At 67.3% G+C, this 114234-nt stretch carries 102 protein-coding genes and 1 tRNA gene (2 of these 103 cut by a window edge); 70 read left to right on the forward strand and 33 right to left on the reverse strand.

Features of this window, described 5'->3' with window-relative positions:
• The 8 genes from QFZ53_RS09385 to QFZ53_RS09420 all read left to right on the forward strand — a co-directional run.
• On the forward strand, window positions 1–491 hold the 3' end of the coding sequence (locus tag QFZ53_RS09385) for a glycine cleavage system aminomethyltransferase GcvT (RefSeq protein ID WP_307295641.1). Its footprint begins 694 nt before the window's first position; the window shows 491 of its 1185 coding nt (coding positions 695–1185); its start codon lies off the left edge, out of view; it ends in the stop codon at window positions 489–491.
• Window positions 488–865, forward strand: coding sequence for a glycine cleavage system protein GcvH (gene gcvH / locus QFZ53_RS09390; RefSeq protein ID WP_292907174.1), 378 nt, complete (start codon window positions 488–490; stop codon window positions 863–865). Before QFZ53_RS09385 ends, gcvH begins: the two co-directional genes overlap by 4 nt.
• 61 nt (window positions 866–926) lie before the next feature.
• Window positions 927–3749: an aminomethyl-transferring glycine dehydrogenase gene (gcvP, locus tag QFZ53_RS09395; protein WP_373426324.1), complete on the forward strand. Its 2823-nt coding sequence runs from the start codon at window positions 927–929 to the stop codon at window positions 3747–3749.
• 232 nt (window positions 3750–3981) lie between these two features.
• Complete coding sequence (locus QFZ53_RS09400; protein ID WP_292907178.1) at window positions 3982–5628, forward strand: peptide ABC transporter substrate-binding protein; 1647 nt, start codon at window positions 3982–3984, stop codon at window positions 5626–5628.
• Between the two features lie 79 nt (window positions 5629–5707).
• Window positions 5708–6637, forward strand: coding sequence for an ABC transporter permease (locus QFZ53_RS09405; protein WP_292907180.1), 930 nt, complete (start codon window positions 5708–5710; stop codon window positions 6635–6637).
• Complete coding sequence (locus QFZ53_RS09410) at window positions 6627–7580, forward strand: ABC transporter permease (protein ID WP_292907182.1); 954 nt, start codon at window positions 6627–6629, stop codon at window positions 7578–7580. Before QFZ53_RS09405 ends, QFZ53_RS09410 begins: the two co-directional genes overlap by 11 nt.
• Window positions 7577–9334, forward strand: a complete 1758-nt coding sequence (locus QFZ53_RS09415) for an ABC transporter ATP-binding protein (protein ID WP_307295647.1) — start codon at window positions 7577–7579, stop codon at window positions 9332–9334. The genes QFZ53_RS09410 and QFZ53_RS09415 overlap by 4 nt, the downstream gene beginning before the upstream one ends.
• Window positions 9335–9895, forward strand: coding sequence for a PH domain-containing protein (locus tag QFZ53_RS09420; RefSeq protein WP_307295648.1), 561 nt, complete (start codon window positions 9335–9337; stop codon window positions 9893–9895). It begins immediately after the preceding gene.
• Window positions 9896–9899: 4 nt separating this feature from the next.
• On the opposite strand, the gene QFZ53_RS09425 is transcribed toward QFZ53_RS09420, so the two are convergent.
• The gene (locus tag QFZ53_RS09425) at window positions 9900–10703 is read right to left on the reverse strand and encodes a CPBP family intramembrane glutamic endopeptidase (protein WP_307295649.1); all 804 of its coding nucleotides are present in this window, start codon (window positions 10701–10703) and stop codon (window positions 9900–9902) included.
• A gap of 102 nt (window positions 10704–10805) precedes the next feature.
• On the opposite strand from QFZ53_RS09425, the gene typA reads away from it, so the two are divergent.
• Both typA and QFZ53_RS09435 read left to right on the forward strand, forming a co-directional pair.
• Window positions 10806–12719 (forward strand): translational GTPase TypA, encoded by a 1914-nt coding sequence (gene typA, locus QFZ53_RS09430; protein WP_292907190.1) that lies wholly within the window; start codon window positions 10806–10808, stop codon window positions 12717–12719.
• Between the two features lie 214 nt (window positions 12720–12933).
• The gene (locus QFZ53_RS09435) at window positions 12934–13824 is read left to right on the forward strand and encodes a phospholipase (RefSeq protein WP_307295650.1); all 891 of its coding nucleotides are present in this window, start codon (window positions 12934–12936) and stop codon (window positions 13822–13824) included.
• A 42-nt stretch (window positions 13825–13866) separates the two neighbouring features.
• Here the strand turns inward: QFZ53_RS09435 and QFZ53_RS09440 are convergent, their stop codons facing one another.
• Window positions 13867–14415, reverse strand: coding sequence for a helix-turn-helix domain-containing protein (locus QFZ53_RS09440; protein ID WP_307295651.1), 549 nt, complete (start codon window positions 14413–14415; stop codon window positions 13867–13869).
• Between the two features lie 92 nt (window positions 14416–14507).
• Between QFZ53_RS09440 and QFZ53_RS09445 the strand changes: the two genes are divergently transcribed.
• From QFZ53_RS09445 to QFZ53_RS09475, 7 genes are all read left to right on the forward strand, one after another.
• A complete protein-coding gene (locus QFZ53_RS09445; protein WP_307295652.1) occupies window positions 14508–15197 on the forward strand; it encodes an AzlC family ABC transporter permease in 690 nt (229 codons plus the stop codon).
• Complete coding sequence (locus QFZ53_RS09450; RefSeq protein WP_307295653.1) at window positions 15194–15508, forward strand: AzlD domain-containing protein; 315 nt, start codon at window positions 15194–15196, stop codon at window positions 15506–15508. The genes QFZ53_RS09445 and QFZ53_RS09450 overlap by 4 nt, the downstream gene beginning before the upstream one ends.
• A 35-nt stretch (window positions 15509–15543) precedes the next feature.
• Window positions 15544–15948, forward strand: coding sequence for a histidinol dehydrogenase (locus tag QFZ53_RS09455; protein WP_292907200.1), 405 nt, complete (start codon window positions 15544–15546; stop codon window positions 15946–15948).
• Window positions 15949–15957: 9 nt separating this feature from the next.
• Window positions 15958–16278 (forward strand): ferredoxin, encoded by a 321-nt coding sequence (gene fdxA, locus QFZ53_RS09460; protein ID WP_292907202.1) that lies wholly within the window; start codon window positions 15958–15960, stop codon window positions 16276–16278.
• Between the two features lie 3 nt (window positions 16279–16281).
• A complete protein-coding gene (gene dapC, locus QFZ53_RS09465; protein WP_307295655.1) occupies window positions 16282–17394 on the forward strand; it encodes a succinyldiaminopimelate transaminase in 1113 nt (370 codons plus the stop codon).
• Between the two features lie 153 nt (window positions 17395–17547).
• The gene (locus tag QFZ53_RS09470) at window positions 17548–18843 is read left to right on the forward strand and encodes a citrate synthase (RefSeq protein ID WP_307295656.1); all 1296 of its coding nucleotides are present in this window, start codon (window positions 17548–17550) and stop codon (window positions 18841–18843) included.
• Window positions 18844–18855: 12 nt separating this feature from the next.
• On the forward strand, window positions 18856–19329 hold the full coding sequence (locus tag QFZ53_RS09475) for an SRPBCC family protein (protein WP_307295658.1): 474 nt from the start codon (window positions 18856–18858) through the stop codon (window positions 19327–19329).
• Between the two features lie 116 nt (window positions 19330–19445).
• Here QFZ53_RS09475 and QFZ53_RS09480 read toward each other — a convergent pair whose 3' ends face one another.
• Both QFZ53_RS09480 and dapD read right to left on the reverse strand, forming a co-directional pair.
• Window positions 19446–20843, reverse strand: a complete 1398-nt coding sequence (locus QFZ53_RS09480) for a DEAD/DEAH box helicase (protein WP_307295661.1) — start codon at window positions 20841–20843, stop codon at window positions 19446–19448.
• A gap of 227 nt (window positions 20844–21070) precedes the next feature.
• Entirely contained in the window at window positions 21071–22024 is a 954-nt protein-coding gene (gene dapD / locus QFZ53_RS09485; RefSeq protein ID WP_307295662.1) for a 2,3,4,5-tetrahydropyridine-2,6-dicarboxylate N-succinyltransferase, read from the reverse strand.
• A 67-nt stretch (window positions 22025–22091) separates the two neighbouring features.
• On the opposite strand from dapD, the gene dapE reads away from it, so the two are divergent.
• From dapE to QFZ53_RS09500, 3 genes are all read left to right on the forward strand, one after another.
• Window positions 22092–23165, forward strand: coding sequence for a succinyl-diaminopimelate desuccinylase (gene dapE / locus QFZ53_RS09490; RefSeq protein WP_292907214.1), 1074 nt, complete (start codon window positions 22092–22094; stop codon window positions 23163–23165).
• Entirely contained in the window at window positions 23147–24364 is a 1218-nt protein-coding gene (locus QFZ53_RS09495) for a hypothetical protein (RefSeq protein WP_307295663.1), read from the forward strand. The genes dapE and QFZ53_RS09495 overlap by 19 nt, the downstream gene beginning before the upstream one ends.
• Window positions 24365–24458: 94 nt before the next feature.
• Complete coding sequence (locus QFZ53_RS09500; RefSeq protein ID WP_017203323.1) at window positions 24459–24632, forward strand: DUF3117 domain-containing protein; 174 nt, start codon at window positions 24459–24461, stop codon at window positions 24630–24632.
• A gap of 91 nt (window positions 24633–24723) precedes the next feature.
• Here the strand turns inward: QFZ53_RS09500 and QFZ53_RS09505 are convergent, their stop codons facing one another.
• Window positions 24724–25359, reverse strand: a complete 636-nt coding sequence (locus QFZ53_RS09505; RefSeq protein ID WP_307295706.1) for an O-methyltransferase — start codon at window positions 25357–25359, stop codon at window positions 24724–24726.
• A gap of 89 nt (window positions 25360–25448) precedes the next feature.
• Here QFZ53_RS09505 and QFZ53_RS09510 point away from each other — a divergent pair, with 89 nt between their 5' ends.
• Window positions 25449–25835 carry a Sec-independent protein translocase TatB gene (locus QFZ53_RS09510; protein WP_292907220.1) on the forward strand — a complete coding sequence of 129 codons (387 nt, stop codon included), beginning with the start codon at window positions 25449–25451 and terminating at the stop codon, window positions 25833–25835.
• Window positions 25836–25852: 17 nt separating this feature from the next.
• On the opposite strand, the gene QFZ53_RS09515 is transcribed toward QFZ53_RS09510, so the two are convergent.
• From QFZ53_RS09515 to QFZ53_RS09530, 4 genes are read right to left on the reverse strand one after another with little or no spacing between them, the layout of a single operon-like run.
• Window positions 25853–26335 carry a YcxB family protein gene (locus QFZ53_RS09515; RefSeq protein ID WP_307295709.1) on the reverse strand — a complete coding sequence of 161 codons (483 nt, stop codon included), beginning with the start codon at window positions 26333–26335 and terminating at the stop codon, window positions 25853–25855.
• Window positions 26336–26338: 3 nt separating this feature from the next.
• Entirely contained in the window at window positions 26339–27457 is a 1119-nt protein-coding gene (locus QFZ53_RS09520; RefSeq protein WP_292907224.1) for an Mrp/NBP35 family ATP-binding protein, read from the reverse strand.
• Window positions 27454–27957, reverse strand: coding sequence for a DUF1003 domain-containing protein (locus tag QFZ53_RS09525; RefSeq protein ID WP_292907226.1), 504 nt, complete (start codon window positions 27955–27957; stop codon window positions 27454–27456). Before QFZ53_RS09525 ends, QFZ53_RS09520 begins: the two co-directional genes overlap by 4 nt.
• A complete protein-coding gene (locus QFZ53_RS09530) occupies window positions 27957–29219 on the reverse strand; it encodes a magnesium transporter MgtE N-terminal domain-containing protein (protein ID WP_292907228.1) in 1263 nt (420 codons plus the stop codon). The genes QFZ53_RS09525 and QFZ53_RS09530 overlap by 1 nt, the downstream gene beginning before the upstream one ends.
• Before the next feature lie 87 nt (window positions 29220–29306).
• Here QFZ53_RS09530 and QFZ53_RS09535 point away from each other — a divergent pair, with 87 nt between their 5' ends.
• The 4 genes from QFZ53_RS09535 to QFZ53_RS09550 all read left to right on the forward strand — a co-directional run bounded on the left by QFZ53_RS09535 (window position 29307) and on the right by QFZ53_RS09550 (window position 32394).
• Window positions 29307–29963 carry a general stress protein gene (locus QFZ53_RS09535; protein ID WP_292907230.1) on the forward strand — a complete coding sequence of 219 codons (657 nt, stop codon included), beginning with the start codon at window positions 29307–29309 and terminating at the stop codon, window positions 29961–29963.
• 16 nt (window positions 29964–29979) lie between these two features.
• Window positions 29980–30630 (forward strand): alpha/beta hydrolase family protein, encoded by a 651-nt coding sequence (locus QFZ53_RS09540; protein ID WP_307299380.1) that lies wholly within the window; start codon window positions 29980–29982, stop codon window positions 30628–30630.
• Between the two features lie 15 nt (window positions 30631–30645).
• Window positions 30646–31830, forward strand: coding sequence for a MalY/PatB family protein (locus QFZ53_RS09545; protein ID WP_307295715.1), 1185 nt, complete (start codon window positions 30646–30648; stop codon window positions 31828–31830).
• Between the two features lie 171 nt (window positions 31831–32001).
• On the forward strand, window positions 32002–32394 hold the full coding sequence (locus tag QFZ53_RS09550) for a VOC family protein (RefSeq protein ID WP_307295717.1): 393 nt from the start codon (window positions 32002–32004) through the stop codon (window positions 32392–32394).
• 116 nt (window positions 32395–32510) lie between these two features.
• Here QFZ53_RS09550 and QFZ53_RS09555 read toward each other — a convergent pair whose 3' ends face one another.
• Window positions 32511–33932 (reverse strand): aminopeptidase P family protein, encoded by a 1422-nt coding sequence (locus QFZ53_RS09555; protein ID WP_307295719.1) that lies wholly within the window; start codon window positions 33930–33932, stop codon window positions 32511–32513.
• A gap of 121 nt (window positions 33933–34053) precedes the next feature.
• Window positions 34054–35079 carry an endonuclease/exonuclease/phosphatase family protein gene (locus tag QFZ53_RS09560; RefSeq protein ID WP_292909882.1) on the reverse strand — a complete coding sequence of 342 codons (1026 nt, stop codon included), beginning with the start codon at window positions 35077–35079 and terminating at the stop codon, window positions 34054–34056.
• A 58-nt stretch (window positions 35080–35137) separates the two neighbouring features.
• On the opposite strand from QFZ53_RS09560, the gene QFZ53_RS09565 reads away from it, so the two are divergent.
• Window positions 35138–36007, forward strand: coding sequence for a PHP domain-containing protein (locus QFZ53_RS09565; RefSeq protein ID WP_307295722.1), 870 nt, complete (start codon window positions 35138–35140; stop codon window positions 36005–36007).
• Window positions 36008–36064: 57 nt separating this feature from the next.
• The gene (locus QFZ53_RS09570) at window positions 36065–37054 is read left to right on the forward strand and encodes a DUF817 domain-containing protein (protein ID WP_307295725.1); all 990 of its coding nucleotides are present in this window, start codon (window positions 36065–36067) and stop codon (window positions 37052–37054) included.
• Here QFZ53_RS09570 and QFZ53_RS09575 read toward each other — a convergent pair.
• On the reverse strand, window positions 36967–38472 hold the full coding sequence (locus tag QFZ53_RS09575; RefSeq protein WP_307295728.1) for a DEAD/DEAH box helicase: 1506 nt from the start codon (window positions 38470–38472) through the stop codon (window positions 36967–36969). The two genes, QFZ53_RS09570 and QFZ53_RS09575, sit on opposite strands and share 88 nt — an antisense overlap.
• 166 nt (window positions 38473–38638) lie before the next feature.
• Between QFZ53_RS09575 and QFZ53_RS09580 the strand changes: the two genes are divergently transcribed.
• The gene (locus QFZ53_RS09580; RefSeq protein WP_292909890.1) at window positions 38639–39355 is read left to right on the forward strand and encodes a ferritin-like fold-containing protein; all 717 of its coding nucleotides are present in this window, start codon (window positions 38639–38641) and stop codon (window positions 39353–39355) included.
• An 11-nt stretch (window positions 39356–39366) separates the two neighbouring features.
• Here QFZ53_RS09580 and QFZ53_RS09585 read toward each other — a convergent pair whose 3' ends face one another.
• Both QFZ53_RS09585 and QFZ53_RS09590 read right to left on the reverse strand, forming a co-directional pair.
• Window positions 39367–39654, reverse strand: coding sequence for a hypothetical protein (locus tag QFZ53_RS09585; RefSeq protein WP_307295732.1), 288 nt, complete (start codon window positions 39652–39654; stop codon window positions 39367–39369).
• Between the two features lie 3 nt (window positions 39655–39657).
• Window positions 39658–39882 (reverse strand): DUF3107 domain-containing protein, encoded by a 225-nt coding sequence (locus QFZ53_RS09590; protein ID WP_292909894.1) that lies wholly within the window; start codon window positions 39880–39882, stop codon window positions 39658–39660.
• A gap of 156 nt (window positions 39883–40038) precedes the next feature.
• On the opposite strand from QFZ53_RS09590, the gene QFZ53_RS09595 reads away from it, so the two are divergent.
• Both QFZ53_RS09595 and QFZ53_RS09600 read left to right on the forward strand, forming a co-directional pair.
• On the forward strand, window positions 40039–43248 hold the full coding sequence (locus QFZ53_RS09595; RefSeq protein ID WP_307295737.1) for an ATP-dependent helicase: 3210 nt from the start codon (window positions 40039–40041) through the stop codon (window positions 43246–43248).
• A gap of 11 nt (window positions 43249–43259) precedes the next feature.
• Window positions 43260–46769, forward strand: coding sequence for an ATP-dependent DNA helicase (locus QFZ53_RS09600; protein WP_307295741.1), 3510 nt, complete (start codon window positions 43260–43262; stop codon window positions 46767–46769).
• On the opposite strand, the gene QFZ53_RS09605 is transcribed toward QFZ53_RS09600, so the two are convergent.
• Window positions 46715–48019 (reverse strand): phosphotransferase, encoded by a 1305-nt coding sequence (locus QFZ53_RS09605; RefSeq protein WP_307295743.1) that lies wholly within the window; start codon window positions 48017–48019, stop codon window positions 46715–46717. The two genes, QFZ53_RS09600 and QFZ53_RS09605, sit on opposite strands and share 55 nt — an antisense overlap.
• A gap of 317 nt (window positions 48020–48336) precedes the next feature.
• Here QFZ53_RS09605 and nudC point away from each other — a divergent pair, with 317 nt between their 5' ends.
• Together nudC and QFZ53_RS09615 are read left to right on the forward strand one after the other, a co-directional pair.
• Window positions 48337–48966, forward strand: coding sequence for an NAD(+) diphosphatase (gene nudC, locus QFZ53_RS09610; RefSeq protein WP_307295747.1), 630 nt, complete (start codon window positions 48337–48339; stop codon window positions 48964–48966).
• Window positions 48963–50684, forward strand: a complete 1722-nt coding sequence (locus tag QFZ53_RS09615) for an ATP-dependent helicase (protein WP_307295749.1) — start codon at window positions 48963–48965, stop codon at window positions 50682–50684. The genes nudC and QFZ53_RS09615 overlap by 4 nt, the downstream gene beginning before the upstream one ends.
• An 889-nt stretch (window positions 50685–51573) precedes the next feature.
• On the opposite strand, the gene QFZ53_RS09620 is transcribed toward QFZ53_RS09615, so the two are convergent.
• Window positions 51574–53004, reverse strand: coding sequence for a zinc-dependent metalloprotease (locus tag QFZ53_RS09620; protein WP_307295752.1), 1431 nt, complete (start codon window positions 53002–53004; stop codon window positions 51574–51576).
• 108 nt (window positions 53005–53112) lie between these two features.
• Between QFZ53_RS09620 and QFZ53_RS09625 the strand changes: the two genes are divergently transcribed.
• The 9 genes from QFZ53_RS09625 to QFZ53_RS09665 all read left to right on the forward strand — a co-directional run bounded on the left by QFZ53_RS09625 (window position 53113) and on the right by QFZ53_RS09665 (window position 61022).
• Window positions 53113–54192, forward strand: a complete 1080-nt coding sequence (locus QFZ53_RS09625; RefSeq protein WP_307295754.1) for a YlbL family protein — start codon at window positions 53113–53115, stop codon at window positions 54190–54192.
• A gap of 72 nt (window positions 54193–54264) precedes the next feature.
• Window positions 54265–54603, forward strand: a complete 339-nt coding sequence (locus QFZ53_RS09630) for a hypothetical protein (protein WP_307295757.1) — start codon at window positions 54265–54267, stop codon at window positions 54601–54603.
• Window positions 54603–54923, forward strand: a complete 321-nt coding sequence (locus tag QFZ53_RS09635; protein ID WP_292909912.1) for a hypothetical protein — start codon at window positions 54603–54605, stop codon at window positions 54921–54923. The genes QFZ53_RS09630 and QFZ53_RS09635 overlap by 1 nt, the downstream gene beginning before the upstream one ends.
• Window positions 54920–55747 (forward strand): hypothetical protein, encoded by an 828-nt coding sequence (locus tag QFZ53_RS09640; protein ID WP_307295762.1) that lies wholly within the window; start codon window positions 54920–54922, stop codon window positions 55745–55747. The genes QFZ53_RS09635 and QFZ53_RS09640 overlap by 4 nt, the downstream gene beginning before the upstream one ends.
• Window positions 55748–55749: 2 nt before the next feature.
• Window positions 55750–56151, forward strand: a complete 402-nt coding sequence (locus QFZ53_RS09645; protein WP_292909916.1) for a hypothetical protein — start codon at window positions 55750–55752, stop codon at window positions 56149–56151.
• On the forward strand, window positions 56138–56899 hold the full coding sequence (locus QFZ53_RS09650; protein WP_307295765.1) for a hypothetical protein: 762 nt from the start codon (window positions 56138–56140) through the stop codon (window positions 56897–56899). Before QFZ53_RS09645 ends, QFZ53_RS09650 begins: the two co-directional genes overlap by 14 nt.
• 57 nt (window positions 56900–56956) lie before the next feature.
• On the forward strand, window positions 56957–59860 hold the full coding sequence (locus tag QFZ53_RS09655; RefSeq protein WP_292909919.1) for a UPF0182 family membrane protein: 2904 nt from the start codon (window positions 56957–56959) through the stop codon (window positions 59858–59860).
• Window positions 59861–59961: 101 nt separating this feature from the next.
• Window positions 59962–60035, forward strand: a tRNA-Met gene (locus tag QFZ53_RS09660).
• Window positions 60036–60212: 177 nt separating this feature from the next.
• Window positions 60213–61022: a carbon-nitrogen hydrolase family protein gene (locus QFZ53_RS09665; RefSeq protein ID WP_307295768.1), complete on the forward strand. Its 810-nt coding sequence runs from the start codon at window positions 60213–60215 to the stop codon at window positions 61020–61022.
• Window positions 61023–61132: 110 nt separating this feature from the next.
• On the opposite strand, the gene QFZ53_RS09670 is transcribed toward QFZ53_RS09665, so the two are convergent.
• Window positions 61133–62326 (reverse strand): aminotransferase class I/II-fold pyridoxal phosphate-dependent enzyme, encoded by a 1194-nt coding sequence (locus tag QFZ53_RS09670; RefSeq protein WP_307295771.1) that lies wholly within the window; start codon window positions 62324–62326, stop codon window positions 61133–61135.
• Between the two features lie 100 nt (window positions 62327–62426).
• Between QFZ53_RS09670 and QFZ53_RS09675 the strand changes: the two genes are divergently transcribed.
• The 3 genes from QFZ53_RS09675 (at window position 62427) to QFZ53_RS09685 (ending at window position 66847) form a co-directional block, all read left to right on the forward strand.
• Window positions 62427–64082: a S1C family serine protease gene (locus QFZ53_RS09675; RefSeq protein WP_307295772.1), complete on the forward strand. Its 1656-nt coding sequence runs from the start codon at window positions 62427–62429 to the stop codon at window positions 64080–64082.
• 78 nt (window positions 64083–64160) lie between these two features.
• Window positions 64161–65414: a CDP-glycerol glycerophosphotransferase family protein gene (locus QFZ53_RS09680; protein WP_307295773.1), complete on the forward strand. Its 1254-nt coding sequence runs from the start codon at window positions 64161–64163 to the stop codon at window positions 65412–65414.
• Window positions 65411–66847: a CDP-glycerol glycerophosphotransferase family protein gene (locus QFZ53_RS09685; protein ID WP_307295774.1), complete on the forward strand. Its 1437-nt coding sequence runs from the start codon at window positions 65411–65413 to the stop codon at window positions 66845–66847. Before QFZ53_RS09680 ends, QFZ53_RS09685 begins: the two co-directional genes overlap by 4 nt.
• A 3-nt stretch (window positions 66848–66850) precedes the next feature.
• On the opposite strand, the gene QFZ53_RS09690 is transcribed toward QFZ53_RS09685, so the two are convergent.
• Window positions 66851–67873 (reverse strand): glycosyltransferase family 2 protein, encoded by a 1023-nt coding sequence (locus tag QFZ53_RS09690; RefSeq protein ID WP_307299382.1) that lies wholly within the window; start codon window positions 67871–67873, stop codon window positions 66851–66853.
• Between the two features lie 177 nt (window positions 67874–68050).
• Here QFZ53_RS09690 and QFZ53_RS09695 point away from each other — a divergent pair, with 177 nt between their 5' ends.
• The 6 genes from QFZ53_RS09695 to QFZ53_RS09720 all read left to right on the forward strand — a co-directional run bounded on the left by QFZ53_RS09695 (window position 68051) and on the right by QFZ53_RS09720 (window position 74079).
• A complete protein-coding gene (locus QFZ53_RS09695) occupies window positions 68051–69331 on the forward strand; it encodes a CDP-glycerol glycerophosphotransferase family protein (protein ID WP_307295775.1) in 1281 nt (426 codons plus the stop codon).
• Window positions 69332–69335: 4 nt separating this feature from the next.
• Window positions 69336–70103, forward strand: a complete 768-nt coding sequence (locus QFZ53_RS09700) for a biotin--[acetyl-CoA-carboxylase] ligase (protein WP_307295777.1) — start codon at window positions 69336–69338, stop codon at window positions 70101–70103.
• A 51-nt stretch (window positions 70104–70154) separates the two neighbouring features.
• Window positions 70155–70700 (forward strand): PH domain-containing protein, encoded by a 546-nt coding sequence (locus QFZ53_RS09705; protein WP_307295779.1) that lies wholly within the window; start codon window positions 70155–70157, stop codon window positions 70698–70700.
• A gap of 124 nt (window positions 70701–70824) precedes the next feature.
• On the forward strand, window positions 70825–71988 hold the full coding sequence (locus QFZ53_RS09710) for a 5-(carboxyamino)imidazole ribonucleotide synthase (protein ID WP_307299383.1): 1164 nt from the start codon (window positions 70825–70827) through the stop codon (window positions 71986–71988).
• Window positions 71989–72142: 154 nt separating this feature from the next.
• Window positions 72143–72610, forward strand: a complete 468-nt coding sequence (gene purE, locus QFZ53_RS09715; protein ID WP_292909947.1) for a 5-(carboxyamino)imidazole ribonucleotide mutase — start codon at window positions 72143–72145, stop codon at window positions 72608–72610.
• On the forward strand, window positions 72607–74079 hold the full coding sequence (locus tag QFZ53_RS09720; protein ID WP_373426283.1) for an LCP family protein: 1473 nt from the start codon (window positions 72607–72609) through the stop codon (window positions 74077–74079). Before purE ends, QFZ53_RS09720 begins: the two co-directional genes overlap by 4 nt.
• A 273-nt stretch (window positions 74080–74352) precedes the next feature.
• On the opposite strand, the gene QFZ53_RS09725 is transcribed toward QFZ53_RS09720, so the two are convergent.
• Entirely contained in the window at window positions 74353–74934 is a 582-nt protein-coding gene (locus QFZ53_RS09725) for a hypothetical protein (protein ID WP_307295781.1), read from the reverse strand.
• A gap of 142 nt (window positions 74935–75076) precedes the next feature.
• Window positions 75077–76840, reverse strand: a complete 1764-nt coding sequence (locus QFZ53_RS09730; RefSeq protein WP_307295784.1) for a DUF4012 domain-containing protein — start codon at window positions 76838–76840, stop codon at window positions 75077–75079.
• Window positions 76841–76963: 123 nt separating this feature from the next.
• Here QFZ53_RS09730 and QFZ53_RS09735 point away from each other — a divergent pair, with 123 nt between their 5' ends.
• Window positions 76964–78037 carry a glycosyltransferase gene (locus QFZ53_RS09735; RefSeq protein ID WP_307295786.1) on the forward strand — a complete coding sequence of 358 codons (1074 nt, stop codon included), beginning with the start codon at window positions 76964–76966 and terminating at the stop codon, window positions 78035–78037.
• 20 nt (window positions 78038–78057) lie between these two features.
• On the opposite strand, the gene QFZ53_RS09740 is transcribed toward QFZ53_RS09735, so the two are convergent.
• A complete protein-coding gene (locus QFZ53_RS09740; RefSeq protein ID WP_307295787.1) occupies window positions 78058–78792 on the reverse strand; it encodes an ABC transporter ATP-binding protein in 735 nt (244 codons plus the stop codon).
• A complete protein-coding gene (locus QFZ53_RS09745; RefSeq protein ID WP_307295788.1) occupies window positions 78776–79663 on the reverse strand; it encodes an ABC transporter permease in 888 nt (295 codons plus the stop codon). The genes QFZ53_RS09740 and QFZ53_RS09745 overlap by 17 nt, the downstream gene beginning before the upstream one ends.
• Window positions 79664–79842: 179 nt before the next feature.
• Between QFZ53_RS09745 and QFZ53_RS09750 the strand changes: the two genes are divergently transcribed.
• The gene (locus QFZ53_RS09750; protein ID WP_307295790.1) at window positions 79843–80889 is read left to right on the forward strand and encodes a glycosyltransferase; all 1047 of its coding nucleotides are present in this window, start codon (window positions 79843–79845) and stop codon (window positions 80887–80889) included.
• Between the two features lie 85 nt (window positions 80890–80974).
• A complete protein-coding gene (locus tag QFZ53_RS09755) occupies window positions 80975–82915 on the forward strand; it encodes a DUF6541 family protein (RefSeq protein WP_307295793.1) in 1941 nt (646 codons plus the stop codon).
• Between the two features lie 27 nt (window positions 82916–82942).
• Here the strand turns inward: QFZ53_RS09755 and QFZ53_RS09760 are convergent, their stop codons facing one another.
• The 4 genes from QFZ53_RS09760 to QFZ53_RS09775 are packed head-to-tail and all read right to left on the reverse strand — an operon-like array spanning window position 82943 to window position 86361.
• On the reverse strand, window positions 82943–84205 hold the full coding sequence (locus QFZ53_RS09760; RefSeq protein ID WP_307295796.1) for a lipopolysaccharide biosynthesis protein: 1263 nt from the start codon (window positions 84203–84205) through the stop codon (window positions 82943–82945).
• Complete coding sequence (locus QFZ53_RS09765) at window positions 84205–85125, reverse strand: glycosyltransferase (RefSeq protein ID WP_307295801.1); 921 nt, start codon at window positions 85123–85125, stop codon at window positions 84205–84207. The genes QFZ53_RS09760 and QFZ53_RS09765 overlap by 1 nt, the downstream gene beginning before the upstream one ends.
• Entirely contained in the window at window positions 85122–85349 is a 228-nt protein-coding gene (locus tag QFZ53_RS09770) for a hypothetical protein (RefSeq protein ID WP_307295804.1), read from the reverse strand. Before QFZ53_RS09770 ends, QFZ53_RS09765 begins: the two co-directional genes overlap by 4 nt.
• Window positions 85309–86361 (reverse strand): glycosyltransferase, encoded by a 1053-nt coding sequence (locus QFZ53_RS09775; RefSeq protein WP_307295806.1) that lies wholly within the window; start codon window positions 86359–86361, stop codon window positions 85309–85311. The genes QFZ53_RS09770 and QFZ53_RS09775 overlap by 41 nt, the downstream gene beginning before the upstream one ends.
• Before the next feature lie 20 nt (window positions 86362–86381).
• Between QFZ53_RS09775 and QFZ53_RS09780 the strand changes: the two genes are divergently transcribed.
• Both QFZ53_RS09780 and QFZ53_RS09785 read left to right on the forward strand, forming a co-directional pair.
• Entirely contained in the window at window positions 86382–87248 is an 867-nt protein-coding gene (locus tag QFZ53_RS09780; protein WP_307295809.1) for a glycosyltransferase, read from the forward strand.
• Window positions 87245–88141, forward strand: coding sequence for a glycosyltransferase family 2 protein (locus tag QFZ53_RS09785; protein ID WP_307295812.1), 897 nt, complete (start codon window positions 87245–87247; stop codon window positions 88139–88141). Before QFZ53_RS09780 ends, QFZ53_RS09785 begins: the two co-directional genes overlap by 4 nt.
• Window positions 88142–88163: 22 nt before the next feature.
• On the opposite strand, the gene QFZ53_RS09790 is transcribed toward QFZ53_RS09785, so the two are convergent.
• The 3 genes from QFZ53_RS09790 to QFZ53_RS09800 form a co-directional block, all read right to left on the reverse strand.
• Window positions 88164–88562 (reverse strand): DUF2304 domain-containing protein, encoded by a 399-nt coding sequence (locus QFZ53_RS09790; protein ID WP_307295815.1) that lies wholly within the window; start codon window positions 88560–88562, stop codon window positions 88164–88166.
• Window positions 88559–89302, reverse strand: a complete 744-nt coding sequence (locus QFZ53_RS09795; protein WP_307295818.1) for a glycosyltransferase family 2 protein — start codon at window positions 89300–89302, stop codon at window positions 88559–88561. Before QFZ53_RS09795 ends, QFZ53_RS09790 begins: the two co-directional genes overlap by 4 nt.
• Window positions 89303–89374: 72 nt before the next feature.
• Window positions 89375–91642, reverse strand: a complete 2268-nt coding sequence (locus QFZ53_RS09800; RefSeq protein WP_307295821.1) for a hypothetical protein — start codon at window positions 91640–91642, stop codon at window positions 89375–89377.
• A gap of 108 nt (window positions 91643–91750) precedes the next feature.
• Here QFZ53_RS09800 and rfbA point away from each other — a divergent pair, with 108 nt between their 5' ends.
• From rfbA to QFZ53_RS09850, 10 genes are all read left to right on the forward strand, one after another.
• The gene (rfbA, locus tag QFZ53_RS09805) at window positions 91751–92623 is read left to right on the forward strand and encodes a glucose-1-phosphate thymidylyltransferase RfbA (protein ID WP_307295823.1); all 873 of its coding nucleotides are present in this window, start codon (window positions 91751–91753) and stop codon (window positions 92621–92623) included.
• Entirely contained in the window at window positions 92620–93618 is a 999-nt protein-coding gene (rfbB, locus tag QFZ53_RS09810; RefSeq protein ID WP_307295826.1) for a dTDP-glucose 4,6-dehydratase, read from the forward strand. The genes rfbA and rfbB overlap by 4 nt, the downstream gene beginning before the upstream one ends.
• A gap of 6 nt (window positions 93619–93624) precedes the next feature.
• Window positions 93625–95040, forward strand: coding sequence for a bifunctional dTDP-4-dehydrorhamnose 3,5-epimerase family protein/NAD(P)-dependent oxidoreductase (locus QFZ53_RS09815; RefSeq protein ID WP_307295828.1), 1416 nt, complete (start codon window positions 93625–93627; stop codon window positions 95038–95040).
• Entirely contained in the window at window positions 95037–97172 is a 2136-nt protein-coding gene (locus QFZ53_RS09820; protein WP_307295830.1) for an acyltransferase family protein, read from the forward strand. The genes QFZ53_RS09815 and QFZ53_RS09820 overlap by 4 nt, the downstream gene beginning before the upstream one ends.
• A 151-nt stretch (window positions 97173–97323) precedes the next feature.
• On the forward strand, window positions 97324–98460 hold the full coding sequence (gene glf / locus QFZ53_RS09825; protein ID WP_307295833.1) for a UDP-galactopyranose mutase: 1137 nt from the start codon (window positions 97324–97326) through the stop codon (window positions 98458–98460).
• A 10-nt stretch (window positions 98461–98470) separates the two neighbouring features.
• Window positions 98471–100375, forward strand: coding sequence for a glycosyltransferase (locus QFZ53_RS09830; protein ID WP_307295836.1), 1905 nt, complete (start codon window positions 98471–98473; stop codon window positions 100373–100375).
• A gap of 47 nt (window positions 100376–100422) precedes the next feature.
• Complete coding sequence (locus tag QFZ53_RS09835; protein ID WP_307295839.1) at window positions 100423–101241, forward strand: ABC transporter permease; 819 nt, start codon at window positions 100423–100425, stop codon at window positions 101239–101241.
• Window positions 101241–101975 carry an ABC transporter ATP-binding protein gene (locus tag QFZ53_RS09840; protein ID WP_307295841.1) on the forward strand — a complete coding sequence of 245 codons (735 nt, stop codon included), beginning with the start codon at window positions 101241–101243 and terminating at the stop codon, window positions 101973–101975. Before QFZ53_RS09835 ends, QFZ53_RS09840 begins: the two co-directional genes overlap by 1 nt.
• 368 nt (window positions 101976–102343) lie before the next feature.
• On the forward strand, window positions 102344–103570 hold the full coding sequence (locus QFZ53_RS09845) for a glycosyltransferase family 4 protein (RefSeq protein WP_307295843.1): 1227 nt from the start codon (window positions 102344–102346) through the stop codon (window positions 103568–103570).
• Window positions 103567–105591, forward strand: coding sequence for a DUF7657 domain-containing protein (locus QFZ53_RS09850; protein WP_444916290.1), 2025 nt, complete (start codon window positions 103567–103569; stop codon window positions 105589–105591). The genes QFZ53_RS09845 and QFZ53_RS09850 overlap by 4 nt, the downstream gene beginning before the upstream one ends.
• Before the next feature lie 41 nt (window positions 105592–105632).
• Here QFZ53_RS09850 and lhgO read toward each other — a convergent pair whose 3' ends face one another.
• Window positions 105633–106826: an L-2-hydroxyglutarate oxidase gene (gene lhgO / locus QFZ53_RS09855; RefSeq protein WP_307295849.1), complete on the reverse strand. Its 1194-nt coding sequence runs from the start codon at window positions 106824–106826 to the stop codon at window positions 105633–105635.
• Between the two features lie 132 nt (window positions 106827–106958).
• Here lhgO and QFZ53_RS09860 point away from each other — a divergent pair, with 132 nt between their 5' ends.
• The 3 genes from QFZ53_RS09860 (at window position 106959) to QFZ53_RS09870 (ending at window position 109555) form a co-directional block, all read left to right on the forward strand.
• Entirely contained in the window at window positions 106959–108089 is a 1131-nt protein-coding gene (locus QFZ53_RS09860; protein ID WP_307295850.1) for a DegT/DnrJ/EryC1/StrS family aminotransferase, read from the forward strand.
• Window positions 108090–108120: 31 nt separating this feature from the next.
• On the forward strand, window positions 108121–109047 hold the full coding sequence (locus tag QFZ53_RS09865; RefSeq protein WP_307295854.1) for an NAD-dependent epimerase/dehydratase family protein: 927 nt from the start codon (window positions 108121–108123) through the stop codon (window positions 109045–109047).
• A 79-nt stretch (window positions 109048–109126) separates the two neighbouring features.
• Window positions 109127–109555, forward strand: a complete 429-nt coding sequence (locus QFZ53_RS09870; protein WP_307295856.1) for an acyltransferase — start codon at window positions 109127–109129, stop codon at window positions 109553–109555.
• Window positions 109556–109661: 106 nt separating this feature from the next.
• Here the strand turns inward: QFZ53_RS09870 and QFZ53_RS09875 are convergent, their stop codons facing one another.
• Both QFZ53_RS09875 and QFZ53_RS09880 read right to left on the reverse strand, forming a co-directional pair.
• Window positions 109662–110618: a Gfo/Idh/MocA family protein gene (locus QFZ53_RS09875; RefSeq protein ID WP_307295858.1), complete on the reverse strand. Its 957-nt coding sequence runs from the start codon at window positions 110616–110618 to the stop codon at window positions 109662–109664.
• A complete protein-coding gene (locus tag QFZ53_RS09880) occupies window positions 110615–111721 on the reverse strand; it encodes a DegT/DnrJ/EryC1/StrS family aminotransferase (protein WP_307295860.1) in 1107 nt (368 codons plus the stop codon). Before QFZ53_RS09880 ends, QFZ53_RS09875 begins: the two co-directional genes overlap by 4 nt.
• A gap of 182 nt (window positions 111722–111903) precedes the next feature.
• On the opposite strand from QFZ53_RS09880, the gene QFZ53_RS09885 reads away from it, so the two are divergent.
• Both QFZ53_RS09885 and QFZ53_RS09890 read left to right on the forward strand, forming a co-directional pair.
• On the forward strand, window positions 111904–112893 hold the full coding sequence (locus QFZ53_RS09885) for a lysylphosphatidylglycerol synthase domain-containing protein (protein ID WP_307295863.1): 990 nt from the start codon (window positions 111904–111906) through the stop codon (window positions 112891–112893).
• A 200-nt stretch (window positions 112894–113093) separates the two neighbouring features.
• Complete coding sequence (locus QFZ53_RS09890) at window positions 113094–113543, forward strand: hypothetical protein (RefSeq protein WP_307295866.1); 450 nt, start codon at window positions 113094–113096, stop codon at window positions 113541–113543.
• Between the two features lie 281 nt (window positions 113544–113824).
• Here QFZ53_RS09890 and QFZ53_RS09895 read toward each other — a convergent pair whose 3' ends face one another.
• Window positions 113825–114234 carry the 3' portion of a hypothetical protein gene (locus QFZ53_RS09895; protein WP_307295868.1) on the reverse strand. Its footprint extends 202 nt past the window's final position, so 410 of the gene's 612 nt are visible here — the last part of the coding sequence; its start codon lies off the right edge, out of view — the gene reads right to left on this strand; it ends in the stop codon at window positions 113825–113827.

Consider the following 114234-nt stretch of genomic DNA (forward strand, 5'->3'; position numbering starts at 1 on the left):
TGCGCTCCGCCGACGCCGCTGCGCTGTGGGACGACCTGCTCGCCGCCGGTGAGCCGCACGGCCTCGTCCCCGCAGGACTCGCCGCGCGCGACACCCTCCGTCTCGAAGCGGGCATGCCGCTGTACGGGCACGAGCTGAGCCGCGACACCAAGCCGGTGCAGGCCGGTCTCGGCCGCGTCGTCGTCACCGCCAAGGAGAGCTTCGTCGGCAAGGAGAGCGTGGATGCCGCCCCCGGCGCCCCTGTCCTCGTCGGCCTCGCCGCAGAGGGCAAGCGCGCGGGCCGCGCCGGCTACGCCGTCGTCGACGAGGACGGCGTCGTCCTCGGAGAGATCACCAGCGGGGCCCTGAGCCCGACTCTCGGCCACCCGATCGCGATGGCCTATCTGACTCCGTCTTCCGCCGAAGAGGGAACCGCAGTATTCCTTGATGTGCGGGGCACCAGGATCCCCGCCACCGTGACCGCCCTGCCTTTCTACCGGAGGACCAAATGACCGACCTCACCGCACTCAAGTACACCGACGAGCACGAGTGGATCGCCTCCGACGGCGACACCCTCACGATCGGCATCACCGACTACGCCGCCGAGAAGCTGGGCGACGTCGTGTTCGTCGAGCTCCCCGCCGTCGGCACCGAGATCACCGCGGGTGCGGTGGTCGGCGAGATCGAGTCGACCAAGTCCGTCGGGGAGCTCTACGCCCCCGTCGCCGGCACGGTCGTCGAGATCAACGACGCCGTCGTCGACGACCCTTCGCTCGTGAACTCCGAGCCGTTCGAGGGCGGCTGGCTGATCAAGGTGTCCGTCGCCGCCGGCGCGCTCGACGGCCTGCTCGACCGCGACGCGTACGTCGCACTCACGGAGGGCTGATCTCCCCGTGGTCTCTTTCGCCGATCGTCACATCGGAACACCGGCATCCGCTCAGCGCATCATGCTCGAGGCGCTCGGCGTCGCCGACGCCGAGGAGCCCGTCGAGGCGCTGATGCGCCAGGCGGTGCCGTCCGCCATCTACACGGATGCTCGCGAAGACAGCGTCATCCCCCGGGCCGCCAGCGAGACCGAGGCCCTCGCCGAGCTGCGCGCGCTGGCGTCGCGCAACACGGTGAACCGGCCGATGATCGGCCTCGGCTACTACGGCACGATCACGCCGAGCGTGATCCAGCGCAACGTGCTCGAGAACCCGTCCTGGTACACGGCCTACACGCCCTATCAGCCGGAGATCTCGCAGGGCCGCCTCGAGGCGCTCATCAACTTCCAGACGATGGTGGCCGATCTCACCGGGCTCACCACGGCCAACGCGTCGATGCTCGACGAGTCGACCGCGGTCGCCGAGGGGATGCTGCTCGCACGACGTGCCTCGAAGTCGGCCTCGAACGTGTTCGCCGTCGACGCCGACGCCCTGCCGCAGACCAAGGTGCTGCTGGAGACCCGGGCCGATGCCGTGGGCATCGAGCTCGTCACCGTCGACTTCGCCGGAGGCCAGGAGCTGCCCGCCGAGCTGTTCGGGGTCTTCGTCCAGTACCCTGGCGCCTCCGGCCGGGTCTGGGACCCCTCTGCCGTGATCGACGCGGCTCATCTCGCCGGCGGCCTCGCAGTCGTGGCGGCTGATCTGCTCGCTCTGACCCTCATCGCCTCGCCCGGATCCCTCGGAGCCGACGTCGCCGTGGGCACCACCCAGCGCTTCGGAGTCCCGATGGGCTTCGGCGGACCGCACGCCGGCTACATGGCGGTGCGCGCGGGTCTCGAGCGTCAGCTGCCCGGGCGTCTGGTCGGCGTGTCCGTGGATGCCGACGGCAAGCCCGCCTACCGGCTGTCGCTGCAGACCCGCGAGCAGCACATCCGCCGTGAGAAGGCCACCTCGAACATCTGCACCGCCCAGGTGCTGCTCGCCGTGATGGCGTCGATGTACGCCGTCTACCACGGGCCAGACGGACTGCGGGCGATCGCCGCCGAGACTGCGGCGAAGGCCGCGCTGCTGCGCGACTGGCTGGCCGACGCGGGTGTCGAGGTGCTGCACGACGCCTTCTTCGACACGCTGCAGGTGCGGATCCCCGGCCGCGCCGCGGAGTTCGCCTCGCAGGCGCACGACGGCTACGGAATCCTGTTGCACGTGGCGGATGCCGACACCATCGGCCTCTCCGTCGATGAGACGACGACGGTCGGCGAGCTCCACCAGGTCGCGATGGTGTTCGGCGGCAAGAAGGAACGCGCGTTCGGCTTCTTCGGCACCGGCTCCGCGGGCGCTCTGCCTGAGGCTCTTCACCGGCAGGACGAGTACCTCACGCACCCGGTGTTCCACGCGCATCGCAGCGAGACGGCGATGATGCGGTACCTGAAGAGCCTCGCCGACCGCGACTACGCGCTCGATCGAGGCATGATCCCGCTCGGGTCCTGCACGATGAAGCTCAACGCCGCGACCGAGATGGCGGCCATCACGTGGCCCGAGTTCGCCGGCATCCACCCGTTCGCCCCTGCTTCGGACGTCGCCGGGTACCTCGATCTGATCACCCAGCTCGAGGGCTGGCTGGCCGAGGTCACGGGTTACGACGCCGTCTCGCTGCAGCCGAACGCCGGATCGCAGGGCGAGCTCGCCGGGCTCCTCGCGATCCGCGGATACCACCTGGCGAACGGTGACGACCAGCGCACCGTGTGCCTGATCCCGTCGTCGGCGCACGGGACGAACGCGGCATCCGCCGTGCTCGCCGGCATGAAGGTCGTCGTCGTCGCCTGCGATGAACTCGGCAACGTCGATCTCGGCGATCTGCGCGCGAAGATCGCCGCCCACGCCGACGCGCTCTCTGCGCTGATGATCACGTACCCGTCGACGCACGGCGTGTACGAGCAGGACGTCGTGGAGATCACGACGGCCGTGCACGAAGCCGGTGGCCAGGTGTACGTGGACGGCGCGAACCTCAACGCACTGCTCGGATACGCGCGCTTCGGCGACCTCGGCGGCGACGTCTCGCATCTCAACCTGCACAAGACCTTCGCGATCCCGCACGGCGGCGGCGGTCCTGGCATCGGTCCCGTCGCGGCGAAGGCCCACCTGGCGCCCTTCCTGCCGTCGCACCCGATGGCGCAGCGCGCCGAGCACGCCGGAGGCTACACGTTCGACGGCGGTCCCGTGTCGGGTGCCCCGTACGGCTCAGCCGGCGTCCTGCCGATCTCCTGGGCCTACGTGCGCATGATGGGCGCAGACGGTCTCCGTCGTGCCACGGCCGCAGCCGTCCTCTCGGCGAACTACATCGCCGCTCGTCTCGGCGAGCACTACCCGGTGCTGTACACCGGGGAGAACGATCGGGTCGCGCACGAGTGCATCCTCGACCTGCGCCCGCTCAAGGAGGCAACCGGCATCTCCGTCGACGACGTCGCGAAGAGGCTCATCGACTACGGCTTCCACGCCCCGACCATGTCGTTCCCGGTCGCTGGCACCCTCATGGTCGAGCCGACCGAGTCCGAGGACCTCGGCGAGATCGAGCGCTTCATCGAGGCCATGATCATGATCAAGGCCGAGGCGGATGCCACAGCCGCCGGTCGCTGGCCGGCCGACGACAATCCGCTCGTGCACGCACCGCACACCGCGGTGTCGCTGATCACGGGGGAGTGGACGCACGCCTACACCCGGGAAGAGGCGGCGTATCCGGTGCACGCTCTCGTGGCGGGGAAGTACTGGCCGCCGGTGCGTCGCATCGACCAGGCCTACGGCGACCGCAACCTGGTCTGCGCCTGCCCGCCGGTCGAGGCGTTCGCCTGATCTCCTGACGAGCGCATCATCCACGGCGCCGCGCGCATCCCGACGGATGTGCGCGGCGCCGTCGCCGTTTCCCCGCGTGACGCCGTGTGTCCGCCGTGTGTCGAGTTGATCGCAACTCAGTAACGGTTGATTCACGGAGTGCGGCGTTCGCGGAAGGTCGGGTTACTCTCGAATATCCCTGCGCGACCGATGACGCTCGCGCAGTACCCGCATTGTCCACAGGAGGACGCACGTGAAACGCAACAGGATCGCCCTCGCGGGCACCGCCCTGCTCGCCGCAGGTGTCATGGCACTTGCCGGCTGCTCGGCCGGCAACGGCGACGCCGGCAACGGCGGCGAAGAGACCGGCGCATCGACCGGCATCGTCACCGTTCAGAGCAACGAGCCCCAGAACCCCCTTCTGCCCGCAGTCACCAACGAGGTCGGCGGCGGCCTGGTGCTGCAGAACATCTTCGCCGGCCTGGTCTACTACGAAGCGGACGGCAAGGTCGTCAACGACCTCGCCGAGTCGATCGAGTCCGAGGACAACCAGACCTGGACCATCAAGATCAAGAAGGACCAGGAGTTCAGCGACGGCACTCCCGTGACCGCCGAGTCCTTCGTGAAGGCGTGGCAGTACGCCGCCTCCGACCCGGCGTTCGAGAACCAGTGGTGGTTCGCCAACTTCGCCGGCTACAACGACGGCGGCGACGACCCGGACAACCCCGTCGTGGTCGAGGACTCGCTGTCGCTCGAGGCGGTCGACGACACCACGTTCACGGTCGAGCTCGCGGCTCCGCAGTCCGACTTCCCCACCTCGCTCGGCTACCAGGTGTTCTCGCCGCTGCCCGAGTCGTTCTTCGACGACCCGGAGACCTTCGGCCAGAACCCGGTCGGAAACGGCCCGTACAAGCTCGAGAAGTGGGAGCACGACGCCGTCATCTCCCTCGTCCCGAACGACAAGTACGACGGTCCGCGCAAGGCTCAGAACGGCGGCGTCGACCTCGTCGTCTACGGCACCGCTGACGCGGCTTACGCCGACTTGCTCTCCGACAACCTCGACGTGATCAACCCGGGCGTTCCGCCGTCCGCACTGGCCACGTACAAGGACGACCTGGGCGACCGTGCCGTCGACCAGCCCGCCGCGATCTGGGAAGGTCTGACCATCCCCGCGCGTCTGGCTCACTTCGGCAACGACGAAGAGGGCAACCTGCGTCGTCAGGCGATCTCCTACGCGATCGACCGCGACCAGATCACCGACGTGATCTTCGAGGGCACCCGCACCCCGGCCGTCGACTACACCTCCCCGGTCATCGCGGGCTGGAACGACGAGATCAAGGGCTCCGAGGTCACTCACGCCGACGCCGACAAGGCGAAGGAGCTGTGGGCTCAGGCCGACGCCATCTCCCCGTGGAGCGGCACGTTCACCATCGCGTACAACGCCGACGGCGGACACCAGCCGTGGGTCGACGCGGTCTCGAACCAGATCAAGAACACGCTGGGCATCGACGCCGCCGGTCAGTCCTTCCCGGACCTCGCCACGCTGCGCGCCGAGATCAAGAACCGCACGCTGAACGCCGCAACGCGTTCGGGCTGGCAGTTCGACTACCCGGGTGCCTACAACATCCTGGGTGCGCTGTTCATCACGGGCGCCGGCTCCAACGACGGCGACTACTCGAACCCGAAGTACGACGAGCTCGTGCAGAAGGGCGCGACGGCTCCGACGGTCGAAGAGGGCAACGCGCTCTTCGAGCAGGCGCAGGAGGTCCTCTTCGCGGACCTGCCCGTCCTGCCGCTGTGGTACCGCTCCACCAACGCCGGCTACTCGACCGCGGTCGAGGACGTCGCGTACGGCTGGGACAGCTGGCCGATCATCTACCAGATCACCAAGGCCGAGTAAGACTCAGGTCCTGATCTGACCCCGCCGTGCGGGGCGACGCGAAAGTGTCGCCCCGCACGGCGCAGTTCGGTTACCAGCAATGACTGCCTACATCATCCGTCGCCTGCTCCAGGCGATCCCCGTCTTCCTCGGTGCGACCTTCCTGATCTTCTCGATGGTCTTCCTGCTTCCCGGCGACCCGATTCTGGCCCTGTTCGGCGACAAGACGCCGACCGACGCCCAGTACGCCGCTCTGCAGGCGAAGTTCCACCTGGACCAGCCGTTCTTCACGCGCTACCTCATCTACCTCGGCGACCTGTTCCAGGGCAATCTCGGCACGACCTTCCGTGGCCAGAGCGTCAACGAGATCCTCGTCGCCAAGTTCCCGACCACACTCCGACTCGCACTGCTGGCGATCATCATCCAGCTCGTGTTCGGCGTCCTCGTCGGGCTCATCGCAGGTCTGCGCAAGAACAGCGTCTTCGACTACGCGTCGATGCTCCTGAGCCTCGTGCTCATCTCCATGCCCGTCTTCGTGCTCGCCTTCATCGCGCAGTACTTCCTCGCTCTCGAGCTGGGACTGTTCCGCGCCACCGTCGGCAGAGGCGCTCCATGGGCCGATCTGATGCTTCCCGCCATAGTCCTGGCGGCGCTGAACTTCGCCTACGTGGTCCGCCTCACGCGCGGCTCCGTGATCGAGACCCGTCAGCAGGACTTCGTGCGCATGGCGTACGGCAAGGGTCTTCCGACGTCACGGGTCATCCCCGTGCACGTGCTGCGCAACTCGATGATCCCCGTGACCACGAACCTGGCCGCCGACTTCGGCATCCTGATCGTCGGCGCGACGGTCACCGAGGGCGTCTTCAACGTCCCCGGCATCGGAAACGAACTGTTCAAGGCCATCAACCAGCACGACGGACCGGAGATCGTCTCGATCGTCACCGTGCTCGTCGTCATCTACGTCATGGTCAACCTGGTCATCGACCTGCTCTACGGCGTGCTCGACCCGAGGATCCGCTATGTCCGATAAGACTCCCATCCGCCGCATGGCGCACTATGTGGCCGAGGTCGACGAGGGCGGTCTCGGCGCCGTCGACGCCGTTCGCGTCGCCGAGCGCAAGAGCAACCTGTGGCTCGACGCCTGGCGCGACCTCCGTGGCCGCTGGATGTTCTGGACCGCCGGCGTGTTCGTCGTGTTCCTCATCATCGTGGCGCTCTTCCCGAGCCTGTTCGCGCCGATCGACCCGTTCGCCTGCGATCTGAATCACTCGAACGACGGGCCTGCGCCCGGTCATCCGTTCGGATACAACTTCCAGGGATGCGACGTGTACTCGCGCGTCGTGCACGGCACCAGCACCTCGCTGTCGGTCGGCATCATCGTGACGATCATCATCGCGGTCATGGGCATCGTGATCGGCGCCTTCGCCGGCTTCTTCGGAGGCTGGATCGATTCGCTGCTCATGCGCATCGGCGACATGTTCTTCGCGATCCCCTACGTGCTCGCAGCCGTGGTCATCATGTCGGTGTTCCTGAACGACAGGAACATCCTCGTGGTGTCGCTCGCCATCGGCTTCTTCGGCTGGCCCGCGACCGCCCGCATCCTGCGAGCGGAGATCCTGCGAGTGCGCTCGTCGGACTACGTGATGGCATCCGAAGCGCTCGGCGTCTCCCGTGTGCGCACCATGTTCACGCACGTGATGCCGAACTCGATCGCTCCCGTGATCGTGCTCTCGACCGTCGGACTCGCCGCGGCGATCACCGCCGAGGCGACCCTGTCGTTCCTCGGCGTCGGCCTGCCGCCGGAGTTCATCTCGTGGGGCAACGACATCGCGCAAGCTCAGAACCGCCTGCGCACCGACCCGATGCCACTGATCTGGCCGTCCATCGCGCTCTCCCTCACCGTCCTGTCGTTCATCATGCTCGGCGAGACGGTGCGCGACGCGCTCGACCCGAAGGCGAGGGCGCTGCGATGAGCATTCCCGAGACGCAAGAAGACCTCGGCCGCGGGGGCACCAATCCCGGTGTCCCGCTGCTGTCGGTGGAGAACCTCGAAGTCGCGTTCCGGACGCAGGACGGGTTCGTCCCCGCAGTCCGCGGCATCAGCTTCGACATCTACCCGGGCGAGACCATGGCGATCGTGGGCGAGTCGGGCTCCGGCAAGTCGACGACCGCGCACGCGATCATCAACCTGCTTCCCGGCAGCGGTCAGATCACCGGTGGGGCGGTGAGATTCGAGGGGCGCGACCTCACGAAGCTCACCCGCCCGCAGATCGAGGACGTTCGAGGAAAGCTCATCGGCCTGGTTCCCCAGGACCCGATGAACAGCCTCAACCCCGTGCACCGGATCGGCTTCCAGGTCGAGGAGACCATCCTCGCCAACGGGCAGGCCCACGGGCGCAGGGAGGCGCGTCAGCGCGCCATCCAGGCGCTGCAGGAGGCGGGTCTCGCGGATGCCGACAAGCGCCTGCGCCAGTTCCCGCACGAGTTCTCCGGCGGCATGCGCCAGCGCGTGCTCATCGGCATCGGACTCTCGTCCAATCCCAAGCTGCTGATCGCGGACGAGCCCACCAGTGCGCTCGATGTCACGGTGCAGAAGAAGATCCTCGACCATCTCGAGATGCTGACCACCGAGCGGAACACCGCCGTGCTGTTCATCACCCACGACCTCGGCCTCGCCGCGGAGCGGGCGGAGAACCTCGTGGTTATGCACCGCGGACGCATCGTGGAGTCGGGCCCCGCCCTCGAGATCCTGCAGAATCCGCAGCATCCGTACACGCAGCGCCTCGTCTCCGCGGCGCCCAGCCTCGCCTCGAAGCGAATCCAGGCTGCGGCGACCGGTGGAGCCGATCCGCTGGCGGAGGCGCTCGCGGAGGCGACCGGCACGGTCGACCTCGCGAGCATCGCGCATCTCGAGACGACCGAAGACGCTTCTCCGGTCATCGAGTTCCGCGACGTCACCAAGGTGTACAAGCTGCGAGGCAGCGGGTTCCGTTCGACGGACTTCACGGCGGTCGACAAGATGTCGTTCCAGGTGCCCAAGGGGTCCACGATGGCCATCGTGGGCGAATCGGGCTCCGGCAAGTCGACGGCGGCCAAGATGCTGCTCCGGCTCGAGAAGAAGACGTCCGGAAAGATCCTCGTGAACGGTCAGGACACCGACGAGCTGTCGCGTCCGCAGCTGCAGGCACTGCGCCGGCAGATGCAGCCGGTCTTCCAGGATCCCTACGGTTCGCTGGACCCTCTGCACAACATCGGCAACACCGTCGCAGAGCCTCTGCGCGTGCACGGCGTGGGCGATTCGGCCTCGCGACGCGCTCGCGTGTTCGAGGTGCTCGATCAGGTGGCGCTGCCGGCGAGCGTGGCGGATCGCTATCCGAACGAGCTCTCCGGCGGTCAGCGTCAGCGCGTCGCGATCGCGCGGGCGCTGGCTCTCAAGCCCGAGATCGTCGTCCTCGACGAGGCCGTGTCCGCTCTCGACGTGCTCGTGCAGGCGCAGGTGCTGAACCTGCTCGCGGATCTGCAGTCCGAGCTCGGACTCACGTATCTGTTCATCACCCACGACCTCGCTGTCGTGCGAGTGATCGCAGACCGCGTGTGCGTCATGGAGAAGGGGCGCGTCGTCGAGCAGGGCACGGTCGATGACATCTTCGCGAACCCGCAGGAGGAGTACACCGAGCGTCTGCTTCAGGCCATCCCGGGTGCCTCGATCGCACTGGGCGGCCACTGAGTGAACCACGACGGTCGACCGGAGGGCGTGCGGATCTTCCGTGCGCCCTCCGGGCTGTTCGCCATCGGGATCGCGATCCTGCTGGCGCTGTTCCTGTTGGGCGACGCGGTCGTCCGCGCCGGATGGGGACGGATGCTCCTTCTGGCGCCCTGGATTCTGCTGGCCTTCTGGATCGTGTACGAGAACGCCTACGTCTCGCGGGTGCAGATCGACGACGACGGGGTGACGGTGCAGAATCTGCTGCGGCGCACATCGTTCGGATGGAAGAGGGTCCGTTCGATCGAACTGCGCTGGCAGCTGGTCTTCGTCCTCGACGACGGCCGGAAGCTCTCCTGCTACGGAGGGCCAGCGAAGGCCGGTCCTGTGCGCCGCCCCGGGCGCGACGGCGACTCGCGAGAGCCTGCCGGCATCCGCGCGCTGTCCGAGATCGAAGATCGCTGGGAGGCTGCTCCAGACACGGCGGATGCTCCGATCATCCGTTCGTGGGATCTGCCTGCGCTCCTGGCCCTCGGAGCCATCGTGATCTGGGCGATCGCTGCGATCCTGATCGCGAACGCCTGATCCCTCAGCCGGGGAGCCCGAACAGCGCGGGCCAGGTGGCCGCCGCCCACGGATAGCCGACGAAGACGGTCGCGTCGATCAGGAAGTGTGCGACGAGGAACGGCAGCAGCCGCCCCGAGCGCTGGAACAGCCAGCCGAACAGCAGCCCCATGGCGAAGTTGCCGATGAAGGCGCCCGGCCCCTGGTACAGGTGATAAGTGGCGCGCAGCGCAGACGTCGAGAGGATGATCGTCCACGGCCCCCATCGGAGCTCGCGCAGCCGTGCGAAGAGGTACCCGAGAACCACGAACTCCTCCTGGATCGCGGCTCTGGCGGCCGAGAGCAGCAGGACGGGGATCGTCCACCAGTGCGCGCCGAGGCCCGCCGGGTCGACGGCGACGAAGAGCCCCAGCGCTCGTCCGGCGAGGTAGAGCCCGAGCCCTGGCACGCCGATCGCGATCACCAGCAGGACGCCGCGACCGGCATCCTTCCCGACCGCGCTCCCATCGAGGCCGAGGCGGCCGAGGTGCGGGCGCGAGGTCTGCCAGAGCAGGAAGCACACGAGCAGGACCGGTACCAGGGAGAAGCCGATCGAGAGCACCTGGTAGATCAGGTCGAAGAGCTCGCGGTCGCTGCGCGAGGGGTTGAGCGTCGCCGTCTGATCGGCCAGGGGAGTGGTGTCGGTGAGCCGGTACGCGAGCTGCACGATCGCGTAGACCGCCGACTGGCCGAGGCCCAGCGCGAGCACGATCGAGATCTCCCACCGGATGCGTGCGCGTGAGGAACCGCCTGCGAACGCCAGGCGCGCGGGAGGGGGAGTGGAGGTCACAACCCCGATCGTACGACGGGTGCTCAGGAACCGGCTGTGCGCATAGGGTATCCTGGAACGTCGGATTCCCGGCTTTTCCCACCACCTTCTTAGGACTCCTGCATGGCGCACGCCCTCCGTTCAGACCTCCGCAACGTCGCAATCGTCGCTCACGTCGACCACGGCAAGACCACCCTCGTCGACGCGATGCTCCGTCAGACCGGCTCATTCGGCTCTCACGAGCACATGGAAGAACGCGCCATGGACTCCAACGATCTGGAGCGTGAGAAGGGCATCACGATCCTCGCCAAGAACACGGCGATCACCTACAAGGGCAAGCACGCCGCCGGCAGGGACATCACGATCAACGTGATCGACACGCCCGGTCACGCCGATTTCGGCGGTGAGGTCGAGCGCGGCCTGTCCATGGTCGACGGCGTCGTGCTGCTCGTCGACGCCTCGGAGGGCCCTCTGCCGCAGACCCGCTTCGTGCTGCGCAAGGCGCTCGAGGCCAAGCTGCCCGTCATCCTCCTCGTGAACAAGACCGATCGTCCCGATGCTCGCATCGCCGAGGTCGAGGAGGAGGCGCACGATCTGCTGCTCGGACTCGCCTCCGACCTCGTCGACGACGTGCCCGACCTCGATGTCGACGCACTGCTCGACGTGCCGGTCGTCTACGCATCGGGTCGCGCAGGCGCCGCGTCGCGCAACCGCCCGGCCGACGGATCGCTGCCCGACAACGACGACCTCGAGCCGCTGTTCGAAGCGATCCTCGAGCACGTCCCGGCCCCGTCGTACGACGACGAGGCCCCGCTGCAGGCCTGGGTCACGAACCTCGACTCCAGCCCGTTCCTCGGCCGCCTCGCCCTGCTGCGCGTCTTCAACGGCACCCTCAAGAAGGGTCAGACGGTCGCCTGGGTCCGCGCCGACGGCAGCACCAGCAACGCGCGCATCACCGAGCTGCTGAAGACCCGAGCGCTCGAGCGCTACCCCGCCGAGGAGGCGGGCCCCGGTGACATCGTCGCCATCGCCGGCTTCGAGAACATCACGATCGGCGAGACCATCGCCGACCCGGAGGACGTGCGTCCGCTGCCGGCGATCACCGTCGACGACCCCGCCATCTCGATGACGATCGGCACCAACACCTCGCCCCTCATGGGCAAGGTCAAGGGGCACAAGCTCACGGCCCGCATGGTCAAGGACCGCCTCGATCGCGAACTCATCGGAAACGTCTCGCTCAAGGTCGTCGACATCGGACGCCCGGACGCGTGGGAGGTCCAGGGACGCGGCGAGCTCGCGCTGGCCATCCTCGTCGAGAACATGCGCCGCGAAGGCTTCGAGCTCACGGTCGGCAAGCCCCAGGTGGTCACGAAGAAGATCGACGGCAAGACCTACGAGCCCTTCGAGCACCTCACGATCGACACGCCGGAGGAGCACCTCGGCGCGATCACGCAGCTGCTCGCGAACCGCAAGGGCCGCATGGAGAACATGACCAACCACGGCACCGGCTGGGTGCGCATGGAGTTCATCGTCCCCTCCCGCGGACTCATCGGCTTCCGCAGCGAGTTCCTCACCACGACGCGCGGCACCGGCATCGCGAACGCGATCTCGCACGGCTACGAGCCCTGGGCCGGCCAGATCACGACCCGTCAGAACGGCTCCATCGTGGCCGACCGCATGGGCGTCGTGACGCCCTTCGCGATGATCGCACTGCAGGAGCGCATGTCGTTCTTCGTGCAGCCCACGCAGGAGGTCTACGAGGGTATGGTCATCGGCGAGAACTCGCGCGCGGATGACATGGACGTGAACATCACCAAGGAGAAGAAGCTCACCAACATGCGTGCGGCGAGCTCCGACACCTTCGAGTCGATGACGCCGCCGCGCGTGCTCACGCTCGAGGAGAGCCTCGAGTTCGCCCGCGACGACGAATGCGTCGAGGTGACGCCGGAGGTCGTGCGGATCCGCAAGGTGATCCTCGACCAGACGGTCCGCGGACGCGAGGCCTCGCGTCTCAAGCGCCAGGACGCCAAGGCCTGACAGCACGCTGGGAGGTTGCCCGGCAGCACCTCCACGAAAAGGGCCCTGCGCCGCCGAAACGGCGGCGCAGGGCCCTTTTCTCATGAATCACCCAGGTGACGCGGATTTTTCGTTCAGGTGACTGCTTCAGACTCGATGACTTGTGCCCGGGACGACCTCCCGATGAGTCTCCTGCGAGGGCGCGAACGACGACCCGAAAGTCGAACCCTTCATCATGCTTCAGAACACCCGTGCGCTTCGGCGCGCCGCCGCAGCGGCATCCGCCCGTTCCACCGTGACCGCCCGTCGCCCGATCCTGATGTTCGCGGCCGCTGGCGCGGCCCTGCTCGGAATCACCGTGACCGTCGGCTTCGCCTCGGCTCCGGCCGTCGGCGCCGAGAACATGATCTCAGCGGTCACCGAGCTCGCCGGCCCGGAGCCGCTGGCGAAGGTGGCGGATGAGGCGTCCACGAGTCTGATCGCGGCGCATGCGGCCGTCGACGCGGCGATCCAGCTGAACGCGGACGTCGTGCTCTCGGGCCTCGATCTCGGCGAGTCCGTCACCTCGATCGAAACCGGCGAGCTGCACCACGACATCAACGCCCTGGACGAGCGTGCGGTGATGCCCGGGATGCTGCTGACCGTGCTGACGGCCGACACCGAGAAGACGACGGCCGCTGTCGTCGCCGAGACCGCGACCCTGCAGGCCGCGCTCACGGCGGCTCAGGAGAAGAAGGCCGCGGATGACGCCGCGAAGGCCGCAGCGGAGCAGGCTGCCGCACAGGCCGCGGCGGCCGCGGCCGCACTGGCCGCGGTGAACACCCCCGACGGTGCTCGTGCTGCCGCTCGGGACATGGCCGCGAGCCGGTACGGCTGGGGAGACGACCAGTTCCAGTGCCTCAACTCGCTGTGGAACAAGGAGTCCAGCTGGAACTACCAGGCCTACAACCCCTCCGGTGCAACCGGCATCCCGCAGGCGCTTCCCGGAAGCAAGATGGCTTCGGCGGGCGGAGACTGGGCCACGAACGCCGCGACGCAGATCGCGTGGGGGCTGGGATACATCTCCTCGGTGTACGGCACGCCGTGCAGCGCCTGGGGGCACTCGCAGGCGACGAACTGGTACTGACCGGAATCCGTACTGCCGGCTCCCGTTCTCCGGTGCCGGGTATCAGCGCAGCTCTGAGATGAGCACGGCGCTGGTGCCCGGCATCGTCGCATCGAAGACGTGCGGCGCATCGCCGGGGTAGGTCAGGTAGTCGCCGGGGCTCAGCAGCACCGGTGCGTCTGAAGGGCCGACATGCGCCTGGCCGGCACTGAGGATGACGTGCTCGATCGTGCCGGGGTGATGCGGATCGGATCGGCGGGCGTCGCCCGGCTCCGCCTGGATCAGGTAGATGTCGCGGCGTGCACCGGGCGGGCTGGCCGAAAGCAGAGTCGCGCTGTACGCGGCGGCGGATGACGGCACACCCGCGCGGTCGTCGGCGCGGATGAGCGTCGGCGCATTCGTCTGCTGGTCCACGAGCACGGCGAACGGCACGCCGAGCCCCACCCCGAGAGCCCACAGCGTCTCGACGCTCGGTCCCACCTGCCCGCTCTCGAGCTGCGAGACCGTCGCCTTCGACACGCCTGCTCTGCGAGCCAGCTCTGAGACCGACAGGGCGGCCGCCTCCCGTTCACGGCGGAGGGTGCGGGCGATGCGAGTACGAAGATCCTCCATGTGTTCATCATGCCAAACGATCGTTCACTTGACTATCCGTTGTCGCCCGTTCAGAATCATGGTCATGTGTTCACTGAATCGAACGGCGACTCGTGACGGCTGAACGGGAGGTGTGGCGTGAGGCTCTCGGCGTCGTTATCGCGACGAGCGCCTACGGCATCTCCTTCGGCGCCCTCGCCGTCGCCGCCGGCCTCGACGTGTGGCAGGCGTGCGTGCTGAGCCTGTTGATGTTCACGGGAGGGTCGCAGTTCGCCTTCGTCGGCGTCTTCGCGGCTGGAGGGCTTGCGGCTCTTCCCTCGGCGATCGCATCCGCGGCGCTGCTGGGAGTGCGCAACGTCGCATACGGCATGCGGATGTCGCCGATCGTCGGCGGGGGAGCGCTGCGTCGGGCGACCGCAGCGCACTTCACGATCGACGAGTCGACCGCGGTCGCCATCTCGCAGAGCGATCCCCGACTCCGGCAGGTGGGCTTCTGGGTGACGGGCGTCGGGATCTTCCTCGGATGGAACGTCACGACACTGATCGGCGCTCTGGTGGGCGACGTGCTGGGCGACCCGAAGATGTGGGGGCTGGATGCCGCGGCCGCGGCCGCGTTCCTCGCGCTGCTGTGGCCGCGTCTGAAGCAGCGGCAGGCGATCGCCGTCGGAGTGGCGGCCGCAGTGGTGGCGGCCTCTCTCACGCCTTTCATCATGCCGGGTCTTCCGGTGCTGATCGCGGCTCTCGTCGCGATCATCGTCGGCTGGTTCAACTGGCTGGGCGGCCGGGAAGGAGCGACCGCATGACGCTCTGGGGCGCCATCGTGCTCGCGGCGACGATCTGTCTCGCGATGAAGGCCGCGGGCTACCTCGTCCCGGCACGGATCCTCGAGGAACCGCGCCCCGCTCGCATCTCCGATCTGCTCACGGTCGCGCTGCTCGCGGCCCTCGTAGCCGTGCAGACACTGGGTGCGGGGCAGGCGGTGATGGTCGATGCGCGCGTGCCCGCCGTCCTCGTCGCGGCCGGACTCCTGTGGGCGCGTCAGTCGTTCCTCGTCGTGGTGTTCGCCGCGGCTGCGGTCGCGGCCCTGCTGCGGCTCGCAGGCCTCGCCGCCTGAGGCATCCGCATAGCCCACCCGCATAGGATCGTGGGGTGAAGTGGGTATCGAGAGTGCTGTCCTGGCTGGCCGCGGCTGTCGTCGGCGGGATCTTCGGGGTGGCCGGAACGATCGCGCACAGTCTCATGTGGGGACCGATCCCGATCGGGATCGTCGTCGGCACGATCGCCTGCGGCGCGATCCTCATCGCGATCCGATCGCTCACGCACGACCGCGCAGCGACGGTCGCTGCGGGGGCCGGAATGGTCGGGATGCTGCTCATCATCTCGGGAGTCGGCCCCGGCGGATCCGTTGTCGTCGAGAACACGGCCATGGGCCAGATCTGGATCTACCTCGTGGCCGGTCTCGTGATCCTCACCGTCACCTGGCCGTCGATCCGGAGGTTGCCGGTGCGCACCGAAGCCGTCGCAGAGACATCCGCCACCGACTCGCGCGCGTAGACTGAAACCGTGACGTATGTGATCGCGCTTCCGTGTGTCGATGTGAAGGATCGTGCCTGCATCGACGAGTGCCCCGTGGACTGCATCTATGAGGGTGAACGTTCGTTGTACATCCATCCGGATGAGTGCGTGGACTGCGGGGCGTGCGAGCCGGTGTGTCCGGTCGAGGCGATCTACTACGAGGATGATCTGCCCGAGGAATGGGCGGACTACTACAAGGCGAATGTGGAGTTCTTCGACGAGATCGGCTCGCCAGGCGGTGCGGCCAAGACCGGCGTCATCGCCTTCGACCACCCGATCATCGCCGCCCTCCCGCCCCAGGGCGAGTGAGCTGTGAGCGTCCGCGACCTCGCAGACTATCCGTGGGACGCGGTCGCCCCCTACCGTGAACAGGCGGCGCAGCATCCGCAGGGTCTCGTCGATCTCTCCATCGGATCGCCTGTCGACCCGACACCCGAGGTCGTGCGCAGAGCGCTGGCCGAGGCGACAGACGCGCACGCGTACCCGCAGACCGTCGGCACGCCTGCGCTGCGGGAGGCGATCGTCGACTGGTATGCGCGTCGACGCGGCGTTCCTGATCTCGCCGTCGCGAACGTCCTGCCCACGATCGGATCCAAGGAGCTCGTCGCGCTGCTGCCGACGCTCCTCGGGCTCGGCGAAGGCGACATCGTGGTGCACCCGCGTATCGCCTATCCGACCTATGAGGTCGGAGCCCGCGTCGCCGGAGCCGCACCTGTGGCGATCGACGACCCTGCCGAATGGCCCGAAGGCGCAAAGCTCATCTGGATCAACAGCCCCGGCAATCCGGACGGCCGCACCTGGACGGTCGACGAGCTGCGTGCGGCTGTCGAGCGCGCCCGCGAACTGGGCGCCGTCCTGGCGAGCGACGAATGCTATGCCGAGCTGGGCTGGGACGGCCCGTGGGCGACCGAGCCGGTGCCCTCGGTGCTCGATCCTCGTGTGACGGGCGGAAGCCGCGCGAATCTCTTGAGCGTGTACTCGCTCAGCAAGCAGTCGAACCTCGCCGGCTACCGCGCGGCTTTCATCGCCGGGTGCGCGAAGATCGTGGGCGAACTGCTGACGGCGCGCAAGCACCTTGGGCTCATGCCACCGGCGCCTGTGCAGCACGCGATGGCGGCGGCGCTCGGCGACGAGGAGCACGTGCGGGTGCAGAAGGAGCTGTATCGCGGTCGCCGCGACGTGCTGCGCCCGGCTCTGGAGGCCGCAGGCTTCCGGATCGACGGCTCCGAGGCCGGGCTCTACTTGTGGGCGACAGAGGGCCGCGACGCCTGGGAGAGTATGGATCGGCTCGCCGGGCTCGGCATCCTGGCCGGCCCCGGTCCCTTCTACGGCACGCATTCCGATGAGCACGTGCGTCTCACGCTGACAGCGCCGAGCGAGCGCATCGCGGAGGCGGCTCGACGCCTTTCCGCGGCGAATCTATAGATTCCCCCACTGCATCCGCACTTCTTTTGGCGATTGTCACAGTTGGCCGACGCGCCTACTAGGCTGTAAAGGCGATTCGGTCGTGACCCGACCTGGCGCTCTGCGCCGTGACATCGCCACTTCGGCTTGATCAACACTCTTGAGGAGGCCCGCGTGAGCGCAGGGGCAGAGCAGCAGGCTTCGGCGAAGCTGACGATCGGCGACACCGTCGCAGAGTTCCCGGTCGTGCGGGGCACCGCCGGACACGACAGCATCGACTTCTCGACCTTGACGCGTCAGACCGGCTACACAGGTCTCGACTACGGCTTCGTGAACACCGCCTCGACCAAATCGGCCGTCACTTTCATCGACGGCGACCAGGGCTTCCTCCGCTATCGGGGTTATCCGATCGAGCAACTCGCAGGCAGCACCAGCTATCTCGAGGTCGCCTGGCTGCTCATCTACGGAGAGCTGCCGACCGCATCCGAGCTCGCGGAGTTCGACGACAAGATCCGCCGGCACACGCTCCTGCACGAAGACCTCAAGCACTTCTTCTCCGCCCTGCCGCACACGGCGCACCCGATGTCGGTGCTGTCGTCGGCGGTTGCGGCGCTGTCGACCTACTACGAGGGCCAGACCGACCCGAACAACCCCGAGCACGTCGAGCTGAACATGATCCGCATGCTCGCCAAGCTCCCCGTCATCGCGGCATACGCCCACAAGAAAGCGCTCGGGCAGGCGTTCCTCTATCCCGACAACTCGCTGAGCTTCGTCGACAACTTCCTCAAGCTGAACTTCGGCGTCCACTCCGAGCCCTACGAGATCAACCCCGTGATGTCGAAGGCGCTCGAACTGCTGCTGATCCTGCACGAGGATCACGAGCAGAACGCTTCCACCTCGACCGTGCGCCTGGTCGGCTCGACCGGAGCCAATCAGTTCGCGTCGATCTCGGCCGGCATCCAGGCGCTCTCCGGCCCCCTCCACGGCGGTGCGAACGAGGCCGTCCTCACCATGCTCGGCCAGATCCGCGACTCCGGCCAGAGCGTCTCGCGCTTCGTCGAGCGGGTGAAGAACAAGGAAGAGGGTGTGAAGCTGATGGGCTTCGGGCACCGGGTGTACAAGAACTACGACCCCCGCGCCAAGCTCGTCAAGGCCGCGGCCGACGAGGTGCTGACCTCGCTGGGCGTCTCGGATCCGCTGCTCGACCTGGCCAAAGAGCTCGAGGAGCTCGCACTGGCCGACGACTACTTCCGCGAGCGTCGCCTGTACCCGAACGTCGATTTCTACACCGGCGTGATCTACAAGGCGATGGGCTTCCCCACTCGCATGTTCACCGTTCTGTTCGCGATCGGCCGCCTGCCCGGCTGGCTGGCTCAGTGGCGCGAGCTCAACCTCGACGCGCAGACCAAGATCGGCCGCCCGCAGCAGCTGTATGTGGGATCCCCCGAACGCCAGTTCCCCACGCGCTGAGTCGCGGCGGTCATGCCCGTCGTGAGCGCTGAGGCCATCGTTCCGGTGGATCCGGTCACGGCCTTCGCCGTGTCGCAGACCACAGGTGTGGTGAGACGGCGGTGGGATCGCTTCATCAGCGCGCAGCACTTCCTCGACGGTGCGGACGACGCGGCGAAAGGCGTGCGCACCTTCACGCGACAGCGGTTGGGCTTCGCCATGGTCAGCCGGTACGTCTCGTACGCGCCGCCGACGAACGTCGGGATGGTGATGGAGAGCGGGCCCTGGTTCTTCGAGAAGCTCGGCGGCGGATGGCGTTTCACAGAAGTGCCCGAGGGGACCCTGGCGGTCTGGAAGTACAACTTCTCGTGCCGGCCGGCCTGGCTCGCGCCGATCGCCGAGTGGATCGGCGTGCGGATGCTCGGCTTCGAGATCAGACGGCGGCTCGCAGGCTTCGTGCGCGGCTGCTCCGATCCGGTCGTCCTCGCCGCCATCCGCGAGCGCTGAACTCCTGGCACAGGAACGCCGACGCCCCACCTGCTCGTCCGCGCCCCACCGTGCTGACGTCTGTCAGATGGGGCGCCGACGGGCCGGATATGGGGCGTCGGCGAAAGAAGAACGGGTCAGCGACCCTGGTAGCCGCGGCCGCCGCCCTGACGGGCCTGTCCGCCCTGGCGAGCCTGTCCGCCCTGGCGCGAGGCGCCGCCGGGCTGGCCCTGGCCGCCGCCCTGGCCCGAGCGGGGCCGACGACGACGAGCGGGAGGCGTGGAGGCGCCGCTGCGCTCGCCACCGGCCGGGCGCTGCTTGGCCTGGCGCTGCGGCTGCGCCTGCACGGGCGCGGGGCGCACGTGCGCGGCGCGCTCGGGGACGAGCTCGGTGACCGCGGCCGCGGTGACGTCCTCGAGCGGCGCGGTGATCGCGGCCTTGCGCAGCAGGTCCTTCACGTCGCGACGCTGCTCGGGCAGCACGACGGTGACGACGGTTCCCGCAGCTCCCGCGCGGGCGGTGCGACCCGAGCGGTGCAGGTACGCCTTGTGCTCCATAGGCGGGTCGACGTGGACGACGAGGTCGACGTTGTCGACGTGCACGCCGCGAGCGGCGACATCGGTCGCGACGAGAACGCGGACTCCGCCGTCTTCAGGAGCGGAGGAGAAGGCGCCGAGGTTGCGCTCGCGGGCGTTCTGCGACAGGTTTCCGTGCAGATCGACGGCGGGGATGCCGGCCGCGGTGAGCTGCTTGGCGAGCTTCTTCGCCTGGTGCTTCGTGCGGGTGAAGAGGATGCGGCGACCGGTGCCGGAGGCGAGATCGCGCACGAGCGTGGTCTTGTTGTCCGTCGAGTCGACGACGAGCACCCGGTGCGTCATCTCGCCGACGGGCACGCTCTCTTCGTCGACCTCGTGGCTGACCGCGTTCGACAGGAAGCGGCGGGCGAGCGTGTCGATGCCGCGGTCGAGCGTCGCGCTGAAGAGCAGTCGCTGACCACCGGCGGGAGTCGCCGTGAGGATGCGGGTGACGCCGGGGAGGAAGCCGAGGTCGGCCATGTGGTCGGCCTCGTCGAGCACGGTGACCTCGACGGCGTCGAGCTGCACGACCTTCTGCTTCATCAGGTCTTCCAGGCGGCCAGGGCACGCGACGACGATGTCGACGCCGTTGCGCATCGCCTGCTCCTGCGGACGCTGGCTGACGCCGCCGAAGACGGTCGTGACGCGCAGGCCCTTGGCCTCTGCGAGCGGGGCGATGGTCGCGGCGATCTGCGTCGCGAGCTCGCGGGTCGGAGCGAGCACGAGGCCGCGCGGGTGACCCGGGCGGCTCTTGCGCCCCGACGCGGCGAGGCGCGAGACGAGGGGAAGCGCGAACGCGATCGTCTTGCCGCTGCCGGTCCGGCCGCGGCCCAGCAGGTCGCGCCCCGCGAGGGAATCGGGAAGCGTGTCGCGCTGAATCGCGAACGCCTCGGTCTTGCCGTCCTTGGAGAGGACGGCGGCGAGGTCGGCGGGCACGCCGAGATCGAGGAAAGAGGTCATGAAGTATCTCCGAGATTGCACGCACGGAACCGGGCCGGGTGCGGGGAAAGGTGGGCGACGGCGCGGGATCGCGCATCGTTTCGCCGTTCGAAAAGGCCAGAACCAAGCAAGTGGCGCGGGAGCGTGTCGACGACGCAGACGTCTCGCATAACGAGTGGCGTCACCCTGACACTATCACGCGTCCACGGGAGAAGGCTGGGACGAGGTCCCGTCAGCGAGTCGTGAGGTCAGGCGTGCAGAGCGTCGTTGAGAGTGACGCCGACGCCTGCACGCTGCACGGCCTCGACCGCACCGCTGAGCGAGTTGCGGCGGAACAGCAGCCCATTCCGGCCCGACAGCTCGGCCCCCTTCACGGTGGCCCGGCCGCCATCCGCGGTCACGGGGCCGTCGACCAGGACGATCTTCGTCCCCGCGGTGACGTAGAGACCCGCCTCCACCACGCAGTCGTCTCCGAGCGAGATGCCGATGCCCGAGTTCGCGCCCAGAAGCGTCCGCGCACCGATCGAGACACGGTGCTGTCCGCCGCCGGACAGCGTCCCCATGATCGAGGCGCCGCCGCCGATGTCGCTGCCGTCGCCCACCACGACGCCCTGAGAGATGCGCCCTTCGACCATCGAGGCGCCCAGGGTTCCTGCGTTGAAGTTCACGAAGCCCTCATGCATGACGGTCGTGCCGGGGGAGAGGTGGGCGCCGAGGCGCACGCGCGACGCATCAGCGATGCGGACGCCCGCGGGCTGGACATAGTCGGTCAGACGAGGGAACTTGTCGAGTCCCTGCACCTGGATGCCGGCGCGCTGCAGCAGCGGGCGCAGGCGGTTGGCGTCGTCGGGGTGCACCGGTCCGGCATTGGTCCACGCGACAGTGGGCAGGTGCGCGAAGATGCCGTCGAGGTTCAGCTCGTTCGGGCGGACGACGAGATGCGACAGCGCGTGCAGACGCAGGTAGGCGTCGGCCGTCGAAGTGGGCGCCGCGTCGAGATCGATCACCAGGTGCACGGATTCGACGGTGACGTTGCGGCGCTCGTCGGGACCCGCCAGCGCCTCGACCGTCATGATCGCTGCCGCGGCGTCCGCGGCATCCGGGGTGCCAGCGCCCACTTCCGGGAACCAGGCGTCCAGAACGGTGCCGTCGCCGGCGATCGTCGTGAGACCTGTACCCCATACCGTGCGTGCGTCAGTCATGCCTACAACGCTAGCGCTCCGCGGCTTCGCACTCGGCGCATATGTCGCCCTGAGTAGGCTTGAGGGCATGGCGCTCGATCTCACCTCGTCCTCCGTCGACCTGACTCGCGCGATCTGCGACATCCCGAGCGTCTCGGGCGACGAACTCGCGCTGGCGGACGAGATCGAGCGGGCCGTGTCGGCCTATCCGCACCTCGAGGTGATCCGCCACGGCAACACGATCGTCGCCCGCACGGATCTCGGACGAGCGCAGCGGGTCGCGATCGCCGGCCACATCGACACCGTGCCGATCAACGGCAACGTCCCGGTGCGCGATATCGAGATCGACGGCGTGCCGCACCTGTGGGGGCGCGGAACCGTGGACATGAAGGCCGGCACCGCCGTGCAGCTGAAGCTCGCCGCCGAGCTCGTCGATCCCGCGGTCGACATCACCTGGATGTGGTACGACAACGAAGAGGTCGAGGCGTCCAAGAACGGCCTCGGTCTGCTCGCCGCAGTGCGACCCGATCTGTTCGTCGCGGACTTCGCCATCCTCGGGGAGCCGTCCAACGGTGAGGTGGAAGGCGGATGCAACGGCACGCTCCGCGCCGTCGTGCGCACCCACGGCGTGCGTGCGCACGCCGCCCGCGCGTGGATCGGAGAGAACGCGATCCACGCCGCCGCTCCGATTCTCACCCGGCTCGCCGAGTACCGTCCTCGGGAGGTCGAGGTCGAGGGACTCGTGTACCGCGAGAGCCTGAGCGCCGTCCGTATCGCAGGGGGAGTGGCGGGCAACGTGATCCCCGATTACTGCGAGGTCGAGATCAACTACCGCTTCGCGCCGAGCAAGACCGCCGCAGACGCGGAAGCGCACATCAGAAGCATCCTCGAAGGGTTCGAGGTCGAGATCACGGATGCTGCCGAGGGCGCCCGTCCGGGGCTCGACGCTCCGATCGCCCGGCAGTTCGTCGCGGCGGTCGGCGCCCAGCCGCGTCCGAAGTACGGCTGGACCGACGTTGCGCGGTTCTCCGCGCTCGGCATCCCGGCCGTGAACTACGGGCCGGGCGATCCGCACCTCGCCCACCATGACGAGGAGCGCGTACCGCTCGCGCAGATCGATGCCGTCGAACGCGGGCTGCGCGCATGGCTCAGCTCGCGCTGAACGTCGCGCGCCGTTGGGCGCACGCCCCGCACGCCCTGCGCATCGCGATCATCTACCTGTGCGCGCGCTTCATCACCACGGGCTTCCTGATCGTCGCCGCAATGCAGTCGACATCACTGTCGCGCTTCGGAGCACAGCCCGGGCTCGGGGACTTCGTGCTCGGCTGGGATGCGCAGTGGTACTGGTCTGTGGCCGACTTCGGCTACCCGACGACCCTTCCGCTGACCGCCTCGGGCGAGATCGCGGAGAACACCTGGGCCTTCATGCCGATCTACGCATACGCGGCGAAGATCGTCGGGCTGCCGTTCGGATCGTGGGGCTTCGGCGCGTTCGTGATCTCTTTCGTCTCCGGGTATCTCGCCTGCCTTGCGCTGCACAGGCTTCTGCGCGAGCGCATCGGCCGTTCTGCGGCGACGTGGGCGGTCGTGTTCTTCGCGGCGGGTCCCCTCGCGGCGATGTTCCAGGTCGGTTATGCCGAAACGCTGTTCCTGCTCCTGCTGTTCCTTTCGCTCGAGGCCGTCGCACGGCAGCACTACGCCAGGCTCTACGTCCTCATTCCACTGATGGCGTTCACCCGACCGGGGGTGCTCGCCTTCGCGCTGTACCTCGGACTTCACGGCGTCATGCGCTGGATCCGCCGCCGGGAAGAGCCGCTGCAGCCCTCCCACGTCGTCCACATCATCGCGTCGGGCCTGCTCGCCACGCTCTGCGGCTTCGCGTGGCAGGTGATCGCCGGCATCGCGACGGGCGATGCCGGCGCGTATCTCGCGACAGAGCTGGCCTGGCGACGGCACTGGATCCTCGGCGGAGTAGACGGTTTCATCCCCTTCGAAGGGTGGATCCAGGGCGCGCAGTTCTGGTTCGCGCAGTGGGGCATGCCGCAGTTCTGGGGTCCGATCGGACTCGCGCTGCTCGTCGTCGCCGTGGGCGGAGCACTGATCTACTCGAAGCACGTGCGAGCGCTGGGTGTCGACATCCGCCTGTGGAGCGCGAGCTATCTGCTGTACCTGCTCGCCGTCTTCTTCCCGCAGTCGAGCACTTTCCGCCTGTTGCTGCCGCTGTCCCCGCTGTGGGGCGCCGTGGCGGTGCCACGATCGCGACTCTGGAGAACATGCGTGCTGGTGGCCTGCCTCGCCGGTCAATGGGCGTGGATCCACTTCGTCTACGCGCTCGGCAACACCTACTGGCAGGTGCCGTGAATGTTAATGATTGATGCATTTATCCACATGCGAACTCCTGGCGTGAGTAACACCCGATAAACTGGTTCCATACCACCGAGGAAAAGGAGCCACGATGGCAGCGATGAAGCCGAGGACCGGAGACGGACCCATGGAGGCTGTGAAAGAAGGACGACTCATCATCGTGCGCGTCCCGCTCGAAGGCGGTGGGCGCCTGGTCGTCTCCGTGAACGATGCGGAGGCCAAGGAGCTTCACGACGTGCTCGCCGCTGTCGTGGCGCCGGCCTGATACTTCGACGAGCTCAGCAGCCCAAGGGGCGAGTTCTACGAAGGAGGGCGACGGATCAACTGATCCGTCGCCCTCCTTCTGCGTTCCGGGCTCAGTCGTTGTCGACGCTGACGAGCTGGAGCAGACCCTCGCCCGTGGTCGACACCGTGGCGAGCACGGCGGACGACTCCTGGGTCTCCTGGATGAGCGAGCGGTAGGCCGAGGTGACCTCATCGCGCTGCACGGGGTCGGCGACCCGCCCGCCGGCCAGCACGCGGGGAACGAGAACCATGCCGCCGGTGCGCGCCAGTCGGAGTCCGTGCTCGACGTACTCGATCACGTTCTCGGAGTCGGCGTCGATGAGGACGATGTCGTAGGAGGCTTCGTTCATGCGCGGCAGCACATCGGAGGCTCGGCCCGTGATGAAACGAGCCTTGGTGGCGGGTATCCGTGCATCGGCGAACGCCTGGCGTGCGGCGGCGAGATGCTCGGGCTCGTTGTCGATGGAGGTGAGCACGGCCTGCGGGGCGCCGTGAAGCAGCCAGAGGCCGGAGACGCCCGCTCCGGTGCCGATCTCGACGATCGATCGGGCGGCGGTCGCCGCGGCGAGAACGGCGATCTGCGATCCGACCGCCGCGCTGACCGGCGCCGCGCCGAGTTCGATCGCGTGCGCGCGGGCGCGGGCGATGGATGCAGGCTCGACGATGGATTCGCGGATGAAGCGCGCGTTCGCGTCGTGCTCGCTCATAGCCCTGGGTCTCCCACCTGGATGTGTGTGTTCTCAGCGTATGCGCTCGGTGTGCGGCGCGAGGGCAGGCGCGGCGGTAGCCTGGGGAGATGGGATTCGGGCTCACCTTCGAGAAGATGCTGCTGATCGGTCTGATCGCTGTGCTGCTCGTCGGCCCCGAGCGCCTGCCGAGGTACGCCGAGTCGTTCGCCAAGCTGGTCCGCCGCGGCGGTGAACTGCTGCGCGACACGAAGTCTCGCGTGCGCGAGGAGATGGGCCCGGAGATCTCGGACGTCGACTGGCGCAAGCTCGACCCTCGGCAGTACGACCCGCGGCGCATCATCCGCGACGCTCTGTTCGAAGACGACCCGACTCCCGTCGCGGCCGCGACTGCGCTCGTGGAGCCGGCGGCCAGCGCATTCCCGGTGCGGCCGCCGATCGAACGCCACGAGTTCTCGCGGGCCAGCCTGCCTCCGTACGACCCCGAAGCGACGTGAACGCCAGCGTGCGGTGATCAGCCGATCTTGGCGCGCAGCGCGGCGAGCTCCTCGTCGGTGAACAGCGCCCGCGGCAGCGCGGTCACGACCGAGGCGGTCCGCACCTTCAGCAGCACCGCATCCCGGCCCGCACGCAGGCTCTGGAATTCTTCGTAGGGGATCTCCGACCGGCGTCGGGCGGCGCCGATGCGCAGGAGACGCTCGCCGACCTCCACCCACACGGTCGTCTCGGGCGGCATGGCGGCGCGAACGGCACGACGAGCGTTCGCGATGGTCAGCCAGATCGCATACGCGGCGAGGGCGACGACGGCGACCGGCATCCATGCTGTGAGGACGTCGGCATCCGTCCCCGCCGAACTCAGATTCAGGATGCTCGTGATCAGAGCAGCCGCGAGCGCCGCCCACATGACGATCGCCCAGGGACGGGTGAGCGAGTAGACAGAGGCGTCACGTGCCATCCCGCGCAGCAGAGGCTCGTCGACCGTCAGCGATGCAGGCACGGCTCACCCCACCCGCATGGGCAGGGAGCGTCCGGCGAGCCCGCGGCCCCGGCCGCTCAACGTGCGGGCGAGATCGCTGATCGCGAGAGCTGCAGCATCCGTCGGCTCGCCGATCACGACCGGCACGCCGTCATCGCCGCCTGTGCGCAGCGCGGGGCTCAGCGGTATGGACGCCAGCAGCTCGACGGACGCATCCGCAGAGAGCGCCTCGGCGACCGCCGTTCCGCCGCCCGAGCCGAACAGATCGATCACCGTGCCGTCGGGCAGGGTGAAGGCAGCCATGTTCTCGACGACGCCGATCACCTGCTGACCGGTCTGGCGCGCCACGAGCCCGCTGCGGATCGCGACCTCGGATGCGGCGGTCTGAGGTGTCGTCACCACGAGGACCTCTGCGTGCGGGAGGATCTGGCCGATCGAGATCGCGATGTCGCCGGTGCCCGGGGGCATGTCGATCAGCAGGACGTCGAGGTCGCCGAAGAACACATCGGTGAGGAACTGCTGCACCGTGCGATGCAGCATCGGCCCTCGCCAGGCGACCACGGCTTCGCCGTCGCGCAGGAACATGCCGATCGAGATCGTCTTCACCCCGTACGCGACAGGGGGCAGCATGAGGTCGTCGATGCGGGTCGGCTGGGTGCCGGCCGGGATGCCGAGCAGACCGGGAATCGAGAAGCCGTGCACATCGGCGTCCACCAGGCCGACTGCGAGTCCCTGTTCGGCGAGTGCGACGGCCAGGTTCGCGGTCAACGTGGACTTGCCGACGCCGCCCTTGCCGCTGGAGACGAGGATCACCCGGGTCAGCGAGTCGGGGCCGAAGGGCATCTGCCTGGCCGGCCGTCCGTCACGGAGCTTCTCTGTGAGCGCTTTGCGCTCGCCCGGTGTCATCACCCCGACAGACACCTCGACCTCGTCGACGTCGGCGACGGATGCTGCCGCCGACCTCACATCCGATTCGATGCGGGCAGCCGCCGGGCAGCCGACGATCGTGAGCACGATCGACACGCGAGCCGTCGAGCCGTCGACGACGACGTCGCGCACCATGTCCAGCTCGCCGATCGGTCGGCGCAGCTCGGGGTCGGTGACAGCCGCCACCGCCTGCCTGACGGCGTCCGCGGTCGTCATGACGCCTTGTCGTCGTGGTCGTCGAGCTCTGCCAGCAGGGCCTTCAGCTCCTGACGCAGCACGTCGCGGGTCACGACCTGCGCGTTGCGCTCCTCGAGAGACATGCGCAGGGCGACGATCTCGCGGGCGAGGTACTCGGTGTCGGCGAGGTTGCGCTCGGCGCGCTGCCGGTCCTGCTCGATCTGCACGCGGTCTCGGTCGTCCTGGCGGTTCTGGGCGAGCAGGATCAGGGGAGCGGCGTACGACGCCTGCAGCGACAGCATGAGGGTGAGGGCCGTGAAGCCGAGCGCCGCGTCGTCGAAGCGGACGCTGTCGGGCATCAACGTGTTCCAGCCGATCCAGGCCACGCAGAACAGGCTCAGCAGCAGCAGGAAGGCGGGGGTTCCCATCGCGCGGGCGATCCACTCGGTGAAACGGCCGAAGCGGTCACGCGATACGGGTCGCTGGCGCGTCGTGCCGCGGCCGAGCGGCGCGTCGAGCCGTGCACTGTTCTTCGCCATCAGCGCACCTCCTTGGCGGGCTGCTCGTCCTCGTCGTGCGTGCGCCAGTCGTCCGGCAGCAGGTAGTCGAGCACGTCGTCGACGCTGATCGCACCGACGAGACGATGGGCCGCATCGATGACGGGGAGCGACACGAGGTCATAGCTCGCGAGCATCCGGGCGACCTCCGCAGCCGATGCGGTCACCGGCACCGGCTCGAGGCTGTCGTCGACGATCGCGCCCAGGCGCTCGTGCGGGGGATAGCGCAGCATCCGCTGGAAGTGAACCATCCCGAGCAGGCGACCCGTGGGTGTCTCGAACGGAGGCAGCGTCACGAACACGGCCGCGGCGAGGGCCGGGTGCAGCTCGTGGCGGCGGATCAGAGCGAGAGCCTCTGCGACCGTCGCATCGGCCGACAGGATGATCGGCTCGGGCGTCATCAGACCGCCCGCCGTGTCGGGACCGTAGCGCAGCAGCATCCTGACGTCCTCGGCCTCCTCAGGCTCCATGAGGGCGAGCAGGTGCTCGAGTCGCTCGGGCGGAAGCTGGGCGAGAAGATCGGCAGCGTCGTCAGGCTCCATCTCGTCGAGCACATCGGCGGCGCGCTCGTCGCCGAGGCGGTCGAGGATGTCGACCTGATCGTCCTCCGGCATCTCTTCGAGCGCGTCGGCGAGGCGATCGTCGGAGAGCTCCTCGGCGACCTCGATGAGGCGTTGCTGAGGCAGATCGAGAAGCGTCGTCGCGAGATCGGCGGCGTGCAGCTCGGAGTACGAGGCGACCAGCTGCTCGGCCGACTGCGATTCGCCGGGGGAGTGCCGCTCGGAGACGTCGTTCCACGCCGCGAAGGTCGTCGGGCCCTTCGCGAACGGAGAGGCGCTGGTCTTCGGGCGCCGCAGGAAGAGCTGACTGATCGCCCACTCGCCGAGGCGGTTCGGCTCGATCGCGACGTCTTCGATCACCGCGGTGCCGCTGCCGTCGACGAGGTTCACCCTGCGTCCGAGCATCTCGGCGAGGATGCGTACTTCACCGGCGCGCGGCGAGAACCGTCGCACGTTGATGAGGCCGGTGCTGATGACCTGGCCGGCGCGGATCGAGCTGACGCGTCCGATCGAGAGGAACACCTGGCGGCGCCCGGGGATCTCGACCACGAGACCGATCACGCGCGGGGTGGCCGTACTTCGGTACACGACGACGACGTCCCGGACTTTGCCGAGCCGGTCGCCCACGGGGTCGAAGACGGCGCAGCCTGCGAGGCGCGCGGCGAATACCCGTTGTGTGCTCACTGTTCCAGCGTAGTGCGCGACCATGATCGGGGTGGCCCTGATCACGGTTCCGCGCCGACGCGCAGGGGGACGTGGAACAATGGCCGCATGAGCATGATGAATCGTCCTGCAGCTGGCGTCGACACCGGCGAGGTGGTCGCCTCGATGCGCGACTACGAGAGTGCGCAGAAGACGGTGTCGAAACTCATCGCCGAAGAGGTCCCTGCGCGAGACATCGCCATCATCGGACAGAGCGTGCGCACGGTCGAGCGGATCACCGGACGCCTCGGCTACGCGGCGGCGGCGCGCTCCGGCGCGATCAACGGCGTGCTGATCGGTCTGTTCCTCTCGGCGATCCTGGTGCTCGGAAACCCCGATGTGCCGATGCAGCTGTTCGTCGGCTTCGTCTTCATCGGCGTCGCGCTCGGCATGCTGCTGAGCCTCGTCACCTATGCGATCGTGCGCCGTCGCCGCGACTTCGCGAGCGTGACGCAGTTCGCCGCCGACCACTACGAGGTGACCGTGCAGCCGGCTTCGGTCGCCAAGGCCAAGAAGATCCTCGGCACTGCGACGCAGACGACTGTTGTACGGCCTCCTGTCGACCTCGACGAGCCGCCGCGGTACGGCGAGCGCATCCCCGCGCCCGGCGCCCCCGCACCGGCCGCCCCTGTGATCCCGCCGCGTCCTGCCGACCCGGTGCCCCAGCCGCAGGAGCCCGAGCAGGCCGAGTCTGAGGGAGAGTCGACCGAGCCTCGGCAGCCGTGACCGGCATCCGCTCGTGATCGTCTCGATCCCTGTCGAGCTGCCCACGGGTCCCGTCGCCGTCTCCGGCGACTGGCAGCGCGGAGCGAACGGCGTGACGGCGATCGTCGCGCATGGCGCGGGCGCCGGGATGGATCATCCTTTCCTCATCGGCTTCACCGCAGCTCTGCACGACCAGGGGTTCTCGACGCTCCGGTTCAACTTCCCGTACGTGGAGCAGGGCAGGCGCATGCCGGGGCCGGCCTCGCACGCGATCGTGACGTGGCGGGCAGTGGCCGACTTCGCCAGGGCGCAGGATGCCGACGCTCCCGTGTGGGCGATCGGAAAGTCGTACGGCGGGCGCATGGCGTCGATGGCCGTCGCCGAGGGGATGGAGGTCGCGGGCCTGGTCTATCTCGGCTATCCGCTGCACGCGCCCGGCAAGCCGGAGAAGCCGCGCGCCGAGCATCTGCCGTCGATCGGCGTGCCGCAGCTGTTCATCGAGGGTGAGAACGATCCGTTCATCCAGCCGGTGTCGCAGTTCGAGGAGGTCGTGGCGACGTGCCAGGACGCGACCGTGGTGTGGATCGAGGGCGGCGGGCACACTTTCGAGGTGAAGGGACTGCGGCGCCCGGCATCCGAGATCGGGTCATCATTGGTCACATTCGTGACGGAGTTCCTGACCCGCTGACAGCATGGAGGTGCAATGGGCACCTCACACCACTACGACGCGATCACGATCGACCAGCTCCGGGCGACCGGAGCCTTCAAATGGTCGACCCATCCCGAGGCGATCGGCGCGTTCATCGCCGAGATGGACTTCGGCGTGGCTCCGGAGATCGGCGACGCGCTGACCCGATCGGTCGAGGCGCTCGTCGGCTATCCGACGCCGGGGCTCGTGAACGCGATGTCCGAGGCGACGGCCCGATGGCTGCGCGACGAATACTCCTGGGAGGTGCCGCCGGCGAGGATCAGACCGGTCGGCGATGTGCTCATCGCGATGCGGGCGACGATCGATCACTTCTCCGAGCCCGGGTCGAAGATCATCCTCCCGACGCCCGCGTACATGCCGTTCCTGAAGATCCCGCCGATGCACGACCGGGAGATCATCGAGGTTCCGTTGCTCCTCGATGAAGGTCGCTACGTGTTCGACCTCGACGGCCTCGAGCGCGCCTTCGCCGACGGCGGCGGGATGCTGATCCTGTGCAACCCGTACAACCCCGTCGGACGCGTGTTCACGCGCGACGAGCTGCTCGCCGTCTCCGAGATCGTCGAGCGGCACGGCGGACGCGTGTTCGCCGACGAGATCCACGCCCCCCTCGTGTTCGCGCCGCACCACCACATCCCATATGCGAGCATCAGCGCGGCCGCAGCTGCTCACACGATCACCTCGACCAGCGCGTCGAAGGCGTGGAATCTGCCGGGGTTGAAGGCGGCGCAGGTGATCCTCAGCAACGACGCCGACGCCGAGATCTGGGCGACTCCGGTCGTCACCCGCAACGAGCTGCTCGCGAGCAATCCGGGCATCATCGCGAACACGGCGGCCTACGACCACGCTCGCGAATGGCTCGCGGACACGCACGCTTACCTCGACGGCAATCGCACCCTGCTGGGTGAGCTGCTCGCCGAGCACATCCCCGAGATCGGATACACGCCCGCCGAGGGCAGTTACATCGCCTGGCTGGACGCGCGTGGTCTCGGCATCGAGGGATCGCCGGCCGACTTCTTCCGTGAACAGGCGGGGGTCGCGCTCACCGATGGCATCGCGTGCGGAGCGGCTGGAGAAGGGTTCCTGCGCTTCATCCTCGCCACGCCGCGCCCGATCATCGAGCAGGCGGTGCGGCAGATGGCGGCGGCGCTGGCTCGGCGCGAGGTTCCCGTCGGCGTCTGAGGCCCCCGGCATCCGCCCTCCGTCGCCACGACGTCCGCCCGTCGCCTCCCCTTCTGCTTCGCTGCGCTCGCGAAGGACAACCGCAGCAGAGAAGGACGATTCTGCTCAGTCGGTCCTTCTCAAGCGCAGTTCTCCGTCGCTGACGGTGGTTTCGGGTGAGAGGATGAGCGGATGACGGCGAAGACAGGGCTGCATCACGTCGAAATCTGGGTCGCCGAACTCGGCACGTCATGGTCGTGGATGCTGGAGCGACTGGGGTTCTCGCTGTCGGCCGCATGGGACGGCGGCCAGACGTGGGATGCCGGGGGCGCCTACATCACGCTGACCACCTCGCCGACTCTGACGGATGCCGCGCATGATCGTCGTCGTGCGGGCGTCAACCATCTCGCGTTCCGGGGCGGATCGCCCGCGGACGTCGACGCGCTCATGCAGGCAGCTCCTGCACACGGGTGGGCGCCCCTGTACGACGACAGATACCCGCATGCCGGCGGTCCCGACCACTACGCGGGCTGGGTGGAGAACGCGGAGGGCTTCAAAGTCGAGATCGTCGCCGAGACGGCCTGACACCGCCGCCGAGAAGAGGTTAACCGCTCCAGATCAGGACGATCCACGAAGGATGTCCTTGTCCGGAGCGGTTGACCTGTTCTCGCGTGGGGCGGGCCGGCGCGGCGGGAAGCGGCTCAGGCCTGCTGCACCCGAGCGATCCACGCCTCGACCTCGTCGGCCGTGCGGGGGATGCCGGCCGAGAGGTTCACGGGGCCGTCTGCGGTCATGAGGATGTCGTCCTCGATGCGCACACCGATGCCGCGGTATTCGGCGGGAACCGTGAGGTCGTCGATCTGGAAGTACAGGCCCGGTTCGATCGTGAAGACCATGCCGGGTTCGAGCACGCCGTCGTAGTACATCTCGCGCCGGGCCTGTGCGCAGTCGTGCACGTCGATGCCGAGGTGATGCGAGGTGCCGTGCACCATGTAGCGGCGGTGCTGGCCGCCGGCATCCGCGTCGAGCGCCTCTTCGGCCGTCACCGGCAGCAGTCCCCACTCGGCGGTGCGAGCGGCGATGACCTGCATGGCGGCGCCGTGCACGTCGCGGAACGGCACGCCGACCTGAGCGGCGGCGAAGGCCGCATCGGCTGCTTCGCGCACGGTCTCGTAGACGCGGCGCTGCACCTCGGTGAACGTGCCAGAGACCGGCAGTGTGCGGGTGATGTCCGCCGTGTACAGGCTGTCTGCCTCGACACCGGCGTCCACGAGGATCAGGTCTCCCGGGACCACGGTGCCGTCGTTGCGGGTCCAGTGCAGGTAGCAGGCGTGCGGGCCCGACGCCGCGATGGTGTCGTAGCCCTCGCCGTTGCCGTCTTCACGTGCGCGACGGTGGAAGACACCCTCGACCACGCGCTCGCCGCGGGCGTGCTCGATCGCCTGAGAGAGGGAGCGGATGATGTCGTCGAAGCCGTTCGCCGTGATCTCGACGGCATGGCGCATCTCGGCGATCTCGAACTCGTCCTTGATCAGTCGCAGCTCGGAGACGAAGCGGGAGAGCTCTGCGTCGTCGAGCGTGACGTCCTCATCGCCGGCTTCGAAGGCGTCCAGGTGATCGGTGGCGACGCCGAGGTCGGCCGCGACGCCGGCGAGGGCCGGACGCGGTCCGATCCAGAACTCGCCGATCGTCGCATCCGCGTAGAACTCGGTCGTCGTGCGGTCGGCGCGCTCGCGGAAGTACAGCGTGATGTCGTGTCCGGCATCCGTCGGCTCGAAGACGAGCAGAGAATCGGGCTCGGCATCCGACGCCCAGCCGGTGAGGTGCGCGAAGGCGGAGTGCGCGCGGAACACGTAGTCGGTGTCGTTGCTGCGCTGCTTGAGGGCGCCTGCGGCGATCACCAGGCGCTTCCCGGGGAACGCGGCCGAGACGGCGTCGCGCCGAGCTGCTGCGTACGGCGCCTGAGCGCGCGGCGCGGGCAGCGACTCGGGGCGCTCGGCCCAGCCTGTCGAGATCGTGTCGAGGAAGCCGCGCGGGAACGGCTGCTTGCGGTTCGTCGTGCTGTTCTCGGTGGTGGGCTCAGCCGTGGGCTCGGCGATCGTGTCGCGTTCTCCGGTGTTCATGGATCAAGTCTGTCACCCCGTCGGCCGATTCGCTCGGCCAGCAGGAGAGGGGGAGCGGATGCCGGCGATTCGTCTCGTCCGAGGCGCGGATGCCGGTCGCGATCGAGCGTTTCGTCTGGGCTCAGCCGGCTGCGGGCTCGAGCTGCACGACGAGTCCACGGTGATCGCTGCCGCCGGCATCCGAGATGATCATCGATCCCGTCGGAGTCCAGTTCTGCGATGCCATCACGTGGTCGATCGGTGCGCTGAGCAGTTCGGGCAGTGAACTCGGCCAGGTGCCGCTGAGGCCGTTGCCCGTTCGGGACGCGACATCCCGGCAGTAGCCCAGGTCGCCGCCGCCCACGCCGAACGGAGCCATGTGGTCGATCGTCGCATTGAAGTCGCCGGCCAGGATGAAGTCGCCCTCCGGGCACTGATCGGCGATCCACTGCAGGTCGCTGCGCCACTGGCCCATCTCCTCCCGGCGCGGCGCGACGGCATGAACCGCCACGATCGTGGGACCGGTGCCGTCGACGGGCATCAGCACGACGCTCGGCACGGAGCCGGTGTTGCTCGACCCGTCCTGCGCCGATTCGATGACCGAGTACTGGCCGAGATCGGCCGCCACCAGCACGGTGGTCTGCCACGATTTGGGCCCGTCGACGACATCGGGATTGAACTGCACGGTGTGCACCCACATCGGGTGCCCCTGGTCTCGGAGCATCACGGCGATCTGTTCGCCGACGGCCTCGGTCGTCTCGGGCAGGGCGACGATATCGGCACCGCTGTCGACGACCTGCTGCGCGATGGTCTCGGCGGAGACCACTTCGCCCGCCGTGTTCCAGCTGAGAACTCGGATGCTGGTGTCGGTCGCCTCTGGCAGGGTGTCGCGCCCGAATCCTCGGTTCATCCCGATGAGCGCAGTCGCCCCGGCGCCCAGCAGCGCGATGATCAGAACGGATGCTGCGAACCCGCGCAGGGTCTTCGAGAACATGAGCAGCAGGGCGAGCACCGCGAGCAGGAGGAGGGCGCCCAGCACCGCACCGCGAGCCGCGACGATCTGCGCGAACGGGTACGTCTGCTCGAGATGGAAGAACTGCGGCCACACCGCGATCGCCGTGGCGATCGCGAGCAGCACGGTGACGAGTATCCCCAGTAGTCGAAGCATCGCCTCCAGCCTAGAAGCGCAGTCTGTGAAGTCTCTGCCGCCGGGATACGCTCGGAGCATGTCGCACCTGTTCTCCGGCCCCGCGGATCTGCACCTGCACTCCAACCATTCGGATGGCACGGAGGCTCCCGCCGAGGTCATGCGCCAGGTGCGCGGGTACGGCGTGCGGACGGCCGCGCTCACCGATCACGATCGCACGACAGGGTGGGACGAGGCGGCTGATGCCGCGAACGCACTGGGGATGACGTTTATACCGGGTATGGAGCTGTCCGCGAAGCACGAGTGGCGCAGCGTGCACGTCCTGGGGTATCTGTTCGACCCGACCGACGCGGCGCTCGTCGCCGAGACAGAACGCATCCGCGGCGACCGGATCGGCCGGGCGGAGCGCATCGTGCGCAGCATCGGCCGCGACTACGACCTGCGCTGGGACGACGTGCTCGCGCAGACCACCGCGGATGCGACCGTCGGCCGCCCGCACATCGCCGACGCGCTGGTCGCCCGCGGGATAGTGCGCGACCGCACGGAGGCGTTCGACGGCATCCTGCACCCGCGAGAGGGGTACTACGAGCCGCACTACGCGCCCGACCCGCTCACGGCCGTGCGCCTGATCACAGAGGCAGGGGGAGTCGCGATCATCGCCCATCCCTCGACGGTGGGACGCGACCGGATGATGCCCATGCCGTTCGTCGAACAGCTCATCGCCGCCGGCCTCGGTGGTTTCGAGATCGAGCATCGAGAGAACACGGCGTCCGGCAAGCGCGTGCTTCGCGAGATCGCGCACAAGCACGACCTCATCGTCACGGGTTCGAGCGACTACCACGGCGCGGGGAAGCCGAACCGTCCGGGGGAGAACACGACGTCGGACGACATGGTGGCGCGTCTGATCGATCGTGCGTCCGGTACCACACCCCGGTACCCGCGAAGCTGAGGGTGCTGTCGGCACTCTCCCGGGCAGCTGTCGACCTGCGGGCCTAGTCTTCGACGCATGCAACGGGGGACCACTCTCGAGCGGCGCATCGATGCGGTCGCTCACCGCCTTCTCAAGGACGCGCCCGGTGGGGGCTTGCGGGCGGCGCTCATCGAGGTCGCGGTGTTCGTGCTCAAGCAGTCGTGGGCGTGCGTGTTCGGCGCGACTCTGCTCGCCGCGATCGTCGCGGCCCGCCTCTGGTACCCCGATGACGCGATCGTCGCCCGTAACGACGCGCTGACGATCACGGCGGTGCTCATCCAGGTCGCGATGCTCGTCTTCCGACTCGAGACCGGGCGCGAGCTGTGGGTGATCGTGCTCTTCCACATCACCGGAACGGTGATGGAGCTGTTCAAGACGGACGTCGGCTCGTGGGCATACGCCGCCGACGGAGTGCTCCGCATCGGCGCCGTCCCGCTGTTCAGCGGTTTCATGTACGCCGCCGTCGGCTCGTACATGGTGAGAGTGCACAGGCTGTTCGATCTCGGCTTCACGCACTATCCGCGCCGCTGGCTCACGACGGTGCTCGCGGCCGCCGTCTACGTGAACTTCTTCACCCACCACTGGTGGTGGGATGCGCGCTGGGTGCTGCTCGCCGGCGTCGTCGTGCTGTGGCTGCCCACCGTGATGCATGCGAGAGTGTGGCGGCGCACGCTGCGGCTTCCACTGGTGGCCGTCTTCGCCGGAGTCGCGGTGTTCATCTACCTGGCGGAGAACATCGGCACCTGGGCGGGGGCGTGGGCGTATCCCGACCAGGCGGTGAACTGGCAGCCCGTGTCGCTCAGCAAACTGAGTTCGTGGTTCCTGCTGATGATCATCTCGGTCGTGATGGTCACCTGGGTCTATCCGCCGCGGAGGCCGGACATCGCGCAGGACGACGATGGGGCGGATGCCGCAGCATCCGCCCCATCGGAGATATCTCAGGCGCCGGTGACGGGAGCCGCTCCCGCGCCCCCTGCGCCGCGGCGGCGACGGCGACGGCGCGCCGGAGCCGGCTTGCCGTCGTGATGCTCTTTGCCCGCACCGTCATGCGTGCCTGCGCCTTCGGCGCTGCGGTCGGCGGCGGGCGCGGGGTACTCGGTCGAGTCGGATGCGGAGCCTTCGACGAAAGTCGATCCGACCGCTTCCGAGCCGCGACGGCGACGGCGACGGCGAGTGCCGCCCTCCGCAGTGCCTTCGGCGGCGACATCCGCCGCGCGCTCCGCGCGAGGAGCGCGTGCCGGCTTCTCAGCCTTGGGCGCCGTCACGAGACGACCCTTCGTGCCGGCGGGGATGTCGAGGTCTTCGAACAGCTGCGGGCTCGACGAGTAGATCTCGACCGGCTCGGGCTGGCCGAACTCGAGGGCGCGATTGATCAGGGCCCACTTGTGCAGGTCCTCCCAGTCGACGAAGGTGACCGCGATGCCGGTCTTGCCTGCGCGGCCGGTGCGGCCTGCGCGGTGCAGGTACGTCTTGTCCTCGTCCGGGATGGTGTGGTTGATCACGTGGGTCACGTCGTCGACGTCGATGCCGCGCGCGGCGACATCGGTGGCGACCAGCACGTCGCGCTTGCCGGCCTTGAACGCCGCCATCGAGCGCTCGCGCTGATCCTGGCCCATGTCGCCGTGCACACCGCCGACGTTGAAGCCGCGGTCGCCCAGTTCGTCGACGAGGCGCTGCGCCGCTCGCTTGGTGCGCGTGAAGATCACCGTCTTGCCGCGGCCCTCGGCCTGCAGGATGCGGGCGATGATCTCGTCCTTGTCCATGGAGTGCGCGCGGTACACGAGGTGCTTGATGTTCGCCTGCGTGAGGCCCTCATCGGGGTCGGTCGCGCGGATGTGGATCGGGTTCGACATGAACCGGCGCGCCAGGGCGACGATCGGGCCGGGCATGGTCGCCGAGAACAGCTGCGTGTGCCGGACGGCCGGGACCTTCTGGAAGATCTTCTCGATGTCGGCGAGGAAGCCGAGGTCGAGCATCTTGTCGGCCTCGTCGAGGACGACCTCGGTCGCGTTCGACAGGTCGAGCAGCCGCTGACCGGCGAGGTCGATCAGACGCCCGGGGGTTCCGACCACGATCTGGGCACCGGCCTTGAGCTGATCGATCTGGCCCTCGTACGCCTTGCCGCCGTAGATCGCGACGACACTCGTGGAGCGGTTGCTGGTGAGCAGATCGATGTCTTCGTACACCTGCACCGCGAGCTCGCGGGTGGGCACCACGATGAGCGCCTTCACCCCGTGCTCCGGGTTCAGGCCGAGGCGCTGGACGACGGGGATGCCGAATCCGAACGTCTTGCCGGTTCCGGTCTTGGCCTGGCCGATGATGTCCTGGCCCGGAAGGCCGAGGGGGATGGTCTGCTCCTGGATGGGGAACGCGTCGACGATGCCTTTGGAGGCCAGCGCGTCGATGATGTCCTGATCGATACCGAGATCAGCGAAAGTTGTCACTATGTTCAGATGCCTGTCCGGCGACATGGGAGAGTCGCCTCGTCATGGATCCACGCCGTCTGCGTGCCACAGGCGCGGGGCCCCGCTCCGACGGCGGGGACGACACCAGCCTACCCGAGGGGCCGTCGCGCCCTCGAGGGATGGCCGCCCCGAGTAGTGTGAAGCCGTGGTGAACTGGTTCTGGAATCGCAGCAAGACCCCGCGGCGCACCCTCGCGCTGCGCAGCCGCGGAGAGCAGAGCGGCGCGACCCGCGTCGACTTCGCAGAGCTCGCCCCCGAGCTGAACCGCTTCCTCGGACAGGCCGCATACCTGCAGCTCGGCTACTTCGAGACGCTCACCCGTCTGATCCGCGCGACGCCCGAGCTCTCCGAGAAGGAATCGCTCTCGCGAGCGGCCGGCGCCACCCTCACCAAGCACCGCGCGATCGTCGATCTGATCACCGCACGCGGCGAAGATCCCACGCAGCTCATGCTGCCTTTCCGCGAGAACCTCGACGCGTTCCGTCGCAAGACGATCGGCGCGCGTCCGCGCGAGACCATGCTGGCCGTGCACATCACCGCCGGCATGCTCGACGACTTCTATCTCGCGCTCGCCGCGAGCTACGGCGAGACAGGGGAGAAGGTGCGCCGGATCCTCAGCGAGGACGACGCCCGCCATGAGATCGTCGCGATCATCCAGGAGACGATCGAGAGCGATGAGGAGTGGCGCTCGCTGCTGTCGATGTGGGCCAGACGCCTCGTCGGCGACACCATCCTCGTGTGCCGCTCGGCGCTGCGCCCCGACGCGCTCGCGGCCGCCGACGACGAGCGCATCGAACCGGTCTACACCGAGCTCATGGGCGCGCACGCTCGACGTATGGACGCGATGGGGCTCGCCTCTTAGCGCTGCTCGCGTCAGATGCCGAGTGCGGCCTTCGCCGCGGCATCCGACCGCCGACGCGCCGCGACGATCGCGACGGTCGCGAGGGCAGCCACGAGCACCGAACCGAGGACGCTCGCGAGCCACAGCCAGACGCTGTCCTCGCCGACGCCTGCCCACTGGGAGCCGGTGTAGACGATCGCGGCCAGCGCCGTGGCGATCGCCGGCGTCAGGGCGACGCCGCGCAGCTCACGTCCGCCGATCATGTAGTGGGCGGCGATGCCGAGCGCGCACGCCCCGATGAGCGCGAGAAGGATGTACACGACTCAGGCGACGAAGCCGACGCGGCGGGACTCTTCGGTGCCCAGCTCGATGTAGGCGAGGTTCGCGGTCGGAACGAGATAGGAGTTTCCCTTGACGTCAGCGAAGTCGAGGTGCGTCGAGCTCTGCTCGAGGGCGGCCGTCACCTTGGTGCGCACCTCATCGGCGCTGGCGGAGGTCTCGAAGTTCAGTTCGCGGCCGGTGTTGACGATGCCGATGCGGATTTCCACGCGTGCTCCCTGTGTATGAGGCTACTGACTGCGCCCAACTCTACCCCGGGCGACCGTCGCCGGATCTGTCCCGGCGCCGGTTACGCCGTGAGCGCACAGAAGGGCGGACGAGGCGGGCCGATCCTGATGTCCGCGCATCCCAGTAGCGTGGAATCCATGACACGGGATGCTGCGCAGGGGGCCGTCGTCGGTGCTGCCGTGACGGCTTCCGGCGTGATCATCGGCGCTCCTGGTACGGGCAAGACCCGCGCGCTCGTGGACCGCGTGGTGCACCTGCTCGACGAGGAGGGGCTGTCGCCGGAGGAGCTGATCGTGCTGACCCCCAACCGCCAGGCGGCGACTGCGCTGCGCGATCGCATCGGCGTGCGGATCGGACAGGCCACACCGGGGCCGCTGGCCCGTTCGCTGGGCTCCTTCGCCTTTCAACTCGTGCGCGGCGCGATGGTGCGGGCCGGTCTCGAGCCACCGGCACTCCTCACCGGCGCCGACCAGGACCGACTGATCGCCGAGCTGCTCGCGGGCGACGCGGAAGACGAGCAGGTCGCCTGGCCCGAAGCGCTCAGCCCGTCAGTGCGCGCCTCGAAGGGGTTCCGGTCGGAGCTGCGTGCTTTCCTCGCCGAATGCACCGAGCTCGGCGCGCATCCCGCCGAGCTCAGAGCGGCGGGAGACCCGGTGTGGTCGGCGGTGGCCGACTTCCTGGTCGACTACCGTCGCGTGCTCGACGCCGCGCGAGCGGCGCACCGCGATGCCGCCGATCTTCTCGCCGAGGCATCCGCGATCCTGCAGAGCGCCGATGCCGCGACCCTGGGGCCTCTGTCGGCCCTCCGGGTCGTTCTCATCGACGATGCACAGGAGCTCACGCGCGGCGGCGTCGCCATCGTCCAGGCGCTTCGGGAGCGAGGAGTCGCCGTGCTCGCCTTCGGCGACCCCGACATCTCCTCGGGCGCGTTCCGCGGTGCGAGCCCCGAGCTGTTCGCCCGGCTCGCCGGCGCGCTCGGCGAGGTGCACGTGCTCGAGAGCCCGCACCGGCAGGCGCCCGCACTCACTGCGCTCACGCGCACGGTGACGCAGGCGATCGGTGCGTCGGGTCGGGTCGACCATCGCCGCGCGCCGGTGCCCGTGGCCGAATCGGAGACGGATGCCGCGGTGACCGCTTTCATCGCACCGTCGCCCTACGAGGAGCTCGACCGCATCGCCGGCGTCATGCGCGGGTGGCACCTCACCGACGGAGTGCCCTGGGACCGCATGGCGGTCATCGCGCACGACACCCGTCAAGTGACGACGCTGGAGGCGGAGCTCGCGGCGCGCGAGATCCCGACCCGCGCCGCCGGCGTGCAGCGTCCGCTCGGCAGCGAGACCATCGTGCGTGACATCGTGGGCGTCGTTCGCCTGGCGTTGACCCCGGTCGACCAGCGCACCTCGCAAGAGCTCGAGGAGGCGCTGCGCACCCCGTTCGGCGGGATGGACGCGATCGGCCTGCGGCGCCTGCGCGCCCGGCTGCGACACATCGAGCTCGAGAACGGGGGATCGACACCGGCGCGCGAGCTGCTGCGACAGGCCTTCGCCTCGCCCGCGCATTTCGACCTCATCGACGCGGCCGAGTCGCGCACGGCCGCGCGCTTCGCGACGACCATCGCCGAGGTCTCGGCGGCGGCCGAGCGCGGAGAGACGATCCACGATCTGCTGTGGCGCGTGTGGGACCAGTCGCGCGCGATCGACGGGAGACGCCTTCATGTGGCCTGGCGCGAGATGGCGCTGCAGGCCAGCGGTGCGGAGACCGCGCGTGCCCTCGACGCGCTGGTCTCGCTGTTCGACGCGGCGAAGAGGTTCGTCGAGCGCACGCCCAACGAGAAGCCCGAGATCTTCGTTCGCGACGTCCTCGACAGCGAGGTGCCCGAAGACACCCTGTCGAGTCCCGAACGGCCGGGTCGGGTCACCCTTCTCACGCCGGCGACAGCGCTCGGGACCGAGTTCGATGCGGTCGTGGTCGCAGGCGTGCAGGACGGCGTCTGGCCGAACGTGCGGCTCCGCGGGGGGATGCTGCAGACCTGGCGTCTCGCCGATGTCCTCACGGCGGCGCGCGAGGGACTGGCGATCGAGGAGCCGGGGGCGCTCGATCGACGCCGTTCGGCTCTGCACGACGAACTGCGTCTCTTCGTGCGCGCGGTGTCGCGCGCGCGGCGGCGCCTGCTGGTCACCGCAGTCGACGACGATGACATGACGCCGAGCGCGTTCTTCGGCTTTCTGCCTCAGCCGGGCCCGCCCGAGATGCACGCCTCCGCCGAGCATCCGCTCACCCTGCGAGGGCTCGTGGCGCGTCACCGTCGTGCGCTGACGACGTCCTCGTCCGCGTCGGTCAGGGCGGATGGCGCGCAGCAGCTCGCGGTCCTGGCGCGTGAAGGCGTACCGGGCGCCGACCCCGCCGACTGGTACGGAGTGCTGCCGCCGTCGACCGACGCCCCGCTCCGCGACCTCGCGGTCGATGGAGCGAGGGTGTCGCCGTCGAAGATGGAGTCTTTCGAGGAGTGCGGCGTCAACTGGGTGGTCTCTGCCCTCGGCGGAGACACGGTGATGCCGCCGACCGCGGGTATCGGCACGATCGTGCATGAGGCGATGGAGAAGGTTCCGGACGGCGACCTGGAGCGTATGCGGGCGATCGTCGACGAGCACTGGCCCGAGCTCGACTTCGAGACCGAGTGGATCGGACGCAAGGAACGGCGCCGCGCGGACCTGCTGGTCGACCGTCTGCACGCCTACCTCGGCGACGTCCGAGCCGACGGAGGGCGGGCGATCGCGAGCGAGGTGGAGTTCCGCTTCGCGGTCGACGTCGGCGACGAGCCCGCCGTGCGTGAGGTGGGAGACGACCGAGGCGGTCAGGCGATCATCCACGGATTCATCGACCGTGTCGAGGCGTATCCGGCGGGAGCAGGCGACCACGGCCACGCGCGGGGGCGCGGGTCGGAGCCCATCACGGCGCAGGCTGAGAACGAGAGGGTGGTCGTCGTCGACCTCAAGACAGGCAAGAACGACCCGGAATCCGACTCCGGGGTGATCGAACACGCACAGCTGGCCGCCTATCAGGTGGCGGTGCAGCAGGGACTCATCGACGGGGCGGACCCTGCGGCGCTCGCCGGAGCGAGGCTCGTCCTCGTGTCGAAGACGCTGGCCAAGAGCGACTACCGGATCGCCCATCAGCACACCCTCGATGACGACGGGCGGACCGCCTTCCTGCTCCGCGTGGCCGAAGCCGCCCGCGGCATGGCCGCGTCCAGCTTCACGGCCCAGGTCGAGGCGCACTGCGCCGACACCCAGGGGAACCGTGTCAAGCCGTGCCGCATCCACACGGTACCGGCGGTGAGCGCGTGAGCCTTCTGCAGATGACGGAGCCGAGCTGGCCGGGCACACTCGACCTCTCCGCGACCGACGTGGCGGCCGCGCTCGGACAGCCGTCGCCGACCGCGGCTCAGCAGCGGGTGATCCAGGCGGCTCCCGTTCCCGCTCTCGTGGTCGCCGGAGCCGGCAGCGGCAAGACCGAGACCATGTCCGGTCGCGTCGTCTGGCTCGTGGCCAACGGCCACGTGCGGCGAGACGAGATCCTCGGTCTCACCTTCACGCGCAAGGCCGCGGGAGAGCTCGCTGAGCGCATCGGCGCCCGTCTCGCCGTGATCGACGAGTACGGTCGGCGGGGGCTCCTCCCGTATCTCTCCGAGATCGTCGCCTCTGGAGTGCTGCGTCGTGTCGATGACGCGGCGTCGGGGCGACAGCGTGAGCTCGTGCGACGGCATGTGCTCGACGAGCTCGCAGATTCCTACGAGACCGGCTGGGATCCGACCACGCCGCCCTCGGCCGAGGATCTGATGATCCGACCTCGGGTGTCGACCTACAACGCGTTCGCCGACGGGATCGTGCGCGAGCACGCCGCACGCATCGGCCGCGACTCCGATGTCGCGATGCTCAGCCAGGCGGCATCGTGGATGCTGGCGCGCGAGGTCGTGCTGCGCAGCGACCTGCCAGAACTCGAGGGGATCGACTACACACTCGGCACTGTGATCGATGCGGTGCAGCGGCTGGCGGGCGACGCGCTGGATCATCGGGTCGACCTCGACGAGGCGGAGCGCATCGCGCGTGCGCAGGCGCTCGCGTTCGAGCCGTACCGGAGCAACGCCGACATCGACAAGGCGACGGCGAATCTGCTGAGTCTGCCCACGCTCGGCACGCTCGTCCGCGAGTACATCTCCGAGAAGGCGCGACGCGGAGTGCTGGACTTCGCCGACCAGGTCGGCGGCGCCTACGACATCGTCGAATCATCGCCCGACGTGCGGGACGAGCTGCGCGAGCAGCACCGTGTGGTCCTCCTCGACGAGTACCAGGACACTTCGGTGATCCAGACCCGGTTCCTCGCCGAGCTGTTCCGCGATTCGGCGGTGATGGCCGTCGGGGATCCGCATCAGTCGATCTACGGCTGGCGCGGTGCCAGCGCCGACAACCTGTACGCCTTCTCGGGGGCGTTCTCGAGCTCCCGACCCGCGCAGACGTACAGCCTGATGACGAGCTGGCGCAATGACCGCCGCATCCTCGACATCGCGAACGAGGTGCTGGTGCCGTTGCAGCGCCCCGGTCTCGATGTGCCGCCGCTGGAAGCGCGTCCGGGTGCAGGCGAGGGCCGTGCGGAGGTCCGCTTCGCGTTCACGGTCGACGACGAGGCCGACGAGGTGGCGGGGTGGTTCGCCGAGCGTCGCTCAGAGCACGACGCCACTGCGGCCGGACGGCCGCACACGGGCGCGATCCTCTTCCGCTCGAAGAAGCACATGCAGACGTTCGCCGCCGCCCTGGCCGCCCGCGGCATTCCTCACCGCATCCTCGGACTCGGCGGGCTGCTGTCCACTCCAGAGGTCGTCGACGTCGTGTCGACGCTGCGGGTCGTGCATGATCCGACAGCCGGTTCCGCGCTCATCCGTGTGCTCACGGGACCTCGATTCGGCGTCGGCGTCGCCGACATGGCCGCGCTCTACGACCTCGGCCGTCGCCTCTCCGAGACCGACACCGGCATGGGACCCCTGCCGGAGGAGGTACGCATGCGTCTGCGCTCCTCGCGCGGAGCCGACGAAGCGATCTCGATCGTCGACGCCGTCGACGTCGTACGCGCCGTGCGTGACGACTACCGCATGCTCGAGGGAATCAGCGCGGAGGGACGCTCGCGCATCAGAGCAGCGGGGGAGATGCTCGAGCGGCTTCGCCGGGCGTCGTCGCAGCCCATCCCCGAGCTGATCAGATTGATCGAGCTCGAGCTGCGTCTCGACGTCGAGCTCGCCGCGAACGAGACCCGGGGACCGGCGCGCGTCGCGGCGACGCAGTTGAGAGCCTTCGCCGACGAAGTGCGCGCGTTCCTGTCGGCCGACGAACGCGGGACCATCGGGAGCCTTCTGGCCTGGCTCGACAAAGCCGAGAGCACCGATGAGCTGATGCCGCGGCCCGAACCACCCGAGCCGGGAGTGGTGCAGCTGCTGACGATCCACGGCTCCAAGGGGCTGGAGTGGGATGCGGTAGCCGTCGTGCGCCTCGTCGCGGACGAGCTGCCCAGCCGTCCCACCGACACCTCGGGGTGGTTCGGGTTCGGGGTCGTCCCGTTCGCCCTGCGCGGAGACCGTGATGCGCTTCCGCGCTTCGCGTGGGATCCGGATGTCGCGGTCGCGGGCGAGACCGATCCGGCCAGGAAGCTGAAGGCGGGAATCGCCTCGCTGACGAGCGCGAGCAAGAACGCGCCTGGCGCCCTCACGGTGTTCAAGGCGGCATACCGCGACTATCAGCAGCAGGAGGAACGCCGGCTCGCGTACGTCGCGGTGACTCGCGCTCGCACGGATCTGCTGCTCTCAGGAGCCCATTGGGCCGGGCAGAAGAAGCCTCGTGTGCCGAGCCCGTACCTGCGCGAGGCGATGGACGTGCTCGGACTCGACCCGATCGGAGAGATCGACCCCGAGGAGAATCCGTACGACGGCCCCGGTGCCACCCTGGCATGGCCGCTCGACCCGCTCGGCGCCCGGCGCAGTCGGGTCGAGGCGGCAGCGGATGCCGTTCGCGAGGCGTATCAGCGGGATCCCGAGCCGAGCACCGAGCTCGCGCGCCTGCTGGCCGAGCGTGCCGCCCGCCTGCGGGGGACGGACGTGCCGCCCCCGACACGCGTCCCTGCGTCGAAGTTCAAGGACTACGTCACCGACTTCGGCGGCACGCTCTCATCGATCGTGCGGCCGATGCCCGAGCGCCCCTATCGCCAGACGCGGCTCGGCACCCTGTTCCACGCCTGGGTGGAGCAGCGCAGCGAGCAGGTCGGCGTAGGCAGCCGGGTGGACGAGGCGCTCTGGGAGATCGACGACGATGAGATGACCGCGGCAGCGGATGTCTCGGCCGCGGACGCCGCCGACCTCGGTACGCTGCAGGAGATCTTCGAGCGCAGCGAATGGGGCCCGCTCAAGCCGATCGCCGTCGAGATCGAGATCGACTTCGCTCTCGGCGGACAGCCAGTCGCCACGTCGTCGAGCGAGCGAAGCGAGCCGAAACCCGACGAGGAACCGGCAGGAGTCGGCGAAGTCGGCGCCCACGTCGTGATCTGCAAGCTCGACGCCGTCTACCGGCGGGAGGATCGCGGGGGGCGGATCGAGATCGTCGACTGGAAGACCGGCAAGGCTCCGCGCACTCCGGCCGAACGCGAGGAGCGGATGCTCCAGCTCGCTCTGTATCGACTGGCGTATCACCGCCGGTTCGGGGTGCCGCTGGAAGACATAGACGTCGCGCTCTACTACGTGGCCGACGATCTCGTGATCCGCGGAGACCGGATCTACTCGGAGTCTGAGCTCTTCCAGCGCTGGAGCGCGGCGCGCGCAGCGCGCTGAGCCTCGTCTTCGGGCGACGAACTGTCGTCGTCGGCACGCTCGGGAAGACCCGGGCCCGATCCCGCGTCGCCCGACGTCGTCGACGCCCTCAGGGAGGAGAGGTCTTCGGTGTCGAGACCCGCGACCTCCGCGCGATGCGCGGCGTCGTCTCTGGCCGGGTCGTCGCGGTCGGCAGCGTCGAGGTCTTCGTCTCGCCAGAGCTCGTTCGGATTGTAGGCGTCCGTCTGCATAGACGTGTCGGCGGTCGGAACAGCGCCCGCGGGCACGCTGTCCAGCGCATCCATCGCCGAGTCCACGCCTTCGCTGCGTGCTGCGATCACGGTCAGATCGCCAGCGTGAAGACCGTCGGCGAGAGCCTCGAGCAACGCGGCCGCGTCGTCGACGATGTCGGGGCGGCGCAGAGAGTCGCCGTGTACGAGCCAGCGCGCGAACTCCAACTCGGCGAGCAGGCGGGCGCGCACGTCGAGCGCCGCGTCGGGCGTGCGCGCCGAGGCCTGCGCGTACGCCGCCTGTACGTCGTCGGCCGCTTCCGGTGCTGCCGAGAGCCACGCGAGGTCGACAGCCGGGTCGCCGACCGACAGTGCGTGCCAGCCGACGATGCCGGAGACCTGCGGCCCCCGATCGGCATCGTCGGTGAAGAGGAACGACGTGGACTGCACCCCACCGAGGGTCACGGCGGACTCGAATCGCCATAGGTCGTCGTCAGCGACGGCCTCGCGCCACCGCACCGTCAGGCGCGCGGGGACACGCCCGGTCGATGCGGCCGCGTCCACCACGCGGGCGATCTCATCGCGGCTCTCCTGGGCCGAGCGTGCAGGCAGACCAGCGCCGCGCACGACGGAGGTCGGCATGGAGTGCACGGCGGCGATGGCCGCGCCCATCGACTCGGCCGCTCCTCGCCCAGCAGGCACATGGGCGGCTTCGATCTGGAATCCCGGCAGCAATTCGGTGACGAGAGCACGGCCGTCGCTCACGCGCGTCTCGCCGATGTACTCGGGAACGCGGAAGGGCAGCATCGCGCGCGCGCCGGCGGTCAGCGCGCGCAGCGCCAGAGCCTCTGCGGCCAGCTCCGTGGCCGCATCATCGTCGTCGGCGACGCGGATCGCGAGCTCGCGTCCGTCGCTCAGCGATGCGACGGCGGAGTCGAAGCGGCCGTCGCCATCGGCGGTCAGGGCACGCGCGCCCGTCACCTCCGCCCCGGGCAGTGCGGCCGTCACTGCCGCGGCTAGAGTGAAAGGAGAGCGTCCCATCCCCCCAGGGTAGGTCGGCTCAGGGGCGGTCCTGCCTCCGCCACGCCCGTGAGAGAGGGAGTCGATGACCATTCCGCCCATGTCCATCGATCGCGCAGGCGATCTGCGTGACATTCCGGGCATCCTCGAAAGGCTGCGCGCCGATCCGACGACGACGGTCGTCGCAGTGCGCGACGGGCGAGTGCGGATGGATGGTGATCTCCTGGTGCGGGCCGGCCCTGCCGAGGTCACGGACGCGACCTGGGCGCTTCTCGGACGCGACCCAGACGGAGGCGCCGTCCTCCTGGCGTCACTGGCGCCCGAGACCGGGAGCATCGATGCCGCCCCCGAAGAGACCTGGCTCGGACTGCGCGACGTCGGAGGACGGCTCGGCGACGTCGAGACAGAGCTCTCTCATCGAAGCACTCGCGCTGGCCGGATGGCTGCGCGACGCCCCGTTCTGCCCGAGCTGCGGCGGCGGAACCGAGCTCCGGCAGGCGGGCTGGTCGCGTCGCTGCCTGGCGTGCGGTCGCGAGCACTTCCCCCGCACCGACCCCGCCGTCATCGTCGCGGTCGAGAGCCGAGATGGCGAACGGCTGCTGCTGGGAGCCAACGCGAACTGGGGCGGGCGCATGTACTCGTGCTTCGCCGGGTTCACCGAGGCGGGGGAGTCTCTCGAAGCGACTGTGCACCGCGAGATCGAGGAGGAAGCGGGTGTCCGTCTGCACGCCCTCCGCTACGTCGCCTCTCAGCCTTGGCCGTTCCCGCGGTCGCTCATGCTCGGCTTCCGCGCCGTCGTCGACGACGAGGCCGCGGCGCGCCCTGACGGCCAGGAGATCATCGACGTGCGCTGGTTCACCAGAGCCGAGATCGGTTCATCGCTCGACGGTGAAGGGCCGGTCGGACTGCCTGGAAGAGCGTCGATCGCCCGGGCGCTGATCATGGACTGGTACGAGGAGCGCGCGTGAGCGCGCTGGACGCGCTCGACGAACGGCAGCGGGAAGCGGCATCCGTGCTGCGAGGTCCCGTCGCGGTGCTCGCCGGCGCCGGCACAGGCAAGACCCGGGTGATCACGCACCGCATCGCCCACGGGGTCGACACCGGCGCCTATTCGCCGTCGCGCGTGATGGCGGTCACCTTCACCGCAAAAGCCGCGGGCGAACTCCGTGGGCGTCTGCGCGCACTCGGGGTGGAGGGGGTGGCCGCCCGCACCTTCCACGCGGCCGCGCTCGCCCAGCTGAACTTCTTCTGGCCCACTCTCGCCGGTTCCCCCGCGCCCAGCATCATCGACAACAAGGTGCGGATGCTTGGCCAGGCGGCCGATGCCATGCGTCTGCGTCCGAGCACCGCCACGCTGCGCGACATCGCTTCGGAGATCGAGTGGCGCAAGGTCTCGATGCTGTCGATCGATCAGCACGCAGCTCTCGGCCGGACGGTGACCGGCGTCGACGCCACGCAGCTCGTCGAGCTGCAACGGGCGTATGAGGCGCTCAAGGACGAGCGCCATCAGCTCGACTTCGAGGACGTCCTCCTGGCGTGTGCGGGGATGCTGGAGGCGGAGCCGCGGGTGGCGGCATCCGTCCACGAGCAGTATCGGCATTTCACCGTGGACGAGTTCCAGGACGTCTCGCCGCTGCAGAACCGGCTGCTCGAGTTGTGGCTGGGCGATCGTCGAGACATCTGCGTCGTGGGAGATGCCAGTCAGACCATCTACTCCTTCGCCGGAGCCGAGCAGCGGTTCCTCCTCGAGTTCGGGCGCCGTCACCCCGATGCCACCGTCGTGCGCCTCGAGACGAACTACCGTTCGCAGGCGCCGATCCTCGCCGCTGCCAACGCCCTGATGCACGGCCGACCCGGCGCTCTCGAACTGGTGCCGGCGCGAGACTCCTTCTCCGCCGATCCGCCGACGGTCACCGCCTACGAGACCGAGGGCGAAGAAGCAGCAGGCATCGCCGCAGAGATCGCCGCACGCATCGAGGGCGGAACATCGCCGGCCGAGATCGCTGTGCTCTACCGCGCCCACTCCCAGTCCGGCGTGCTGCAGCAGGCGCTCGCGGCCCAGGGCATCCCCACGTCCGTCCTCGGCGGAACCCGGTTCTTCTCGATGCCCGAGGTCCGCCAGGCGATCCTGGCCCTCCGGGCCGCCGCCGTGGCGCCGACGGAACAGGGCTTCCTCCCCGGTGTGCAGCGGGTACTGCGAGAACTCGGTCTCACGGATGAGCCGCCCGCTGCCGGCGGTGCGCAACGCGACGGCTGGGAAGCGCGGCGCGCGATCCTGCGACTCGCCGAAGAAGCCGGCCCCCACGAGACGCTGCGCAGTTTCAGCGACGCGCTCATGGCCCGGGCGAAGGACCAGCACGAGCCGACTCTGCGAACGGTGACCCTGTCGACTCTGCACGCGGCCAAGGGGCTGGAGTGGCCGCACGTGCACCTCGCCGGATGGGCCGAGGGTGCGCTTCCGATCTCGTACGCCACGGGATTCGAGGCGATCGACGAGGAGCGGCGGCTGGCCTACGTGGGCGTCACGCGCGCTGCGCGGACGCTGTCTCTGTCGTGGTCGCGGACGGCAGGGCGGGGCGAGCGGGCGCCGTCGCGCTTTCTCGCGGAGATCGGAACGGCTGCTCGCGGCACCGGCATTCTCCGTGAAACGCCACCGAGCGCCACACCCGGCCGCCGGACTCGCTGACCTCGACGTACGAACCCGTGGCGGCGTCGTCGGCCAGCAGCCGAGCGGCGAGAGCAGCCGCCTCCGCGAGCTGAGCCGTGCCGATCGGCCCCGGGTCGCGGCCGATGAGCTGAGCGTGCATGCGCGGCCAGGCGGAATCCCGGTCGCGCTCGTGTCCGTCGCGACATGTCAGGCAGGGCGTCTCGCCCGGGATCACGAGCGGTCCGACCGTCGTGCGTCCGCGTTCGAGGGCAACCGGAAGATGGGCGACGTCGTCCCTGAGATAGCGAGCGAGGTGCAGGGCGGCTGCAGCGCCCCGCACCAGGATCACTCCGCAGTCATGCGGATCCCGGCGATCACCCGGTTCGACGCCCTCGTCGGCGAGGGCCTCGCGCATCCGGTACTCGCAGCGCCCATCCGGCATCCCGATGCTCTCGACCCACGCTGCGCGTGAGGTCGCTGCATCGTCGATCAGCAACGGGCGCAGCCGGGCCAGCAGCATCTGCGCCTCCTGTCGAGGGGCGCCGGCGCCGTGCGCGATCACATCGAACGAGTGCATCCGGAATCCAGCGGCCATACGAGACAGCAACGGCACGACCCATGGCGCGTCGACGGTCAGCCTGACATCGCCGTCGACTCCCAGCTGCACCGTCTCGCTGTCACGCCACAGCAGCGGCACCCCGGGGTCCAGTCGGGTGATCGTCTTCGGGCTCAGCGGTGACATGTCCCGATTCTGCGGAATGCTGCGCACCGACGGGGCGCGTCGGACGGATCGGTGGAGAACAGCCGCCCTTTTCGAAGCCTGTGCAGGAAGAGTCACCACCACGACTCGCGGCCATCCGGAGCTTCTGCGGCCGTGCCTGCGATGCAGGGCCGTAGAAGCTCGAATACACCGAGTCTCGGCCTCCGCTCAGACTGGCCTGTCGTCCCCGCCCGCGTCGCCTTCCGTGGAATCGCCCTCGGGGGTTTCGCTCGGGGAGGAGCTCTCGCTCGGGGAGGAGGTTTCGCCCGCCGAGAAATCCTCGCCGTCGAGCAGTCTCGCCAGCGCCTCGTCCATCTCATCGGCGACCGGCTGCTCGCCGCGGGCCGTGGCCTGCAGGCGTGCGATCAGAGCGGACGGGTCGTCGATGTCTGATGCCTGCGGCATGAGGTCGGGGTAGTCCCACAGCGAATCGCGGGCCGAGATGCCGACGGCATCCGTCACCGCCTGCCACATCGCCGACGCCTCGCGAAGTCGACGAGGGCGCAGCTTCAAGCCGACCAGGGCGCCCAGGGCGTCTTCGGCCGGACCGCCCACCGCGCGACGACGGCGAGCAGCCTCGGCGATCCTCACGCTCTCGGGCAGGCGGGAGGTGGCCTGTGCGGTGACGACGTCGACCCATCCGTCGATCGTGGCGACGAGGTTCTCGAGCCTGTCGAGCGCCTCGCGCTGCGCCTCGGTCTGCACCGGGAGCAGCGCCCCGCCCTCGATCGCCGCTCGCAGCTCCTCGGGATTGTTCGGGTCGAGGCGGCTCGCGACGTCTTCGAGGGCGTCGACGTCGACGGTGACCCCGCGCGCGAAGTCGGTGATCTGCGACATCACGTGCAGGTGAAGCCACCTCGCGTGCCGGTAGAGCCGCGCGTAGGCGAGTTCGCGGGTCGCGAGGTAGAGCGCGATCTGGTCCTCGGGGATCTCGAGGCCCTCGCCGAACGCAGTGAGGTTCTGCGGGATCACTGCGGCGGTGCCCGCGGGGAGCACGGGAATTCCGACATCGCCGCCCGAGACGACCTCGAGCGACAGGTTGCCGAGAACCTGCCCGAACTGGGCCGCGAACACCGAACCGCCCAGACCCCGCATCAGCTTGCCGGCGCCCTGGACGAGCCCGCGCATCTCCTCGGGCACCTGGGTGTCGAGAGCGCTGGTCAGAGCATCCGCGATACTCGTCGACACGGGATCGGCGATCTCCTTCCATACCGGCAGGGTCGCCTCGACCCACTCTCCGCGGGTCATCGCCTTCGGAGCGTCGGCGAGTTCGGAGATCGTCGTCGCCTCGCCCAGCCACAGGTCCGCGAGCGCGAACGAGTCGACCAGCGAGGTCCGCGACCCGTCGCCTATGCCCTGGCCGTCGCGGTTGGCGATGTGCAGCGCCTGCCGGAGGGCGTTCTCCCACGGGTCACCGCCGAACGCGCCCTGGAGCTGCGACATGATGGTCTGCATCATCGCCGGGTCGAACTGGATGCCCTCCATGCCGCCGAGCATCTCGCGCAGCTGTTCGGGGTCGATGTCACCGCCGCCCTGCCCGGACATCATCCGTCGCAGGAACTCCTGGAAGTCCTCGGGTGTGGGGTCGTTGTCTGACATGTCGCTCGCCCTCTCAGCACGCCTATAGCCGTGGCATCTACGCTAGTCACAGAGACAGGCTCGCGACCCCGATCGCTGTACGCCGCTCGCGAACGACGGAGGAATGCTGTGGATCGAACCCGGTCTGTGAAGGTCGGACTGGGCGTCTGGTCGCTGATCGTCGCGCTGATCGCGTTGGTCGTGCTGACCTTCCTGCCGACGCCCTACGTGATCCAGCGTCCGGGGCCCGTGTACAACACGCTCGGCACCGCAGCCGACAAGGACGGCGAGCAGCTTCCGCTGATCGCCGTAGAGGGCGCCGAGACCTTCGAGACGGCCGGCTCTCTCGATCTGACGACCGTGCAGGTGGTCGGCAACCGCCAGCGCACGCCCAGCTGGTTCGAGCTCGCCCTGGCCTGGACGGATTCCTCCAAGGCCGTCGTGCCGCTCGATTCCGTCTTCCCCGAGGGAGTGACCACGGAGGAGCGCGACGCGCAGAACGCCACGCTCATGGTCGATTCGCAGCACGAGGCGACCGCGGCGGCGCTCGGCGAGCTCGGCTACGACACCGGGGCGCAGGTCGCCGTCGTCGAGGCGGTCGAGGGTACGCCCGCCGACGGAGTGCTCGAGGCCGATGACATCATCACCGCGATCGACGGGTCACCGGTCGATTCCGCCAAGCAGCTCCGGCAGAAGATCCAGGATGCCGAGGGGTCGGCCGTCGAGTTGACGCTGCTCCGCGGCGGCGAGGAGAAGACGGTCAAGGTCACACCGCAGGAGCGCACCGCCGACGGCAAGACGACCTGGGTCGTGGGCGTGACGCTGCGCACGGATTACGACTTCCCGATCGACGTGACGATCCAGCTCGACAACGTCGGCGGCCCGAGCGCCGGCATGATGTTCGCGCTCGGGATCATCGACACGCTCACCCCCGGAGAGCTCAACGGCGGCGAAGACGTCGCGGGCACCGGGACGATCGAGGCGGACGGGACCGTCGGCCCGATCGGCGGCATCCGTCAGAAGCTCTACGGAGCACGGGATGCCGGGGCCGACTACTTCCTGGCTCCCGAATCCAACTGCGACGACGTCGTCGGGCACGTGCCCGACGGGCTCACGGTCGTCAGCACCTCGACCCTGGAGGAATCGGTGCACGCCCTCGAGGTGATCGCCGACGGGGGAGACGTCAGCGCCCTGCCGACCTGCGACTGAGCGACAGGTCCTCTTCCGGATGGGGAGATCTGCCCTCACCGGATCCGCAGGCTCACCGCTAGCATCGCAAGCATGCACACGGATGATCTCGCGACCGTTCTCGCCAGCGGGTACGCGACCTTGAAAGAAGCTCGCGCCGTCGAAACGCCGCAACCCGCCGTCGGCACCCGAGGACAGGATCGTGCGGGGCACGTCGAGGTCGCCGTCGACGGCCACGGACTGTTGACCGGGGTCGTCTTCTCCGATGGCATCGACGAGCTGCGGCCAGCCGAGCTGGAGTCCGCTCTGCTCGAAGCGCTGCAGAGCGCTCACGACGCGACAGGGCGCACCCGCGTTCGCTCTCTGCCTGAGATCGGGAACAGCGAAGTGAGCTCTCAGGCACGACGGATTCTCGGAATGGAGGACGACTGATGGAGGGTTTCGAGGTCGACTACGAGCGCCTGGCGGCGGAGGTCTCGGATCTCTTCGTCGCGAGCGACGGGCTCGCCGAGGCGGTGGACGGCGGGATCGCCGCCCAGCAGATGTCGGAGAACGCCTTCGGGCTCCTGTGCATCGCCATGGTGCCGCCGTCCCAGCTGGTGCAGAGCATCGCGGTCTCCGCGCTGAAGGCCGAGGCCGCCGCTTTCGAGGCTGCCGCGATGAACCTGCGCAACACCGCCATCGACTACGAGACGGCAGACATGGAGTCCGTGCTGCGTCATCGCGCGATCATGATGAAGGTGCGCCGATGAGCCTGGTCGTCGAACCCGAGCAGTGGCAGGCGCCCGGCTGGTTCGAGGGAAGCGCGTTCGGGATTCCGGTCGTCGGCTCGCTGTTCTCCACGGGCTACAGCCTCGGCTCCGGCGATTGGGCCGGGGCTCTCGCCTCCGGAGTCGGAAGCGTCGGCGATCTCGTCGGAGTGGCAGTCGATCCGCTGGGGACCCTGGCGTCGAGCCTCGCCGGCTTCCTCCTCGATCGCTTCGTCTGGTTCCAAGAAGCGCTCGACGTGCTCGTCGGAGATCCGGCGATCGTCACGGCGGTCGGGCTGACGTGGGCGAACGTCGGTGCGGCGCTCGCCTCGCAATCGGAGCGGTTGATCGCGATCCGCGACCGGACGGTCGAGTACTGGCAGGGCCCGGCGGCCGAGGCGTTCCGGCGTCGGATGACGGAGATGGCGCAGCGTGCAAGTGTCGAAGCCTTCGCATGCCGGTGCTTGAACACCGGCTTCGCGATCGGCAGCGGCATCGTCACCATCGTCCGTCAGATCGTCTCCGCCATCTGCGCAGAACTCGTCGGCAAGCTGATCGTCTGGGTTGGGGAGGCGATCGCCTCCCTCGGATTCGGCACACCCGTCATCGTCGCGCAGGCGACCTCGGCCATCGCTCGATGGGTCGATGACGCCGCGAAGTGGACCGACGAACTGCTCCAGTCCTCTGGCCGGTTCTGCGATCTGCTGCAGAAGCTGTACCGCGGGTTCGACGATGTGGGACTGTACAACCTCGGCATCGGACCGGATACCGTCATCGGGGCCGGCGCCGAGGGCATCGACCAGGGCGCGCAGACGGCAGGAGCGTGAACATGGTCATGGATGACGCACGGCTCACGGCCGCTCGCGAGCGGCTGGAGAAGCTCCGCCAGGAGGCGCATTCCGCAGCTGAAGAGACCGCACTGATAGCCGCGCGGATCGAGCAGACCACGTACAGCGCGTGGTCGCGAGGACGCGAGGTGAGGATCACGATCGGTCCCGACGCATTGATCCAGGGTGCAGAGTTCACCGAAGACGCGATGACGAGATCGCCCCGCTCGCTCGCTGCTGCGACCATGGATGCCCATGACCGCGCCATCGCCTTGCTGCGGTCGTCGGTCGAGGTCGCTGTCGGGGCGGCGTCCCATTCGGTGCAGGGACTCGCGGACACGGTCCTCTCAGAGGCGGAGGCGATGCTGTCCTCCGCCGAGCCGCGGCCTGATGATCGGCACTGAGACGGCGCCCCTCCGAACCGGGCTGACCCGCCGGGCGTGGACGAGGGCTGCGGGCATCATGCCGGTGACCGCGGTCGCCATGATCGCCGGTTGCTGCCTCGCGGCGGCGTTCACCCGCGGTCAGGTGCGATTCGTCGCGGTCGCGGTCGTGATTCTGGTCGGTGTGGTGGCAGGTCTCCTGTGGACGAAGCGTGGAGGCGTGGACGCCGTCCATCGTCGTGTGGCGGCCGCGCGCTCTGCGTGGTCCGGCAGCCGAGATGGTGCCGCGAGCGTGCAGGACGGCGCGGCGGATGCTCGCGATGTCGCTCTCGCGCTGCCGCGAGGATGGCGCGTCGAGGCGGCGCGGGGCAGGATGCGGTTCCCCCTGGGGGAGGTGACGGTGCGTGGCGAGACGTGGGTGCTCCGTGCCGTCGTCGGGTCACGTCGTGCCCCTCGGCGCCGTGAGGTGGTCGGTGTCGATGCGCCGACCCACGGCGCGTTCCTGTCCATCCCGGTGGGCACGACCGCGGACTCTATGCTCGTGGCGCCTGCCTGGGCGGGGAACACGAGCGCCTCCGCGCCCGTCTGGCTGCCCACGGTCCGCGACCGGGTCGCAGAGCACGAAGATCTTCTAGCGTCTCTCACAGTCGGCGACGACCGGGTGATCCTGTTCGCGCTCGACGACCCGCGTCCCGAGACGATGCTGAACAGAGCCCGACTGGTCCGTGACGTGGCCGCTATCATCCAGGCGGCGCACGGGCGTCCGTGATCTCGCTGTGACCGGACCAGGAGCCGCCCCATAGTAAGGCATGCCTAGGATGGGAGCGTGACCTCGACCTCATCCCCGAATCCGGCCGCGCCTCGAACATCGCGGAGGATCGTCGGCATCTCGCTGGTGATCCTGGCAGCGCTGATCGCGGCCTTCTTCGTCTTCGCATCGCTGTACACCGAATTCCTCTGGTTCGACCAGCTGGGCTTCACGACCGTGCTCACGACGCAGTGGTTCGCCACTGCTCTGATGTTCACCCTCGGGTTCCTCGGCATGGCGGTGCCGCTGTTCGTCGTGATCCAGCTCGCGTACCGGCTGCGCCCCGTCTACGTCAGGCTCAGCTCGCAGCTCGACCGGTACCAGGAGGTCATCGAGCCGCTGCGGCGTCTGGCCATGTGGGGGATGCCGGTCTTCTTCGGCCTCTTCGCCGGCTTCTCGGCCGCGAGCCAGTGGAAGACCGTCTGGCTCTGGGCGAACGGCGTCGCCACCGACTCGGTCGACCCGCAGTTCGGGCTCGACACGGGCTTCTACATGTTCGCGATGCCGTTCTACTCGATCCTCCTCGCGTTCGTGTCGGCCGTCCTGCTCCTGTGCCTGCTGGTGACGGCTCTCGTGTCGTACCTGTACGGCTCCGTGCGTATCGGCCAGGGCGAGCTGCGCATCTCGAAGCCTGCACGTATCCAGCTCGCCGTCATCGCGGGGCTCTATCTCCTCGTGCAGGCGGTGAGCCTGTGGCTCGACCGCTTCAAGACGCTGGTCGCGCCCGAGGGGCGCATCACGGGCGCCGCGTACACGAGCGTCAACGCGACGATCCCGGGTCTCGCGATCGTCGCCGTCATCGCGGCCGTCGTCGCGGTGCTCTTCTTCGTCACCGCCGTCATCGGCCGTTGGCGCTTCCCGCTGGCGGGCACCGCGCTGCTGATCGTCGCCTCGCTCGTGGTCGGCGTCGGCTACCCCTGGATCGTCACCACCTTCCAGGTGAAGCCGAACGAGAACGCGTATCAGGCCGAGTTCTACCAGCGGAACATCGACGGCACCAAGGACGCGTACGGCCTCTCCGACGTCGAGATCACGTCCTTCACGGCCAAGACGGACGCCGAAGCAGGCCAGTTGCGCGAAGACGCCGACACCACGGCGTCCATCCGCATCATCGATCCGAAGATCGTCGACGACGTCATCCGTCAGCAGGACCAGGCGCGCGACTACTACCAGTTCCCGCAGACCCTCGACGTCGACCGCTATCAGATCGACGGCAAGAGTCAGGACGCCGTCGTGGCTGTGCGCGATCTGGACATCAAGAACCTCGGTGACAGCGACACCTGGAACAACCGCGTCGCGGTGTACACGCACGGCTACGGTCTGCTTGCGATGGCGGGCAACGACCGCACCGCGTCCGGCGAGCCGGTGTTCCTCGAGCGCGGCATGCCGACCTCGGGCGCTCTGAGTTCCGCGGAGGAGTACGAGCCTCGCATCTACTTCGGCGAGAAATCGCCCGAGTACTCCATCGTGGGCGCGCCCAAGGGCTCGGACCCGGTCGAGATCGACTACGCGAGCGGCACCGACGGTGAGAGCAACACGACGACGACCTTCACCGGCAACGGTGGACCGGCGATCGGCGACACGTTCACCAAGCTGCTGTACGCACTGAAGTTCCAGTCCGAGCAGATCCTGTTCTCGAACCTCGTGAACGAGAAATCCCAGATCCTCTACGACCGCGACCCGAAGACTCGTGTGCAGAAGGTGGCGCCGTACCTCGAGGTCGACAGCGACCCGTATCCCAGCGTGGTCGATGGCCGCATCGTGTGGATCGTCGACGCCTACACGACGAGCGACTCGTATCCGTACTCGAAGAGCGTCAGCCTGTCCGAGGCGATCGCCGACTCCAGTACGCCGACGCCGACGCTCGCGATCGACGAGATCAACTACATCCGCAACTCGGTCAAGGCGACCGTCGACGCCTACGACGGTTCGGTCACGCTGTACGCATGGGACGAGACCGACCCGGTGCTGCAGACCTGGCAGAAGGTGTACCCGTCGACGCTGAAGCCGATCAGCGAGATGTCGGGCGACCTGATGAGCCATGTGCGCTACCCGACCGACCTGTTCAAGGTGCAGCGCGATCTGCTCGGGATCTACCACATCGACGATGCGGGGTCCTTCGCGCAGCTCGACAACCGGTGGCAGACGCCCAAGGACCCGCGCAGCAAGGACCTGCTCCAGCCGCCGTACTACCTGAGCATGAAGATGCCGGGTCAGGACACCGCGCGGTTCTCGATGTTCTCGACGTTCATCCCTGCGTCGGGGACGTCCGGCAGCTCCCGCGATGTGCTGATGGGCTATCTCGGAGTGGATTCGGATGCCGGTTCAGAGGCGGGGGTGAAGGCGGAGGGCTACGGCACCCTGAGGCTGTTGGAGATCAACGATGCGACGACGGTGCCGGGCCCCGGTCAGGTACAGAACTCGTTCGACACCGATCCCTTCGTCGCTCCCAAGCTCAACGTGCTCGCGATCGGAAAGTCCGAGGTCGCCTACGGCAACCTCTTGACGCTTCCGGTCGGTGGCGGCCTGCTCTACGTGCAGCCGGTCTATCTGCAGTCGACCGACAACACCCAGGTTCCGAAGCTCCGATCCGTGCTCGTCGCCTTCGGTGGGAATGTGGCGATCGAAGACACGCTGACGGCCGCGCTGGATTCGCTGTTCGGCGGTTCGGCAGGAGCGACGGGTGGTGACGATCAGGTGACCCCGACCACTCCGCCGGACACGGGAGAGACGCCCGGCACCGGTGAGACGCCGCCCGCCACCGATGCACGCGCCGAGGCGCTCGCCGCAGCCGGTCAGGCTCTCTCCGACCGCGAAGCGGCACTGAAGTCGGGCGATCTGACGAAGTTCGCCGAAGCCGACGAGCGGCTCACCGACGCCGTGCAGACGCTGATCGAGCTCGACGACGCCGCGGGAGAGTAAACCTGCGGCAGACGAATGGGCGTTCCCGTGAGGGGGCGCCCATTCGCGTGTCGGCCCTCGATTCGCGCCTGCTGAAATCGCGTGTTAGGCTATTGATGTGCCGCGGGGTGGAGCAGTTCGGTAGCTCGCCGGGCTCATAACCCGGAGGTCGCAGGTTCAAATCCTGTCCCCGCAACAAGAAGAAGAGGCTCGATCCGCAAGGATCGGGCCTCTTCTGCGTGTGCCCGTCTTTCGGCGTGCCGTGCGTCGGCCCGGATGCGATCCGCAGGTCGAGAACGGCGGATTCGGCATGCAGACAGGATCAGGGCATGCAGACGGAACCATGGCAGGCGGATGCTGGGAGGATGGGCACATGTCAGAGAACGTTGCCGTGCCCGTCGCCGTGTGCCAGTTCGCACCCACCGCGTCGCGGGAGGCCAACCTCGAGCGGATCGCGGAGCTGACGGCGGATGCCGCGGCACGCGGCGCCCGCCTGGTCGTGTTCCCCGAGTACTCCAGCTACTTCGTCGACCCGATGGACGCATCGCTCGCCGAGAACGCGGAGGACCTGGATGGTCCGTTCGTGTCGACGCTCAGCGCCCTCGCGGCCGAGCATGCCGTGGTCATCGTCGCAGGTCTCGTCGAGCGCGCGTCGGATGCCGGGCACGTGCGCAACGCGGTCGTCGCCGTACGAGGCGACCGCGTGCTCGCGGTCTACCGCAAGCAGCACCTGTACGACGCGTTCGGGCAGACCGAGTCCGACTGGATCGAGGCGGGCGAGACCGGGAGAGCCGCGATCTTCGAGGTCGCCGGCATCCGCTTCGGGCTCATGACCTGCTACGACCTGCGATTCCCCGAGGTCGGACGCACACTCGCGGATGCCGAGGTCGACGTGATCGTGGTTCCGGCCGAGTGGGTGCGCGGACCCCTCAAAGAGCACCACTGGACGACCCTGCTGGCCGCCCGCGCCATCGAGAACACGGCGTACGTGGTCGCGGCTGATCATCCGGCGCCGATCGGGGTGGGCCATTCGCAGATCGTCGATCCGCAGGGAGTCGTTCTCGCGGGCGTCGGAAGCGCCGAGGGCATCGCAATAGGCGTGGTCGAACGCGCGACGGTCGAACGCGTCCGGGCGGCGAACCCCGCTCTGCGGCTGCGCCGCTACCGTGTGATCCCTGCCTGACCGGCCTGACATCCGCTCCGCTTGCCGTTTCCGGTCGCGATTCCTGCCGCTTCTCGCCTCTCACGGCGGCACGAACTGCGACCGGAAGCGCCGATGCGTGCTGTGCGCCGTCAGCGGGCCAGGCGGGCAGCGGCCTCTTCGAGGACCTCGATGCGCTTGCATGCTGCGAACCGCACGAGGCCTGCGTAACGATCACGGTGCCCGGGGGAGACGAAGGCGCTCAACGGGATCGCGACGACGCCGGAGCGCTCGGGGAGCGCGCGGCAGAATGCGGCGGCATCCGCCCCGCCCAGCGAGGTCGCATCGGCGACGGTGAAGTAGCCGCCCTGTGGAGCATGCACCTCGAAGCCCGCCGCGAGAAGCCCCTCGCCGAGGATCTCGTGCTTGCGGGCGAGCAGAGCGGCGGCGTCCGCGAAGTACGACTCCGGCAGGCGCAGTCCCACCGCCACCGCAGGCTGGAACGGCGCGCCGTTCACGTAGGTGAGGTACTGCTTGACCGTCAGCACCGCCGTGATGAGGTCGGCCGGGCCATGAACCCAGCCGATCTTCCAGCCGGTGGCCGAGAAGGTCTTGCCGGCCGACGAGATGGTGAGCGTCCGCTCCGCGGCACCGGGCAAGGTCGCGATCGGTGTGTGCGCAGCATGGAACGCGAGGTGCTCGTACACCTCGTCGGTGACGATGAGCGCATCGTGCAGGTGCGCCAGACGCACGACCTCGGTGAGGACCTCGCGTCTGAAGACGGCGCCCGTCGGGTTGTGCGGATCGTTCACGAGGATGATGCGGGTGTTGTCGGAGACTGATGCCGCGAGCTGAGTGAGGTCGGGCTGGAAGTCCGGGGCCCGCAGCGGCACCGTGACGAGCTTCGCCCCCGCGAGGGCCACCGCCGCGGCGTAGGAGTCGTAGTAGGGCTCGAACACGACGACTTCGTCGTCGGGACCGTCGATGAGCGCGAGCAGCGTCGCGGTGAGGGCCTCTGTCGCTCCGGCCGTCACGATCACCTCGGTGCCCGGATCGACGTCGAGAGAGTAGAAGCGGCGCTGGTGCTCGCTGATCGCCAGGAGGAGATCCGGCACCCCACGGCCGGGCGGATACTGGTTCACGCCGGCCGAGATCGCCTCGCGCGCGGCCTCCAGGACCTCGATCGGACCGTCTTCGTCGGGGAAGCCCTGGCCGAGGTTGATGGCGCCGGTTCTCACCGCCAGTGCAGACATCTCTGCGAAGATGGTGGGCGCGACGCCCCCGTCGGATGCCAGCAGTCCTGCGCCCGCTGCCGCGCGCCTCCATGCGCCGGGAATGACACTCATGAAGAACAGGCTAAGGCCATAGCGGAAACTCATCTTCGACATAAGGAACGCACAGACACGGGCGGCACTCTGAAGAGGCGTTGCTGAAGGAGCAGACACCATGAACGAAGACAACACCCAGGACAACCCGGCACTCCCGTCGAACGACGTCGTGCCGTCCACCGATGCCGCACCGTTCGTCGACCGTTCGACGAGTGATGCGCCCGTACAGAACCCCGGCGTCCCCGCCGCGCCGATCGCCTCGGCAGGGCACGAGGTGCCTCATACGTTCGCCTCGGCTCCGGCAGCACCTGCCGCCCAGCCGGCACCGACCGTCCCGGCACCGACCGTCCCGGCTCCGGCCGCCCCCGCGGTGCAGACGGCTTCGGCCTTCTCCGCCCCGGGCTACGCGGCACCCGGTGCGCCGCATCCGTACGGCGCACCGGCGCCGCAGGCCACCGTCCCCGGCGCCGCGTTCGGTCTCCACAACGGCGCTCAGCCGGCCCAGCCCGTCGATCCGACTCAGCCCGTCGGCTTCGGCGGTCAGTCGGCGGGCGACGGCGCCAAGACCAAGGAGCAGAAGCCTCGAGGCGTGAAGTTCGCGGCGATCGTCGTCGCGGCCGCGCTCGTGGGCGGTGTCGCCGGCTTCGGAGGAGGGGCGCTCGTCAACAGCCTCGGCAGCACCCCGTCGACGGGCGTCGCCGAAGGCCCGGAGACCGTCACGGTGAACAACCCCGGCTCGGTCAACGAGACGACCGCGGTCGCCACCGCGGCGCTGCCCTCGGTCGTCACGATCGAGGTCGCGGGCACCGACCAGGCCGGCAGCGGCTCTGGCGTCATCATCGACAAGGACGGTTACGTGCTCACCAACACGCACGTCGTCACCCTCGGCGGTGCCGTGGCCGACCCGACGATCAGAGTCACCACGTCGGACGGACGCATCTACGAGGCCACGGTCGTCGGCACGGATCCGATCTACGATCTCGCCGTGATCAAGCTGAAGGACGCGAAAGACCTCACTCCGATCACGTTCGCCAACTCGTCGAAGCTCAACGTGGGCGACACCGCGGTGGCGCTGGGAGCGCCGCTCGGACTGTCGAACTCCGTGACGACGGGCATCGTCAGCGCTCTGAACCGCAGCATCCAGATCGCCTCTTCGGCCCTGCCCGACTCGTCGAGCCAGGATGCACCGGAGGAGCAGTCGCCGCAGGACGGCCAGGGCCAGGGGCCGTTCCAGTTCGATCTGCCGGGCAACTCGTCCGCATCCAACGCCGAGTCGATCTCGATCGCCGTGATCCAGACGGATGCGGCGATCAACCATGGCAACTCCGGTGGCGCGCTCGTGAACAGCAAGGGCGAGCTGATCGGCATCAACGTGGCGATCGCGAGTTCGGGCAGCTCCGAGGAGTCCGGGTCGATCGGCATCGGCTTCGCGATCCCGTCGAACATCGCCGAGCGGGTCTCGAAGGAGATCATCGCCGACGGCGCCGCCACTCACGGCCTGCTCGGCGCGTCGGTGCGCGACGCGGCGTCGGTCGAGGGTTCGGATCAGGCCGGCGCCTACATCGCAGAGGTCACAGACGGCGGCGCCGCTGCGGCCGCAGGTCTCAAGGCCGACGACATCGTCACCGCCTTCAACGGCGTGCCGATCACGAGCGCGAGCGATCTGACGGCTCAGGTTCGTGCCGCCGCGGCCGGCAGCGACGCGAAGGTCACGTACGTCCGCGGAGGCAAGCAGTACGAGATCGAGGTCACGCTGGGCACGCTCTCGAAGTAGCCCTTCGACAGGCTCGGGGACCGCGCGTCGACGAGCCCCTCACAGAGAAGGACGCCACCCTCGCGATAGGCTCGCGGGGTGGCGTCCTTCTCTTTCGGCTCCGGCAATGCGGCCAAGCTGCTCCGGATCCCGCTGTACGTCGCCGGACGCGTCGGCACCCTGATCATCCCGCGGGGACGACGCTGGGTGTTCGGCTGCGGCGCCGGGATCGGCGACGGGGCCCTCGCACTTCAGCGCCTGGCGCAGGCCGAAGGGCACGACACCGTCTGGCTGACGTCCTCCCCGCGTGAGGAGCGTGAGGCAGCTGCCCTCGGCATCCGCACGATCCCCAAGAGCGGCCTGCGTGGTTGGTGGGCGACGGCACGAGCGGGAGTGCTCGTCGTGACCCACGGCTTCGGCGACGTCAACCGCTACGCGAACGGCGGGGCGTTCGTGGTGCAGCTCTGGCACGGCATCCCGCTCAAGCGCATCGGCCTCGATTCGCCCGCGACGACGCAAGTGCCGAACGTGCCGGGTGCCGGCCTTCTTCGACAGGTCATCGGCTTCCTGTACCGAGCCTCGGCTCAGCGCATCCGCGTGCTCCCGGCCGCATCGCACCGTTCGCGCGGTCGGCTCGAGTCGGCGTTCGGCCTCGGTGACGACCGCGTGGTCGTCACGGGGGAACCGCGTGTCGACGTGCTGTCTGCGGGTTGGCCCGATGAGCGCCGTGCGCAGGCATCCGCTCTTCTCGTCTCCGCGATCGGAGAACTGCCCGGAGGCGCCCGCACGATCCTCTACGCCCCGACCTGGCGAGACGGCGCGGCAGATCCCGCCGTGCCGTCGGCTGAGCAGTGGGTGGAGATCATCCGTGCGCTCGAGGCGACCAACTCCGTGCTGCTCGTGCGCTCGCATCCCCTCGGCGAGGGCGGCTATGCGCCGCCGCTGCCGAGCAGACGGGTTCGGATGCTGGGCGCCGGTGAGATCGCCGATGTGACGCCTGTCCTCCCTGCGGTGGACGTGCTGGTCACGGACTACTCGTCCCTGGCCTACGACGTGGGCCTGCTGTCGACGCCGGTCCTCTACCTCGCTCCGGACGCCGTGGAGTACGACCTCTCGCGGGGCTTCTACGGGCGTTACGACGATGTCGCGGGTCACGATGCGGCGACGAGCTGGGAAGAGCTGGTGGCTCAGCTGGTGCCCCTGCTGGAAGACGACCGGGTGTTCGCCGAGCGGGCTGCACGTTCCGCTACGCTCAGCGCTCAGATGCATGCGTTCCGCGACGGCGGCAACACCCGGCGCGTGTACGACGTGATCCGTGCGCGGGGTATCCCTGCGCCGAAGGGAGCAGCATGACGACGGCCCGCATCGATGAGGCGGCCGAGGCGCTGATCATCTCCGGAACCGGTGCACGCCCCGAGGAGGCGACGCTCACCGGTCCGCGTGCGCGCGTTCAGGCCCGCATCACCGGGGGTGGCAAGACCTGGAAGGCGACGCTTCCGCTGCGAGCTTCACGCTGGGGTGGTGCCGAGCTTCCGCTGCCGGCAGGAGAGTACGAGCTCGCTGTCCCCGGGGCCGGGCTCGAGACCCTCGAGCTGGCGCCGACTCTGCTCGCGGGTCTGCGGATCGCCGTGGCTGGCGCCGTCGTCTCGATCGCCGCGCCGATCGACCCCGTCTACGAGACGACCGAGGGACAGTCGACGCTGGAGGAGCGCTACGTCGCGCAGACCGGCGGCACTGAGAACGCGGTCTTCTTCGAGAGCTTCTACGGGCGCACGGTCGGCTGCAACCCCCGCGCCATCGACCGCGCACTCGCGGTCGCCGCCCCAGGGGTGGCCCGGTACTGGAGCGTCGTCGACCTCTCGGTCGCGGTGCCCGAGGGGGCCATCGCCGTGGTCGAGGGGAGCCCCGAGTGGTGGCGTGCTCGGGCGGCCGCGCGCCTTCTCGTGGTGAACGACTGGCTGCGGCATCGATTCGCCCGCAAGGCGGGCCAGAAGGTTCTGCAGACCTGGCACGGCACGCCGCTGAAGCGGCTCGCCCTGCACCGGCCGGGTTTCGACCCTCGCCGGATGGCCGCGGTCGTGAAGGAATCGCGTCGATGGGACGTGCTGCTCGCGCAGAACACGTACTCGGAGCGGATCCTCCGCAAGGCATACGCATTCTTCGGACGCCCGATCTGGGTCGAGGGGTACCCTCGCAACGACACCCTCGTGACCGGAGACGCGGCGGCGGTGCGTGCGGCGCTCGGCATCGAAGAGGGGGAGCGGGTGCTGCTGTACGCGCCGACCTGGCGCGACGACCGCACCGAGATGGTCGACTTCGTCGATCCGGAGGAGCTCGCGCAGCAGTCGGATGCTGTCGTGCTCGTGCGCGGGCACTCTCGTACTCTTGCTGCGGGGCGCGACCGGGTGGGCGCTCGGGTCATCGATGTCACGGGATTCCCCGAGACCTCGCAGCTGCTGCTCGCCGCCGATGCGCTCATCACCGACTACTCCTCGGTGATGTTCGACTTCAGCGTGACCGGCAAGCCGATGTTCTTCCTGGTTCCCGACCTCGACCATTACCGAGGACAGCTGCGCGGCTTCTACTTCGACCTCGAATCGCACGCCCCCGGCCCTCTCGTGCACACGCAGGACGAGCTCGTCGAGGCGCTGGCGGACCCTGAGGGCGCCACCGCGTACGCGGAGCGGTACGAGGCGTGGAGAGCGCAGTTCAACCGCCGTGACGACGGTCGTTCCGCCGAACGCGTGGTCGCGCGCATCCTCGATCAGGGCTACGTGGCGCGCTGAGCGCTAGGGCAGGGGGGTGTTGCGTGTGCCCAGGCGCGAGGCGTCGACGGTATCGCGTGCGCCGCTGAGCACTCCGCCGATGAATCCGATGCCCCACGACAGATGCATCGTGGGCAGCACGGCCAACGTCCACAGCCGCTGGCGGATGCTGCCACCGCCGGGGGCGAGTGCGACGGCGACATCGAGCAGCGCGTAGGCGGCGACCGGCAGGTACACGGCCGAGGCCACGAGCGACGCAATGCCATCGAGCATCCCCGTCAGCTGCAGGATGCCGACCACGATCGCGAGACCGAGCAGCAGCACCAGGACGGGCGGAGCGAAATAGCGGATGCCGTTGCGCCGTCCGTATCGGCGGACGAGCTCGCCGCGCCAGGCGCCCGTAGCGCGGAACTGCCGCGCCAGGCGCAGCCAGCTCTCGCGGGGCCAATAGGTCACAGAGAGCCGGGGATCGAACCATACGCGATGACCGGCCCGGCGGATGCGGAGGTTCAACTCCCAGTCCTCGCCGCGCCGGATCGTCTCGTCGAACAGACCCACCTCGTCGAGCACGTCGCGGCGCATCACGCCGAGGTAGGCCGACTCGGCCTCGCCCTCGGTCGCGCCGCCGTGGTAGGCGCCGCCGCCGAGTCCGATGGGGGAGTTGTACAGCCGTGCGACGGCCTTCTGGAAGGGCGTTCGACCTTCGGCACGCATGACGCCGCCGACATTGGCCGAGCCCGTGCGCTCCAGCGTCTCCAGAGCGCGAGCGGCATAGCCGGACGAGAGCTCGGAATGAGCGTCGACACGGATGACGGTGGAGTAGCGGCTGGCGCGGATCGCCCGGTTGAGCCCGACCGGGATGTGGGCGGCGGGATTGTCGACCAGGCGGATGCGGTCATCGTCTGCGGCGAGGCGCTGCGCGAGCTCGGTGGTGCCGTCGGTCGACGGCCCGAGTGCGAGCACGAGCTCGGCCGGAACCTCAAGCTGCTGCCGCAGGACCGACGCCACGGCGTGCTCGAGATACGCGCGCTCGTTGAGCACGGGCATGACGAAGGACACCCCGTCGAGGGGTGCGGTGGATCCGTGGTCAGACACACGTCGATCATGTCACGCCGCCTGGGCCGTTCGCTGACCGGCGATACTCCGGCTAACGGAAGTATCTCGTTTGGCCGCTGAGGCCGCCGCAGCACCGCCGTCGGGATACCGAATGGATAACCTGGACGGATGGGTGCAGTCCGCGACGCGAAGAAGGCCTACCGCCTGCTGAAGAAGGCGCTCAGATCGCGCAGCGCCGTGCAGCGGGTTCGCCGTCGCCTGGGCGATGGTGAACAGCATCCCCTCGAGCACTACAAGATCGCGGTGTACTTCGCCGACGGCGCCGTGAACATGTATCAGATGCGCCAGTGGTACCGACCGCTCGCAGAGCTCGCGAAGAAGTGGCCGGTGGTCGTGCTGTCGCGTAGCGCGACCGGAGCGGAGAAGCTGCTCGACGAGGACGCCCCGCCCGTCGCCTTCGTCCCCACCGTGCGCGACCTCGAACAGTTCATCGCCACGCAGGACATCCGCATCGTGCTGTATGTGAACCAGAACACCCGGAACTTCCAGATGTTCCGTTATGGCCGCCGCTGGCACGTGTTCATCAATCACGGCGAGTCCGACAAGATGTACATGACCACGAACCAGTACAAGGCGTACGACTACTCCTTCATCGCGGGTCAGGCTGCGCGCGACCGGCTCACGCGCACGCTCTGGGACTTCGACGTGAACCGTCGCACCTTCGAGATCGGCCGTCCGCAGGCCGATCACTACTCGGGCGCGCTCCCGTACACTCCCGACGAGCGCACCGTGGTGCTCTACGCCCCGACGTGGGAAGGGGATCGTCCGAGCGCGTACTACGGATCGATCGCGACGCACGGCGAAGCTCTCGTGAACGCGCTCCTCGCCACCGGGCGTCATCGGGTCATCTACCGCCCGCATCCTCGCAGCGGCGTCGTCGATCACGAGTACGGGGCGGCTCATCGCCGCATCATCGCGGCGATCTCGGCGGCCAACTCGGCCGACGCAGGAGCGCAGCACGTCTACGACGACGGGCCGGAGCTCGGCTGGCAGCTCGCCGCGGCCGATGTCGCAGTGGTCGACATCTCGGCGATGGTGTACGACCGGCTCGCGGTCGGGAAGCCGCTCATGATCACGCGTCCGGTCGACGACCGCGCAAGCGTCGACACGAACGGCTATCTGTCGGACTGCGAGTGGCTCACCGCCGAGTCCGCGCACGACATCGTCGCCGAGGTCGAGCGTGTTCATGCCGACGAGGCCGCGATCGCGCGCCTGCGCATGTGGGTGCAGCACTACTTCGGCGACACCACCCCCGGGGTCGCGACCGCGAAGTTCCACGCCGCCGTCGAGCAGCTCATGCAGAAGTGGGACGCCTGGCAGGCTCACGAGATGGGCGCCGTGCGTCCTGATGAGGACGACGACGACGAAGAGGCCGACGAGGACGACTGAGACCATGCACCTGCCGCTCGCCGCTGCGATCACTTCGCGCATGGACTACCTGCCTGAGGCGGGCTCGACGAACGCGGAACTGCGATCGCGCGTGGCTGATGTCCATGAATGGCCGCACCTCTCCGTCGTCGTGACCGATAACCAGACCGCGGGCCGTGGGCGTCTCGATCGCACCTGGGTGGCGCCTGCGGGTACTGCGCTCGCGATCTCCGTACTGCTTCGAGAGCTGCCTGCTCCCGACCTGCGCGGGTGGATCCCGCTCGCCGCGGGCGTCGCGATGGCGGATGCCGTCGCCGCACAGCTCCCCGAACACGATGTGTCGGTGAAATGGCCCAACGACGTGCTGGTCGACGGGCGAAAGATCTGCGGCATCCTCGCCGAGGCGGCGGCGGACGCCGTGATCGTCGGAACCGGCGTGAACACGGCGATGCCGGCATCCGCTCTTCCTGTCTCGACGGCCACCTCGTTCGCCGTGCTCGGCGGTGAGGCTGACGCGGACCGCCTGATCGCGGACTACCTTCGCGAGCTCGACGGGCTGCTTCGGGCACTCGCGGCATCGGGCGACGCCGTCTCGAGCGGTCTGCACGCCGCCGTGACGGCCCGGTGCAGCACGCTGGGACTCGCCGTGCGTGTGTCGCTCCCGGGGGAGCGGATGCTCGAGGGCGTCGCGCGTGCGCTCGACGCCGACGGACGCCTCCTGGTCGACGAGAACGGCATCGCGTACCCGGTCTCCGCGGGCGATGTCGTGCACGTCAGGCCCGCGGCGGTCTGACACGCCCGGATTTCAGGGCCGGTTGAGCGCGGAGACGTGCACAATGGAGGGGTGACTCAGCCCGTGACGCTCGGCGGTCGGCCGACGATGCCGCCGCCCGGTGCGCCCGCGGAGGAGTTGCTGATCGCGAAGTTCCGCGGTCACGCCCGTCGCCTGTTCTGGTCGGCAGTGGTGCTGATCGCCGTGTTCGGGGCCACCGCGTACCTGTACGACAACCTTCCGGGTCCCTTCGAGAACTGGATGCTGCTGTCGGCAGCCGGCGCGGCAGTTCTGCTGCTCGTCGTCGTGCCGTACATCGTCTGGTATTCACGCACCACGACGGTGACGACGCGTCGGATCATCGTGAAGCAGGGGATCGGGTCGCGCAGCCGGCGCGAGATGTCGCACGCCCGCGGCTACACGATCGGCGTGCGACGGGGCATCCTGCAGCGCATGTGGGGCGTGGGGACGATCACGCTGACCAACGGGGTCGATGCGCCGCTGCGGCTCGCCAACGTGCCCAATGTCATCCTCGTGCACGAGACGCTCGCCGACCAGATCGAGGTGAGCCAGATCCTCGCTCACCGCGACGCGCAGGCCGGCACTGATTCCTTCTGAGGTGGTCACGGCGCGAACGCCCACCACTGGTCGAGTGAGCGAAACCCTCCACCGGTCGTGGCGCGAGCGAAGCGAGACGAAACGCGTGTCTCCGACCGGAACTGCGGTCCGACGCACCTCGGCCATGCGGGAGAATGGTCACGACGAATGGAGGCGGCACATGGCGCTGCGTGTAGGCGTGATCGGCGGAGGCCAGCTGGCCAGGATGATGATCGCTCCGGCGGTCGAACTCGGGCTCGACCTGCGGGTGCTCGCGGAGGACGAGGGCATGTCCGCCCAGCTCGCCGCCACGGCGGTCGGCGACTACCGTGACCTCGAGGTGGTGCGCGCGTTCGTCAAGGACGTCGATGTCGTCACCTTCGACCATGAACACGTGCCTCAGGCGGTGTTGCGTGCACTCGTCGATGAGGGGGTCGCCGTGCACCCCGGCCCTGACGCACTGCAGTTCGCTCAGGACAAGCTCGTCATGCGGGCCCGTCTTGCCGAGCTCGGCGTGCCGCAGCCCGATTGGGCGGGTGTGCGCGACACGAGCGAGCTCCAGGCGTTCCTCGACGATCACGAAGGGCGAGGCGTCGTGAAGACTCCTCGCGGCGGATACGACGGCAAGGGCGTGCGCGTCGTGCGTGCGGCGGCCGAGGCGCAGGACTGGTTCGACCAGCTTCCCGAGGGAGAGGCCCTTCTCGTCGAAGAACTCGTCGCCTTCGTGCGCGAGCTCGCACAGCAGGTGGCGCGGCGCCCCAGCGGCGAGATCGTGGCCTATCCGGTCGTCGAGACCGTGCAGCGCGACGGCGTATGCGCCGAGGTCATCGCGCCGGCGCCCGCCGCCGCCGAGCGGCTGGCGCAGGTCGCGGAGGGCATCGGACGGTCGATCGCCGAGGGACTCGGCGTGACGGGGATGCTCGCCGTGGAGCTGTTCGAGACCGACGACGAGCGGATACTCGTGAACGAACTGGCGATGCGCCCGCACAACAGCGGCCACTGGAGCCAGGATGGAGCGGTCACCGGGCAGTTCGAGCAGCATCTGCGCGCCGTTGCCGATCTGCCTCTCGGTGACACCTCGCCGCGCGCAGCCTGGTCGGTGATGGTCAACATCCTCGGGGGACCGGCGGCGGGAACCCTGGGCGAGCGGTTCGCCGGGGCGATGACCGAGCATCCTTCAGCCAAGATCCACACCTACGGCAAGGCGCCCCGCCCTGGCCGCAAAGTGGGTCACGTGAACGTCTCCGGCGACGATCTCGACGACGCCGTCTACGTGGCGCGGGCAGCAGCTGCGCACTTCCTCGACTGAGAGGCTCGACCGCTCGCGAAGCTGAGCGCGCACCAGGAGCCGTCGTACTCGGCAGTGAGGCGTGCCGTTGGGGGGAACTTCCAGGGGCAGACCGTACCCTGTTGAAGTGACCGAGCCTCTGCACTCCTCTGCTGTCCCCCTCGTCGGTGTCGTGATGGGTTCCGACTCCGACTGGCGTGTGATGAGCGACGCTTCTCAGGCGCTCACCGAATTCGGCATCCCGCACGAGGTCGAGGTCGTGTCGGCGCACCGCACGCCCGACAAGCTCATGTCGTACGCGCGCGAAGCGCGGGGGCGCGGCATCCGCGTCATCATCGCCGGCGCCGGGGGAGCAGCCCACCTTCCGGGCATGCTCGCGTCGATGACCGCTCTGCCCGTCGTGGGCGTCCCTGTGCCGCTCGCGTACCTCGACGGCATGGATTCCCTGCTCTCGATCGTGCAGATGCCGGCCGGCATCCCCGTCGCCACCGTCTCGATCGGAGGGGCGAAGAACGCAGGCCTCCTCGCGGCGCGCATCCTCGGAACGTCGGATGCCGCGCTCGCCGACCGCGTCGAGGCCTACGCGCGCGACCTCGAGGCGCAGGTCGAGGCCAAGAACGAACGGCTGAAGGAGTCGCTGTGACCCTGGCCGCGCCGCGCCTCACGGGTCGGCCGCTGATCGAGACCCGACCGATGCGGCATCCCGACATCGCTGACGCCGGCACGATGACCAAGCGCGGCTGGTGGCTCGTCGTCCTGAACGTGCTTCTGCCGGGGTCTGCGCAGGTTCTCGCGGGAAGCCGACGACTGGGTCGTTTCGGTCTCGGGGCGACGTTGACGGCGTGGTTCCTCGTGATCGTCGCGGTCGGGCTCGCTCTGTTCGCGCGCCCGACGCTGCTGTGGCTGACGGTGGGCGCTGGTTGGTTCTCGGGAGTCGTGCTCACGGCTGTGCAGGTGCTGCTGGTCGGCTACGTGATCCTGTGGATCGTGCTGACCTTCGACACCCTGCGGCTCGCACGGCTGGTGAAGATACCCGGGCTGTCGAAGTTCGCCCTTCCCGTCGTCGCCCTCGTGCTGCTCGGACTCGTCGGCTCGGCGACCGGAGTGGCGGCGTCGTATGTGGGCACGGCACGCAGCACGATCTCGACGATCTTCGGCAGCAGCGGCCCGAGCCTGCCGGCGAGCGACGGGTATTACAACATCCTGCTGCTCGGCGCCGACAGCGGCGAGGGCCGTGACTCCATGCGTTTCGACAGCATCTCGGTCGTCTCCGTGAACGCCTCGACCGGCGCCGTGACGATCACCGGCATTCCGCGCGACATGCCCAACTTCCCCTTCGCGGAAGACAGCCCGATGCGCGACCCCGACCTCGTCGGCTTCGACTACCGCAACTACTTCGAGGGTCACAGCGATCCCGACTGCGGCTGGGGCTCGGGCGTCAACCAGTTGACCAACGCGGTGCAGGTGTGCCGTGAGGACGACGGCGCCAGCTTGTACCCCGATGCCGTAGCGCAGGGCTCCAACCCGGAGATCGAAGCGACGAAGGACGCCGCAGAGGGCATCCTCGGCATCGAGATCCCCTACTACGTGTTCCTCGACATGAAGGGCTTCGCCAACCTCATCGACGCTCTGGGCGGTGTCGACATCAACGTCACCGAGCGGCTGCCGATGGGCGGGCCGCCTCCCGGGTCGGGCGCACACGACGTCGAGTCGTGGGCGATCGGCTGGATCGAACCAGGGCAGCAGCACATGAACGGTGACACCGCGCAGTGGTATGCACGCTCGCGGTACACGACCAGCGACTGGGACCGCATGCTTCGTCAGCGCCAGCTGCAGCAGGCGATTCTCGCGCAGTTCACGCCCCAGACCGTGCTCACCCGGTTCAACGAGGTCGCCACGGCCGGGACGGCGATCGTGCAGACCGATCTCCCGCAGGACAAGCTGCCCGAGTTCTTCGATCTGCTGACGAAGGCGAAGGATCAGCAGGTCACGACGATCGAGCTCACGCCTGACCATGGCGTGCCTGAGACGGACATCGACTTCTCCTTCGTGCACCAGCTGGTCCAGACCACGTTGCACCCGCCGACGGCGACGCCCACCCCGACTCCTTGAACGACTCTCCCGGTCGTTGAGCGAGGAGCACAGCGGCGGGACCAGGCACCGCGTGACTCCGAGCGCGATGTCGGATGAACGCGGACCAACGCGTCACGTCTCGCTTCGTTCGCTCGACGAGCGGGGGAGCACACGAAAAAGCCCACGGCCACCACCTGAGAGTGAAGGTGATGGTCGTGGGCCTCCGGTGCATGCACCGGACTCACCAGACGACGGTGATCGGAGGGGGAGGGATCACCGTCGCCCGGTCGACCCCGCGAAGCGGGATCAGAATCAGGCGTTCTTGCGGCGAGTGATTCCCACTGCCACGAGAGCACCACCGGCGACGAGAGCTGCTGCTCCGCCGCCGAGGATCCACGGCGACACGCTGCCGCCCGTCAGAGCCAACTCCGTGCCGGTCCCCGTGAGCGGAAGCTCAGAGCCGGCAGCGGCGACGGTCGGGTCGTGGTCGCAGTTCGAGACGGAATCGTGCCCCTGCGAGACCGTGATGGTCGCGGTGTACGAGCGCGAACCGCTGAACGCGATGCCATATGCCCCGTCGCCGTCGGACGGCGGACGGAACGTGAGAACGAGGCTGCCGTCGGCAGCCGCCGTGTTCCCGGATACCGCCGAGTCGGCGGCATTGAGTCCGGACACCGACACGCCAACATTCTCGGACGGCTGGAACCAGCCCGCGCCGAAGACGATGGTCGAAACCTCGCAGATGTCGATGATCGGGTCATCGACACTGACACTCGGGGTTCCCGCGTAGGTGTCGGACGCGGCCGTCGTGGCCGTTGCGGCGTCGGCGGCGATAGGCGCGGAGAGCACCAGAGCTCCGACAGTCAGGCTGATTACAGCCAGTTTCTTCAGCATGTTTCTCCCCAGAAATACACGCGGAATCGCACCGAACACACCCCTGCATTCGACTGCGTGGGTTCTCCTTGTCCCCACGACAAAGTTATAGAACCCAGATATTCCCCAGTGAAAGTGACACTACATCATCATCGAGTGAAAGTCACGGTGCACAGTGAAGATCCGTGCGTCGGATCTTCGGATCGTTCACGAGCGGGGTGTGCGCGACCTCGGTGAGACGCTGACCGGCTCCCGTTCCGTGGAACTCCACCGTGATCGTGGTGGATTCGCCGGGTGCGAGCGTGACGTCGTGCTGCACCGCGAAGCGGTCGCCGAGCATCGTGGTCTGCACGGCATCCGACTTCCCGTCTCTGTCGATGTGCGATGCGGTGGCGCCTGCCGGGCCGTAGACGGCGACCAGGGTGCGTACCGAGCCGGGAGGCACTCCGTACCACCCCGACGCAGTGACGTAAGCGGGTAGCGCCGTCGCGGCATCGACGGGGGCGTTGTTGGTCCAGGTGACCTGGACCTGCGTCGTGGGCTCGCCCTCGCATGTGCCGACCGACGTCGAGATCTCAGCGCCCATGTAGTAGTCCATCTTGCCGCCGGTCGCGTCGTTGAAGAGCGCTCCGACGTACGTCGCGGATGCGGCGTCCCTGGGCAGCGCGCCGCTGAGCGTGGAGCGCTGGATGATCGTCTGCTCGTCCTCATGCGCGCTCCAGATGCGGATGCGACCTTCGGCGGACGACTGGGCGAGCGCGGTCACCAGCTTCTTCGGTTCGGCGCCCGACATCGCACCGCTGAACAGAGCCCCGGCGGCCTGGGCGAACACCTGGTCCTGCATCGTCGGATCGGGCACGGCGGCGTAGATCTCAGAAAGGAGCAGACCGACGACGTTGTCCTCGTCGGCCGTGAACGGCCCGAAGGCGAGCGGCCCCGTCGCCGCGAGCAGGTTCTTCGTCATGACGGCGTCGACGGCGATGACGCCGTCGACCGGCGTACCGAAGCGGTTCTGCCATCGGGCGGCGATGAGGGGCGCTGCTTCGGTGAAGTCGGGGATGTTCGTGATGTTCTGCAGGTAGCGGCCGGGTCGGTCCTCGAAGAGCGCGATCGTCGACTCGCTGAGCGGAAGAGCTGTGTCGAGCGACGGGAAGTCGGCCGTGGAGGCCTGCTGACTCAAGGTGACGTGCCCGTTCTCGGCGTGCAGGAGCGCGATCGCCCCGATGATGCCGCCCGAGGAGCGCAGCTCGGCGTTGTTCTGCATCGCGATCACGTAGTTGCGGGGTTCAGTCGCACCCAACATGCTCGGCAGCAGGGCGGAGGCGCCGTGCAGTGAGCCGACCAGGGTCGTCGCCTGGGTGACGTTCGAGCGCAGTTCGCGGATAGCGTCGGCCAGCGGGGGCAGGGTGGCATCGGCGTCGATCTGCCGCGCGCTGCTCTCCGCTTCGCGCAGTGTCGACGCCGCATCCGCGAGGGAGGGCTCGATCGCGGCGAACGGAGCGAGGTCGATGGTCCCGTTGGAGAAGCCCAGGCTGGAGAGATCGATGTCGCCTGCGGCGGACAGGACCGGTCCCACGGCATCCGTCGCCACCTCGTCCGCGATGGCGGCGACCTCGCTGACCGCGGTGAAACTCGGTCCGATCCAGGGGACCACGCCGTACGCCTGCCAGATCGGGTCCGCCGTGAGGTCGTGGGCGGAAGCAGCGTGATGGGAGATGCGCTTCGCGAGCGTCTCAGCCTTGTCGAGGTCGCCCTCGCCGACGGCGGTCTTCATCTGCGAAGAGATCGTCGCGACCTGCTGCAGGTCCATCACGGCGCCGATGCCTCTGATCGTCACCCAGCCGATGGACAGGATCAGAAACGTCAGGAGTGCGCCGATGGTCCAGCCGAGCCATCGGCGATGTACCGGCAGGCGTCCATCGCTCATCCGAGCATTCAAGCACGAAGGCGAGACCGCGTGCTGGGAACGAAGTGCTTTCCCAGCAAGGTTTTCGGAAGTGGCGCGCCTGTCGCGAGTCGGCGGGCGACCGGTGCCTCTAATCTTGTGCTCATGGGTGCTCGGCTGCGTGTGGTTCTGGATCAGCTCGTGCATGTCGTCGACACCGACCAGGCTGCAGCGGCGATCGACCTCGCGGCGGGTCTCATCGAGACCGCGCCGTCGGGCTGCGATGTCGCGGCGATCGTGCCGGCCGGCTCTGCGCCTGCTCTCCCCGGTCTCGCCGACGTGCGCACCCTTGGCCTGGCGCGGCGTGAGCTTGCGGCTTCGTGGCAGCTGGGCATCGCACCAGGTGTGGGAGGGGGTCTCATCCACTCGGCGTCGCTGATGGCGCCCCTCGTGCGCCACGACCGCCTCCACGACAACGACCAGACGACGGTGACGCTGTGGGACCTGCGGGCGTGGGAGACGCCGGACGCCCTGCCCAAGACGACCGTGGCCTGGCAGCGCGCGATGCTCAGGCGTGCGGTCAAGCATGCGGATGCCGTGGTCGTGCCTTCGCACGCATTCGCCTCGCGTCTTGCGGATGTGGCGAAGCTGGGGGAGCGGATCCGCGTGATCCCCGGAGCGGCGCCGCGCGGCTTCGTCGTGCCGCTCGATGCGGCGGCTCGGCGAGATGCCCTGTCCCTGCCGACACGCTACGTGGTGCTGACCGGGTGCTCCACCTCGCTCGAATCAGGGTTCCGCGCGGCGATCGCTGCCGATGCGGATGCGGTCGTGCTCGACGCCCCGGAGGGCTCGGAACCGCGCATCGCCGAGATCGCCTCGGCGGCCGGTCTTCCCGAGTCCCGCGTGCACGTGCGCGGGGCTCTTCCGCTCGAGGACCGGGCCGCGATCTTCGCCGCCGCTTCTGCCCTCGTCGCGACGGACCCCGCGATCGCCTGGCCCTGGCGTGTCGTCGAGGCCATGACGCTCGGAGTGCCGGTCGTCGCCGTGTCGAGCGGGGTGCACCGAGACGTCATCGCGGACGGGGGAGCGATCGTGCCGGAGGAGGAGATTCCGGATGCCGTCGCGGATGCCGTCGGTGCGGGGGCGCGGAGGATGAGCGTGCTGGGGAGCGACCGTGCGCGTTCGTTCTCGTGGATGAGCTCGGCGGAGCGCGTGTGGGGACTGCACGCGGACCTGTGATCGGCTGAGTGCCTTGTCTGTCAGGCGCGCATGCGCTCGACGGCATCCTTACTGGGACCGTCGAAGCGGATCTTGCCGTCCTGGAGGAGTATCCCGCGCTCACAGAGGTCGGACACCATGTTCAGGTCATGACTGACCACGACGAGGGTCTTACCTTGCGAGTGGAGTTCACGGATGCGAGCAAGGCACTTCTTCTGGAATGGCTCGTCTCCGACCGACAGGATCTCGTCGATGAGCAGGATGTCAACGTGTGTGTGGATCGCCACGGAAAATGCCAGTCGCAGGAACATGCCCGAGGAGTAGTGCTTGACCTCGGTGTCGATGAACTTCTCGATCTCGCTGAACTCGACGATTGAGTCGAACTGCTCTTTGGTCTCTTGCTTGGACATACCCAGGATAGCCGCGTTGAGATAGACGTTCTCGCGTCCAGAGAGATCGGGGTGGAACCCTGCTCCGACCTCGATCAGCCCTGCGATACGACCCCTGGTCAAGATCCTGCCCTCATCCGGGCGCAGCACGCCGGAGATCAGCTTGAGCATCGTCGACTTACCGGAGCCGTTGAAGCCCATCAAGGCGACAGCCTCGCCCTCGCCGATGTCGAACGAGACGCCATCGAGCGCTTGAAACTCGGACGTGAGCTGTTTGCGTCGCATGGCTGCGACGAAAGTTTCCTTAATGGAGTGGGTGTGACGGAGCTTGAAATGCTTGTGGACGTCCTCGACGAGGATGCGCGGGGTATCAGAGATCCTGGGCAAAGCGACCCTCCAGACGGCGGAACACGATCTCGCCGATGATCAGGATGACGACGGACACCGCTAGGGCGATGGCGGAATGCAGCCAGAGCGACGGCAGCGGCTGCGAACTCTCGGGGTTGAGGGTGTACCAGATGCCGTAGTGGAAGAGTTCGACGGCACCAGTGATCGGATTGAGCGCGTAGAGCTGGAAGAGCCAATCTGGAACCTTGCTGGCGACCATTTGCCATTGGTACATGACCGGCGAGGCCCACACCGAGATCATCACGATGATCTCCACGAAGCTCTGCGCATCGCGGAACGTCACGTTGATCGCTCCGAAGAGAAGTCCGAGACCGGTCGCCAGCAGCGAGATGATTACGAGGCCGAGCAGAAGCGCGGCGATCCCCAGGACCGATGGGGTCCATCCGAAGAAGAGTGCGATCGCGAGCACGACGATGATTTGCGGAACCGTGTTGATGGCCGCGACGAGTGTGCTCGCCACGGGGAACATCTGCCGTGGGAAGTAGATCTTCTTGATGAGCGCCGAGTTCTCGACCAGAGATCTGGTCGCGTTCGCGAATGACTCGTTGAAGAAAGTGACGGCGGTGATTCCCGACAGGAGGTAGATCGGGTAGTACTCGATGCTGTCATTCAGCCGGAGGAATACTCCAAGGGCGAAATAGAAGACGAGGAATTGGATCAGCGGCTTGACATACGACCACAGCCATCCGAGCACGGAACCGCGGTACCGGATGCCGACTTCTTTGCGGACGATGAGGCTGAGCAGGTACCGGCGCCGGAACACATCCAGCAGACCATTATTCGAGCCGGGCGCGATGAGGCGATCCGCGGCTGCGGCGGGAGACTGCGACACGACCGTTCTCACTTCCATCAGGGTCTCTTCGGGCGAGATCCCCATCTATCCTAGGTCCCGCGGCGTCCGCTCCCGACGAGCGGTCGCGGGTCCGCAGTGCCGCACCCGAGCGTGCGCCGACTGCGGAGGTAGGCTCAATGTACCGCGGAGGTAGGCTCCGCGCGATCAACGGCGCGACCATGATGGGAACTGTGGCAATGACCTCACGGAGCGGCTGGATCGTACTTGCGGCCTATCAGCCGGACCCAGAGCTGTTCGCCCGTCAGTTGCGTAGCATCCAGGATCAGACGCTCGAGGATTGGACGTGCATCGTCTCCGTCGATGGTGATGCTGAGACCGTGCGCCGTGTGCTCGCGGAGACTGTCGGCGATGACCCGCGCTTCCGCCTGATCGTGGACGACGGCGTGCGGCGCGGCTTTTATCTCAACTTTGAACGGGGCCTCCTGGAGGTCTCCGTCGACGCGGAGTGGGTTGCGCTGAGCGATCAGGACGACTTCTGGTACCCCGAGAAGCTCGCGCTCCTCACAGCGCGACTGGGGGAGGCTCCGCTTGTGTCAGGTCAGGCCCGCCTGGTCCGCCATCCGTCAGGAGAGGTTCTCGGTGTGACTGATCGAGTCTTCTCAGGGCAGGCCGAGCTCGTTCTTGCGAACCAGGTGACGGGATCGTTGTGCGTGTTCAGAGGTGAACTGCTCAAGACTGCCCTGCCCTTCCCTCGTGTCCCGACCCGTGTGGAGACACATGATCACTGGTTGGCTGTGTGCGCTGCGACTTATGGGGACCTGGCGATTCTTGACGACGTCGTTCAGGACTACGTCCAACATGGTGCGAACGTTTACGGCGATCCCTCCCAGCAGCCCGCTATGGGCCTGGCGCAGACGGTCCGAGAGACGCTCGAGAAGGCGCGCAGGTATGAAGGGAGTGCTTCGCCCTTTGCGGTACTCCGGATGTTCTTCCTGGTGCAGGTGGGCTGGCGCCAGGTGATCGTGGAGGTACTCCAGGCTCGTGGGCGCGTCGTATCCCCTGGCGTTGCGGCGGCCTTCGGGCGGAGACGCCGGTTGCGGCCTCTGCGAAGTCTGCAGCGTCATGCCGAAGCCGAGGGAATCACGGTGCGTCGCTCGTCTTTGGAGTACCTGATCAGCTGGGCGGCCGGTGCGGTGACCGGTGGTCGTCGGCGCGCTCATCGGTTGGCAGTCCGAGCTTCCTCCATTCCGGCTCTCAGCAGGCAGGGAGCGGGGCCGGGATAGGATCGATCGGTCCCGGGGTAGAACCTGCCGCGCGCAGCGGACACCGACGGGGCCACCGCCGCACACGAGGAAGCGCACGACACCCATGACGACCTGGATCGAACTCCTGCTCGCCCTCGGCACGCTCGGCCTGCTGCTGTTCATTCCTGGGTACCTGATCGCCCGCTTCCTCGGGCTGCGCGGCTTGTGGGCGGTCGCCGTGTCGGGTCCGGCGTCTGTAACCGTCGTCGTGCTCGCCTCCATTGTCGCGCCGTTGCTCGGACTGACGTGGGGACTCCTCCCCGTCGCGCTTGTCGCGGTATCGGTGCTTGCAGTGGCGAGCGCACTTCGGATGCTGTTCTGGCGGGGTCAGAGCCTCGGTCGCTCGGAGGAGAGCCTGCGCCCTTGGGCGATAGCAGCAACTGCGGCCGCGCCGCTGGTGATTCTGATCCAGGTGCTTGCGATGGTCTCCTCTCCGGAGCACATCTCCCAGACTTTCGACAACATCTTCCATCTCAACGCCGTCCGCTACATCCTGGACACTGGCAACGCCTCTCCGTTCTGGGTCTCGTCGTTGACGAGCGTGGAAGCAGGTGTCCCCCCGACCTTCTATCCGGCCGGATGGCACGCCTTGTCTGCCCTGGTCGTGGGGGTCAGCGGAGTCTCCATCGCCGTTTCGTCGAATGCGCTTGTGATCGGGTTCGCTGCTTTCGTGTGGACCAGCGGCATCGTGGTGTTGACCCGTGAGCTGTGGGGCCGTCGTACAGTGACGATCGTGGCCGCCGCAGCGGCGGCCACATGCTTCCCTGCCTTCCCGCTCCTCTTGGCCGACTACGGTGTGCTGTTCCCGTTCATGATGGCGTTGAGTTTCGTCCCGGTCTCACTGGCGCTGCTGATCCGCGCGGTCATCGGCGTGCACGCAGACGGACGGGAACGCCTTCCGTGGCTCGTGGCTCTGTGCGGGCTGCTCCCGGCTGTCGCGATCAGTCATCCGGGGGCGCTCGTCGCTCTGCTCGCCTTCGGCGGCGTGGTGCTCCTGGCCGCTCTCGTCCGCCGTGCCCGGCTCTATCGGGGTCTGCCGCCCGGGGGAGTGTGGCCCTGGGTGTCGGTGGGTGTGTACCTCCTGGTGGCCGGAGTCCTCTGGTACGTGTTGCGTCCGCCGGCGGATGCGCGAACATGGCTCCCGGAGATCACGGTGGGGCAGGCTATCGGCGAGGTTCTCACCGTGTCCGTGAACGGCGCACCGGTGAATCTGGGTATGGCACTGCTCGTACTGATCGGAGTCGCGGCGATCTTCCGACGGAGGACAGTCCAAGGCTGGCTCGTGCTTGCGCTGTTCGCGCTCGCTGCAGGCCTTTACGTCACCGTGGCGGGCGTGCCGTATCTTCTGCTTCGTGACATTCTCGTCGGGGCGTGGTACGACAACATCCCGCGACTCGCAGCGATCATGCCGCTGGTGTGGGTACCGCTGGCGGCACTCGGATTCACTGCGGCATGGGATTGGCTCGTGGCCCAACGTCGTGCGATCGCTCGTCCGGCTCTGGCGACCGTCGCCCTCGGTGCGCTGGTGCTGGCGGCGTTCCCCGTGCCGCAGGTCATGAGTATGCGCCAGGCCGTGCGTGATGGACAGGCCAACTATGCCGTCACGGGGAAGGCTCCGCTGCTGAGCACCGACGAGTTGGTGCTGTTGGACCGACTAGACGACGAGGTACCGGTCGATGCTGTGATCCTCGGAAGCCCGTGGACCGGTACCGCCCTCGCCTACGCGCTGGCGGACCGGAAAGTGCTCCTGCCCCACACCCTGATGTATGTGTCCCCGGAGATGCAGGAGATCCTGGACGGACTCGACACGACTCGGGCCGGGTCCGAGGTGTGCGATCTGCTCGCCGAGCGCAGCGTCTCATATGCGCTCGATTTTGGTCGACGCGAAGTGAATGACGGACGGCATGTGTATCCCGGACTCGACCAGCTTGCGACATCCGGCGCCGTGGAACTCGTCGATCAGCAGGGCAGCGCCCGCCTGTATCGTGTCACCGCCTGCGGATGACGCGTCCGTTCGGTTGATTTCGGGGGATCAGGTTGCTGCGAGGCCGAGCAACGCCACTCGGGAGCGATAGATCGCCAGGCCGATCGAGGTGAGCGCGAGGGCGATCAGGGCGCCGGGAACGTCGAGGAGCAGTGTGCCGACGAGCACCCCAAGTAGGGCAGCGACCGTTGCGACTCCGGCCGAGAGCGCCAGAGCACGGGAGCGGCCGATCGTTACGAGCACTGCGAGTCCGGTGATCTGGCTGATCGCCTCACCAGCGAATCCGAGCCCCATGGCAACCGAGATCAGGGGTGGAATGGCGATGGCGCCCTGCGAGAGCAGAGGCGCGACCCACGGGGCGCATGTGATCATCCCGACCGCGCCGATGAACCCGATCCCGCACGCGACCAGCATCGCGATGCGTGCGCGGGAGCGGATGTGCTCTCGTCCTGCCTCCGGGACCCAGCTCTGGATGGCCTGCAGGATCGGAGCAAGGACCAGTCCCGCGTAGCGCGAGAGCCTGTCGGCGAGCACGAAAAGCGGGAGCGCCGAGGCGGGGACGATGAGCTTGACGATGACGACGGGGAGCGTCGTGATCAGGCTGGTGGTGAACGTCGCGGTGAAACCGGGCATCTGATCCTGGAGCAGTCCGCGCAGAGCCTGGCTGCGGTCGATCCGCCATGGTCCGTCCGCGGACCTTGTTGCCACGAACACGCAGGATGCCAAGAGGCCCAGTACAGCGAAGCTTGCCGTGGAGGCCACGTACACCAGCAGGGAAGGGGCGACGAGAACTCCGACGAGGGCGGCGGCCTGTCCGAGGATCGCGGGTAGCGCGTCGAAGAGGAAGAGCGCGACGGGGCGATTGGTGCCGATGAAGTACCACGCAGCTCCGGCCGCTGGCGCTACCGACGTCAGAGCGGCGAGTGCGGCGACGAGGGGATCGATGTGGACGATCGCGGCCGCGATCAGCGTTCCGGCCACGAGGACAGGCAATAGGATGATGACGCGTGCGAGGAGCGAGGTTACGAAGAATTCCTTGCGGTCCCTGTCGGGCAGACTCGCGACCGTGCTCGGTCCTGTCGCACCCCATCCGAAGCCGACGATGACCGCGAGGAACTGGGAAATCGACTGCAGCACGGCCAAACGTGCCCACGTCGTATCGCCGAGCTGGCCGATCAGCACCGGGATCGAGACCACACCGACAAGGGTCGAGAGGACGATCGACAGAGAGAACAGGAGCGAGCGGCGGACCAGTTCGTGTCCGATCGCCTTCCGCGCGCGGCCGCGGCGCGGACCGAGGGGGGAGCTCATCAGAGCTTCCTGCCCAGGCGGGCGAGGCTCGACATCAGCTCATCAGGGATACGGCCGGTGATGCCGGCGCGACCGTCACGGATACCTCGGCGTAGCGCCAGCAGTTGTGCGGCGCGGTCACCCGGGATGAGGAGGCCTCCGAAGATCATGGAGGAGAGCAAGCGGGTGCGCCGCCATGTCCACGAGCGGCGCTCGCGCCCGTAGCGCCGGGACAGGATCACGGAGTTGCGCACCATGTAGTACGTGCGGAAGGGGGCGTGGTAGAGCAGGTGACGTGGACGGCCGCCCAACACGAGCTGCCTGCCGAAAATCGTGAGCGGTACGAGCGTGCCCAGCTCGTGCCCGATGTCGGTACCGGGGACGAGCACGTACCGAAAACCACCTTGCCACGCGCGCAGGGTGTATTCGCTGTCGACCGCGTCGATGAACAGCGCCTCCTCGAAAGGACCCACCCGGTCGAACACCTCCAGCCGCACGACCTGGCCGGCCTGGATGGGATCGAACGGGCGGCCGTCGCGATCGAGCACCACTCCGGTCCCTCCCGCAGAGGATGGGACTGCTCCGACGGGCTCCTCACCGCGTCGGAGGGCCTCGGACAGGACGGCTAGGGAACGCTCGACGTACCCCTCGGGGATCCAGGAATCTTGATCGAGGGTGAGCACATGCGTGGCACCTGAAGCCCGAGCAGCCGTGATGCCAACGTTCAACGCCCGGGCGATCCCGCCGTTCTCGGGAAGCTCGATCACCTCTACGCGTTGGTCGTCGATCCCGAGACCGTTGGTCGAGGCTGTTCCATCGTCGACGAGCACGACGGAGTGCACCTGAGTGAGCAGGTCGGACACATGATCGCGCAGTGCGTCGGGCGGCCGGAAGGTGGGTATCACGGCGATGACCACAGGTGCGGAGGTGGTTGGGGTCATCGGACGCCCTCCTGAATGAGTTCTTCGTACAGTGTCACGATCCTCGCCCCGAACGCTTCCAGTCCGTATTCACGGATCGCCCAGTCGCGGATGGTCGCCTCGTGGCTGCGGTCCTCGTCCTGCAGAGCGGCGACCACGGCCGCGGCGAACGCGTCGGGGTCGTCTGTGACGCTCCGGATGGCGTCATCGCGTTCGATCCCCTCGGCCCCGACCGGCGTGGCCACGACGGGAACTCCGCGCAGCAGGGCGTCGATCGTCTTGAACTTGACGCCGGCGCCGTTGCCGCAGCGGCACGACGACCACGTCTGCTTCGTCGAGATAGGGATCCATCGACTCCACGAAGCCGGTGACTGTCACGGTCTCGTCGATGGCGGCCAGACGGCGCAGCGCGGCGCTCGGGTTCGCGCCCACGACGGTGAAGCGAGCAGTCGGGATTTCGACGTGTACCTGCGGCCAGACGTGCTGGAGGAACCAGCGGGCTGCCTCATCGTTGTCGGGGCGACCCATGGCGCCGCTGAAAACCACGGTGGCGGGAGAAGTCGACGCGCCAGCGGCCGCAGGGAGTGGCACCGGGAATCCCGGACGCACGACTTCGGGGCGGGCATTCGGCGCGAGGGAACGGACGAGGCGCGCGTCTTTGTCGCTGAACACAACCACCCGGTCCGCCTCCTCGAACGTACGGCGCTCGCGTCGGCCGCTCAACGCCGCCGCCAGCGTGTACGCGGCGCGCATCAGTGGATTGCGTGCGGTCGTCGCCGCGCGGGACCAGCGCTGAGTGATCACATCATGGGCGATGACGACGAGACGAGCGTGAGGGGACCGTGCACGCACCGCCGGAATGAGACTCCCCATCTCCGACCATTGGAACTCGACCACGTCGGCGTTGGCGAGCAGGCCGGCGGCCGCAGTGCTTCGCCGTAGCGTACGTGCGAATGACGCGTGAGCAGTGCTGCCCCTCAGCAGCGAAACCACGTCGGCGAGCAACTTGAGACGATCGGCGATGATGGGGCGCAGCCCGGAGAGGAGCAGGAGCGGCCCCGCGGCCCCCTTATCCACGGCCTCGCGGTTCAGCGCGCTTGCCGGAGCAATCGCCGTCAGCTCGAACTCCGTCCTGAGCGCACGATAGTGCTGAAGCGCATATTCACCGCCCGCGTGCGCGATGCCCGCGTACGGGACATACTTGGTCACGCTCGCAATCGCGGCGCGGACGCCACTCTCAGGTGGGGAAGAATGCATATCAGCTAGCCTAGGCGTCGATGTGCGAAAAGAATGACGCTGTGGTCACGGCCGGCGGCTACGCGGCCGTGATCATCGCCTACCACCGGCAGGATCTCCTCGACGCGGTGCTCGAACGCCTCCGTGTGCAGACCTCGCGTCCGGAGATGATCGTCGTCGTCGACAACGGCGGCGACGTCGACGAGTCGTTTCTCGCGGGATCGGATATCGCCTCAGTGCTCGTTCGTCGTGCGGACAACCCCGGCTATGCGACGGCCGTCAACATCGCTGCCGAACGTGCGCGGGGCGCTGGACTCGCGAACCTGCTCGTCCTCACCCACGACGCTGTCTTCGAGCCCACGCTCGCGGCTTCGCTTCTGGACGCGATGGCGGTCGACGCCCAGGCTGGCTGTGTGGCTCCGACGCTGCGCTGGGTCTCTCGTCCCGACCGCATCTTCTCGTCGGGGGGAGTGCTGACTCGCGGCGGTCGCGCCTATCACCGCACGGATGATGTCGTCGGTGCACGAGCGGTTCACTGGGTCGATGGTGCTGTTGCCCTCTATCGGGTTCAGGCGCTGGAGCACATCGACGGCGTGGACGAGAGGTACTTCCTCTACTTCGAGGACGTGGACACCGGATGGTCGCTCGCCCGTGCGGGGTGGCGCACGCTCGTCATACCCGAGGTGGCCCGGCAGGAGCCTGGTGCCCACCCGTTGCGCCTCGGCGTGCGAAACATGATCCTGTTCGCCCGGAAGGCACGACTTCCGTTGCTGCCCGCGGTGTATTCGGTCACCATGCGGGTTGCCGAGGAACTCGTCGTCGGACTTCGACGCGAGAAGCGCCTGCGCGTGATCGCCGCGATCCGAGGCATCTTCGACGGTCTGGCCGGTCGGCGGGGCAAGCCATGAGCGACGACCGCACCATCGATATCCTCCTCCCGTACTACAGCCCATCGGAGCGCGCATGGCCGACGATCGAGTCGGTCCTGGCGCAGACGGATCCGCGCTGGAGGCTCGTGGTGGTCGATGACGCCTATCCCGAGGATCTGATCCGAGCGCGGCTCGAGTCACTGGGCGACCCCCGTGTCGAGTACGTGCGCAACCCTGAGAACATCGGACTGGCACGCAACTTCAGCCGCTGTCTCGAACTGGCCCGCTCCGAGCACTTCGTCATGCTCGGAGACGACGATCTGATGCATCCGAGGTATGTCGAGAGCATCTCGGCGCGCCTGGCGGCGCAGCCCGAGGTCGACATCGTGCAACCGGGTGTCCGGGTGATCGACGACGAGGGCAAGCAGGTTCTCCCGCTTGGCGACCGCATCAAGGCTGTGCTGCGTCCGCGCGGGGGATCGGATGGTGTGACGCTGTGCGGAGTCCGGATGGCCGAGAGCCTCATGCGGGCTGACTGGGCCTATTTTCCTTCGCTCGCCTGGCGCACATCCACGGCGCGGGCACACGGCTTCCGCGAGGAGTACGCGGTCGCGCTTGACTACGGGCTCCTGCTCGACATCGCGCTCGACGGTGGGACGATGCTCGTGTACGACGACGTCGTCTTCGACTACCGCCGTCATCGCGCGTCGGTCTCGTCGACGACCGCGTCCTCAGGAGTCCGCTTCGCGCAGGAGCGGGAATTCGCCTGGGCCTTTGCGGCACGCATGGCCGAACGAGGGTGGAACCGTGCCGCGCGCATCGGGCGCCGGCGTGCTATCTCACGACTGCACGCGGTGTCGGAGGCAGTGGGCGCGCTCCTGGCGGGTGATGTCGGTCGGTCGCGGGTCCTGCTCTCCTCGGCCCGGCGATGAGCCTGGTGTAGGCGGCGCCCCCTTACGAGGACTGGGCTCCGGGCGAGTCGTCGCCGCGGTGCGCCTGCTCCAGTTGATCGATGCGCAGGTTGATCCTGTCGAGCTCGGCGCGGGCAAGGGCAGCCTCCTCGGCGACTCGACGCATCTCGTCCTCGGTGTGCGAGAGTTCCCAGGATAAGTGGAGTGAGACTCCGAGCAGGAGCAAGAGCGCAAGGGCGAACAGGAGGTTCGCCGGCACCTGGACGCCCAGGATTCCGGTCGCCCAGACGAGCAGCCCGGGGAAGAGCCCCAGGATCAGCACGCACACCGCGATGACGATCCACATCACCGCGTATTTCTCGCGAAGCCTCCGGGCGAGCAGCATCCAGAACACGATTGCGAGGCCCACGACAGCCATGGCGATACCGACGATGACGATCATGGCTGCTCGAATCGGGCGACGGCCTGCGCGCGGCGAGGCCCGCGCATCATAGCGAGGGCAAGAGCGAAGACGGATCGCAACAGATAGATGGATGCGCCGATGGGGCCCTGACTCGGGGTTCCGTGCGCCCGGGGGCGCATGGCCACCGGCACCTGCGTAACGACGAGCCCGGCGTGGCAGGCAGCCACGAGGGAATCGATCGTGTCACCGAGGTACTCCGCGGGGTAGTAGGCGATGTACTGCGAGATGGCGCGCTCATTCGCCGCGCGGAACCCGCTGGTGATATCCGTCAACCGCGTCTTGGCCACTCGCGATACCGCGCCGGCAAGGAACTGCATCGCCCACTTGCGAGGGCCGCGGACCGAGTAGTCTCCGACCTCGGCGAAGCGGGCGCCGATCGAGATGTCCGCGTGCTCCAGGCCCGCGAGGACGCGCGCGATGTCCGCGGGGTTGTGCTGTCCATCAGCGTCCACCTGGATCGCCCGCTGGTATCCGTGCCTGTGTGCGTAGGTGAAGCCGGTGCGCATCGCCCCGCCGACGCCCAGATTGAAGGGAAGGGAGATGACGGTCGCTCCGGCTGCGTGTGCTACGTCAGCAGTGTTATCTCTCGAGCCATCGTCTACCACCGCGACGTCATAGGAGGGGTCGGCCCGCCTGATCTCGGTCACGGTATTTCCGACGTTGCGGGCCTCGTTCCATGCAGGCACGATGACCAGCACTCGGTCAGGCGGTGTCGTCATAGTCCGTTCAGTCTAGTCGGGGCGTCGAGTCGCATTCGAACGCCGCAGATGGTTCGCGCGGCGCCTACGGGGCTATGGTGCGGCCGGTGCGCCGATGGGGTAGTCACGTGCTTCGTCCGACGACAGCTTGATGATCGTCGGCACCTTTCCACCGCCGAGACGACGGAGGTCCTCTTCGGTGAGGATGTGGTGCAGCGCTTCGGACTGGTAAACGTAGACCTCGGCCCCGTCGGCGATGCGCACGACGGTGCCGTCACGCAGGATCGGAGCGCCGAAGGTGTACGTGCCTCGGTACTGAGCAGACAGGACCTGGATCGGGGGGACGCGGCCGCCGCCCAGACGCACGAGCGTCTCGTAGTCCTGGATGTGCTGCAGCACGTCGTCTGCACGATGGCGATAGATCTCTCCGAGGCCGGCGAACTGCACGAATGCTCCGTCGGCCAGTACGGGTCCGTCGCGACCCACCCAATTGGCAGTGCCGAGGCTCCACGAGATCACTCGCAGCGGCGCGTTCCCGTTGAGCTTCATGAGGGTGCCGTAGTCCTGCACATGACGGAGCTTGGCGTTCTCAAGGAGGAACACATCGCTGGTGCCCTTCGGCTGGATGAAGAGCGGTCCCGCGTATGCGGTCGAGGAGATCGGCATCCATGCGCAGTCATCGGCGGTGAGCGAGGTCGCGGTGAATCCGCCCGACTCTGTGCCGCTGAGCGGGTTGAGCGCCCCGGCCGCCGCAAGATACCGCGTCGCCCCGCAGGCGACCACGGGAGAGAGCGCCCCGGGACGCCGAGCCGCGCTCTGGACGGCAGCATCGGAGACCATGACCATTCGCGTCGCTCCGAGCTCGGCGGCGAGCGAGAGGTCCGGGACCCACACGAGCGCTCCCGTCGGCAGCGTCAGATAGACCTCCGGCTTGCCGTTGACTCGTGTGAGGCTGTGCAGCGCAAAGACCGGGGGTCCTGCGGAGATGCGGTCGAAGAAGGGGGAGTCCATCGACGCGACGTAGCCCGGGGTGTCCTTGGAGACTTCGCGCCACGCTTCGATGCTGGAGACATAGCGACGTTGCCCGTTCTGGAGCTGGTAGATCTCCTGCGTGCTCCCGGAGCGGAGGAAGGCGCCGACATCGGCGCCACGCGTGAAGCTGTCCATGATCGCCGGCTCGAGATTCACGTAGGTCGGGAACGGATAACCGAACATCTCAATCTGTTCGGGCGTCGCGAAGCGATGGCTGGTGCCGTCGGCTTCGAGGAGGAAGAGCGTTCCCGAGCGCGGGTCATGAACGTATCGACGAGCCGCGGGACCGGCTGGCACGGCGTTCAGTGCCGACGCGGAGACCGTGACGGCGTCCCCCAGACGTGAGTGGAACGCGGTGTAGTCCTCGATGGTCTGCACGTGGCTCTTCACGCCGTTGTTGATGAGGTAGATGGCGTCCTGCCCGGCCGCGCGCACCAGCCCGCGCGCAGGGACGCTTCCTGTCTGTGTGCTTCCGAACCAGTCCGTGAAGTAGTTGTAGAAGTTGCGATTGCCGTAGGCCGAGCAGCCGTCTCCCTCGCCGTAGCCCGCGCGCAGCGCGGCGGCGTTCGGCTGGTACGGCGTGTAGTAGTAAAGCGCGGATGTCGCCTCGTTCTCCACATACACCGGTCCGCGACCGCACGCAGCGTTGGGGTTGTAGAGGATGTTCCAGGTTTTTCCGGGGGCGTAGTACGTGAAGTAACGCCCCTCCGTGTAGATCTTCATCTGTCGACCCGCACCGTAGATCTGATAGAAGAATCCGGCGTAGGCAGGGTCGCAGGGCGCGGTGTCGGGGCACCCCTGGCCGAGAGCCATGGTGTAGCGCCAGTCGCTCGGCCACGTGTGTGTGACGAGCCCCTGCTCCTTCTGCAGCATCACGATGAACACCTGAGGGTTGATCCCGCAGGACTGCGCGACGCGATAGATGATGGTCGCGGCCGATTCGTTCCCCGCGCCCTGATAGCCGTTGCAGTACTTGTCGGCCGGTCGGTTTGGGGTGTTCTGTCGGTAGTCCTTGAGGCAGACGTATCCGGCGCGGCACGAGGGAACCTTCGAACGGAAGAAGGAGTCGATCGTCTGGGGCGTCATCGTCGACGTGTCATAGAAAACCGCGTTCGAGATGATGTTGCCGGGGCGGAAGCCGTCGGTGATCAGCGCCTTGACGGGGGATGCGGCGGTCTTAGCCACCGCTGAGGCCCCAACGGTCGCAGGCGTCGAGTTCGCGGAGGTGACCGCGCTCGCAGGACTCGCGATCAGGAGCGACGTTGCGAAGACGACGGCGGCCGCGCTGGAGACGAGCGCGCGCAGACGTGAGGTTCGAGAGCCGGTCACCCACCCATTGTGACGGAAAGCAACAGATGATGCCACTGTGATTAGTGTGATGCAAGTCGATTGCGGATCTGGCAGTACCTCACAGCGGCGATGTGACACGATGTTGTGGTGAAAGGCATCATTCTTGCGGGCGGATCAGGAACACGACTACACCCGATCACTCTGGGCGTATCGAAGCAGCTGATTCCCGTCTACGACAAGCCCATGGTCTACTATCCGTTGTCCACTCTCATGCTCGCCGGCATCCGTGACATCCTCGTGATCACGACGCCGCACGATGCGGCGCACTTTGAGCGGCTACTGGGGGATGGATCTCAGCTCGGCATCAACCTGACGTTCGCGCAACAGCCGTCTCCGGACGGGCTGGCGCAGGCGTTCACGATCGGAGCCGACTTCATCGGCGACGACAGCGTGGCGCTGGTGCTCGGAGACAACCTGCTCTACGGCCCTGGCCTCGGGAACAAGCTGCAGCGCTTCGGAGACATCGATGGCGGTGCCATCTTCGCTTACTGGGTGTCGGAGCCCGAGGCCTATGGAGTCGTCGAGTTCGACGCGCAGGGCACTGCCGTGTCCCTCGAGGAGAAGCCCGCTCATCCGAAGAGCAACTACGCCGTTCCCGGACTCTACTTCTACGACAACGATGTGGTCGAGATCGCCCGCAATCTCGCGCCCTCTGCGCGCGGCGAGTATGAGATCACCGATGTCAACCGTGCGTATCTCGAGCGTGGAAAGCTCCAGGTCGAGGTGCTGCCGCGCGGCACCGCCTGGCTCGACACAGGAACCTTCGACCAGATGACGGATGCCGCCGAATACGTCCGCACCATGGAACGGCGCACATCGCTGAAGATCGGCGTGCCAGAAGAGGTTGCATGGCGTCAGGGATTCCTGACCGACGAACAGCTGCGGGATCGAGCCGAGAAGCTCGTGAAGAGCGGCTACGGTGCGTACCTTCTGGATCTGCTCAAGAGAGGAAAAGCATGACCCGCCTGCTCGTGACAGGAGGTGCCGGATTCATCGGATCCAACTTCGTGCACTATGTCGTCGAGAACACCGACTACACCGTGACCGTCCTGGATGCGCTGACCTACGCAGGCAATCAGGCATCCCTCGCCGGCCTGCCGGAGGATCGGGTGCAGTTCGTCCACGGGGACATCACCGATGCCGAGCTCGTAGACCGGCTCACCGCCGACTCCGACGCGGTGGTCCACTACGCGGCGGAGTCGCACAACGACAACTCCTTGCACAGTCCGCGCCCGTTCCTCGACACGAACATCATCGGGACCTACACGCTGCTCGAGGCGGCCCGCCGTCACGAACGGCGCTTCCACCACATTTCGACCGACGAGGTGTACGGCGATCTCGAGCTCGATGACCCCGAGCGGTTCACAGAGCAGACTCCATACAATCCGTCGTCGCCGTACTCGTCGACCAAGGCCGGCAGCGACCTGCTGGTTCGTGCCTGGGTGCGCTCGTTTGGGGTCCAGGCGACCATCTCGAACTGCTCGAACAATTACGGTCCGTACCAGCACGTCGAGAAGTTCATCCCTCGTCAGATCACGAACGTGATCCGCGGCATTCGACCCAAGCTCTACGGCGCGGGTGAGAATGTCCGCGATTGGATTCACGCCAACGATCATTCTTCGGCCGTGCTCACGATCCTCGAGAAGGGGCGTGTCGGCGAGACTTATCTGATCGGCGCCGATGGCGAGCGCAACAACAAAGAGGTCGTCGAGCTCATCCTCGAGGGAATGGGACAGCCGAGCGACGCGTACGATCACGTGACCGATCGCGCCGGTCACGATCTGCGCTACGCGATCGACTCCACGAAGCTGCGGACCGAACTCGGCTGGAAGCCACAGTTCGCCGATTTCGAATCCGGCCTCGCCGCGACCATCGCCTGGTACCGCGACAACGAAGAGTGGTGGGCACCTTCAAAGGACTCCACCGAAGCGTTCTACGCGTCGAAGGGGCAGTGACGAAGCGTGAGCAAGATCGAATTCGGCAAGAGCCTCGCGCGGGTCGAGACCGGTATCCCCGGTCTGGTTGTCTTCGACCTTCCGGTGCATGGGGACTCACGTGGGTGGTTCAAGGAGAACTGGCAGCGCGAGAAGATGACCGAGATGGGACTGCCCGATTTCGGGCCGATCCAGAACAACATCTCCTTCAACGACGCCGTCGGGACGACGCGCGGCATCCACGCGGAGCCCTGGGACAAATGGGTCTCGGTCGCGACCGGGCGCATCTTCGGCGCATGGGTTGACCTGCGTGAGGGACCGACGTTCGGCGCAGTCTTCACGGCGGAGATCGACCCCTCAAAGGCGATCTTCGTGCCCAGGGGCGTCGGAAACTCATATCAGACACTCGAGGCCGACACTGCGTATTCATACCTCGTCAACGATCACTGGTCGCCGGAAGCGTCGTACTCCTTTCTGAATCTCGCGGACGAAACCACGGCGATCGCGTGGCCGATTCCTCTGTCCGAGGTGGAGGTCTCCGCGAAGGACCTCCGTCACCCTCGCCTCGCAGACGTCACTCCGATCCCGGCGCGGAAGGCGCTCGTAGTGGGCGCCAGCGGCCAGCTCGGCCGAGCGTTGCGCGGCGAGCTGGGTACGTCGGCGCGCATCGAATGGACGACGCGAGCCGAGTTCGACCTCGGCGCCCCCGATGTCGACTCTGCCCGGCGTTGGCGGGACTACGACACGATCGTGAACGCGGGCGCGTACACTGCAGTTGATCTCGCCGAGACCGCTGACGGACGCAAGGATGCCTGGATGGCAAATGCCGCCGGTCCCGCTGCTCTGGCGCGAATCGCGACGGAATACGGCATCACGCTCGTGCACGTGTCGAGCGACTATGTCTTCGACGGGACGTCCGAGCGTGCCTACCGTGAGGACGCCCCCGTGTGCCCGCTCGGTGTGTACGGCCAATCGAAGGCGGCGGGTGACCTCGCGGTCAGCACCTCGCCTCGCCACTACATCGTGCGCACTTCCTGGGTTATCGGCGAGGGTAAGAACTTCGTCAGGACGATGGTGTCTCTCGCCGAGCGGGGGATCAGTCCTTCGGTGGTAGACGATCAGCGCGGGCGCCTCACGTTCGCCAGCGAGATCGCCCGTGCGATCTCTCACCTGCTGGCGACCCGGGCACCATACGGAACCTACAACGTGACCGGAGGCGGCGCGCCTCGGACCTGGGCGGAGATCGCGGCTGACATCTTCGCTCTCACAGATGCAGACCGCTCCCGTGTCACGGGTGTGAGTACGGCCGACTACTTCTCGAAAGCCAGGGGTCCGGTTGCACCTCGTCCGCTCAACAGCGTGCTCGATCTGACGAAGATCGAGGCGACGGGATTCGTTCCCCGTGACGCCGGAGAGCAGCTGCGGGAGTACCTGGGTTCGTGAGCGCGCCCGCTCCGGCGGACGTGCGCACACGCGCGGCCGCGCGTACCCGTCGGTTCCGCACTGATATCCAGGCGCTTCGTGCCGTCGCGATCGGTCTGGTGGTGCTCAACCACCTGTGGCCGGACCGGATACCCGGCGGCTACGTCGGGGTCGACGTGTTCTTCGTGATCTCCGGGTTCCTCATCACCGGCCATCTGCACTCGGAACTCGAGAGGACAGGGCGGGTCCGATTGGCATCGTTCTACGCCAGGCGGATCCGCCGTCTGCTGCCCGCGGCCCTCCTCGTGCTGGCCGTCACGCTGCTCGGTGTGTGGTGGCTTCTCCCGTACACGAGATGGATGGACAACGCCGTACAGGCGATCTCGAGCACGCTCTATGTGGAGAACTGGACCCTGGCAGGGCTCTCAGTGAACTACTCCGCTCACAACGCGGCCGCCAGCGCCGTGCAGCACTACTGGTCGCTGTCGGTGGAAGAGCAGTTCTATCTCGTCTGGCCGCTTCTGCTCCTGTGCGTCGCCGCGTCCGTGATGCGTTGGCGGCGCAGCTCCGACCGGCGCAGGGTGCTCTTAGTCGTTGTCGCAGCGGTCGCCGCGCTGTCCTTCCTCGCGAGCATCCTGTACACGGCGTCCGCGCCCGCTCAGGCGTACTTCGTCACCTTCACGCGGGCCTGGCAGTTCGCCGTCGGCGCCGTCGTCGCGCTGATTCCGGCTGCTCTGCTCGGACGGCTCAACGTGCTGGGAGCGTCCGCCCTCGCGGCAGCGGGATTCCTCGGAATCGCTGCGTCTGCGTTCCTGTTCGGATCCGAGACGGCGTACCCCGGGGCGGTGGCCGGTATCCCGGTCCTCGCGACGGCTGCGGTGATCGTCGCCGGCACCGGACGGAGGGCGCCGCTGTGGGGGATCTCCGTGGTCACCGATCGCAAGGCGGTCCAGTGGCTGGGAGATGTCTCATACTCGCTCTACCTGTGGCACTGGCCGCTTATCATTCTCTTGCCCTTCCTCATCGCTCAACCGCTGTCGTGGTGGTCGAGGCTGCTAATCCTCGCCGTCGCGCTGTTGCTGGCCGGGGGGAGCCGCCGATGGATCGAGGTCCCGGCGCAGCGCGCCTCCTGGTGGCGCAGCGCACCTCGGGCATTTCTGGGCGGCGGCGCGATGATGGCGATGGTCGCCGCGATCGGGCTCCTGCTCCTGGCGGGAGCCACGGTGCGCAGCACTGCCCTGCCGTCCCCCGGGCAGCAGTCGGGCCCGTGTCATGGTCCGGACGCCCTGGCCGATCCCGGTGCCTGTGATCCGTCGGCTCAGGTCGCCGACCCTGTGGTGACCGAGCAGGACGCCTATTTCGGTCTCGCCGCGGAGTGCGGCGAACTTCAGGAACGGCTCATGTTCGACGATCGACAGACCACGCGAGAATGCGATTTCTCGCGCGACGGCGAAACGGGGCCGCGAGTCTGGCTCGTCGGCGATTCGCACGCCGAGCAGTGGCAGGCGGCGATCTTCCCTACGGCCAGAGCGGAGGGTTGGCGGCTCACGATCAGCTCCTTTCCGGGATGCCCGCCTGCGGACGTCGCGTTCATCGGCTTCGATGCGCCGTGGGGTCCCGTGGACTACGAGCGGTGCCGGGACTGGGCCGAAGCGCTCTCTGAGGAGTTGCTCGCCGAGAAGCCCGATCTCGTCGTGACGTCCATGGCTGCGCGGCAGCAGCTGCTCGACGACGGGAGCGGACGATCGCACGATGAGCAGTTCATCGATGGCCTGCGGCGTACCTGGAGTCGCTGGACTGACGCGGGAATCGCCGTGGTTCCGATCGCCGACACACCGCTCAACGGCGACGTGCGCGACATCGACTGCCTGGTGCTCAATAGCGAGTCGCCCTCAGCATGTGCCGTGCCTAGGTCGGCGGCGACGCCTCCTGATGCGGTAGCCCTCGCGGCGGCGGCGCCTCTGAGCGATGTGTGGCCCGCAGACCTGACATCCTTCCTCTGCGACGACTCGCTCTGCTTCGCAGCGGTCGGTGGTGAGCCTGTGTTCTACGACGCCGACCATCTCAGCAGTGCCTACGCCGCCATGCTCGGAGATCGTCTCCGGATCGTTATCGACTCGGCGTTGCAGCGGTCGGTGGTCGCGAACGGATGACCTCGAACGGCGGGCAACGAGTTTTCGAGTCGGTGCACCGCACCGCGCCCTCAGCTTGATCGCAACCCCTGCCAGCTAAAATGTGGAAGTGCGTGCCCGGCTTCGGTGCTCGCGCAGCACAACGTCGGTCAGCATTAGGAAAGTTGCATCAATGGATCTCCTCGTCGTCGGGTCGGGTTTCTTCGGCCTCACCATCGCTGAACGAGCCGCCGCCGCGGGCCGCAAAGTAACCGTGATCGATCGCCGGCATCACATCGGCGGCAACGCCTACAGCGAGAACGAAGCCGAGACCGGCATCGAGGTGCACCGCTACGGGGCGCATCTGTTTCACACCTCGAATCCGACGGTGTGGGAGTACGTGAACCGCTTCACGACCTTCACGAACTACGTGCACCGCGTCTACACGAATCACAAGGACATCGTGTTCCCCCTGCCGATCAACCTCGGCACAATCAACCAGTTCTTCAACGCCGCGTACTCGCCGGATGAGGCGCGTGCTCTGGTTCACGAGCTCGCGGGCGAGTTCGATCCGAAGACAGCCCAGAACCTGGAGGAACGGGGAATCGGTCTTATCGGCCGACCGCTGTACGAAGCGTTCATTCGCGACTACACCGCCAAGCAGTGGCAGACCGACCCGAAGGACCTTCCTGCGGAGATCATCAGCAGGCTGCCGGTCCGCTACACCTACGACAACCGCTACTTCAACGACACCTGGGAGGGGCTGCCCATCGACGGGTACACCGCCTGGATCGAGCGGATGGCCGACCACCCGAACATCGAGGTGAAGCTCGACGTCGATTACTTCGATGAGGCGCAGCCGCTGAACAAGAGAGCCACGGTTGGTCAACTCCCGGTCGTCTACACCGGCCCCGTCGACCGGTACTTCGACTACGCGGAGGGCGAGCTGTCCTGGCGCACGCTCGACTTCGAGGAAGAGGTCCTTCCCACGGGGGACTTCCAGGGGACGCCGGTGATGAACTATGCGGACGCAGGCGTGCCGTACACGCGCATCCACGAGTTCCGTCACTTCCACCCCGAGCGTGAGGAGCGCTACCCGAAGGACAAGACGGTCATCATGCGCGAGTTCTCGCGCTTCGCATCGCGCGATGATGAGCCGTACTACCCGGTAAACACGCCTACCGACCGCGCCGGAGTCCTCGCGTATCGCGAGCTCGCAAAGGGGGAGCGAGACGTCCACTTCGGTGGTCGCCTGGGCACCTATCAGTACCTCGACATGCACATGGCCATCGGCTCTGCTCTGTCGATGTGGAACAACAACCTCGCCTGAGAGAGAAGCAATGTTCGACAACGAGAAGAAGCGCTACGTCACTGTCAATCACACTGTCTTCCCCACAGAAGGAGTGGCCGAGGTATCTGCGCTGTACGTAGACACGGGTTCCGGGGACGGCTCGCAGCCGGGCGAGGCGTATGAGATCGTCAGCCGCCGAGGCATCAGGGTCTACGCCCATCGGCGTGTGTCTCTGAGCACGTTTTTCAACGCGTTCCCCGCGAGCTACTGGCAGCACTGGACCAAGGTCCGTGCGGTGCGACTCGTAACGACGGTCGAAGGCCGTGGCTTGATCTCCGTGTACAAGTCCAGCGCTCGTGGCCGGGCATCTGCTCTCGCATCCAAGTCGTTTTCCGACGAGACGGTGACGTTCGACCTTCCGGTGACGTCGTTCATCGACGGCGGGTCCTATTGGTTCGACATCGCCGCAGGCGGCGCCGATGCCACGCTCGTCTCCGCCGAGTGGCAGGTCGCTGCTCCAGATGGATGGACCCCCGGCAAGGCTACGGTGGGGATCACGACGTTCAACCGCCCGTCGTACTGCCTGAACCAGATCATCGCGGTCGGACAGAACGAGCATGTGCACGATGTGCTGGACCGGGTCATCGTCGTGGACCAAGGCACGGACCTCGTGTCGGATCAGCCGGGCTTCACAGAAGCGGCTGATCGGCTGGGCGACAAGCTGGTGATCATTCGCCAACCGAACCTCGGCGGCTCCGGAGGGTTCTCGCGAGCCATGCTCGAGTCTCTGGGATCCGAGGAGAGCACCTACGTCCTGCTCCTCGACGACGACGCCATCTCCGAGCCTGAAGCGATCATCCGCGCCGTTCGATTCGCCGACTTCGCGGCAGCACCGACCATCGTCGGTGGAGGGATGCTTCACCTCGACGACCGTTCGGTCCTTTACACCCAAGGCGAAGTGTGGGACCAGAACAAGTCCTGGATGCGACCGTCAGGTGCCAGCGAGTACGACCACGACTTCGCAGAGGATACGTTGCGCGCCACACCGGAGCTGCACCGCTATCTCGGAGCGGATTTCAACGGCTGGTGGATGTGCCTCATACCGACCACCATCCTTCGCGAGATCGGGCTGTCGCTTCCGGTGTTCCTGAAGTTCGACGACATCGAATACTCGCTCCGCGCTCGCGAGCACGGATATCCCACGGTGTGCCTCCCAGGCGTGGCCGTGTGGCACATGGCGTGGCACGACAAGGATCCGACGCGCACGTGGGAGGAGTACTTCATCCACCGCAACCGCGTCATCACGGGGCTGCTGCACTCGCACGTGCGCAACGGAGGATTCCTTCCCTTGCACTCCTTCCTCGGCGACATCAAACTTCTGTTCATGCTGCAGTACTCCGCTGTGCGCCTTAGGCACGAGGCTATGCGGGACGTCTTTCGGGGACCGGGCGGTCTTCCGGATCTCCTGCCGCGCAAGCAGGCCGAGATCCGCGAAATGCGGACGCAGTTCATCGACTCCAAGGTCGTAGAGGATTTTTCTGCACTGCCCCCGGTGCGGCGTTCGTCTGTCGCGGTCATGGGAGCCGTGAGCAAGCCGTCGAATCCGATCTCGGCGCTGATCCTTGCTGCACGGGTCGGTGTGCGCCAATTGGTGATCAAGCAATCGTCGGGGAGTCGGCGCAACCCGGAGCGTATCATTCCGGCGCAGGACATCACCTGGTGGCGATTCGCCGACATCGACTCAGCTCTGGTCACGTCTCCCGACGGGCTCGGCGTCGCCTGGTACCAGCGCGATAGAGCGATGATGCACCGCTTCCTGTGGCGCAGCATCCGTCTGAATCTACGACTCGCCACGAACTGGGGCCGCCTCGCGGCTCAATACGCGGAGGGGACCCCAAGGATCACGTCCGCGGACGAATGGCGGAGGACATTCGACAGTGTCCAGCAGGACTGACGACGTGTCGGCACCGCAGCGTGCCGGCATGACCCGGCGGGGGTGAGATGAGAGGTTCGACCACCGGGGCCCCGGGGACGCCCCGGAGATACCTGCATTCGCTGTGGCTGCTGTCTGCCCGGGATCTGAAGGTCCGCTATTCCACGAGCATGCTCGGGTATCTGTGGTCAGTGCTCGATCCGCTGGTGATGAGTGCCATCTACTGGTTCGTCTTCACTCAGGTGTTCCATCGCGACGTGGGTGAGGAACCGTACATCGTCTTCCTGATCAGCGCGCTGCTGCCGTGGGTGTGGTTCAACGCCGCAGTCGGCGATTTCACCAGAGCGTTCAAGAAGGACGCCCGGCTGGTCCGCTCGACGGCGATCCCCCGCTCGATCTGGGTGAACCGCATCGTGCTGAGCAAGGGCATGGAGTATCTGTTCTCACTGCCGGTCCTCGTCCTCTTCATCGTGGTGAACCTGCTGATCGAGAAGAACCCCGACCAGGTGGTCCAGGTCGGGTGGGGTGTGCTCTGGCTGCCGGTGGCCATCCTTCTGCAGACGGTCCTTCTCGTGGGCCTCGGTCTCCTGATCGCCCCGCTCTGCGTCATGTACGTCGACCTCGAACGCACGACCGCCCTCATCCTGCGCGCGATGTTCTACGCGACGCCGATCATCTACAACGTCACCGATCTTCCGGGCATCGCGCAGACGCTGGGAGCGTTCAACCCGCTCGCGGGCATCTTCATGCTGTATCGGATGCCGTTCTTCCCCGAACAGTGGAATCCCTTCGCCCTCATGATCAGCGTGCTGATGAGCCTGTTCATCCTCGTGCTCGGCGCCTGGGTGTTCCGCCGTCTCGAGCGCCCCGTGCTGAAGGAGCTGTGATGACGGCTGCGATCGAAGTCCACGACCTCGGCGTGCGGTTCCGGCGCAACCGCCGTGGCCGTCGCAATTTCAAAGACCTGTTCGCCGGCGCCAAGCGCCGTTCGCGCCCCGGCGAGTTCTGGGCCCTGCGCGGAGTCTCCTTCTCGGTGCAGCAGGGTGAATCGATCGGCGTCGTCGGGCGAAACGGTCAGGGCAAGTCGACTCTGCTCCGCCTCGTCGCGGGTGTCCTCCTGTCCGACGAGGGAACCGTGACGGTCAACGGGGGAGTGGCGCCGCTGATCGAGATCACGGGCGGCTTCGTCGGAGACCTCAGCGTGCGCGAGAACGTGCGCCTCACCGCGGGATTGCACGGCATGTCCCGCGACGAGGTGTCGCGGCGATACGACGGCATCATCGAGTTCGCCGAACTGGGCGGCTTCGAGGACACCCCCTACAAGCATCTCTCCAACGGCATGAAGGTGCGCCTCGCGTTCTCGGTCGTCTCCCAACTCGACGAGCCGATCCTGCTCGTCGACGAGGTCCTCGCCGTGGGCGACAAAGCCTTTCGCGAGAAGTGCTATAAACGCATCGACGAGCTCCTCGCGGAGGGGCGCACCCTGTTCTTCGTCAGCCACAACGAGCGCGACCTGCGGCGTTTCTGCACTCGCGGCCTCTATCTCGACAAGGGCGGTCTCGTTCTCGACGCCCCGATCGCCGAGGTGCTCGATCGCTACAACTCAGACCACCCGAGCTGACTGGGGCACGCAGAGCTCGTCCGGACGCGGCGGACTCCCGTGGGAGCGGTGACAACAGGGTCGAAGGATCGTCGTGATTGCGCGACCTGACAGTTACGACATGAGGCACGGCTCGCTGTCCGCGCTCGGCCGGGGTGGACCCTCCGGAACGTCGCTTACGCGGCCAAAGATATTGCGGATGCGAGTCCGTCACGTGGCCTCCGATGATGGCATGTCGGCTGGTCTGAGCAAGCCGAGATCCGTGAAACTTCGATCTCGCTCTCCGACGGATTTCGAGGTGTGATCCCCGAACTAGCGCGCGTCACAGGGTTGGCCCGAGAACAGTCGGATAAGATGAGCCGTCCGTCACCTCCTACGCGCGCAGGAACATGAGAATAGTCGTCGTCAATAACTTCTTCCCACCGCGACCGGGCGGATCCTCCCATCTCGCGGACAACCTCGCACGCGAGTACGCCAACGCGGGGCACGAGGTTCTTGTGTTAACCGCAACCTATGCGGATGCTCCCACGCACGAGAATCGCGACGGGTTCGAGATTGTTCGTATTCCTGCCTGGACGCTCCCGAAGACCAGGTTTGCCGCGAACTTCGACATAGGTTTCACGATCTCACCTCGGGCGAAGCGCCGCGTTTTCGATATTCTGGACGATTTCGCTCCCGACGTCGTCCATCAGCACGGTCAGTTCTTCGATTTGACATGGCTTAGTGGATGGTGGGCGCGCTCACGCAAGCGCCCGACGCTTCTCAGCATCCACACGCGTCTCGAAAGCCCGCTCAGCCGGTTCAACTCCTTCGTCTACTCGACAGCCGACCGACTCCTTGTCGCGCCGTTGATGAGACTCCATCGCCCGACGCTTGTCGTGATGGACAAGCTGATGGATCGTTACATCGACAAGCGGTATTCGAGGAGTATCTCCGGCAAAGTGGTCATTCCCGTTGGGATCGATCCGGAGAAGATGCAAGGCGGGGACGCTGCAGTCGTCCCGGCACAACTGGAGACTGGCGATCGCCCCCTTATCGTCTCGCTTGGACACGTGATCCCGCAGCGGAACCGACTCGCACTTATCCGAGCCTTGCCAAGGGTGCTGTCGATGCACCCGCTGGCCGTGGTAGTCATCGTCGGAGGCGTCTATCATGACGAGTTCCTTACACTCGCCAGAGAGCTCGGAGTGGAGGATTCTGTCAGAGCCGTGGGCGCGCGTCCGTCGCGGGAGATTCCCGACTACCTGGCTGCGGCGGTCGTCGAGGTCCATGAACTCGAGGGTCAAGGCTTCGGCACGGCGAGCCTCGAGGCGTTGGCGGCCGGAGTGCCCGTCGTCGCAGGGGTCCGCGCGGACAACTTCATCAGCATCCCGCTTCGACACGGGGAAGACCTCTTCCTTGTACCTGGTCGTTCGGAGGGCGATGACAGGGCCGACGTCGGCGCCCTCGCCGATATGTTGATCGGCATTCTCGATGATCCGGCGGCGGCGCGGACATCCGTATCGGCCAATGCGCAGTCTCTGATCGATGACCATTTCACTATCCGGCATGTCGCCGCTGCACACCTCGAGGCGCTTGAAGCGATGAGAGGCGACTACGGGCGCGAGGACGTATGAGCGGTTTGACCGACTGGTACCGACGCGTCACGACGCCGCGGGAAGACGGACTTCCGAATGGCAAGGTGATCGGAGTACCCCTGGGCGCGCTGGGGCTCCTGTTCGCTGTACTCGTGATCCTTGGTATCACCGGCTCTTCGACCGGTGTTGTGCATTCGCTGATTAGCAGCAGCAGCGACCCGAATCTCATTGCAGGGTCTCCGGAGACGATCCGGAGCGACGAGTGGTTCGTGCAGACTACGTGGACAATCTCGCAGGTGGAGCAGGGGCTCCCGATCAGAAACGACACTTTCCCCGGCGGTATGGATGCCACCGTCCAGCACGACCTTCCCACGCGGGACTGGTCCACCGCGCTGCGTCCGCATCTCTGGGGTTTTCTCGCTCTACCGCTGGACCAGGCGATGGCAGTGAAATGGTGGCTGCCCGGGTTCGTCATGATGGCGGCGCTGTTCCTCTTCGTGATCTTCCTCCTCCCTCGGCAACCGGTCACGGCGACGTTGATCTCCCTCGGCTTCTATTTCGCTCCATTCCTGCAATGGTGGTTCCTGTCGATCACGTTCTATCCGCCGGCCTGGGCATTCCTCGTCATTGCAACGCTCGTCTGGTGCCTCAGATCGAGAGCAAGGGTTGGTCGGTGGGTGCTCGCGGCGCTCGTCGCCTATCTGACCGCGGCCATGGGCACGGGAATCTACGTTCCCTTCATCGTTCCGGTCGTCTGGGTGGTCGCTGCTTTCGCGATCGGTTCGGTGCTCATGCCATCGGAGATCCATCCGCGGTTCCGTGAACGAGCGGCGGCCATCGTCCCCGTGCTCGTGGCTGGCGTGGTCGGTGTGACACTCCTGTGCGTGTGGGTGTTCACGCGTTGGGACACGATCGTGGGTTTCACGAGCACCGTCTACCCGGGGGAACGGCTGCAGCCCGTGGGTGAAGGGGGGCAGTCAGAGCTGGCAGCATTGCTGAGCGGTCCGTTCTCCCCGATGCTTGGGCCCAGCGGTGGTGCACCGTGGGGGGTGAACAGCTCCGAGGCCGCGACTTTCCTCCTGCCTGGGCTGTTCCTGTTCTTCCCCCTTGTGTGGGCTGCCCTCCGGAGGCAGCGAGACGGACGCGGGGCAGACTGGCTCTCCTGGGCTTTAGTCGCGGTCGGATTGCTCTTCCTCGCCTACATCTTCCTTCCCGGATGGGATGCCGTATCGCATCTGCTCCTGCTCGATCGAACCACCTACGGGCGCATCAGGCTTGGTTTCGGAGTGCTGAGTGTCGTGGTCATCATCGTGCTCGCTGTCCGACTTGCGGAGGAGCGGAGAGCGAAGGGGAAGCTGCCGCTCTGGCCCGCTTTGACCGCAGTGGCAGCAGCTGCGGGGGGCATCGGAGTCGCAGCGTTCATAGGTTCATCGGCAGACTTCAGCTTCCGGAACTTCGCCGGCACGAACCCATTCTCAACCGCAATCACAGCCTTATGCCTAGTTCTCTTCCTCGGCGCCGTGTTGTTCTTCGCTCGCGGCCACCTGACCCTCGGAGCGAGCCTGCTTCTGCTGGCTGCCTTCGCGTCGACAGCGAATATCAACCCTGTGTACCGTGGAGTGCTGGATCTCCGCGAGACGGCCGCTGTCCAGGCCATCGAAGATATCAATCGAGACGCGCCAGGGCGCTGGGTCGGCGTCGCGTCATCCCCCCTCTCGACGATGATGCTCGTCGAGGCAGGTGTGGCTTCTTACAACGGATTCCAGAGCACGCCTTCGAGTGCGATGTGGGATCAGATCGACCCCGGCGGAGACAGCGAGACGATGTGGAACCGTCTCGCCAACGTCTCTTGGGTGATCGGTGAAGGCGACCCCGATCCGCGGAATCCGGCTCCGGATCAGATCCTGCTCACGTTCGACTCCTGCGGCGCGTTCGCGCAGCACAACGTGCAGTACGTCATCGCCGAGGAAGTCATTGACGAGGGGTGCGTCCATCTGCTGACGTCAACCGAGGATGGACCGACAACGATGCGGATCTACGAGGTGATCCCCGCGTCCTGACTGCTCCGGAGGGCACAATGCACCGCTCCCGGCGGTGTGTTTCAACTGTCGAGGAGTCCTGCCTTGCGTGAGATGTGCTCGGCGATCACGAGAGCAGAGGTCGCCGCAGGAGACGGTGCGTTCAGCACGTGAACCTGTTGCGGCCCCAGTTCGAAGAGGAAGTCGTCGACGAGTTTGCCGTCGCGGGCTATCGCCTGCGCGCGGATTCCTGCAGGGGAGGGAGTCAGATCTCGTGCCTCGATCCCGGGTACAAGACGCGAGAGGCTGTCGGCGAACCGCTTCCGAGAGAAGGAGCGGAGCACTTCGGCGACGCCGACCGGAATGTTGTGCGACGCCATACGCAAGAATCCCGGGTAAGTGATGTCCCCGAGTGCTTCCGGGATGTTCATCTTCGCCCAGCTGTAGCTCTCACGGCCGAGCGCGGTCACCGCGTTGGGCCCTGCGTGACGGCTCCCGTCGGTCATCTTGGTCAGGTGCACGCCGAGGAACGGGAGCTCGGGGTCGGGGACCGGGTAGATCAACCCCTGGACGAGATGCTCCTTCTCCTTGGAGAGATGGAAGTACTCTCCGCGGAACGGCACGATCCTCGCGGCGGGGCGCAGCCCAGCCATGCGGGCCACCTTGTCGCTCTGGAGGCCTGCGCAGTTGACGAGCACGTCCGCTCGTACGACGCCCTTCGAGTGCTCGACGACGATCTTGCCGTTCTCCGAGCGAATCGCGCGTGCGGCCGCGCCGAGCACCATCTCTGCGCCTCGTTCGGCTGCGGTCTCCGCCAGTCGACGGCTCACGGCGCCGTAGTCGATGATCCCCGTCGTCTCAACGCGCAGTGCGGCGACGCAGGAGACATGCGGCTCGAACTCGTGGGCCTTTGCGGCGCTGAGCCAGCGCGTCGGGACGCCGTTGGCGGTCGCACGCCGCTCGAGCTCCTTCAGGTTGGCGATCTCCTTCTCGCTCGTCGCCACGATCAGCTTGCCGGTGAATTCGTGGGGGATGCCGTTCTCCACAGCGAAGCGACGCATGCTCGCGTTTCCCTCGACGCACATCTGCGCCTTGAGAGAACCGGGCTTGTAGTAAGGGCCCGCATGGATGACACCTGAATTGCGTCCGGTCTGGTGAAGCGCCCAGTCTTCCTCCTTCTCAAGGACGACTACCCCTCTGCCTGCCCGCGCCGCTCGCTCTGCGACTGCGAGGCCGATGATGCCCCCGCCGATGATGACGACGTTGTTTCCGGCCACGACAGATCTCCCTTGAGCACAACGGTGAGTAGGATGGTCAGGTGGCGATCCTGGTACGCACACCACGGTTCGATCCTACGTCTCCGAGGGCCGTGGAATCTCCGGCCCCATCCTCCATGCGAAAGGCGAACGATGTCGCACACCGTCGCGCTCGGCGAACCGACTGTCGGACCAGAAGAGCTCGCGGCGGTGCAGCGCGTATTCGATTCCGGGTGGCTGTCCGGAGCCGGCCCCACCTGTCGTGAATTCGAAGGCAGATTCGCCGAGGCTGTCGGTACAGCGCATGCTCTGGCTACGAGCAACTGCGGTTCCGCCCTTCACCTTGGTCTTGAGGTCCTCGGAGTGAAGCCGGGTGATGAGGTCATCGTGGGGGACTACACGTTCCCGGCGACCGGCCATTCGGTGATGTGGACCGGGGCGCGTCCTGTCTTCGCCGACATCCGCCCCGACATCTGGTCGGCGGATCCGGCCTCCGTCGAGGCCTCGATCACCGAGCGAACCGTCGGCATCATTGCGGTCGACGTGTTCGGACAGCCCGCCGACTACGACGAGCTCCGTGCGATCGCCGACAAGCACGGCCTTTTCCTGATGGAGGATGCCGCATGCTCCGCTGGCGCGTCGTACAAAGGGCGTCCCGCGGGAAGCCTGGCGGATGTCGCTACATTCAGCTTCCACGGGCGCAAGGGGATCACCGCGGGCGAGGGCGGCGCCCTCGTTACCGATCGCGAAGACCTCGCCACGCACGCCCGCAAGCTGCACACCTATGGCATCGCCCCTGCCCTGTCACGTGAGGGAAGCTCCTCACTTCCCATCCCTTCCTTCGACGAAGCAGGGTACAACTACCGGCTCTCCGACATCTCGGCAGGCATCATGATGGCGCAGCTCGACCGGCTGCCCGGACTCGTCGCGCGTCGCGGGCAGATCGCCGCTGCATATGAGGAGCGGCTCCTCCACGTGGAGGGCGTCACTGCACCCGTCGCACTTGAAGACCGGGTGCATCCGTGGCAGTCGTACGTGGTGACCCTCGACGAGGGGATCGATCGCGGAGTGGTCGCGACGCACCTCCGTCAGAACGGCGTGCAGTGCAACTTCGGCACCTATGCGTCGCACGTCCAGCCGGTCTACCAGTTCGATCGCTCACTTCCGGTGTCGGCCGATCTGTTCATGCGCCACCTCGCGGTCCCCATGCACGCGAACCTGAGCGACGCCGATGTCGACAGGGTCGTCGAAGTCCTCACCGAGGCAGTCGCGGTCGCGCGCTGAGCGCGGCCGATCACAAATAAGGAGTGAATGGATGACCGAGAAGAAGGTCTTCGTTGTTGGAGGTGCTGGCTTCATCGGCCTTCACGTCGTGGAGCGGCTCGTCGACGAGGGGTGGACCGTCCGCATCTTCGACAACATGTGGCGTGGTGACCGCGACCGTGCAAACGAGTTCGCCAAGACCGGCAAGGTCGACGTCATCGACCAGGACATCCGTAACGGAGCTGCCGTCCGCGCCGCGATGCAGGGCTTCGACTACGTGATCAACCTCGCGGCGGACTCGATCAACAAGTCCGTAGCCGATCCCTACTCTTCTTTCGATACGAACGTGGTAGGCATGCACAACGTGATCGCGGCAGCGTCGGACCTCGGGGTGAAGCGCGTCGTTATCGCATCCAGCGCCTCAGTCTATGGCGATCCCGAGAAGCTGCCGATGCACGAGGACGACAAGCTGAGCCCGCTGACGCCGTACTGCATCGGCAAGCGCACCGCCGAGGACATCCTCGGCTACTACAATCGCCAGAAGGGGCTGCCCTGGATCGCGCTCCGGTTCTTCAACGTGTACGGGGAGGGGCAGAAGACCACCGCGTACTACACGTCGGTCATCAACCACTTCGTCAACCGCCTCAAGAACGGAGAGGCCCCGGTCATCGATGGCGAAGGCAAGCAGTCGATGGACTTCATCCATGTCAAGGACATTGCCCGGGCCGTGGTCCTCTCGCTCACCTCGGAGAAGGCGAATGTGCCCATCAATGTCGGTACGGGTATTGATACGACCGTTGCGGACTTGGCTCGCATCCTGATCGATGCCGTCGGTGCGGATGTGGAACCGCAGTTCAACCCGCGCCCCGTCCTCGTTTCACGACGCGCGGCCGACACGACGCGGGCGAAAGAAGTTCTCGGATTCGAAGCAGAGATCGATGTCGTCTCGGGCATGACACGGCTCGTGCAGAACTCCTGACATAGAGAGATCTGGCGGGGTGCGATGGTTCGATCGTCGCGCCCCGTTTTCCGTCCCCGACCAGGCAGGTGAGGAAAGAATGAGCGTGATTCCCGACAACCCCTACAACGAGCATGCGTGGATTATCGGAGAACCGAAGGTGGGAGACGGAACCTGGATCGGGGCGTTCACCCTCATCGACGGTTCAGGTGGGCTCACGATCGGATCAGGCTGCGACATCTCGTCTGGAGTTCATATATACACCCATTCCAGCGCTAAACGCTGTGTCTCGGGACGTGCCTACGGCGAGATCGACCGTGAGCCGGTGACCATCGGCAATCGCGTGTTTATCGGGGCGAACGCCGTGATCAACATGGGAGTCACTATCGGAGATGAGGCCGTCGTCGGGGCGGGGGCCGTCGTGACGACGTCCGTGCCCCCGCGCACTATCGTGGCGGGAGTTCCAGCACGTGTGATCGGGACCGTCGATCTCAGTAGACCGAGCGTACCGCGGTTCGAAAAGGACTGAGGACTCGTCTTTCTCGGAGCTTCGTTCCGCATGCAAGCCTCGAACTTCGAGCATCGCGTCGGGTGCTGCTCGAAGTTCGGGCTTGCGCCACATTCGGGTGAAACGCTCAGCTATCGCGAAGACTTAAGAGTGTGTCAATCACGGCGTGCGAGGGGAGGATCGACCGACGCTCCTCATCGGGATCCGCAATGCCGTCGAGCAGATCGACGAAGTGATCGAACTGGGCGGCAAGCGGCTCCCGAGAATTCGTGATCTCAGGGATCTCGATGGAGGTTTGTTGGCGATAGCCGCGACCGTCCTCATCGGCGTCGCCGGACACGTGCCGGTACACGGTCACGGTGCGGCGGAGCAGGTCGACCTCGATCAGGCGGTCCAACTCGTGGATGAGAAGTGTGCGGTCTTTGCGCTGCCCGATCCGGCTCGCCGAGAGCTGCGCGAGCTGTCCTCCCGCGAAGCTCAGAGATGCGGTCGCCACGTCTTCAGCTCCTTCTACCGAATCGGGGTGGAAGTACCCGACAGACCCATCTACCTTGCTTGGGATGCTGCCGAGCACATTGATGGCCAGATCGACGTCGTGGATAAGGAGATCCCACGCGACGCCGGTCCGGATGCGCGGTGCATAGGGGGAGTGACGGGTCGCCGTAACGTGCACCGGACTGTTCACGAAGTGCTTCGCGGTGAGAACGGCCGGGTTGTAGCGCTCCAGCAGTCCGCAGAGGATCGGTACACCGGCCTGCTCTGACAGCTCGAGGATCTCGCGTGTCTTCGCCAAACCGTTCACGACCGGCTTCTCCACGAGCAACGGCTTACCGGCGTCGAGCACCGCGCGCGCGAGGGCATCGTGGGCCTCGGTGGATGCGGCGATGATCACGGCGTCCACATCTGCGAGGTCTCCCAGCTCAGGGGTCCAGGCCGTTCCGAAGCGTGCCGCGACGGCCTCTCCGACCGACCTGCGGCTGTCGATGATGCGTGCCAACTTTGCTCGCCCAGACGCAGCTACCACTCGAGCGTGGTAGCTGCCCATCGTGCCGGCTCCGACCAGCGCGATCCGGGGGACGCTCATCGGCTGGCTCCCATGATCGTACGGATCGACGACACGATCGTGTCGAGCTGTTCGCGGGTGAGGTGATTATGAACGGGCAAAGAGACGACTTGCCTCGCGATCCGCTCCGCGACAGGAGTCGGTTCGATTACGACGTCGCCTCGATCGCGATACGCATCGTAGTCGAAGACCAGTCGTGGGTAGTAGACACCGGCACCGATGCCGGCGTCGTTCATGCGCTCGACGAATTCGTCACGGGTCACCGGTGCGTCCTCGGTGATGCGGATCGTGTACTGGTGCCAGACGTGCCGACGCCCGGAGAGCTCCACGGGTGTGATCACACCTTCGATCCCCGCAAGACCTTCGCTGAGGTACGCAGCGTTTGCGCCGCGGGTCTCGACGACGTTGTCGTAGCGATCGAGTTGAGGCAACACCAGCGCGGCCTGCAGATCGGTCAGGCGATAGTTCTGGCCGAGCATCGCGTAGTCGTAGCGCGCGCGCATGCCCTGATTGCGCAGGATGCGCAGACGTTCGGCGAGCACGTCATCGTCAGTCGTGATCATCCCACCCTCGCCGGTCGTCAGGTTTTTGGTGGCATAGAACGAGAACGAGCCGATGTCGTAGCTCCCGGCTGCCTTGCTGCCCAGCATGCTGCCGTGCGCCTGCGCCGAGTCCTCGAGAATCCGGAGGCCCCGTGCGGAGGCTATCGCGGAGATGGCGTCCATCTCCGCGATCTGGCCGAAGATGTGCACGGGCATCAGCACTTTCGTGCGGTCGCTCAGGCGCTCGCTGATCGTTGCCGCTGTGACATTGAAGTCGTCCTCCGAGATGTCAGCGAACCGTGCAGTCGCCCCAGCCTCAAGGATCGCGTTGAGGGTCGCGGCGAATGTGAACGGGCTCGTGATCACCTCATCGCCCGGAGATAGATCAAGGCACCGCAGCGATGCGATGAGGGAGGTCGTCCCGTTGTTCACCGCGATCGCGTGGCGGACACCTGTCAGTTCCGCGAAGCGCTTCTCGAACTCCGCTACAAGAGGTCCCTGCGCAACTCGGCCGGAGCGGAGCACCTCGAGCACGAGACGCTCTTCGTCAGCCCCGAACTCGACGACGGTGATTGGTATCATGAGGCCTAACTCATCTTTGGTGAAGGTGAACCTGATAAGCATATCGTCGCGTCACCATTGGCCCGGATCGTGCGTCGCGGATGGATCGTCGCATATGATCGCATTCGTTTCGCAAGAGAGAGAGACTCCTCATCGCTGAATCCCGCAGCGCCCGATCCTGGGCGCTTCTGATCCTGCGCTACGTGCTACTCGCCCTCGTTCTGGGCTTCGCCGCGTACTATCTGATCTCTCAGTGGGATGCCGTGTCTGCAGCGATAAAGCTCATCGCATGGCAGTCGGCCGTACTCTCCTTCCTACTGGTCCTCGCCGGACTCGTCTTCGGCACGATCAGCTGGATCGCGATCCTCACCGGGCTCGGCGACCGTGTCCCTTTCCTGCGGGCGGCGCAGATTCTCCTGGTGGGCCAGCTCGGCAAGTACGTGCCGGGCTCAGTCTGGTCCTACGTGATGCAAATGGAACTCGGACGCCAGTACAACGTGTCGCGCCCGAGGGTACTCATCACTTCGCTCTACGCGGCGGGTGTCGGTGTGGTCGCGTCTCTGATTCTCGGAGCGCTTGCTACGCCGCTTCTCTCACAGAACGAGCCTGAGCTACTCTGGCTCTTCGCCCTACTGCCCATCGGTCTGCTGTGCTTGCACCCTGCGGTGATGACGTGGCTGGCGTCACTCGTGCTGAAGGCGTTTCGTCGACCGCCGCTCGATCACCGCGTTCGGCTTTCGACGATCGCGATCGCTCTCGGCGCGTCCATCGTCTCGTACCTCTGCTACGGCCTCCATCTGACCCTGCTCGTGAATTCACTCGCAGATCCTGACCCTCAAACGATAGTTCTGCTCACAGGAGCTATGGCGATCGGCTTCTCCCTGAGCCTGTTCGCGTTCCTCCTCCCCTCCGGCATCGGGGTCCGCGAGGCTGTCCTCGTGGCCGCCATGGCCAGTTTGATCTCACTCCCGCAGGCGGCCGCGGTGAGTGCTGTGTCCCGCATGATGTTCACGCTCGGAGATCTAGCAGCCGCGGGGATCGCGGTGCTGTTCGTCGTTGTGATGCGGCGCCGTCTCCGAGATGAAGGATCAATCAGCACGCTTGATCTCGGTGGAGAACACGCGACGCCGCGCCCCGGGGGACCGCAGGCAGAGAATCGCGGTTCGACAGACGTGAAGGACGCGATCTCATGAATCAGATCCATCCCACAGCCGTTATCGGCGGAGGAGCCCTGCTCGGCGCTGACAATGTCGTCGGTCCCCACGTCGTGATCCACTCGGGAGTCCGACTGGGAGACGGCAACTGGATAGGCGCAGGTGCGGTGCTGGGCGCACCTCCGGAGATACGCTCATTCGCCCACCCGCGGCGGCCAGAAGAGTCGTTCGGGGCCGGGTTGGCCATCGGTTCGAATAACGTGATCCGTGAAGGAGCGCAGATCCATCAGGGATCTCAGCACGAGACATCCGTGGGGGATGACACGTTCATTATGAACCAGTCTTACATCGCACACGACTGCGTGCTTGGGGACGGCGTCACGCTCGCCTCCAGCGTGCTGCTGGCGGGGCATGTGACAATCGCTCCCCACGCAAATCTCGGGCTCGGGACGACCGTGCATCAGTTCAGAAGCGTGGGCAGAGGAGCTATGGTCGGCATGGGCTCCGTCGTAACGGCCGATATCCCCGCGTTCGCGAAGGCATACGGCGTTCCGGCTCGTGTCATCGGCGCGAATGTCGTCGGCATGCAACGTTCCGGAATCCTCGAAGCGGATGCACTGGAACTCGATCGTCGATACCGTGACGGCCTCGACTACGACGAGATCGTCGCACGTCTGACGGGGGCCTAGATGCGCCATGCCGGGCGACGCTGTTGGGTCTGCCGATGGCGTGTCGTGGCACCCATCGTGAGCGGGTCGTCGTGAACGGACCAGACCGTTGCGGACTGAAACACGGCTCGCTGCTAGCTCTGCACGGGCTGGATGCCAACTAAGCCGCGAGGGCTTGGCTGAGTCGGCTGCGTTCGACGGATCCCAAGCGGCGGCGCGCTCGCTCGGCCGGAAGAAAGTCGACACGCGCAACACGGCTGCATCACGCCCGCGCTGTCACTAGGGCGGGACCCGGTAACCGGTCAGAGGCCGACGAGCTTCTTCAAGTCGCCGATCTCTGCACGAGCCGCTTCAGCGGCTGCTGACACCCCGCTGCCATTCGATACTGCGGAACGCAGGTCCTTGAGCTTCTGAACGTACGAGTCGACGCCCCCGTACCATTGCTCGGAGATGGATGTGGGCGGCTGAGTCTCCGACAGCCGCTGAGCGTCCCCCTGGAGCGAATCGATCACTGCCAGCGCATCCTGATCACTTGACTCTGCGACGATGTCCAGCCCGGTGCCCGCGTCGCCGAGCCATCCGCTGACCTGACCACGGAACGCCTCGACGCTCGGGTCGACGACCGGAGGTTCGGTCTGCACCGGCGTAGTGGGCTCGGTCGTCGGCTCGACGGACCCGGTCGGAGAGGGGGAAGGCGTCGCCGTAGACGTCG

Source organism: Microbacterium natoriense (assembly GCF_030816295.1).
GTDB lineage: Bacteria > Actinomycetota > Actinomycetes > Actinomycetales > Microbacteriaceae > Microbacterium > Microbacterium natoriense_A.

Bases quoted from the DNA above. Each gene is read 5' to 3' on its own strand.
- gcvH (WP_292907174.1), top strand. From the start codon at position 488: ATGACCGACCTCACCGCACTCAAGTACACCGACGAGCACGAGTGGATC.
- gcvP (WP_373426324.1), top strand. From the start codon at position 927: ATGCTCGAGGCGCTCGGCGTCGCCGACGCCGAGGAGCCCGTCGAGGCG.
- QFZ53_RS09405 (WP_292907180.1), top strand. From the start codon at position 5,708: ATGACTGCCTACATCATCCGTCGCCTGCTCCAGGCGATCCCCGTCTTC.
- QFZ53_RS09410 (WP_292907182.1), top strand. From the start codon at position 6,627: ATGTCCGATAAGACTCCCATCCGCCGCATGGCGCACTATGTGGCCGAG.
- QFZ53_RS09415 (WP_307295647.1), top strand. From the start codon at position 7,577: ATGAGCATTCCCGAGACGCAAGAAGACCTCGGCCGCGGGGGCACCAAT.
- typA (WP_292907190.1), top strand. From the start codon at position 10,806: ATGGCGCACGCCCTCCGTTCAGACCTCCGCAACGTCGCAATCGTCGCT.
- QFZ53_RS09435 (WP_307295650.1), top strand. From the start codon at position 12,934: ATGCTTCAGAACACCCGTGCGCTTCGGCGCGCCGCCGCAGCGGCATCC.
- QFZ53_RS09440 (WP_307295651.1), bottom strand. From the start codon at position 14,415: ATGGAGGATCTTCGTACTCGCATCGCCCGCACCCTCCGCCGTGAACGG.
- QFZ53_RS09450 (WP_307295653.1), top strand. From the start codon at position 15,194: ATGACGCTCTGGGGCGCCATCGTGCTCGCGGCGACGATCTGTCTCGCG.
- QFZ53_RS09475 (WP_307295658.1), top strand. From the start codon at position 18,856: ATGCCCGTCGTGAGCGCTGAGGCCATCGTTCCGGTGGATCCGGTCACG.
- QFZ53_RS09480 (WP_307295661.1), bottom strand. From the start codon at position 20,843: ATGACCTCTTTCCTCGATCTCGGCGTGCCCGCCGACCTCGCCGCCGTC.
- dapD (WP_307295662.1), bottom strand. From the start codon at position 22,024: ATGACTGACGCACGCACGGTATGGGGTACAGGTCTCACGACGATCGCC.
- dapE (WP_292907214.1), top strand. From the start codon at position 22,092: ATGGCGCTCGATCTCACCTCGTCCTCCGTCGACCTGACTCGCGCGATC.
- QFZ53_RS09495 (WP_307295663.1), top strand. From the start codon at position 23,147: ATGGCTCAGCTCGCGCTGAACGTCGCGCGCCGTTGGGCGCACGCCCCG.
- QFZ53_RS09500 (WP_017203323.1), top strand. From the start codon at position 24,459: ATGGCAGCGATGAAGCCGAGGACCGGAGACGGACCCATGGAGGCTGTG.
- QFZ53_RS09505 (WP_307295706.1), bottom strand. From the start codon at position 25,359: ATGAGCGAGCACGACGCGAACGCGCGCTTCATCCGCGAATCCATCGTC.
- QFZ53_RS09510 (WP_292907220.1), top strand. From the start codon at position 25,449: ATGGGATTCGGGCTCACCTTCGAGAAGATGCTGCTGATCGGTCTGATC.
- QFZ53_RS09520 (WP_292907224.1), bottom strand. From the start codon at position 27,457: ATGACGACCGCGGACGCCGTCAGGCAGGCGGTGGCGGCTGTCACCGAC.
- QFZ53_RS09525 (WP_292907226.1), bottom strand. From the start codon at position 27,957: ATGGCGAAGAACAGTGCACGGCTCGACGCGCCGCTCGGCCGCGGCACG.
- QFZ53_RS09535 (WP_292907230.1), top strand. From the start codon at position 29,307: ATGAGCATGATGAATCGTCCTGCAGCTGGCGTCGACACCGGCGAGGTG.
- QFZ53_RS09545 (WP_307295715.1), top strand. From the start codon at position 30,646: ATGGGCACCTCACACCACTACGACGCGATCACGATCGACCAGCTCCGG.
- QFZ53_RS09550 (WP_307295717.1), top strand. From the start codon at position 32,002: ATGACGGCGAAGACAGGGCTGCATCACGTCGAAATCTGGGTCGCCGAA.
- QFZ53_RS09555 (WP_307295719.1), bottom strand. From the start codon at position 33,932: ATGAACACCGGAGAACGCGACACGATCGCCGAGCCCACGGCTGAGCCC.
- QFZ53_RS09560 (WP_292909882.1), bottom strand. From the start codon at position 35,079: ATGCTTCGACTACTGGGGATACTCGTCACCGTGCTGCTCGCGATCGCC.
- QFZ53_RS09565 (WP_307295722.1), top strand. From the start codon at position 35,138: ATGTCGCACCTGTTCTCCGGCCCCGCGGATCTGCACCTGCACTCCAAC.
- QFZ53_RS09570 (WP_307295725.1), top strand. From the start codon at position 36,065: ATGCAACGGGGGACCACTCTCGAGCGGCGCATCGATGCGGTCGCTCAC.
- QFZ53_RS09595 (WP_307295737.1), top strand. From the start codon at position 40,039: ATGACACGGGATGCTGCGCAGGGGGCCGTCGTCGGTGCTGCCGTGACG.
- QFZ53_RS09600 (WP_307295741.1), top strand. From the start codon at position 43,260: ATGACGGAGCCGAGCTGGCCGGGCACACTCGACCTCTCCGCGACCGAC.
- QFZ53_RS09605 (WP_307295743.1), bottom strand. From the start codon at position 48,019: ATGGGACGCTCTCCTTTCACTCTAGCCGCGGCAGTGACGGCCGCACTG.
- nudC (WP_307295747.1), top strand. From the start codon at position 48,337: ATGCCGCCCCCGAAGAGACCTGGCTCGGACTGCGCGACGTCGGAGGAC.
- QFZ53_RS09620 (WP_307295752.1), bottom strand. From the start codon at position 53,004: ATGTCAGACAACGACCCCACACCCGAGGACTTCCAGGAGTTCCTGCGA.
- QFZ53_RS09630 (WP_307295757.1), top strand. From the start codon at position 54,265: ATGCACACGGATGATCTCGCGACCGTTCTCGCCAGCGGGTACGCGACC.
- QFZ53_RS09635 (WP_292909912.1), top strand. From the start codon at position 54,603: ATGGAGGGTTTCGAGGTCGACTACGAGCGCCTGGCGGCGGAGGTCTCG.
- QFZ53_RS09640 (WP_307295762.1), top strand. From the start codon at position 54,920: ATGAGCCTGGTCGTCGAACCCGAGCAGTGGCAGGCGCCCGGCTGGTTC.
- QFZ53_RS09645 (WP_292909916.1), top strand. From the start codon at position 55,750: ATGGTCATGGATGACGCACGGCTCACGGCCGCTCGCGAGCGGCTGGAG.
- QFZ53_RS09650 (WP_307295765.1), top strand. From the start codon at position 56,138: ATGATCGGCACTGAGACGGCGCCCCTCCGAACCGGGCTGACCCGCCGG.
- QFZ53_RS09665 (WP_307295768.1), top strand. From the start codon at position 60,213: ATGTCAGAGAACGTTGCCGTGCCCGTCGCCGTGTGCCAGTTCGCACCC.
- QFZ53_RS09670 (WP_307295771.1), bottom strand. From the start codon at position 62,326: ATGAGTGTCATTCCCGGCGCATGGAGGCGCGCGGCAGCGGGCGCAGGA.
- QFZ53_RS09675 (WP_307295772.1), top strand. From the start codon at position 62,427: ATGAACGAAGACAACACCCAGGACAACCCGGCACTCCCGTCGAACGAC.
- QFZ53_RS09685 (WP_307295774.1), top strand. From the start codon at position 65,411: ATGACGACGGCCCGCATCGATGAGGCGGCCGAGGCGCTGATCATCTCC.
- QFZ53_RS09690 (WP_307299382.1), bottom strand. From the start codon at position 67,873: ATGCCCGTGCTCAACGAGCGCGCGTATCTCGAGCACGCCGTGGCGTCG.
- QFZ53_RS09695 (WP_307295775.1), top strand. From the start codon at position 68,051: ATGGGTGCAGTCCGCGACGCGAAGAAGGCCTACCGCCTGCTGAAGAAG.
- QFZ53_RS09700 (WP_307295777.1), top strand. From the start codon at position 69,336: ATGCACCTGCCGCTCGCCGCTGCGATCACTTCGCGCATGGACTACCTG.
- QFZ53_RS09710 (WP_307299383.1), top strand. From the start codon at position 70,825: ATGCGGGAGAATGGTCACGACGAATGGAGGCGGCACATGGCGCTGCGT.
- purE (WP_292909947.1), top strand. From the start codon at position 72,143: ATGGGTTCCGACTCCGACTGGCGTGTGATGAGCGACGCTTCTCAGGCG.
- QFZ53_RS09725 (WP_307295781.1), bottom strand. From the start codon at position 74,934: ATGCTGAAGAAACTGGCTGTAATCAGCCTGACTGTCGGAGCTCTGGTG.
- QFZ53_RS09730 (WP_307295784.1), bottom strand. From the start codon at position 76,840: ATGAGCGATGGACGCCTGCCGGTACATCGCCGATGGCTCGGCTGGACC.
- QFZ53_RS09735 (WP_307295786.1), top strand. From the start codon at position 76,964: ATGGGTGCTCGGCTGCGTGTGGTTCTGGATCAGCTCGTGCATGTCGTC.
- QFZ53_RS09745 (WP_307295788.1), bottom strand. From the start codon at position 79,663: ATGGAAGTGAGAACGGTCGTGTCGCAGTCTCCCGCCGCAGCCGCGGAT.
- QFZ53_RS09750 (WP_307295790.1), top strand. From the start codon at position 79,843: ATGACCTCACGGAGCGGCTGGATCGTACTTGCGGCCTATCAGCCGGAC.
- QFZ53_RS09755 (WP_307295793.1), top strand. From the start codon at position 80,975: ATGACGACCTGGATCGAACTCCTGCTCGCCCTCGGCACGCTCGGCCTG.
- QFZ53_RS09760 (WP_307295796.1), bottom strand. From the start codon at position 84,205: ATGAGCTCCCCCCTCGGTCCGCGCCGCGGCCGCGCGCGGAAGGCGATC.
- QFZ53_RS09765 (WP_307295801.1), bottom strand. From the start codon at position 85,125: ATGACCCCAACCACCTCCGCACCTGTGGTCATCGCCGTGATACCCACC.
- QFZ53_RS09775 (WP_307295806.1), bottom strand. From the start codon at position 86,361: ATGCATTCTTCCCCACCTGAGAGTGGCGTCCGCGCCGCGATTGCGAGC.
- QFZ53_RS09780 (WP_307295809.1), top strand. From the start codon at position 86,382: ATGTGCGAAAAGAATGACGCTGTGGTCACGGCCGGCGGCTACGCGGCC.
- QFZ53_RS09785 (WP_307295812.1), top strand. From the start codon at position 87,245: ATGAGCGACGACCGCACCATCGATATCCTCCTCCCGTACTACAGCCCA.
- QFZ53_RS09790 (WP_307295815.1), bottom strand. From the start codon at position 88,562: ATGATCGTCATCGTCGGTATCGCCATGGCTGTCGTGGGCCTCGCAATC.
- QFZ53_RS09795 (WP_307295818.1), bottom strand. From the start codon at position 89,302: ATGACGACACCGCCTGACCGAGTGCTGGTCATCGTGCCTGCATGGAAC.
- rfbB (WP_307295826.1), top strand. From the start codon at position 92,620: ATGACCCGCCTGCTCGTGACAGGAGGTGCCGGATTCATCGGATCCAAC.
- glf (WP_307295833.1), top strand. From the start codon at position 97,324: ATGGATCTCCTCGTCGTCGGGTCGGGTTTCTTCGGCCTCACCATCGCT.
- QFZ53_RS09830 (WP_307295836.1), top strand. From the start codon at position 98,471: ATGTTCGACAACGAGAAGAAGCGCTACGTCACTGTCAATCACACTGTC.
- QFZ53_RS09835 (WP_307295839.1), top strand. From the start codon at position 100,423: ATGAGAGGTTCGACCACCGGGGCCCCGGGGACGCCCCGGAGATACCTG.
- QFZ53_RS09840 (WP_307295841.1), top strand. From the start codon at position 101,241: ATGACGGCTGCGATCGAAGTCCACGACCTCGGCGTGCGGTTCCGGCGC.
- QFZ53_RS09845 (WP_307295843.1), top strand. From the start codon at position 102,344: ATGAGAATAGTCGTCGTCAATAACTTCTTCCCACCGCGACCGGGCGGA.
- QFZ53_RS09850 (WP_444916290.1), top strand. From the start codon at position 103,567: ATGAGCGGTTTGACCGACTGGTACCGACGCGTCACGACGCCGCGGGAA.
- QFZ53_RS09860 (WP_307295850.1), top strand. From the start codon at position 106,959: ATGTCGCACACCGTCGCGCTCGGCGAACCGACTGTCGGACCAGAAGAG.
- QFZ53_RS09865 (WP_307295854.1), top strand. From the start codon at position 108,121: ATGACCGAGAAGAAGGTCTTCGTTGTTGGAGGTGCTGGCTTCATCGGC.
- QFZ53_RS09870 (WP_307295856.1), top strand. From the start codon at position 109,127: ATGAGCGTGATTCCCGACAACCCCTACAACGAGCATGCGTGGATTATC.
- QFZ53_RS09875 (WP_307295858.1), bottom strand. From the start codon at position 110,618: ATGAGCGTCCCCCGGATCGCGCTGGTCGGAGCCGGCACGATGGGCAGC.
- QFZ53_RS09880 (WP_307295860.1), bottom strand. From the start codon at position 111,721: ATGATACCAATCACCGTCGTCGAGTTCGGGGCTGACGAAGAGCGTCTC.